This window comes from Acinetobacter sp. 1424608 (assembly GCF_000588255.1).
Classification (GTDB): domain Bacteria; phylum Pseudomonadota; class Gammaproteobacteria; order Pseudomonadales; family Moraxellaceae; genus Acinetobacter; species Acinetobacter nosocomialis.
In genome coordinates this window covers 1-90,006 of sequence record NZ_JFXL01000017.1, presented here as the reverse complement: position 1 = coordinate 90,006, position 90,006 = coordinate 1, and the positions used below count along the sequence as shown (strand labels likewise).

The 90,006-nt window shown below is 39.8% G+C and carries 85 protein-coding genes, 4 tRNA genes, 1 rRNA gene and 1 riboswitch; of the genes, 34 read left to right on the top strand and 56 right to left on the bottom strand.

The genetic code is table 11. From position 1 onward, the window contains the following. The 19 genes from tuf to J678_RS18800 form a co-directional block, all read right to left on the bottom strand. On the bottom strand, positions 1 to 938 hold a 938-nt coding region (gene tuf, locus J678_RS18890; RefSeq protein ID WP_050675887.1), incomplete at its 3' end, for an elongation factor Tu. Between the two features lie 160 nt (positions 939 to 1,098). Next, positions 1,099 to 1,173 (bottom strand) — tRNA-Thr (locus tag J678_RS18885). A gap of 13 nt (positions 1,174 to 1,186) precedes the next feature. Further along, a tRNA-Gly gene (locus J678_RS18880) sits at positions 1,187 to 1,262 on the bottom strand. A 36-nt stretch (positions 1,263 to 1,298) separates the two neighbouring features. Then, positions 1,299 to 1,382 (bottom strand) — tRNA-Tyr (locus J678_RS18875). A 56-nt stretch (positions 1,383 to 1,438) separates the two neighbouring features. Next, positions 1,439 to 1,514, bottom strand: a tRNA-Thr gene (locus J678_RS18870). A 98-nt stretch (positions 1,515 to 1,612) separates the two neighbouring features. Next, complete coding sequence (gene trpE, locus J678_RS18865; protein ID WP_002053173.1) at positions 1,613 to 3,106, bottom strand: anthranilate synthase component I; 1,494 nt, start codon at positions 3,104 to 3,106, stop codon at positions 1,613 to 1,615. A 108-nt stretch (positions 3,107 to 3,214) separates the two neighbouring features. Then, positions 3,215 to 3,883, bottom strand: a complete 669-nt coding sequence (locus J678_RS18860; RefSeq protein WP_031956194.1) for a phosphoglycolate phosphatase — start codon at positions 3,881 to 3,883, stop codon at positions 3,215 to 3,217. Between the two features lie 65 nt (positions 3,884 to 3,948). Further along, positions 3,949 to 4,578, bottom strand: a complete 630-nt coding sequence (locus J678_RS18855) for an FHA domain-containing protein (protein ID WP_031956193.1) — start codon at positions 4,576 to 4,578, stop codon at positions 3,949 to 3,951. Positions 4,579 to 4,618: 40 nt separating this feature from the next. Continuing rightward, the gene (gene gspD / locus J678_RS18850) at positions 4,619 to 6,895 is read right to left on the bottom strand and encodes a type II secretion system secretin GspD (protein WP_031956192.1); all 2,277 of its coding nucleotides are present in this window, start codon (positions 6,893 to 6,895) and stop codon (positions 4,619 to 4,621) included. A gap of 41 nt (positions 6,896 to 6,936) precedes the next feature. Continuing rightward, positions 6,937 to 7,776, bottom strand: a complete 840-nt coding sequence (locus J678_RS18845; RefSeq protein WP_004710893.1) for a type II secretion system protein N — start codon at positions 7,774 to 7,776, stop codon at positions 6,937 to 6,939. Beyond that, the gene (gene gspN / locus J678_RS18840; RefSeq protein ID WP_031956191.1) at positions 7,776 to 8,519 is read right to left on the bottom strand and encodes a type II secretion system protein N; all 744 of its coding nucleotides are present in this window, start codon (positions 8,517 to 8,519) and stop codon (positions 7,776 to 7,778) included. The genes J678_RS18845 and gspN overlap by 1 nt, the downstream gene beginning before the upstream one ends. A 331-nt stretch (positions 8,520 to 8,850) precedes the next feature. After that, a complete protein-coding gene (locus J678_RS18835) occupies positions 8,851 to 9,177 on the bottom strand; it encodes an H-NS family nucleoid-associated regulatory protein (protein WP_002053185.1) in 327 nt (108 codons plus the stop codon). A gap of 194 nt (positions 9,178 to 9,371) precedes the next feature. Beyond that, positions 9,372 to 9,812, bottom strand: coding sequence for an acyl-CoA thioesterase (locus J678_RS18830; RefSeq protein ID WP_004710900.1), 441 nt, complete (start codon positions 9,810 to 9,812; stop codon positions 9,372 to 9,374). Between the two features lie 7 nt (positions 9,813 to 9,819). Next, positions 9,820 to 11,013 carry a hypothetical protein gene (locus J678_RS18825; RefSeq protein WP_031956190.1) on the bottom strand — a complete coding sequence of 398 codons (1,194 nt, stop codon included), beginning with the start codon at positions 11,011 to 11,013 and terminating at the stop codon, positions 9,820 to 9,822. 9 nt (positions 11,014 to 11,022) lie between these two features. Beyond that, positions 11,023 to 11,862 carry a hypothetical protein gene (locus J678_RS18820; RefSeq protein ID WP_031956189.1) on the bottom strand — a complete coding sequence of 280 codons (840 nt, stop codon included), beginning with the start codon at positions 11,860 to 11,862 and terminating at the stop codon, positions 11,023 to 11,025. Positions 11,863 to 11,870: 8 nt separating this feature from the next. Beyond that, the gene (locus tag J678_RS18815) at positions 11,871 to 12,638 is read right to left on the bottom strand and encodes a uroporphyrinogen-III synthase (protein WP_031956188.1); all 768 of its coding nucleotides are present in this window, start codon (positions 12,636 to 12,638) and stop codon (positions 11,871 to 11,873) included. A 4-nt stretch (positions 12,639 to 12,642) separates the two neighbouring features. Further along, positions 12,643 to 13,560 (bottom strand): hydroxymethylbilane synthase, encoded by a 918-nt coding sequence (gene hemC, locus J678_RS18810; protein ID WP_191976131.1) that lies wholly within the window; start codon positions 13,558 to 13,560, stop codon positions 12,643 to 12,645. A gap of 99 nt (positions 13,561 to 13,659) precedes the next feature. Continuing rightward, positions 13,660 to 14,400 (bottom strand): LytR/AlgR family response regulator transcription factor, encoded by a 741-nt coding sequence (locus J678_RS18805; RefSeq protein ID WP_004710910.1) that lies wholly within the window; start codon positions 14,398 to 14,400, stop codon positions 13,660 to 13,662. A 60-nt stretch (positions 14,401 to 14,460) separates the two neighbouring features. Continuing rightward, on the bottom strand, positions 14,461 to 15,600 hold the full coding sequence (locus J678_RS18800) for a sensor histidine kinase (RefSeq protein WP_031956184.1): 1,140 nt from the start codon (positions 15,598 to 15,600) through the stop codon (positions 14,461 to 14,463). Between J678_RS18800 and argH the strand changes: the two genes are divergently transcribed. Together argH and J678_RS18790 are read left to right on the top strand one after the other, a co-directional pair. Next, a complete protein-coding gene (gene argH / locus J678_RS18795) occupies positions 15,591 to 17,024 on the top strand; it encodes an argininosuccinate lyase (RefSeq protein WP_006581161.1) in 1,434 nt (477 codons plus the stop codon). The two genes, J678_RS18800 and argH, sit on opposite strands and share 10 nt — an antisense overlap. A gap of 9 nt (positions 17,025 to 17,033) precedes the next feature. Further along, entirely contained in the window at positions 17,034 to 17,303 is a 270-nt protein-coding gene (locus J678_RS18790; protein WP_002053140.1) for an oxidative damage protection protein, read from the top strand. A 315-nt stretch (positions 17,304 to 17,618) separates the two neighbouring features. Here the strand turns inward: J678_RS18790 and phoU are convergent, their stop codons facing one another. The 4 genes from phoU to J678_RS18770 form a co-directional block, all read right to left on the bottom strand. Further along, complete coding sequence (phoU, locus tag J678_RS18785; RefSeq protein ID WP_000075183.1) at positions 17,619 to 18,341, bottom strand: phosphate signaling complex protein PhoU; 723 nt, start codon at positions 18,339 to 18,341, stop codon at positions 17,619 to 17,621. A gap of 108 nt (positions 18,342 to 18,449) precedes the next feature. After that, the gene (locus tag J678_RS18780; protein ID WP_016803687.1) at positions 18,450 to 19,781 is read right to left on the bottom strand and encodes a TolC family outer membrane protein; all 1,332 of its coding nucleotides are present in this window, start codon (positions 19,779 to 19,781) and stop codon (positions 18,450 to 18,452) included. A gap of 94 nt (positions 19,782 to 19,875) precedes the next feature. Beyond that, positions 19,876 to 20,781 carry a DMT family transporter gene (locus tag J678_RS18775; RefSeq protein WP_031956183.1) on the bottom strand — a complete coding sequence of 302 codons (906 nt, stop codon included), beginning with the start codon at positions 20,779 to 20,781 and terminating at the stop codon, positions 19,876 to 19,878. Then, entirely contained in the window at positions 20,774 to 21,355 is a 582-nt protein-coding gene (locus tag J678_RS18770; RefSeq protein ID WP_031956182.1) for a TetR/AcrR family transcriptional regulator, read from the bottom strand. Before J678_RS18770 ends, J678_RS18775 begins: the two co-directional genes overlap by 8 nt. 110 nt (positions 21,356 to 21,465) lie before the next feature. Here J678_RS18770 and J678_RS18765 point away from each other — a divergent pair, with 110 nt between their 5' ends. The 6 genes from J678_RS18765 to gluQRS all read left to right on the top strand — a co-directional run bounded on the left by J678_RS18765 (position 21,466) and on the right by gluQRS (position 27,892). Then, entirely contained in the window at positions 21,466 to 22,548 is a 1,083-nt protein-coding gene (locus J678_RS18765; RefSeq protein WP_199963260.1) for a hypothetical protein, read from the top strand. A 34-nt stretch (positions 22,549 to 22,582) separates the two neighbouring features. Beyond that, positions 22,583 to 22,717, top strand: a riboswitch (TPP riboswitch). 90 nt (positions 22,718 to 22,807) lie between these two features. Beyond that, a complete protein-coding gene (gene thiC, locus J678_RS18760) occupies positions 22,808 to 24,685 on the top strand; it encodes a phosphomethylpyrimidine synthase ThiC (RefSeq protein ID WP_001072857.1) in 1,878 nt (625 codons plus the stop codon). 75 nt (positions 24,686 to 24,760) lie between these two features. Then, positions 24,761 to 25,387, top strand: a complete 627-nt coding sequence (locus J678_RS18755; RefSeq protein WP_031956179.1) for an NUDIX domain-containing protein — start codon at positions 24,761 to 24,763, stop codon at positions 25,385 to 25,387. A gap of 4 nt (positions 25,388 to 25,391) precedes the next feature. Then, complete coding sequence (cpdA, locus tag J678_RS18750; protein ID WP_022575146.1) at positions 25,392 to 26,204, top strand: 3',5'-cyclic-AMP phosphodiesterase; 813 nt, start codon at positions 25,392 to 25,394, stop codon at positions 26,202 to 26,204. A gap of 210 nt (positions 26,205 to 26,414) precedes the next feature. Further along, positions 26,415 to 26,951 carry an RNA polymerase-binding protein DksA gene (gene dksA, locus J678_RS18745; RefSeq protein WP_001262524.1) on the top strand — a complete coding sequence of 179 codons (537 nt, stop codon included), beginning with the start codon at positions 26,415 to 26,417 and terminating at the stop codon, positions 26,949 to 26,951. Between the two features lie 2 nt (positions 26,952 to 26,953). Beyond that, positions 26,954 to 27,892 carry a tRNA glutamyl-Q(34) synthetase GluQRS gene (gluQRS, locus tag J678_RS18740; RefSeq protein ID WP_031956178.1) on the top strand — a complete coding sequence of 313 codons (939 nt, stop codon included), beginning with the start codon at positions 26,954 to 26,956 and terminating at the stop codon, positions 27,890 to 27,892. Positions 27,893 to 27,942: 50 nt separating this feature from the next. On the opposite strand, the gene ftsW is transcribed toward gluQRS, so the two are convergent. From ftsW to J678_RS18715, 5 genes are all read right to left on the bottom strand, one after another. Beyond that, complete coding sequence (gene ftsW / locus J678_RS18735; RefSeq protein WP_004710933.1) at positions 27,943 to 29,139, bottom strand: putative lipid II flippase FtsW; 1,197 nt, start codon at positions 29,137 to 29,139, stop codon at positions 27,943 to 27,945. Positions 29,140 to 29,163: 24 nt separating this feature from the next. Next, complete coding sequence (gene murD / locus J678_RS18730; RefSeq protein WP_031956177.1) at positions 29,164 to 30,510, bottom strand: UDP-N-acetylmuramoyl-L-alanine--D-glutamate ligase; 1,347 nt, start codon at positions 30,508 to 30,510, stop codon at positions 29,164 to 29,166. Positions 30,511 to 30,657: 147 nt separating this feature from the next. Next, positions 30,658 to 30,909: a DUF6587 family protein gene (locus J678_RS18725; RefSeq protein ID WP_002053159.1), complete on the bottom strand. Its 252-nt coding sequence runs from the start codon at positions 30,907 to 30,909 to the stop codon at positions 30,658 to 30,660. A gap of 12 nt (positions 30,910 to 30,921) precedes the next feature. Continuing rightward, positions 30,922 to 32,778, bottom strand: coding sequence for a ferrous iron transporter B (gene feoB, locus J678_RS18720; RefSeq protein ID WP_004710937.1), 1,857 nt, complete (start codon positions 32,776 to 32,778; stop codon positions 30,922 to 30,924). After that, positions 32,775 to 33,035, bottom strand: coding sequence for a FeoA family protein (locus tag J678_RS18715; protein WP_002053176.1), 261 nt, complete (start codon positions 33,033 to 33,035; stop codon positions 32,775 to 32,777). Before J678_RS18715 ends, feoB begins: the two co-directional genes overlap by 4 nt. A 143-nt stretch (positions 33,036 to 33,178) precedes the next feature. Between J678_RS18715 and xerD the strand changes: the two genes are divergently transcribed. From xerD to thrC, 4 genes are all read left to right on the top strand, one after another. Further along, positions 33,179 to 34,099 (top strand): site-specific tyrosine recombinase XerD, encoded by a 921-nt coding sequence (gene xerD / locus J678_RS18710; RefSeq protein ID WP_002053149.1) that lies wholly within the window; start codon positions 33,179 to 33,181, stop codon positions 34,097 to 34,099. Positions 34,100 to 34,245: 146 nt separating this feature from the next. Next, a complete protein-coding gene (locus J678_RS18705) occupies positions 34,246 to 35,061 on the top strand; it encodes a DsbC family protein (protein ID WP_022575142.1) in 816 nt (271 codons plus the stop codon). A gap of 244 nt (positions 35,062 to 35,305) precedes the next feature. After that, positions 35,306 to 36,607 carry a homoserine dehydrogenase gene (locus tag J678_RS18700; RefSeq protein WP_031956176.1) on the top strand — a complete coding sequence of 434 codons (1,302 nt, stop codon included), beginning with the start codon at positions 35,306 to 35,308 and terminating at the stop codon, positions 36,605 to 36,607. Between the two features lie 55 nt (positions 36,608 to 36,662). Beyond that, on the top strand, positions 36,663 to 37,802 hold the full coding sequence (gene thrC, locus J678_RS18695) for a threonine synthase (RefSeq protein WP_002048893.1): 1,140 nt from the start codon (positions 36,663 to 36,665) through the stop codon (positions 37,800 to 37,802). Between the two features lie 107 nt (positions 37,803 to 37,909). On the opposite strand, the gene pbpG is transcribed toward thrC, so the two are convergent. Further along, positions 37,910 to 38,956 (bottom strand): D-alanyl-D-alanine endopeptidase PBP7/8, encoded by a 1,047-nt coding sequence (pbpG, locus tag J678_RS18690; protein WP_004710943.1) that lies wholly within the window; start codon positions 38,954 to 38,956, stop codon positions 37,910 to 37,912. A gap of 211 nt (positions 38,957 to 39,167) precedes the next feature. Here pbpG and J678_RS18685 point away from each other — a divergent pair, with 211 nt between their 5' ends. From J678_RS18685 to J678_RS18675, 3 genes are read left to right on the top strand one after another with little or no spacing between them, the layout of a single operon-like run. Next, a complete protein-coding gene (locus J678_RS18685) occupies positions 39,168 to 39,803 on the top strand; it encodes a response regulator (RefSeq protein WP_000633799.1) in 636 nt (211 codons plus the stop codon). 10 nt (positions 39,804 to 39,813) lie between these two features. Then, positions 39,814 to 41,382: a sensor histidine kinase gene (locus J678_RS18680; protein WP_031956174.1), complete on the top strand. Its 1,569-nt coding sequence runs from the start codon at positions 39,814 to 39,816 to the stop codon at positions 41,380 to 41,382. 23 nt (positions 41,383 to 41,405) lie between these two features. Continuing rightward, a complete protein-coding gene (locus tag J678_RS18675; protein ID WP_031956172.1) occupies positions 41,406 to 42,827 on the top strand; it encodes a sigma-54-dependent transcriptional regulator in 1,422 nt (473 codons plus the stop codon). Between the two features lie 3 nt (positions 42,828 to 42,830). Here J678_RS18675 and J678_RS18670 read toward each other — a convergent pair whose 3' ends face one another. The 4 genes from J678_RS18670 to lptF all read right to left on the bottom strand — a co-directional run bounded on the left by J678_RS18670 (position 42,831) and on the right by lptF (position 47,874). Beyond that, complete coding sequence (locus J678_RS18670) at positions 42,831 to 44,015, bottom strand: S41 family peptidase (protein ID WP_031956171.1); 1,185 nt, start codon at positions 44,013 to 44,015, stop codon at positions 42,831 to 42,833. A 15-nt stretch (positions 44,016 to 44,030) separates the two neighbouring features. Further along, complete coding sequence (gene gpmI / locus J678_RS18665) at positions 44,031 to 45,578, bottom strand: 2,3-bisphosphoglycerate-independent phosphoglycerate mutase (RefSeq protein ID WP_022575138.1); 1,548 nt, start codon at positions 45,576 to 45,578, stop codon at positions 44,031 to 44,033. A gap of 125 nt (positions 45,579 to 45,703) precedes the next feature. Continuing rightward, the gene (lptG, locus tag J678_RS18660; protein WP_032027433.1) at positions 45,704 to 46,774 is read right to left on the bottom strand and encodes an LPS export ABC transporter permease LptG; all 1,071 of its coding nucleotides are present in this window, start codon (positions 46,772 to 46,774) and stop codon (positions 45,704 to 45,706) included. Next, a complete protein-coding gene (gene lptF, locus J678_RS18655; protein WP_002048889.1) occupies positions 46,774 to 47,874 on the bottom strand; it encodes an LPS export ABC transporter permease LptF in 1,101 nt (366 codons plus the stop codon). The genes lptG and lptF overlap by 1 nt, the downstream gene beginning before the upstream one ends. Before the next feature lie 143 nt (positions 47,875 to 48,017). Here lptF and J678_RS18650 point away from each other — a divergent pair, with 143 nt between their 5' ends. From J678_RS18650 to J678_RS18635, 4 genes are all read left to right on the top strand, one after another. Then, a complete protein-coding gene (locus tag J678_RS18650) occupies positions 48,018 to 49,466 on the top strand; it encodes a leucyl aminopeptidase (protein ID WP_031956169.1) in 1,449 nt (482 codons plus the stop codon). After that, the gene (locus J678_RS18645; RefSeq protein ID WP_031956168.1) at positions 49,459 to 49,866 is read left to right on the top strand and encodes a DNA polymerase III subunit chi; all 408 of its coding nucleotides are present in this window, start codon (positions 49,459 to 49,461) and stop codon (positions 49,864 to 49,866) included. Before J678_RS18650 ends, J678_RS18645 begins: the two co-directional genes overlap by 8 nt. Before the next feature lie 38 nt (positions 49,867 to 49,904). After that, positions 49,905 to 50,543 carry a hypothetical protein gene (locus J678_RS18640; RefSeq protein ID WP_017393526.1) on the top strand — a complete coding sequence of 213 codons (639 nt, stop codon included), beginning with the start codon at positions 49,905 to 49,907 and terminating at the stop codon, positions 50,541 to 50,543. 130 nt (positions 50,544 to 50,673) lie between these two features. Then, positions 50,674 to 50,892 (top strand): hypothetical protein, encoded by a 219-nt coding sequence (locus tag J678_RS18635; RefSeq protein ID WP_002048916.1) that lies wholly within the window; start codon positions 50,674 to 50,676, stop codon positions 50,890 to 50,892. Between the two features lie 60 nt (positions 50,893 to 50,952). Here J678_RS18635 and J678_RS18630 read toward each other — a convergent pair whose 3' ends face one another. From J678_RS18630 to glnK, 6 genes are all read right to left on the bottom strand, one after another. Beyond that, entirely contained in the window at positions 50,953 to 51,612 is a 660-nt protein-coding gene (locus J678_RS18630; protein ID WP_031956167.1) for a riboflavin synthase, read from the bottom strand. A gap of 42 nt (positions 51,613 to 51,654) precedes the next feature. Next, positions 51,655 to 52,947: a DNA adenine methylase gene (locus tag J678_RS18625; RefSeq protein WP_031981908.1), complete on the bottom strand. Its 1,293-nt coding sequence runs from the start codon at positions 52,945 to 52,947 to the stop codon at positions 51,655 to 51,657. Then, positions 52,944 to 54,029 (bottom strand): bifunctional diaminohydroxyphosphoribosylaminopyrimidine deaminase/5-amino-6-(5-phosphoribosylamino)uracil reductase RibD, encoded by a 1,086-nt coding sequence (gene ribD, locus J678_RS18620; protein ID WP_031956166.1) that lies wholly within the window; start codon positions 54,027 to 54,029, stop codon positions 52,944 to 52,946. The genes J678_RS18625 and ribD overlap by 4 nt, the downstream gene beginning before the upstream one ends. A 15-nt stretch (positions 54,030 to 54,044) precedes the next feature. After that, positions 54,045 to 54,503, bottom strand: coding sequence for a transcriptional regulator NrdR (nrdR, locus tag J678_RS0104500; RefSeq protein ID WP_004710970.1), 459 nt, complete (start codon positions 54,501 to 54,503; stop codon positions 54,045 to 54,047). Between the two features lie 160 nt (positions 54,504 to 54,663). Next, a complete protein-coding gene (locus tag J678_RS18615; protein ID WP_031956165.1) occupies positions 54,664 to 56,058 on the bottom strand; it encodes an ammonium transporter in 1,395 nt (464 codons plus the stop codon). Positions 56,059 to 56,115: 57 nt separating this feature from the next. Beyond that, the gene (gene glnK, locus J678_RS18610) at positions 56,116 to 56,454 is read right to left on the bottom strand and encodes a P-II family nitrogen regulator (RefSeq protein WP_000780326.1); all 339 of its coding nucleotides are present in this window, start codon (positions 56,452 to 56,454) and stop codon (positions 56,116 to 56,118) included. A 279-nt stretch (positions 56,455 to 56,733) separates the two neighbouring features. Here glnK and J678_RS18605 point away from each other — a divergent pair, with 279 nt between their 5' ends. Beyond that, a complete protein-coding gene (locus J678_RS18605) occupies positions 56,734 to 56,961 on the top strand; it encodes an accessory factor UbiK family protein (protein ID WP_002048939.1) in 228 nt (75 codons plus the stop codon). Positions 56,962 to 57,026: 65 nt separating this feature from the next. Beyond that, positions 57,027 to 58,514 carry a YifB family Mg chelatase-like AAA ATPase gene (locus J678_RS18600; RefSeq protein ID WP_031956164.1) on the top strand — a complete coding sequence of 496 codons (1,488 nt, stop codon included), beginning with the start codon at positions 57,027 to 57,029 and terminating at the stop codon, positions 58,512 to 58,514. A gap of 29 nt (positions 58,515 to 58,543) precedes the next feature. On the opposite strand, the gene J678_RS18595 is transcribed toward J678_RS18600, so the two are convergent. Beyond that, positions 58,544 to 59,968 carry a PLP-dependent aminotransferase family protein gene (locus J678_RS18595; RefSeq protein WP_031956162.1) on the bottom strand — a complete coding sequence of 475 codons (1,425 nt, stop codon included), beginning with the start codon at positions 59,966 to 59,968 and terminating at the stop codon, positions 58,544 to 58,546. Between the two features lie 111 nt (positions 59,969 to 60,079). On the opposite strand from J678_RS18595, the gene J678_RS18590 reads away from it, so the two are divergent. Both J678_RS18590 and J678_RS18585 read left to right on the top strand, forming a co-directional pair. Beyond that, entirely contained in the window at positions 60,080 to 60,856 is a 777-nt protein-coding gene (locus J678_RS18590; RefSeq protein WP_004883678.1) for an aldolase, read from the top strand. A gap of 15 nt (positions 60,857 to 60,871) precedes the next feature. After that, positions 60,872 to 61,750 (top strand): dihydrodipicolinate synthase family protein, encoded by an 879-nt coding sequence (locus tag J678_RS18585; protein ID WP_031956161.1) that lies wholly within the window; start codon positions 60,872 to 60,874, stop codon positions 61,748 to 61,750. A gap of 42 nt (positions 61,751 to 61,792) precedes the next feature. Here J678_RS18585 and J678_RS18580 read toward each other — a convergent pair whose 3' ends face one another. Continuing rightward, positions 61,793 to 62,614, bottom strand: a complete 822-nt coding sequence (locus J678_RS18580; protein WP_002048960.1) for a TorF family putative porin — start codon at positions 62,612 to 62,614, stop codon at positions 61,793 to 61,795. 964 nt (positions 62,615 to 63,578) lie between these two features. On the opposite strand from J678_RS18580, the gene J678_RS18575 reads away from it, so the two are divergent. Next, entirely contained in the window at positions 63,579 to 64,895 is a 1,317-nt protein-coding gene (locus J678_RS18575; RefSeq protein ID WP_032027432.1) for an OprD family outer membrane porin, read from the top strand. Positions 64,896 to 65,002: 107 nt separating this feature from the next. Here the strand turns inward: J678_RS18575 and ppa are convergent, their stop codons facing one another. Beyond that, complete coding sequence (gene ppa / locus J678_RS18570; protein ID WP_002048945.1) at positions 65,003 to 65,530, bottom strand: inorganic diphosphatase; 528 nt, start codon at positions 65,528 to 65,530, stop codon at positions 65,003 to 65,005. Between the two features lie 127 nt (positions 65,531 to 65,657). Next, the gene (locus J678_RS18565) at positions 65,658 to 66,056 is read right to left on the bottom strand and encodes an MAPEG family protein (protein WP_031956158.1); all 399 of its coding nucleotides are present in this window, start codon (positions 66,054 to 66,056) and stop codon (positions 65,658 to 65,660) included. Between the two features lie 106 nt (positions 66,057 to 66,162). On the opposite strand from J678_RS18565, the gene J678_RS18560 reads away from it, so the two are divergent. Continuing rightward, positions 66,163 to 66,546 (top strand): hypothetical protein, encoded by a 384-nt coding sequence (locus J678_RS18560; RefSeq protein ID WP_002048951.1) that lies wholly within the window; start codon positions 66,163 to 66,165, stop codon positions 66,544 to 66,546. Positions 66,547 to 66,587: 41 nt separating this feature from the next. Here the strand turns inward: J678_RS18560 and J678_RS18555 are convergent, their stop codons facing one another. From J678_RS18555 to J678_RS18530, 6 genes are all read right to left on the bottom strand, one after another. Further along, entirely contained in the window at positions 66,588 to 68,267 is a 1,680-nt protein-coding gene (locus tag J678_RS18555) for a long-chain-fatty-acid--CoA ligase (RefSeq protein ID WP_031956157.1), read from the bottom strand. Positions 68,268 to 68,564: 297 nt separating this feature from the next. Next, the gene (gene parC, locus J678_RS18550; protein ID WP_031956156.1) at positions 68,565 to 70,784 is read right to left on the bottom strand and encodes a DNA topoisomerase IV subunit A; all 2,220 of its coding nucleotides are present in this window, start codon (positions 70,782 to 70,784) and stop codon (positions 68,565 to 68,567) included. A gap of 153 nt (positions 70,785 to 70,937) precedes the next feature. Continuing rightward, entirely contained in the window at positions 70,938 to 72,257 is a 1,320-nt protein-coding gene (locus tag J678_RS18545; protein ID WP_031956155.1) for an MFS transporter, read from the bottom strand. A gap of 82 nt (positions 72,258 to 72,339) precedes the next feature. After that, a complete protein-coding gene (locus J678_RS18540; protein ID WP_002048969.1) occupies positions 72,340 to 72,984 on the bottom strand; it encodes a trimeric intracellular cation channel family protein in 645 nt (214 codons plus the stop codon). Between the two features lie 45 nt (positions 72,985 to 73,029). Further along, positions 73,030 to 73,497 carry a YchJ family protein gene (locus J678_RS18535; protein ID WP_031956153.1) on the bottom strand — a complete coding sequence of 156 codons (468 nt, stop codon included), beginning with the start codon at positions 73,495 to 73,497 and terminating at the stop codon, positions 73,030 to 73,032. Positions 73,498 to 73,568: 71 nt separating this feature from the next. Beyond that, the gene (locus J678_RS18530) at positions 73,569 to 75,161 is read right to left on the bottom strand and encodes a TerC family protein (RefSeq protein ID WP_031956152.1); all 1,593 of its coding nucleotides are present in this window, start codon (positions 75,159 to 75,161) and stop codon (positions 73,569 to 73,571) included. Between the two features lie 326 nt (positions 75,162 to 75,487). Here J678_RS18530 and J678_RS18525 point away from each other — a divergent pair, with 326 nt between their 5' ends. The 5 genes from J678_RS18525 (at position 75,488) to J678_RS18505 (ending at position 80,239) form a co-directional block, all read left to right on the top strand. Continuing rightward, positions 75,488 to 76,111, top strand: coding sequence for a TIGR00730 family Rossman fold protein (locus tag J678_RS18525; RefSeq protein WP_001089658.1), 624 nt, complete (start codon positions 75,488 to 75,490; stop codon positions 76,109 to 76,111). Positions 76,112 to 76,279: 168 nt separating this feature from the next. Next, positions 76,280 to 77,671: a multidrug transporter subunit MdtD gene (mdtD, locus tag J678_RS18520; RefSeq protein ID WP_031956151.1), complete on the top strand. Its 1,392-nt coding sequence runs from the start codon at positions 76,280 to 76,282 to the stop codon at positions 77,669 to 77,671. A 77-nt stretch (positions 77,672 to 77,748) separates the two neighbouring features. After that, positions 77,749 to 78,507, top strand: a complete 759-nt coding sequence (locus J678_RS18515) for a GH25 family lysozyme (protein ID WP_031956150.1) — start codon at positions 77,749 to 77,751, stop codon at positions 78,505 to 78,507. Between the two features lies 1 nt (position 78,508). Further along, positions 78,509 to 79,564: a DNA polymerase IV gene (dinB, locus tag J678_RS18510; protein ID WP_004883696.1), complete on the top strand. Its 1,056-nt coding sequence runs from the start codon at positions 78,509 to 78,511 to the stop codon at positions 79,562 to 79,564. A gap of 321 nt (positions 79,565 to 79,885) precedes the next feature. After that, the gene (locus tag J678_RS18505) at positions 79,886 to 80,239 is read left to right on the top strand and encodes a RidA family protein (RefSeq protein WP_004711002.1); all 354 of its coding nucleotides are present in this window, start codon (positions 79,886 to 79,888) and stop codon (positions 80,237 to 80,239) included. A 154-nt stretch (positions 80,240 to 80,393) separates the two neighbouring features. Here J678_RS18505 and J678_RS18500 read toward each other — a convergent pair whose 3' ends face one another. From J678_RS18500 to J678_RS18485, 4 genes are all read right to left on the bottom strand, one after another. After that, positions 80,394 to 80,894 (bottom strand): DUF2726 domain-containing protein, encoded by a 501-nt coding sequence (locus tag J678_RS18500; protein WP_002048972.1) that lies wholly within the window; start codon positions 80,892 to 80,894, stop codon positions 80,394 to 80,396. A gap of 315 nt (positions 80,895 to 81,209) precedes the next feature. After that, on the bottom strand, positions 81,210 to 83,588 hold the full coding sequence (locus J678_RS18495; protein ID WP_032027428.1) for a YgiQ family radical SAM protein: 2,379 nt from the start codon (positions 83,586 to 83,588) through the stop codon (positions 81,210 to 81,212). A 215-nt stretch (positions 83,589 to 83,803) separates the two neighbouring features. Then, positions 83,804 to 85,063 (bottom strand): esterase-like activity of phytase family protein, encoded by a 1,260-nt coding sequence (locus tag J678_RS18490; protein ID WP_031956148.1) that lies wholly within the window; start codon positions 85,061 to 85,063, stop codon positions 83,804 to 83,806. A 146-nt stretch (positions 85,064 to 85,209) separates the two neighbouring features. Then, entirely contained in the window at positions 85,210 to 85,614 is a 405-nt protein-coding gene (locus J678_RS18485; protein WP_022575122.1) for a helix-turn-helix domain-containing protein, read from the bottom strand. Between the two features lie 81 nt (positions 85,615 to 85,695). Here J678_RS18485 and J678_RS18480 point away from each other — a divergent pair, with 81 nt between their 5' ends. From J678_RS18480 to J678_RS18465, 4 genes are all read left to right on the top strand, one after another. Next, positions 85,696 to 86,181, top strand: a complete 486-nt coding sequence (locus tag J678_RS18480; RefSeq protein ID WP_002048933.1) for a DUF2938 domain-containing protein — start codon at positions 85,696 to 85,698, stop codon at positions 86,179 to 86,181. A gap of 18 nt (positions 86,182 to 86,199) precedes the next feature. Next, positions 86,200 to 86,766 carry a flavodoxin family protein gene (locus J678_RS18475; RefSeq protein WP_002048904.1) on the top strand — a complete coding sequence of 189 codons (567 nt, stop codon included), beginning with the start codon at positions 86,200 to 86,202 and terminating at the stop codon, positions 86,764 to 86,766. 4 nt (positions 86,767 to 86,770) lie between these two features. Further along, entirely contained in the window at positions 86,771 to 87,004 is a 234-nt protein-coding gene (locus J678_RS18470) for a DUF2798 domain-containing protein (RefSeq protein ID WP_002048955.1), read from the top strand. Positions 87,005 to 87,284: 280 nt separating this feature from the next. Next, positions 87,285 to 87,893, top strand: a complete 609-nt coding sequence (locus J678_RS18465) for a lytic transglycosylase domain-containing protein (RefSeq protein WP_006581200.1) — start codon at positions 87,285 to 87,287, stop codon at positions 87,891 to 87,893. A 51-nt stretch (positions 87,894 to 87,944) separates the two neighbouring features. Here J678_RS18465 and cysK read toward each other — a convergent pair whose 3' ends face one another. The 3 genes from cysK to rrf all read right to left on the bottom strand — a co-directional run bounded on the left by cysK (position 87,945) and on the right by rrf (position 89,970). After that, positions 87,945 to 88,943 carry a cysteine synthase A gene (gene cysK, locus J678_RS18460; protein ID WP_031956147.1) on the bottom strand — a complete coding sequence of 333 codons (999 nt, stop codon included), beginning with the start codon at positions 88,941 to 88,943 and terminating at the stop codon, positions 87,945 to 87,947. Positions 88,944 to 89,092: 149 nt separating this feature from the next. Next, positions 89,093 to 89,635 (bottom strand): GNAT family N-acetyltransferase, encoded by a 543-nt coding sequence (locus tag J678_RS18455; protein ID WP_031956143.1) that lies wholly within the window; start codon positions 89,633 to 89,635, stop codon positions 89,093 to 89,095. A 220-nt stretch (positions 89,636 to 89,855) separates the two neighbouring features. Beyond that, positions 89,856 to 89,970: ribosomal RNA gene (rrf, locus tag J678_RS18450) — 5S ribosomal RNA — on the bottom strand. Between the last annotated feature and the right edge of the window lie 36 nt (positions 89,971 to 90,006).

Here is a 90,006-nt window from a genome sequence, read left to right as displayed (position 1 = left end):
ACGTATACTTCTGCGTCGAATTTAGTGTGCGGCTTGATTGTACCTGGTTTAGCAAGTACTTGACCACGTTGTACGTCTTCACGCTTAGTACCACGAAGTAATACACCACAGTTCTCGCCTGCACGGCCTTCGTCAAGAAGTTTACGGAACATTTCTACGCCAGTTACAGTTGTTTTAACTGTATCTTTAATACCAACGATCTCTACTTCTTCACCAACTTTAACGATACCAGATTCTACACGGCCTGTTACTACTGTACCACGACCAGAAATTGAGAATACGTCTTCGATTGGCATTAAGAATGCTTTGTCGATAGCACGTTCTGGTTCTGGGATGTAAGAGTCAAGAGCTGCTACAAGAGCAAGAACTGATTCTTCACCGTAAGGACCTGCTTCACCGTTAAGAGCAGCAAGAGCTGAACCACGGATTACTGGAGTGTCATCACCTGGGAAGTCGTAAGTAGAAAGAAGTTCACGAACTTCCATTTCTACTAATTCAAGTAATTCTTCGTCGTCAACAAGGTCGCATTTGTTTAAGAATACGATGATGTAAGGTACACCAACCTGACGAGAAAGAAGGATGTGTTCACGAGTTTGTGGCATTGGACCGTCAGTCGCAGCACATACAAGGATCGCGCCGTCCATCTGAGCAGCACCAGTGATCATGTTTTTAACGTAATCGGCGTGGCCCGGGCAGTCAACGTGTGCGTAGTGACGAATTGGAGAATCGTATTCTACGTGTGAAGTATTAATTGTAATACCACGTGCTTTTTCTTCAGGTGCTGAGTCGATTTGCGAGTAATCTTTCGCTTCACCGCCGTAAGTTTTTGCACAAATAGTTGCAATCGCAGCAGTTAAAGTTGTTTTACCATGGTCAACGTGACCGATTGTACCCACGTTTACGTGTGGTTTATTACGTTCAAACTTGGCTTTAGCCATGATGATCTTCCTCGTTTACGTCGAACCAACTACAAATGGCGCTGAACTAACTCAGCTTATCGACATATCGCCTAAAAAAACAGACACCCAATACTTGAAAAGCAGACTATATAGCCTGCTTTCTGAAAACTTTGTGGAAATCCACTCAAACTTTAATATCTGGAGCTCTTATCGAGATTTGAACTCGAGACCTCTCCCTTACCAAGGGAGTGCTCTACCACTGAGCTATAAGAGCGACTATCCTTCGATGGAGCGGGAGACGAGGATCGAACTCGCGACATGCAGCTTGGAAGGCTGCCGCTCTACCAACTGAGCTACTCCCGCAACGTTGGTAATAACCACTTCATTCGAAGTTTAGGATGGTGGTGAGAGAAGGATTCGAACCTTCGAAGCTTTCGCAACAGAGTTACAGTCTGCCCCCTTTGGCCGCTCGGGAATCTCACCAATATCGCACTTATCTACAGTGCTGTTCTTTACTCATTCAACTTAACACTTTAAAATGGTGCCGGCACACGGATTCGAACTGTGGACCTACTGATTACAAGTCAGTTGCTCTACCAACTGAGCTATGCCGGCGTTTCTTAGTGTTTCGTACGTTTCGTATCGGAACGGTGTGCAGTTTAGCAAAACTTCCAAACGATGCAAGCGGTTTTTTTAAAAAAACCGCTAAAAACTCATAAAATCAATCCGTTTGATGATAATTCAACCGCTTTGATCACTGCGCGAGCTTTTATTTGGGTTTCATTCCACTCAGATTCTGGATTTGAGTCAGCAACAAGCCCTGCTCCAGCTTGCACATACACTTTTTTATCACGGATAACACAAGTACGGATTGCAATCGACATATCCATTTCACCATGCCAACCTAAATATCCCACTGCTCCACCAAAGACACCTCGTTTTACGGGCTCTACTTCATCAATAATTTCCATTGCGCGTATTTTTGGGGCACCGGATAAGGTTCCTGCCGGGAAGGTTGCCTTAAATACATCAAGTGCATCGATATCATCACGCACTTCACCTTGCACATTTGAAACAATATGCATGACATGTGAATAGCGCTCAATTACCATTTGATCTGTTACTTGGACCTTACCAATTTTTGATACACGCCCTACATCATTTCGACCAAGGTCAATCAGCATCAAATGTTCAGCAATCTCTTTTTCGTCAGAAAGCAAATCTTTTTCTAGTGCAATATCTTCTTCTTTAGTTTTACCGCGTGGTCTGGTTCCCGCTAATGGCCGAACCGTAGCAATACCATTTTCTAAACGAGACAAAATTTCTGGTGAAGAACCTACTATATGAAATGGTTTTTTATCAGTAATCGTTTGGCCTTGAACTAAAAATAGATAAGGTGAAGGATTTAGATGACGTAATGCACGGTAAACCTGTAAAGCTTCTCCATCAAATTCGGAAACCATGCGTTGCCCTGGAACAACCTGCATCACATCGCCAGCACGAATGTATTCTTTAACTTTTTCTACTGTCTCTAAAAATTTTGCTTTACCAGTGATCGATTCAAAATGTGGAGGTGTATGCGGCTTCGCTTGCAAACTAACTGGTGTTGCCAACAGTTGTTCTAATTGATCTAATTTTTGTTGAGCATCATTATAGGCGTTACTCTGCTCTGCATCCGCATGAACAATTAAAAATAACGTATCTTTAAGATTGTCAAAAACAATAACCGTCTTTGAAAGCATCAACCATAAATCTGGAAGCGTAATTGGATCGGCTGTAGGAACATTCTTTAAACGTGGCTCGATATAACGGACTGCGTCATAGCCCAAATAACCTACTAATCCGCCTGTAAAGCTTGGTAAATCTGGTAATAGATCGGCTGGGGGGACTTTAAATTGTTTTTGGAATTCACGAATGTATTGAAATGGATCTAGACAATCTTGTTGTGTGATTGATCCATCAGCATGCTGTATAGATAAAACACCAGCATTGCAGGAAAAAACTGTTGATTCACCCAATCCAATCATAGAATAGCGAGCCCAGTTCTCTCCACCTTCAACTGATTCAAACAAGTAAGCTTGTGTTTGATCTTTAAAGCGGGCAAAAACCGATAATGGAGTTTCAGTATCTGCTAATCGTTGACGATAGACTGGAATAGTATTGTAACCAGCAGTTTTAAGTTGCTCAAATTGCGCTAATGTTGTCATGAATCTTCTCTAATATGGTTTCGATTTAAAAGTGTGTTTTTCTAGATTCGAGTTAGACACGCCATCGAAAAACCATAGGCTTATTCATTCTTATCTCCATTTTCTTCATTAGACAATTAACTCAGCAAGACTATCAACAACTTGCTGAGGTTGGCAATCATAGATATTTTCTCCATGATTATAGCCATAGCTAACCACAATACAATCAATTCCGGCACGGCGTGCAGCTTCAATATCATTACTTGAGTCACCAATCATTAACGATTGTGAAGCAGATGTTTTTAGGCTTTCCATGCAATATAATAATGGCAGTGGGTGTGGTTTTCTTTCAGGTAAGCTATCTCCTCCAAGTACAACTTGGAAATAAGGAGAAAGTTCTAATGCATCTAGTAACCCTTGAGCAAGCTTGACAGGCTTATTGGTAACACATGCCATTTTTATATTCAAAGTTTGGCAATGTTTTAAAAATTCAGGTACGCCTGGGTAAATTTGAGTATTTACACACAGCTCTGCACCATATATGTCTACAAACTTTTGCAATAAAACCTGATGTTGTTCAGCATCCAATTTTCCAAATATATGAAGCAGAACACTTTCACAAAGTTTTGAAGCTCCTTTACCTACCCATTCCCGTATTTGTGCTTCTGTTACCAATGGCCAACTGAGTGATTGCAGACTTAAGTTCATAGACCGATATAAATCGGCAGCGGAGTCAACCAAGGTTCCATCCAGGTCAAATAAAATTAAATCGCGCTTACTTAGTTGTGCAACAGACATTTTCTTCTACTCAAAATTAAAAAGGCATGCGTTTAGCATGCCTTGATTGTAAAAGCACCAACGAATTATTTAAAGAATAACCATGCCAATACAGCCAAAATCACTAAAATAATAATAGTAATTAAACCAATAGATGCATTCTTTTGCTGCTCTTTTTCTTCAGCTACACGAGAAATAGGCTCTTCAATAGCAACCGGAGTTTGCTCAGGCTGAGCATGAATATTCACTCCTTCAGGAATCGGTGCAGGTTTTGGAATAGAAATATTCTGCGGCATACCATCGTGGCGAACTTCCACCTCTGCAGCACGCTCTGCAAGGCTTGGCATGCCTTGATCACTTAAATCTTGTGCCGGTGCAGCTTGTACTGGCTCTGCTTCAATTTCAGGTAAATCATTATTTTCTTGAGCAGGCGCTAGTACTGAAAATTTAAAACTTGCAAATTGAACAATATCGCCATCATGCAGCTGCTTTTCTTGCTCAATACGAATATCGTTTACAAATGTACCATTTGATGAATTAAGGTCTTGCACCCATAACAATTGGTCCTTTAAAAGCAATGCCGCATGGCGACGCGAAATTTCAGCGGCCTGTAATAGCAAATCAGCATCTTGATGACGTCCCACCAACATATCACGATCAATACTAATTTCTTGACCAGTAAATTCACCAGTAATTGCTTGTAGTTTCCAAGTCATGCCTATGTCCTATTCATTTTTTATCAATCATAACATGCTACTACGGTGCCGTGCTTGGACGCAGTGTCGTTGTTGTTACTGTATTTTTAGTTCGATTCACTTCCGGATCAGGTAACTGCAAGGTCTGTTTCTGAACAGTAGGCTCTATCGCCACTGGTGTGGTTATGGTCGTGCTTTTTCCACCTGATGGAACCTGTTGATAATTTTTGGATTGAGTTCCAATACTTGGAGGTGTCATTTTTTGATTGTAAACATCATCAACCTGCTCAGGTAATTTTGCGAAATTACCATTTTTATCCATAGCCAATTGCAAGCTATAAAGCTGATTATAGCGCTGCTGAGATAAACGGCGAACATCATTCGCATCACCTACAATTGTTGGATGAATAAAGACAAGTAGATTACGTTTTACATTACTTCTATTATCTGATCGGAATAATCGCCCAACATAAGGGATACTACTTAATCCTGGTATACCTTGTCTTGAAAGTGATGTGTCATCTGATACCAAACCACCCAGCACTACAGTCTGCCCATGTTCCGCCAAAACAGCTGTTTTAATAGCACGTTTACTTGTGACCAAGTCAGCAGCTTGCCCACGACTATCCTGAACAGCAGAGACCTCTTGCTCTACTTCCAGACGTACTGTACCGCCTTCACCAATATGTGGAATAACTTTTAATGTTACACCGACATCTTTGCGTTCCACAGTAGTGTATGGATTAATACCCGTACTATTGGTAGTGACTGATCCTGTGACAAATGGAACGTTTTGACCTACAACAATATAAGCTTCTTCATTATCCATCGTTACAATGGATGGCGTTGAAAGTAAGTTTGATTTTGTATTGGTTTTGAGAGCTTGAATTAATGCACCATACGCCTTACGAGAGTTATCAAAATTACCCAATCCTAAAGTTGCACCATTACCTTTATTAGCTCCATTAGCGATAGCAGATGCAGCTCCAGCCGTACCACCCGATAAATAACCAGCAGCAATAGAAGATAAACTCGCCCCTACATTACTAAAGCTAAGTAAACCAATTCCACTAGATAAATCGCCGAGTGCCCATTGAATTCCAAGTTGATCTGCATCATCTCCAGAGACTTCAATAATTGCGGCCTCGATGAGCACTTGTTGACGACGGACGTCTAGCTGTTGAATTGCAGATTCAATTTCACGCATTAATTGGGGATCAGCTTTAACCACCAATGAGTTCTGAGCATTATCTGCAATGATACTTACACCATTTTGACTAAAGCTGGTGATATTGTTCTGATTACTATTGTTTGAATTACCATTTAGGTTGATTGATGGGGTAGATATTGAACTACCATTTGAACCCGACGTGTTTGAACTAGAGTTCTGGTTATTCCCAATCAAACCATTAATCGAATTTGATGAATTAGATGAGTTCTTATTGTTGCCAGAAGAAGATACTGCTTGACCAGTGACTAGTCCTTGTAAAATTTCTGATAAATTTTTAGCACTTGCATATTTTAATCTAAAAACTTTTAAGCCACCTAAACGATCAGCAGAAGGCACATCCAGCATTTCAATCATATGACGAATGCGCTTACGTGTTTCTGGATCACCTTTTACTAAAATACGGTTTGTTCTGTTGTCTGCAATAATACGAATACGAGCACCGCTAAAATCTTTAGATGCGCCTGTTGCACTCATTGCTTCAAGTTGTGTGATGATTTCTTCTGCTTGGCTCGACTGAAGATTGATCGCTTCAATATCGTTTTGCCCAGTCCCGTCTAAGTTACGGATAATATTTTCAAGCTGATAGATATTTGCGGCACGGTCCGAAACAATCAGTGCATTGGTTCCTGCAATCGCAGCCATATGCGCAAACTGAGGCATTAAAGGGCGAAGTGCTGGAATTAAGTCATTTGGATTAGTATTTTCAAGCCAAATCACTCGCGTAACGATTTGATCTCCACGAACCCTATTTCTAGCATCATAAGGAATTCCTGAGTTTTTAACGTTGCTATCCGGCACCAGCTTAATCGTATTACCAGAAGGAATTGCAACGACCCCATTTACATTTAAAACCCCAAGAAATAGGTCATAAACTTCATCTTTATTTAATGGCTTATTAGAAATGACCGTGACATTACCACGTACTCTTGGATCTACAGCGAAGTTCTTTCCTGTAATGTCTGCAACTTCATTAATAAAAGCAGTTAAGTCAGCATCACGTAAATTGATCTTCCATGTTTGGGCATAGGCACTGCTACTCACTGTCGCAATCAATGGGGCTGCTGCAAGTAATGCCCAAAGTGGACGTTGATGATTCAATAAAGCCATAACTCGCGATATTTCCTAACTCTTATGGTGACGTGTTATCACTAAAAATTTTGTTGTATGGTCATCACTTGATCACCACGTTTTATTTCTATTTTTACTTGTCCTGCTCGACGAGCTTGTTCAAGTAATTGCACATCCGTTTGCCCTTGCCCAACCGTTTGACCATTTAAAGAGACAATTCGATCGCCAGGCCTTAAACCTAACTTATTTCTAAGCGCAGTCGGTGTACGTTCTGTAACTTCATAACCTTCACTTGAGTTTCCACTGACCCCCATATCTTTGAGGTACTGCTCTCGGTTACCTTGCATCTGCTGAATCGCTTGCCCTAGGGCTTGTTGAGTCGTATTTACAGGTGCCGCAGGTTGAGAAGGTGTAGTAGGTTGTTGTTGTGAAGCATCTGGCGTCATCGGTTGATATAACCCATTTGGCAAACCTTTAAACTCAAGTTCTCGGGTACTGCCATTTCCTTGACGTAACACCACATGATCCCAATAAACTTCTGCCAGTTGGTAAGAAGTAGAACCAATGGTTTCACCAACCCGATAACGCTCAGCAATATTATCAACTTTAATAACAGCCGAAGAGAAGCGGTTTGGATAACCCACCATTACGCCTTGTAATTCTAGATTCACACTTTCCTGAGCCGCATTGGCAGAAGGTTCATTAAAAAGTGAAAAAGTACTAATGTTTGGTATTTGTGGCTGCTGAGAACCGAGCTCTACCCGATCAAACTGCATCATTTGTGGAGGAGCAATCACCAACCAAAAAAATGAAGCCAATTTCCAACACAACCATAAAATTAAAATGGCTAAGACGACTACACTAAGTCGATCTAATTTTTGCCATTGTAATTGCTGTAATTTATCAAGCCATGCTTTCATTAGTTACCACCTTGTAGTAATGGTTGGCGAGAACTAATGACAAAAGTGTCTAAACCAGCTTTTCCATCATAAGATGGAACGTTAAGCAATAAACGCTGCGTGAGTTGAACATCAAGCATCATATTGGCATCAAGTAAAAGATTCGCCATTTTTTGATTTCGCTGATCACGGATGTCAACTTGTAGCTGTCCATTGTGGTCAGCCAACTGCCCACTTAAAGAAGGCATGTTCATACGATCTTGACGATCACCAATATTATAAACTAGCGCTCCACCACCCCAATGCAACTGTCCATCAACCGCTGCAAAGCCTTGCTCTTTTTTATAATTAAATTGAATATCTTTAAGTTGAATACTATTTACAGGCCATTGCCAGCTCACAATCTGCTTCAGTGTTTCTGGAGCAACTTGACCATTCATATTTCGTACAATTACTTTTTTGCCAAAACCATATGCCATGATTCCCGCTAATTGTGTATTACCGCTATGAATATCAACATCTGCAGCAAAGCGTAATAAAAGTAAATCTAGAGGTCTCGTTTTCCAGTGAATAGTTCCCCGTAAAGCACCACGATGCCAGTCTGCTTGCCCCTGCCAGATGTTGCCACTTACATTATGGACAGTTTGATTATTTTTTGAAAATTTAGAGATAAGCCAAGTCGCCGGAATCTGTAAAATAATAAAAATTAAAAATGCAATGAGGGCAAAAAACCACCACTTCCATTGCTTAGACTTTTTCTTCATTCAGCCTTACCAACATGCAAATTATCGTCCTTATATGAGAGTTCCTCTCTAGTCTGACATTATGCATACTTTTTCAACATCGCCAATTCACTTCATATAAAAAAACCAAGCAATCAGGCTTGGCGTCTTCTTAAAGACTATAAGTTGTACGTATGACAAAATCATGAAAATTGACGATTGATCTCACTAAATGCAAATTTAGTCTCAACAATGTATTTATTCAGGAATTTAAACACTTTATTGAATACTTTATTTTTTAAATAAAAGTTTTAATTCTTTTTAAAATAAAAAAGCCAAGCTAAATCGCTTGGCTTTTTAAGAAGCAATACAATTAGATTAAGAAATCTTCAAGTTTTGCACCTTTTTCGATTTCAGCAACTAACCAGCGTGGTTGTTTACCACGACCAGTCCAAGTCTCTTCAGAGTTGTTTTTGTTACGGTAGCGTGGTTCTACAGATTTACGTGTTGTTTTCTTACGTTTTTGAGCACCAAACTCAAGAAGTTGTTCAACACTAAAACCTACATTTTCAGCAATCTCGATAATTTGATTATATGCATCTTCAATTGCTTGATCTTTTTTGCTTGCAATTAAAGCTTCTGCTTCTTCTTGTAAGCGTTTTAACTCTTCAACAGATAATTCACTAATATCCGGTTTCATTAATAAATACTCCAGTCTTACAGACAATTCAAATAATACAGACAAAATTTAAAAACATTAAATCATAACCAATAGTATTTATAATCTATTCAATAAGCAATAGTTTGAAAGACGAGTTAGTCAGAATAATGCTATAAATTTACTTTTTAATTACATTAATAATTATAATTGAAATATATTTTCTTAATATTTATTTAAGCTAAATGTATTAAGTCATGTCCTACTGATTTTTCTAATTCAATAATTTTACTTTTTACTTCATTTGGTATTTCACATTTTAAACCTGTAGATTTATCTACACAAACCATTACTGCTTCAGCTGTAGCAACGATTTGCTGCTGCGTTTCACTCCATAATATATAAGCCATACGGAATGCGCTATTGCGCATCTCTTCTACACGAACCCCTACTTTCAATACATCTGGATAAAACACAGGTTTTAAATATTTGCACTGACTTGAAGCAACAACAGTATATATATTTGGGGTCAATATATTTACATTTTCCATATATAAAATACGTGAGCTTTCAATATATCTATAATATTGTACATTATTGACATGACCAAAAGCATCCATATCTCCCCATGCTACTTTCTGGTCGTATATTACAGGGTAGACAGACAGTTCTTTCATTTTTACCTCATATTTTAAATTTTAAAAAATTCGCATCATTTTCAAAGATTAGGTTTAACTGTTTGATTAACTCATCATCTTCTTTTAAGGTTGATTTAATACGTAAATAGCTCATTAAAATATTATCTGGGTATAAACTTAATAATATTTCTGCTTCAGCTTGACGCTCCGTTGCCATGTAAACATGCCATTTTGCAAATGTTAAAACCGGCAAATTCATATATTGAGATTCGAATTGATTAATCTTTTCCTCAACATCTGCATAGTCAGGAACCTGCTTAAGCAATTGTTGCTGAAACCATAAGTAAAATACGTCTGGATCAAATTGCTCTTTGAGTAAATGCAAGGTTAATGCTTCATGCTGAATACTCATTTCTGGCATACGTGCCAAAAGTTTTAGCCATAGCAATTTACTACTATAAGGTCTGGTTTGAATTTCAGACTCTAAATCTAGATAGCGCTGTTGCAGTGCATGTAAATCGTCTACCGAAGCTTGATCGAATTGTTGAAGAAGCTGTTGCAACCATAAATCACGATGCTCAGCATCCAATAATCCATACTTCATTGAACGCAAATATACCCATGGTTGCTGTAAAGCAAGCTGCCCCCATAACGCGGTTAATCGTTGTTGATATGCAGTCTCGATCTCTTCAAGCCAAGGTGATAATTGATGTTGATATAGAAACTCAAGATGAGTTAATGCACGTTCAGCTTCTTTTTGAGCTAAAAATATTTCAATACGCTGCAACTCGGCTAATTCAAAAGCCATTGGTGGGGATTGATCTAAAGCATCTAATGCTTTTTGATAATCTCCACTTAAAACTAAAAACTTGGAATCAATAATATTTTTTAAAAGGCCCGACTGAGTAAAAACACGTTCGATAAATACCCGTTGGTCTTCGGCCGCTTCTAATAGCCAGACAATACCTAATTGCTCATAAGGATGAAGGTTTTTAAATTGAAAAATATTTTCTCTTTTCCTCTGTTCACGCGAGGAATAACGTTTAATCCAAAGCCATATTAACTGAGCAATAAAACTCATCACAACAAAGGTAAGGACTAAGCCCCACACATTTGTTTGCAGTTGCAATTGACGCCAGTAGATATAGACGTAACCCATGCCGTAGCCATAACTCAATAAAGCTAAAGCCGCAAAAAGTACTAAGCTAATGAGTAGATAAACCCATAGGAGATGTTTCATATGTCCTCCTTATGAGCCTAATAGACCAAGAGTTGATAATTTAGGCACAGGCACGATAGATAAGTGAGCCACTTTAGCAATACGGTTTTTCAATTGTTGACTGGTGGCGTCTGGCAGTTCATTTAGTTTTTGCATTACTGATTGCAGCTCATTTTGATATTCTGCCATCTTTCCTTGATTTAATGCCTGCTCAGCAATTAAGAGTCTTAATTGCACTTCCTTAAATACAACACTTCGATTCATTAAATTAATAGACGGCGTTTCTACTTTTTCAATACGGAACCATTTTTTCCACCAAGACACTGCCTCGGATTGATCCATTTCAAGTTTAGGTTGAGCTAATGCTTGTTGAATATTCTTATCAATAGTTTGCAGTAAATCATCAATCAATTGATGACGCTGATTTTGAGCAATTACGTATTGCTGTATTGCCTGTTTATCCTGTTCAATCGCCTGATTTAAACTGTGTTGTAATGCCGGGGCAATTTCATATTGGGGTAAGGATTGTTGTAGCTGAGTTAAATGATCTACCGCATAAATAAACTGTTGTTGATCTATCGCAAACTGAATTAAATCTAATTTTTGTTTAATGACCACCGTTGGCGCAATACCAGTATGAATGATTTCATGATTTGTTAAAGGTGCTGTTTGAACGTCACTACTCGACTGAGTCTGTGTTTGTCTTTTTAATGCCACCAATTGATCATTTAAATTGGCATACTGCTGCTCCGATTGCAGTAAGCTCTGCTGAAGCTCAGGAACAGTACGAGAAATTTGCCACATATCGTAACTGAGCTTAGCCAACCAAGCGATGCTCAGCAAAATGATGATAGAAACAAGTTTTCTCATACGAATCCTTATAATGCCTGAATGTGATGAATCATCCCCGAAGGCGATAAATTTTCAAGTTGAATAATGTGAAAATAGGCCTGTTGTTGATCGCGATATTTTTTTACAAGTTGAAAAAGACGTGGTCCTAAAACCAAATATACACAATCAGGTTGTACATTATTTTTTAAACAAAGCTCTAACCAATATTTCCAGCTTGCCTCACTGGTAATTAAGACAAGCCATTTTTCTAAATTATAATTTGAATTCTGTGTCAGATGTTTGAACTTTGAATATGAAACTTCTGGGCACTGTCGATGATATAAAACAAAATTCAAAATCTGAATGCCTTGCTGTTGCAAAGTTTCCATCATAAATTGACGGCCACCTTCACCTCTCCAAAAAGCCACACTACCCGTCTGTCGCATATTATGAAGAATAGGAAGATTGAGCATTCCTTCAGACGTTTCAACATCTGGAACATGTGCTTCAACTCCATATTCATAAAGACGATGTGCCGTTGCCTGTCCGACCGCAATCCACTGAATATGTTTTAAGTCGTCTAGCTTTAAACCACTTTGCTTTAAATATTGCATCCCCACATCAACAGCAGTGGGGCTCACAACTACAATCGCTTGTGCGCCAGATAACTGCTGATAGAGTTGAGCGAGTGATTCTGAAAAAGGTTGAGCAACCAGCTCTAAAAGAGGTAAAGACTCGACCTGAAACCCCTTATTTTGCAAAGCTTGAGTTAATTCAGCCGCACGTGAATCAGGTCGAGTATTAATAAACAGCATAACGTTAGTAAAGAGCCTTTAATAAATCGCCAGCGCCTTGTTCAAGTAAGTTTCGAGCAAGGTTTTCACCTAATTGCTGAGCATTGTGTGCTTCATCTGTGAGTTCAGCACGCAGTAATGTTTGCCCATCAACACTACCTACACGGCCTTCAATATGAATTTTGCCGTCTTGTAAGGTTGCATAGCCCGCAATAGGTACCTGACACCCCCCTTCAAGATAGGCATTAAATGCACGCTCAGCACGCACACAAACATCAGTCTCTGTATGTAAAAGAGGTTGAATTAAAGCCAATACTTCTTGGTCATCTGCACGACATTCCAAACCAAGAGCGCCCTGCCCAACCGCAGGCAAACTTACACTTGGCTCGATACAGTGACGAATGCGTTCTTCTAATCCTAAACGTTTTAAACCAGCGCTCGCCAAAATAATCGCATCGTATTGACCATCATCTAACTTACTTAGGCGAGTTCCAACATTTCCACGTAAATCAATAATTTGTAGATCTGGGCGTTGTTTTAAAATTTGTGATTTACGACGTAAGCTTGATGTACCAACTTTTGCTCCTTGCGGCAAGTCAGCAAATTTTTCAAAATGATTTGAAACGAAAGCATCTAATGGATCTTCACGTTCGCAAATGACCGCTAAAGTTAAACCTTCTGGTAATGCCATCGGAACATCTTTCATTGAATGCACAGCAAGGTCGGCACGACCATCTAAAAGTGCTGCTTCCAACTCTTTAACGAACAACCCTTTACCACCAATTTTTGCTAAAGGTGTATCTAAAATTTTATCGCCCTGCGTGACAAACTTAACCAACTCCACCGTTAAATCTGGGTGAAGCTCCTGTAAACGGGCACGAATATGTTCTGCCTGCCAAAGAGCAAGTGGGCTTTGTCGTGTAGCAATTTTCAAGGTTTTCATAAATTCAAGCATGGGCTGGTCAAACAATACACCCTAAACTTAACTTGATCCCTTAAAATTGCAAGTAAAATCTCACTGACAAAATAGGATGCTGACTCATTAAAGTTGGTGTATTCGCTCTCTAAGAGTAGATAAATGACGGCGGCTTACAGAAAGTCTTTCATCCAAGCCACGTAATCGAACCTGATACTGACCTGAACTCACAAGCTCTAAACCATCTAAATAAGCAATTGAGACCAAAGCATTTCGATGAATACGGATAAACTGATCTGCAAATTCAGTTTCAAGTTCTTTTAGCGTTTCATCAATCAAGACACTGCCATTTTTATGTCGTACCGTGACATATTTCTGATCTGCCAAAAAATAATAGATATTTTCAACAGGAATTAACTCAACACCGCGATAGGTTTTAGCAGCAATTTGATGTCTTTGGGTTTTTAAATCCTGCAAAAGCGTAGGATTAGGTAAGGCACTGAGCTGCGCTTGAGTAAGTTGAGTTAATTGCTTAAAAACCTGCTCAAGTTCTTGAGGGTCAATCGGTTTAAGAAGATAAGCTTGTGCCTGTGATTTAAATGCTTCTAGAGCATGTTGATCATAGGCTGTGCAAAATACGATAGCAGGTCGAGGATTAAGCTGACTTAATTGCTCCGCACAGACGAGACCATTCATACCCGGCATTTGGATATCAAGTAAAATCACATCCGGTTGATGAAGCCGTGCCTGTTCCAAGGCATCTTGGCCATGATGAGCTGTTGCGACAACATCATGTCCCATCTTTGAAACTAAACGTGATAATCGTTCCACTGCAAGTGGCTCGTCATCACAAATTAGCACCTTCATTCATCCTCCTTGTCACCGTTAACTTGGTCCATTTTTTTATGGTTAACTCTGACTGACTTATTATTTTGATTGGTAGTGATAGCTCATAATAGTGGTATATAAAGTTTCACCCTTATACACCTGGAACCTAACAGAGTTCCCATAATACGCCTTCAAGCGCTGCTTAACATTTTCAAGAGCGATTCCATGCCCTTTCCGTGATTTTATTGTATCGTCTGTATAAGGGTTGGTAATGACTATACTGACCTGATTTTGCAATATTTCAACCAATACCCCAATGGTTGCTTTACCTATCATTGGTTCGACCCCATGAAAAATACTATTCTCTAACAAAGGTTGTAATGTCAATAAAGGAATCGTGACCTGCTTTAATTGCAAAGGTTCAATTTCCATTTTCCAGTCAACTTGTAAACGCTCACCTAAACGTATTTGTTCAATTATTAAATATTGTTTACTAAGCTCAATTTCTTCATACAAGCTTACCAATTTTAATTCTTGAAAACTCGCTCTAAATAAACGTGACAGACTAATCAGCATACTTTCTGCTTTATCTGGGTCTATCGTAATTAAACTCACCACATTATTTAAACTATTAAATAAAAAATGAGGATGAATGCGTGCTTGCATAGCCTGAATACGAGCATTTAATTCTGCATATTGTTGATGCAACCATTGTTCCCGAACATATAAATAGCGCAAACAAAATGCGCCAAGTAATATTCCGTAACTTAAATATAATGGGACATGAGTAAAATAAATACTCCAGTCCTGTGCTGTAGCAGTCATCCTTTTCAAAATTCCGAATTGAAAAAAATTAGTTATGATGGTGGTCGCCACCACAATCGCTTGCAACAAGACAAAACCAATGACCAAAGCATATTTTTGCTGAAGCTGACTAAAAAAATTTTGAAAATATTCAACTAAAGCAAAAAAAGACAAAATCACCCAGTTAATAAAAATCATATATTGTAAAAGGCGTGTCCCACTTAATGCGTGCCAAGACTGCGCTTCCGCCAAGGCTAGAACCAATGCCAAAACATTACTTGCAATAATTAATTCTAATAAGTGTTGCCAACGATCAATTTTCGTAAAAAAATAGGAGGAATTTTGATTTCGATATGCTGTAGAAAACAACTTTGTTTGTTGAGCTTCGGCAAGTGATATACTCTTTTTTATTTTACTGAGCCACCATGACCACATCTTCAAATCCCCCTAATTCAGCAGCCCCAAACCAAACCTCAGGTATGTGGGGTGGTCGTTTTTCTGAAGCGACAGACGCTTTTGTAGCAGAATTTACTGCCTCTGTTCAGTTTGACCAACGTTTTTATAAACAAGACATCGCTGGTTCTATTGCGCATGCTACCATGCTTGCGAAAGTTGGCGTACTGACAGAAGCAGAACGAGACGACATTATTGAAGGTTTAAGCACCATTCGCGCAGAAATTGAAGCTGGAAACTTTGAATGGCGTATCGATCTTGAAGATGTTCACATGAACATTGAATCACGTTTGACTCAACGTATCGGCATTACAGGTAAAAAATTACACACTGGCCGTAGTCGTAATGACCAAGTTGCAACAGATATACGTCTTTATCTTCGCGACGAAATTGATGATATTTTAGGCTTATTAGAGCGTTTACAAAAAGGTTTGTTGGGCTTGGCTGCCAAAAATGTAAACACCATTATGCCTGGCTTCACTCATTTGCAAACAGCTCAACCAGTAACTTTCGGCCATCACTTATTGGCATGGTTTGAAATGTTGGTTCGTGACACTGAGCGTCTTCAAGACTGCCGTAAACGTGTAAACCGTATGCCACTTGGTTCTGCGGCTCTTGCTGGTACCACCTATCCGATTGACCGTGCTTACACAGCAGAATTACTAGGCTTTGAAGCTGTATCTGAAAACTCTCTTGATGCTGTATCTGACCGTGATTTTGCCATCGAATTTAATGCAGCAGCATCTTTAATCATGATGCACTTATCACGTATGTCTGAAGAACTTATTCTTTGGACTTCTGCACAGTTTAAATTTGTGAACATTCCTGACCGTTTCTGTACTGGTTCTTCAATCATGCCACAGAAGAAAAACCCTGATGTTCCAGAACTGATTCGTGGTAAATCTGGCCGTGTGTTTGGTGACTTAATTAGTTTACTTACGCTCATGAAAGGTCAGCCATTGGCGTACAACAAAGACAACCAAGAAGATAAAGAACCTTTATTTGATGCAATCGATACAGTTCGTGGTTCACTCATGGCATTTGCAGACATGATTCCTGCATTGGTTCCAAATATTGAAATCATGCGTGAAGCTGCACTTCGTGGGTTCTCGACTGCTACAGACCTTGCTGACTATTTAGTGAAAAAAGGCGTTGCGTTCCGTGATGCGCATGAAATTGTGGGTAAAGCTGTTGCATTAGGTGTGGCTGAAGAAAAAGATTTATCTGAACTCACACTTGAGCAATTACAACAATTCTCTGACCTAATTACAGCAGATGTATTTGATAAAGCTTTGACACTAGAAGCTTCGGTAAATGCACGTGATCATATTGGCGGAACTTCACCAAAACAGGTTGAAGCTGCGATTGCCCGTGCCCATAAACGTCTAGAACAGTTATACGCTTAAGGATACAAAATGAGTCGACAAGTATTTTGCCGTAAATATCAAAAGGAAATGGAAGGATTAGACTTTGCTCCGTTTCCAGGTGCTAAAGGCCAAGAATTTTTTGAAAATGTTTCTAAGCAAGCATGGCAAGAATGGCTACAACACCAAACTACGCTAATTAATGAAAAGCGTTTAAACGTTTTTGATCCAGAAGCGAAAAAATTCCTTGAAGAACAACGTGAGAAGTTCTTCAATAATGATGAAAGCGTTGAAAAAGCAGAAGGTTGGAAGCCAGAATAATTCGTTTTTTCTAAGCTCATCATCATTAAAAAGGCGGGTTTATATACATAGACCTGCCTTTTTTTACGTGAAACTTACACAAACATATAAAGCCTTACATAGAGCGCACAGGACTCTACATGACATAAATTGGCTCACACCTTAATATCAATTCATAGCAAGTAAGACACGATCCCTGTCGTGTTTTCTCTTAATGCACTTGATTTTCTGTCCTGAACTTCCCCCCAAAGTTCGGGACATTTTTTTATCTATTATTTCTAAAAAATAAAAAAAGCCTTGTTTCAAACAAGGCCTTTCGATACTTCAACTCAAGTATTACTTTTCGTGAACTTTTGCTTCAATTTCTTCAATTTTGGTATGGCGAGCATCAAAACCTTTTGCCATGTAAATCACTTGTTCAGCAATGTTACGAGCATGGTCACCAATACGCTCTAAAGAACGTAAAACCCACATCACGTTAATTACACGTGCAATATGACGCGGATCTTCAATCATATAAGTCATTAAAGTACGTGTTGCTGACTGATATTCACGGTCAATGTCGGCATCTGCTAAAAGTACACGTAATGCTTGATCAGCATCTAAACGTGCAAAAGCATCTAGGGCATCGTGAATCATTACACGTACTTGATTACCAATATGGCGGGTTTCCATGTAACCACGAGGTGATCCACCTTCTTCACATAGATTTTGTGCAATACGGGCAATTTTTGCAGCTTCATCACCAATACGCTCAAGGTCGGTATTGGCTTTGCTCATCGCAATCACCATACGCAAGTCAATCGCTGCTGGATGACGGCGTGCCAAAATCAGTGTCAGACCTTCATCAATATCACGCTCATATTGATTGACTGCGTTATCTTTAAATTGAACATCAATTGCTAAGTTTGCATCTGTATCAAGCAAAGAATGAATTGCATTGGCAACCTGTTGTTCGACCAAGCCACCCATGGTCATAAACTTTGTGTTCACATCTTGCAAATCTTCATTAAATTGAGAAGAAATATGATGGCTTAACACCGGATTACTCGGACTCAAGGGAAGCCTCCAACATGATGGCGCAGGGATAAAATGATTGAGCATTAAAACACATCAATCATTAAATTTTTATGACAAAATTAAATTTCAGATAAAAGCATTTTTTTATTACTGATACGTTAACCAGCTGTTTAATTCAACTAGATCTTTTTCGCCTAGCTGACCTACAGCCGCTTTTAAACGAAGTACATTTAATAAATAGTCATATTGAGCATTAAGATAATCCTGTTTTGCTGAAAAAGCATTACGTTGGGCCAATAAAACATCGACCATACTTTTTAAGCCCTCGTTATAACTTGCTTTTGAGGCTTGAGAGACAAGTGAAGAAGAGTCCATTGCCGCCTTTCTTGCTTCAAGTTTTGCACGGTCGGTATCCACCTGCATAAAAGCGCTTTTTACATCAACATTGGCACGACGAATGGCCGCATCGAGCTGGGATTGCGCTTTATTTAACTCTATAGTGGCTTTTTTAATAGAGGTTCGTGTTTGACCTCCATTAAATAAATTCCAGTTCATCTCTACGCCCACCTGATCAAACTTTCCATCAGTCGAAATCAGTGTTTCTGGTGTTTGTTTGGTATAGCCATAACTCGCCACAGCATCTATTTGTGGATAAAGTGCAGCTTTTTCCACACGGCGTTGGTCTTCAGCATATCGCTTTTGTAAACGGGCTTGCTGAATCTTTAGATTTTGTTGTTGGGCTAAGCCAATCCAGTCATCAAGTTGGGCTGGATAAGGCTTTTGAAAAGTAAAATCACTTCGCAGTACTGCAAGCTTATCTTGATAAGGGCCAATATATTCAGAGAGCTGTTCTTGAGCTAAAAGAAGTTGGACATTAGTTGCAATACGGTTGGCTCTGGCATTTTGATACTGGGCATTTGCCTCACTTACATCACTACGTGCCACCAAACCTTCTTTAAGCTTGGCATTCATCATATTGAGTTGTTCAAGTAAAGCCTTTTCTTCTTGTAAATATGCAGCGGTAAGTGCCTGCTGACGTAGTACATTAAAATAGGCTTCTGCCACGTTTAAAACATGATCTTGTTTTTGCAGGCGTAAAGTAATTTCACTAAGAGCAACCGAGGTTTTAACCTGTTTATAACCTTCCCATGCATCCATACGAAAAAGAGGCTGACGAGCAGATAAAGTTGCTTGTTTGGTTGTTGATGTATTACTTACCAAAGCATCGGACAGTCCCTCTTGATCAACACCGGGAAAATTTGAACGCTTTACGGTTTGGCTATTACGATTAATCTTTCCAGATAATGTGACTGTAGGTAATAAAGCACCAGTTGCTAAGCCTAAATTGAGCTGATCTGCTTCAAATTGTTGTTGATTCGCTTGCCATGTCGGATCATTTTGCTTTGCGCGCTCATAAGTTTCAACTAAATCTAAAGCAAAACTCGGCGATGCAAAACTCCATAAACTCGCCACAAGCATTAATTTTATTTTCATTGTCTAAATCAACGATAAAACTTGGCTTTAAGACTAAGAAAAATTTGATTTAAACTCAAGCCAGTAAAAGTTTTCATTTTTATGTATTTTCAGGCTTTGATAACATCAAAATACAAATGAAAATCAAAAACATGCCTAGCCAGCCCACCCATGATACATGTTCCCCTACCAATACAATCGCAAAAATCGCAGCAACTAAAGGCTCAGATAAAGTTAACGTAGTCGCTTTGCTCGCATTTACAGTCTTTAGCCCAAAGCCGAAAAGTAAATAACCGAGGAACATAGGAATTAGCATCATATAGCCAGCCACAAGTAAATTTGTTGAGCTCTCTAATAAATCACCCCCTGTAAGCAACAAAGTAGGAAGTAAAATAACTGCTCCGCCACCCATAATCATGCCCATTGCAGCTTTAGCAGCAATACCTCGGTCTATTAATCTTTTTGCTGCCCATGAATAAAGCGAATAAGTTGTAGCAGCAACAAGCCCCAGAAAAATACCGAAGAACTTATCCCATTCATTTGTACTATCTTGTGCTGTGTGACTTTCACCCATAGATAATAAACTTACTCCCACAACACCAAACACAAAACTCAGGAACCATGTTTTAGATAAAACTTTACGGTCAAAGAATCGCTCTAAAACTGCTGCAATGAGTGGAGCCGAACCAATTGAAACCACAGTACCAATCGTAATTCCGGCATAATGCATAGAAGAATAAAAAGCTAAGGGATATATCCCAACTGCCACAACACCTAAAAGAATAATAGGAATATTACGCCCAATAAATTGCCGGTTTTCCCGTATAGCTCGTGATGCAACCAGAGCTTGTAAAAGGCCTCCACCGCCCATCGCTACAGCACCAATTGCCAGTGGTCCAAGTGTTGGGGCAAATGCTGCCGCAGTTCCTGTTGTCCCCCACAAAACAGAGGCAACTAAAATTGCAATTGTTCCACCATAACTACTATTTTTAATAAGGCTAATCATGTTGGCATTCTCGATCTAAAATATCTTCTGCCATTTGCTTTGCGAATAGAAGTTGACGGCTACTACCTTCTAGACCAGCTCTTGCCATAGAACCTTCTAAAAGAAAAGAAAGTTGTGAGGCGATATAGCTAATACGCTGTGAGTCTGGTATTAATTTTTTTAAATGCTCAGCAACAATAGCCTCAACTTCTTCTTTATGCCTTCTTACCGAACTTCGTCCTGCACTATTTGCAGGAAACTCAGCAGCAGCATTTAAAAGTCCACATCCCCTAAAACCCTTTTCATAAGCAAACTCGGCATGATCTTGATAGGCATCAAATACGGCCAAAATAGCTTCTTTAGCTGTTTTTGTTTTTTCTAAACGGTTTTGATAAAGGTCTAACCACTCTTGATGTCGTGCAGCAATGTAGGCATCAACAAGATCTCCTTTTGAAGAAAAATTATTGTAAAGCGACATCTTGGCTACATCTGCTTTAGCCGTAACCGAGTTAATGCCAGTTGCAGTAATACCATCGTTATAAAATAGTGTGGCTGCTGCATCGAGAATTTTCTGTCTTGCTGTTTTATCATTCATGGTATTAAATTAAGTAGACCGACCTACCTAATAATAAAGATTTCTAACAGTGATGCAATCTTTTTAAGCGTTATAATTTGAGCAATATTAATTTTGATAAAAATATAAAGATGAAAAAAATTCTAATGATGAGTATGTGCAGTGCACTACTTTTAGCTGGATGTAGTAAAACATCAGAGCAAGATCAGGCTGTATCTAAAGAGCAAAAATCAACTGCACAAAAGTCCACCGAACAGCGAGACAGTAGCTGCTTACAAACTATAGCTGCTATGCAGAAAATTAATCAAAACAGTAAAATAGAAGACCTAAATCAAATTAATGAAAAACTTAAAACCTGTGTTCCCTCTTTAAAAAATAATGAACAGCTTAAGCTAATTGAAGCATCGACGGCTATGTATCAGCGTTTTCTAAAACAAGAACATAATGAAAAAACAGCAAAAGCGTTTGAAGCTTTTGGATATGCCATTTTAGAACAAGAACCATTAGATGCTAAAAAAACAATGAAAACCAAGAAAAAGTTATTCGATCAGCTGGGTACTCGTGATCAATACCTGATTCAACACGAGGGCCAAGCCTATATTGAGCTACTCTATCAAGGTGAGGGCATGTTTACTTACCGCCGTCAGCCGAACTATTTAGTTGATGTTTTTGCTAAAGCCCTACCAGCTGACCAAAAAGAGTTCTTAACTCGCATGGCAAAAGACAATAAAGACATTTTCTATGACGATGGAGCGTTGGCTATCTCATGGAAAGAGCTTACTGAGCGTGCATTATTTTGGGAGAAATTTATTCAAAAATATCCAAAGAGTTATTTTATTAATGATGCAAAATTATTATTTAATGAGTACCGATATTTTATTTTCTTTGGGCTAGATAATACGCCTGTATCCGATGAGTTTGCTCCAAACACATGGATTGATAAAGATGCTCTACAACAAATTCGTTTCTTATCTACACAAAAACAATCCAGCTTAGCAAAACCCGCTCAACAATTTCTGAAGTTTATTGCCACTCCTGTGGATGAGCGTAATACACAATTCAAGACAGATTTAATTGATGAAAATGGGCAAAAAAAATCAACTTACCAGATTGTGCATGAACAGCTTGAGCAATTATTAGAATTAGAGTCACCGTGGAATACCGAAAGTTATCGTGACTGCCATATAGATGCGGTTTGTATAGATACAAATTGACAATGCCAGCCAACCTAAAACATGTTAGTCTTTAAATCGCTTGACGGAGCGCGAGTAATAGCTCGCTGAGATTGTGTAAATTCCGTGTTATCGCAACACAAGTTTGATCACAAGTACCGTTGAACCTGATCAGGTTAAGACCTGCGTAGGAATCAAGCCATCTGAAAACTTAAAGCCCTCAATTTATCTAGTTCAAGATAAATCCGCCATCGTTTTTGGTCGTGCTTGATTCGTTGATGTTATTCATAAGGATCATGTGATGAACCAATTAACGAATCTCTCTTCTGCTGAAATTTCAGCACAACATGAACAAGATGCAAAAGACTTAACCCGCATCTTACCCGCTTCTAAAAAAGTTTATATTGAAGGCTCTCGCCCTGACATTCAGGTTCCAATGCGAGAAATTTCTTTAACTGACACCCCAACTGGTCTTGGTGGTGAGCACAACCCACCTATTATGGTTTATGACACTTCAGGTGTTTATACTGACCCAAATGTTCAAATTGATTTAAACAAAGGTTTACCTTCAGTTCGCCAAAAATGGATTGAAGAACGTAACGATACTGACGTACTTTCGGGTTTAACTTCAAAGTTTGGTCAGGAGCGTTTAAAAGATATTCGTACTGCTGATATTCGCTTTGCACATATTCAAAACCCACGCCGCGCTAAAGCAGGCAAAAATGTCACTCAAATGCACTATGCCAAACAGGGTATTATTACGCCTGAAATGGAATATATTGCGATTCGTGAAAATCAGCGTCAACGCGAAGCTGTAGATATGCGCCAGCACCCAGGCCAAAACTTTGGTGCAAAAAATTTAAAAGAAATTACGCCTGAATTTGTTCGCCAAGAAGTTGCTGAAGGCCGCGCTATTATTCCTGCCAACATTAACCACCCAGAACTTGAGCCAATGATTATTGGCCGTAATTTCTTGGTTAAGATTAATGCCAATATTGGTAACTCAGCGCTTGGCTCTTCAATTGATGAAGAAGTTGCGAAAATGACATGGGCAACTCGTTGGGGCGCCGACACCATTATGGACTTGTCGACAGGTAAAAACATTCATGAAACACGTGAATGGATTATTCGTAACTCACCTGTTCCAATCGGTACCGTACCTATTTATCAAGCGCTTGAAAAAGTGGATGGTGTTGCAGAAGACCTAACATGGGAAATCTTTAAAGACACGCTGATTGAACAAGCTGAACAAGGCGTTGACTACTTCACGATTCACGCAGGTGTATTGCTTCGCTATGTGCCACTTACAGCAAACCGCTTAACAGGTATTGTGTCTCGTGGTGGTTCAATCATGGCACAGTGGTGCCTCGCTCATCATGAAGAAAACTTCTTATACACTCATTTCGACGAAATTTGTGAAATCATGAAAGCCTATGACGTGTCATTTAGTTTAGGCGATGGCTTACGTCCGGGTTGTATTCAAGATGCAAATGACGAAGCGCAGTTCAGCGAACTTAAAACACTGGGTGAGCTGACTCACCGCGCATGGGAACATGATGTTCAGGTCATGATCGAAGGTCCGGGCCACGTACCAATGCACATGATTAAAGAGAACATGGACTTGCAGTTAGAAGTGTGTAAAGAAGCACCATTCTATACGCTTGGGCCTTTAACGACTGATATCGCTCCGGGTTACGACCACATCACTTCTGCTATTGGTGCAGCTATGATTGGGTGGTATGGCACAGCAATGCTTTGCTATGTGACACCAAAAGAGCATTTAGGTTTGCCAAACAAGAAAGATGTGAAAGACGGGATTATTACCTACAAGATCGCAGCACATGCAGCCGATCTTGCTAAAGGTCATCCGGGTGCACAGGTGCGTGATAATGCATTGTCTAAAGCCCGTTTTGAATTCCGTTGGGACGACCAATTCAACCTAAGTTTAGACCCAGATACAGCGCGCAGCATGCATGACGAGACTTTACCAAAAGAAGCGCATAAATCTGCACACTTTTGCTCAATGTGTGGTCCGAAATTCTGTTCAATGAAAATCACTCAGAATGTCCGCGACTATGCCAACAATCTCACCAATAGCGATTCAGAGGTTGAAGAAGGCCTCAAAGCGATGAAAGAGGTTTATCAAGAGCAAGGACAAAAACTGTATCATAAAGTGTAAATATTCAAAAAAAACACTTGCCTAGCCATGATTCTCGGTTAGGATGAAATAAATAGATTTCGTCCTGATCGAATCATGAGTATTGTCGAGCATCCAAGTTATACATCTAAAGATGTCGAAGTAACATCACGTGAACCTCTGTTCAGTGGTTTTATTCAAGTTGAAAAAGTCAGCCTTCGACATCGTCTATTTAATCAATCTGAATATACTCCTGTATTGCAGCGCGAACTTGTGCATCGACCTGAAGCGGCTGGCGTTCTACTCTACAATGACCAAAAACAACAGTTTGCCCTAATTGAACAGTTTCGTGTTGGTGCTTTAGATGACTCTCAATCGCCGTGGCAACTCGAAATTATTGCAGGCGTGTTAGATGGCAATGAGTCACCAGAAAGTTGCATTCGACGTGAAAGCCTTGAAGAATCAGGTTGTGAAGTTCAGGATTTAGAGCATCTATTTAGTTTTTACCCATCAGCAGGCGCCTGTTCAGAATTATTTCATCTATATGTCGCCGAAACCGAATTACCCACCGAAGGCGGTGTTTTTGGAGTAGATGATGAGGGTGAAAATATTCAGCTGCATTTGTTTAGTTATAGCGAAATTCAAACACTACTCGACAGCGGACGTTTAAGAAATGCCCCTGTTATTATGGCATTACAATGGCTGGCTCAACACAGCAAAACGATAATAAATCCGAAGAGGTAGGACGGTGACTTTCCAAGTCTCAACACTTTCACAAAAAAATCATGTCATCATACAAATTACCGATACACATTTATTGGAGTATCCACAGCTAGAATTTGTGGGGATGAATCCTGAAGAAAGTTTCCATGCCATTATCCAGCAGATATTGAAACAACATCCAGAAGCGGACGCGATTATTCATACCGGAGACCTCGCACAAGCCCCAACCCCTATTACCTACAAGCGTTATATCAGCTTTATGCAAACCTTAGGTTTGCCTTTTTTCCACACGCTCGGTAATCATGACAATGTGGACCACTTTCCACTGCATAACGAAAATCATCAGGAACCTGTGGTGGTCGGTTTAGGGAATTGGCGCATCATTATGCTCAACAGCGCCGTAAAGGGAAAAGTAGATGGTCATTTGTCATTGGAACAATTAGAAAATTTAGAAAACTTACTTGAGCAATTTGCAGATCATCCAGTTCTGCTGGCTTGCCATCATCACCCATTTGCCATGAAATCAAAATGGATTGATCATCATAAGCTACAAAACTCAAATGCACTGCTAGATACGTTAAGCCCATTTAAAAATGTAAAGGCTTTAGTTTGTGGACACGTACATCAAGACTCTCTTAATATTTGGCAAGGTATCGAATTTTTCTCGACACCTTCCACAAGTGTACAATTTAAACCGTTTAGTAACGATTTTGCACTCGATCAAAATGCACCGGGTTACCGTTACATTCGTCTGAATAATGATGGTACTTTTGAAACAAAAGTGTTTCGACTTGAAAATTTCGAAACCCATATAAACACTGATATTTCAGGATATTAGTCCTAAATTGAATACCTCTATGAGGAATTATGACTAGGGCAAACACGTTTTGAAATTATTTACGGGATAGAATGACTATCATCTTGCAGGAAAAATCTATATGATGACGACCCGATGGAAAAATCCATCGATGGTTTTCTATAAAAACACTTGCATATCACCATATTTTTTGCGTATAGATAATACGTGTATGATGAGGAATGCCCTATTATGGCGAATGACAACCACAACCAAGTTTTGGATGAACATACAGAAGTTGTAGTAGAAGGTGATAAAGCTTCTGCAAAACGTGCACGTAAAGTGAAACCTAAAACTTCTGACGTAGGCTCAACTGCAAGTTTATTTGGTATTGCACCTTATCAACCTAAGAAAAATGAAGAGTACATGTCTGAAGGACAGCTCGAGCATTTCCGACAAATTCTGCAAGCATGGAAAGCTGAATTAATGTCTGAAGTTGATCGTACTTTAAATACGATGCAAGATGAATCAACTGCATTGCCAGACGTAAATGACCGTGCTACCCAAGAAGAAGAATTTGCAATTGAATTACGTACACGTGACCGTGAACGTAAATTAATTCGTAAAATCGAACAATCTCTTGAAGCGATTAAAAACGAAGACTACGGTTTCTGTGAAACTTGTGGTATCGAAATCGGCTTACGTCGTTTAGAAGCGCGTCCAACTGCAACGTTATGTATTGACTGCAAAACCTTGGCAGAAATTAAAGAGAAGCAAAATAACGGTTAATTGTGACGGTTAAGAATTCTCCAGCCGAGTTCGACTCGGCTTTTGCGCAGCAGCGAAACGATGTTCCATTTAATCGCTGCTCATACTCAGGTCGGTTTGCGCCCTCGCCAACCGGCCCTTTACATTTCGGATCACTGATTACTGCTGTTGCCAGTTACTGTGATGCTAGAGCTCACAAAGGGCGATGGTTTGTTCGTATTGAAGATACTGACATTCCGCGCATCTATCCCGGTAGTGAAGACCATATACTCGCATCAATTGAAGCTTTTCAGTTCGATCCTGATGCAGAGATCATCTTTCAAAAAGACCGCCTAAATATTTATGAAAGCGTATTAGACCAACTTAAAAAAGAAGGTTTAGTTTACGCCTGTCAATGTACCCGTAAAATGCTCGGTTCAAATGCAATCTATGCAGGTACTTGTCGTGATTTGCATCTCGATTTTCAAGATCAAGCGATTCGCGTAAAAGTTCAGGATCAGCAGATCTGTTTCGATGATCGATTGCAAGGACTTCATTGTTCTAATCTACAACATGACCTTGGTGACTTTGTTCTTAAACGCCGTGATGGCATTATTAACTACCAACTTGCTGTTGTCGTGGATGATTATCTACAAGGTATTACACACGTTGTTCGTGGTGCAGACCTTTTAGATAACACTGAACGCCAAATCTGGCTGGGTCAGCTCCTCGGTTACCCTAAACTAAGCTATATGCATCTTCCTCTGGCTATGAATGATCAGGGGCAAAAGCTTTCTAAACAAAATCTTGCTCAAGCACTCGATTTAACTAAAGCTCCTCAATTACTACAACACGCCATACAAGCCCTAGGTCAACCCAAGGTTGATTTAGATCGCCCTGAAGTGATGCTCAAGCAAGCTGTAGCGCAGTGGAATGTAGATTTAATTCCTCACGGACAAGAGCTTGGCGGAATATATTTATAAATAAAAAAAGCCCGATTCGATATCGGGCTTTTCATAACAACTGAAATAGTTTAGAAGTTCGATTCTTCTCTTTCAGGGTTTACTTCTTGAGTTGATGCATCAATCTTTAAGATCAAGCTAATCATAGCTGCACACATCATTAAAGACGTACCACCATAACTAATAAATGGCAGAGTTAAACCTTTGGTTGGCATTAAGCCCATGTTCATACCCGCATTTACCAAAATCTGGAGTAAGAAAATAATACTAATACCGTAAGCCAAATAGCCCGCGCGAAGATAATGATGTTTCAAGGCACGGTGTCCAATTTTGATACAACAAGCCAACATCAAGAAAGATAAGCCAATGACAATCGAAATACCAAAGAAGCCAAACTCTTCGCCTAACACGGCCAACATAAAGTCAGTATGCGCTTCTGGTAAATAAGATAGCTTTTGAACACTATGCCCTAAACCTGTTCCAAACCATTCACCACGGCCAAAAGCCATGAGTGCATTTGATAACTGATAACCCACACCTAATGGATCTGCCCATGGGTCGGTAAACGAAATCAAACGCTGGAAACGGTAAGGCTCAAACAAGATCAAAAACACGATACCAGTGACAATCGCACCAAGCATAATTAAGAACTGTGTTGGCGGCGCACCAGCTAAAAAGAATACACCGACCATCATCATGACGATAACAATCGTCGCACCCAAGTCAGGCTCGGCAATAATTAAACCGACCGTAATCGCCATCACACCACTTAAACGCAGTAAACCCTTCCAGTGCGTACGAACCTCTTTAGCACGGCGTACCACGTAGTCTGCCGTAAAGATTGCCATCATGACTTTGGCAACCTCTGTAGGCTGTAAGGTAAAACCACCGATTTTAATCCAACGTGTAGAACCATTGACTTCCGAACCTACCGCCAAAGCAGCAAGTAACAGAACCATGGTTAACAACCACAGCGGAAACGTATTTTTAAACCATGTATTGAGTGAGATTCGGTAAGTCAAATACGCCACGACCCCAGCAACCGCAATAGATATCGCATGGCGGATGACATAGTGAAACGGGTTCTCATGCATATATTCTGCATAAGGCATCGAAGCAGATGCTACCATCACCGAACCGATACATAACAATGCAACGACACAGAAAATCAAGACATTACGTGGCGTCACTTCCGCTGGCCATTTCGGCAATATCCGTTCATACCAATGATTGATTTTCTGGATTGTGGTCTGAGCTAAGCCTGCCATACTACATTCCTAATCATATTTTCTTTAAACCAACGAATTGACGCAGGCAACAAACTGCTGACCACGGTCATTATAACTTTTAAACATATCAAAACTTGCACATGCTGGTGATAGCAATACCACATCTTCAGCTTGTGTTTCACGTTGACATAGCTCTACAGCTTCTTTAAGTGTTGCCGCATGTAAAATTTTAGTTGCACCTTGAATGGCCTGCTCGATGACAGGCGCATCTTCACCAATCAATACCACAACTTTGGCATACTTTTCGATAGAAGAACGTAAAGGAGTAAAGTCTTGACCTTTACCCTGCCCACCTAAAATTAGGGCAACTTTACCTTTTTTCACTTCAATCGCAGCACCTAAACCATCAATTGCTGCAAGTGTAGCGCCAACATTGGTTCCTTTTGAGTCATTGTAATAACGTACATCATGTACGGTCTTTACATACTCACAGCGGTGCTCTAAACCTTTAAAGTGTTTTAAAGTTTCAAGCATAGATTCCATAGGTAAGCCAATTGCTTCACCCAATGCTAAACACGCTAAAGCATTGGCTACGTTGTGCATACCTTGAATATATAAGTCTGAGCTTTTAATTAAACGCTGCAAGCCACGAGCAAGCCAAAGTGTACCGTCAGCATCTCTTAAAACGCCGTACTGGTTTAAGTCAGGTGCATTTAGACCAAAGCTTTGCATTGGCGTTGTATCAGGTACAAGAGGACGGCTTAAAGCGTCATCACGGTTAAATACAACTTTCTTGACACCTTGGAAAATACGGTGCTTTGCTTGGTGATACCCCAGCATATTGCCATGACGATCTAAGTGATCTTCACTCATGTTCAGTACCACAGCTACTTCAGCATTTAAGTGAGATGTGGTTTCTAACTGGAAGCTTGATAACTCAAGTACCAATAACTCTGGTTGATCTTTAAGTAAATCTAGAGCTGGGCGACCAAGGTTACCACCAACGGCAACTTTCTTACCTGCATCTTTAGCCATTAAGCCCATTAAAGTAGTAACAGTACTCTTCGCGTTAGAGCCTGTAATCGCAACAATCGGTACATCAGTTGCACGGCGAAGTAGCTGAATATCACCTACTACAGAAATACCTTTAGCAATAGCAGCCTGAATTTCTGGTAATTGTGGTGCAAGGCCCGGGCTTAAAATAATTTCTTCTGCTTGTAGTAATAATTCTTGATCCAGTTGACCAAAACTGGTCTTCACGTCTGCAGGAATTTGATCATGTCCGGGAGGTGTGGGGCGGGAATCCGTTACTGCAACTTGGTAGCCTTGTTCATGCAGGAAATTTACAGCAGAAACACCTGATATACCCAAGCCTGCTACAACTTTTAACCCACCACGTTGTATTAACATTTTTGCCCCACAATTTATCAATCGACAGAATGGCAAAAATGTTAGCACTTTGCTGTTTTGAATACTTTTTCAGTTTGACTTTTATTCTACTTTTTTTGTGTCAGTGCGTAAAAAAGCCATCATTCGATGGCTTTTTATACAGAAAAATTAACGCCACTTCACCGTTTGTACTGGAGCGGACTTTTGGGTAGGTGCATCATCAGTAGAACAGCCACAATTGCCACCACAACCGGCAGCCTGTTTAGGCTTCAACCATGACGCCAAACGCTGCCAACCCAAGCGTTGACACTGGATTGATAATGCAAGAAATACTGAAGCGGACGTTTGAGGAAATACCTTTTTAAAGACAACAATGGCACTCCACAACACCAATACAGCAACAATAAGGTAATCAAACATAAGCGCCTCCTATTAACCCCAAATGCGTGATGCAATTTGGTAGGTTAAAAATGACATGAGATAAGCCAAACCAAATAGATAAGCCGTCATGACTGCCACATGTTTCCATGAACCTGTCTCACGGCGTACCGTTGCCAAGGTTGCTAAACAATGTGGTGCATAAATAAACCAGACCAATAAAGATAGCCCTGTAGCCAATGACCAACCCGTGCCGTTTGCACTAATCAAATGAGCAAGCCCCTGTGCAACAGCATTATCATCGGCACCAGATAGCGCATATACCGTACCTAATGCTGCAACCACAACCTCACGAGCAGCCATTGCGGGAATGAGAGCCACCACGATTTGCCAGTTAAAGCCAAGCGGTGCGAATAAAGGCTGAATAAAGTGCCCTGCCATACCCGCAAAACTATAATCAATTGCTGGTAGCGTTGCGCCTTCGGGTGGTTGAGGGAAAGTACACAAGAACCAAAGAATAATGGTCAATGCAACAATAATCCCACCAACACGACGTAAGAAAATCTTTGCGCGTTCCATCAACCCAATAGCGATACTTTTTGGATCAGGAAAACGATAACTTGGTAATTCCATTAACAAGGCATGCTGTGATTTGTCTTTACGCAAAAATTTCATCACAAAGGCAACACAAAGTGCACTTAAAATACCTGCCATGTATAAACCAAACAGCACCAAACCTTGTAAGTTAAAGATGCCTAAAACAGTTTGACTTGGAATAAATGCACCAATTAACAAGGCATAGACAGGCAAACGTGCCGAACATGTCATGAGGGGTGCAACCATGATCGTGGTAAAACGGTCACGTGAATCACTAATACTTCGGGTTGCCATAATGCCAGGAATCGCACAGGCAAAACTTGATAATAATGGAATGAAAGAACGACCACTTAAGCCGGCTTTAAACATTAATTTATCGAGCAAGAACGCTGCACGCGGTAAATAACCTGATTCTTCGAGTACCAAAATAAAGAAGAAGAGAATCAAAATTTGAGGCAAGAAAGCCAATACTGTGCCCGCTCCCGCCAGAACACCGTCTACAACTAAACTGCGTAGCACAGGCTGATGGATGGCTCCATTTAACCACTCACCTAACCATGGGATTACCCCATCTTCAATTGCAGCTTTAAAAGGTTCAGCCCAAGCAAATACTGCCTGAAAGACAATAAACATCATTACTGCCAAGCTGAGTAAACCCAACACAGGATGTAAGAAAATTCGATCTAGAAAGTCAGTACGCTTATCATCATGATCAACGAAATTAACCACATCTTTAAAAATCGTTTCGATTTTCTGATGATGCCCACCACTTAAACCACTCAGTTCAGTATGAGGTACGGTATATTTTTCTTGATCGAGCGCATGCAATAAATTTTCAATACCTGAATTACGTACGGCAACCGTTTCAACAACAGGAACACCTAAACGCTCAGAGAGTTTCTGTGTATTGATTTGAATACCGCGACGACGCGCTTCATCCATCATGTTCAATACAACCAGAATTGGGCGCCCTAATTCAATAATTTCAAGCACCAAACCCAAATGCAGTTTTAAGTTCGTCGCATCGACAATACATAAAAAAGCATCTTGCTGCCCTTCTTCGGCAATTTTGCCTTGGCAGACATCACGGGTAATTTCTTCATCTGGGCTAGTTGCCTGCAGACTATAAGTACCCGGTAAATCTAGTACACGAACTGCACGGCCTGAAGGTAATTGAAAGTTACCGACTTTACGCTCTACAGTTACACCCGCATAGTTAGCAACTTTTTGTCTTGTTCCAGTTAAATGGTTAAACAGCGAAGTTTTACCGCAGTTCGGGTTTCCCACAAGGGCAATACGTAGCGCATTACTCATGCGGGTACTCCTTCTAACTGAATCTCGATTTTTTCCGCTTCCGCCTTACGTAAAGCGAAACGAGTAAAGCCAATTTGGATTAAGATCGGATCACCACCAAAAATACCTTTGGTAATCACCTCTACTCGAGTACCTGGTACAAAGCCCAAGCTTTCCAAACGAATTGCGACCAAATCTTGTTGCTCGGATGTTTGTGTCATCCGATCTACTTTGGTGATGGTAGCCGCTTGCTTCACTTTCAACGCTGATAAACGCACCGCATCCGATCCTAAACCTTTTTTACTAGTATACATATAAATGAGAATAATTACCAAATAAGGTTAAATTTCAATTCTCACCTACTTTAATCGACAAATCTTAAAGTTTCTTTTAAAGTACAGTGGTTTAGAGGACATTGTTTATGATAAATAAGAAACCGCGTATTCCAAGCCCTGTTCAAATTCCTGAACATTTGAGCTTTTTACAAGGTTTTCGCGACTATTTAGTTGCACAAACAGTGAGCCCACATACTCGTAATGCTTATTTATCTGACCTGATTCAATGTGCTGAACTTCATAAAAAAAATAGCTTGCCGAAATGGTCGAGTGATGACATTTCTGATGTTCTCATTGAACTCACCAAAATAGGAAAAAGTCCACGCTCAATTGCACGTTGTTTATCTGCCCTACGCCAGTTTTACAAATTTTTACGTGAACAAAAATTACGAAGCGATAACCCGGTAGCGACACATCACTCGCCCAAAATTGGCCGAGCTTTACCCAAGGATTTATCAGAAGAAGATGTCGAAGCACTGATTCAAGCGCCTGACATTACAACAGCTTTGGGGTTACGTGATCGAGCGATGTTTGAAGTACTTTATGCATGTGGTTTACGTGTTTCCGAGCTAATCAACTTGCGCTTGGAGCTAATCAATTTAAAACAAGGCTATTTACGTATTACTGGTAAAGGCAATAAAGAACGTTTAGTACCATTAGGCCAATATGCTTGTGACTGGGTAGAACGCTACTTAAATGATGCACGTCCACAACTTTATAAAACTTCCACTGACTATTTATTTTTAACTCAACATGGCGGAATTATGAGCCGTCAGAATTTTTGGTATGCAATTAAACGATATGCACTACAAGCCAATATTCAGGCTGAGCTGTCGCCTCATACCTTACGTCATGCCTTTGCAACACACTTGCTCAATCACGGCGCTGACTTGCGCGTAGTACAAATGTTACTGGGCCATAGTGACTTATCTACCACCCAAATCTATACCCACGTAGCGCAAGTAAGAATGCAACAATTACATGAAAAACATCACCCTAGGGGTTAAAAATTTTTAAACGAATTATATGAAATACACCGAACAATCATTTGATTTCGTTCACAAAGGTTAAGAAAGTTTTAACAATACACATTAGATTTTTTGTTATGCTTAGCAGCTTCTGACTATAAATACTGATGAAATAAGGGTTATCTATGTCCTTTACCCGATCTCAAATTTTTCTTGCCTGTGCTTTGGCTTCTAGCTTGTTGTTCAGTGCTTGTTCTAAAGAAAACAAACCACAAAAAGAAGATGCGCTCACAGCGACCGCACCTGCTACTGGGGAAGCTTCAACCATCATTGAACGTAATGCTAAACAACGTTTAATCGAAACTTTGCAAAAACAATTTAAGAATGCAAACATCAACGTCAAAATTTTAGACATCAAACCGACTGAAGTACCTAATTTATATTGGGTAAACCTTGAAGGTATGACTTCTGTTTATACGACAAGTGATGGTAAGTACCTTATTCAAGGTGATGTCATCCGTTTAGGCGGTAAAGAGCTGCATAATATTGGCGACAACCTTCAAGCATCAGAAAACAAAAAGCACCTTGCTGCTTTAAAAAATGAAGATTTGATTGTTTATCCAGCTAAGGGTGGTAAAGCTAAACATGTAATTTATGTGTTTACCGATGCAAGTTGTCCTTATTGCCACAAACTACATGAGCATTTAGCCGAGATTAATGAGAAAGGCATTGAGGTTCGTTACATTGCGTGGCCACGTGGCGAACAATTTATGCCAACGATGGAAGCCGTTTGGTGTAGTGCAGACCGTAAAGCTGCATTTAATCAAGCTGTACAAGGCATTAATATTCCACCTGCTCAATGTAAAAATCCTGTTCGCGAACAATATCAACTTGGTTTAAACATGGGTGTAAATGGTACTCCAGCCATCTACAACGTCGATGGACAATATCTCGGTGGCTACTTAACACCAGATGAGTTAGTTAAACGTCTGGATAAATAATATTCTCAATTTTGATGAATAGTTCACCAGTTATCTTGTACACAAAGCGCTGCTCTTATTGCAGCGCTTTGTTTTTTCAACAAATAGTTCTTTACATGCCAGTGTTTAAAGACTGATCTACTCTGCTTTTCCGAACATCGCACTCTAATTGATTGAACAGGCACGAAAAGCGCTAGAGTCTGGCGTTTTTTTTAGCTATGATCTAGCTTCAATTAAATGATTCAATGATGATATGGAGTGTGACGTGAAACCAGTTCGCCTGGCAATACTCGGTCTAGGTACCGTAGGTGGAGGAGCCCTTAAACTACTACAAGAAAATGCCGCTGAAATTAAACGTCGCACCGGTCGAGAAATTCAAATTACCCACGTTGGAACACGTCGCCCTCGTCCAGATCTCGAATTAGAAGGGATTAAACAAAGCGCAGACTTACTTGATATCGTTCGTCAACCCGATGTAGATGTGGTTGTAGAAGTGATGGGTGGTATTCACCCTGCTTATGAAGTCATTATGGAAGCCATCAAGCACGGTAAACAAGTTGTTACTGCAAACAAAGCTTTACTCGCTGAACATGGCAATGAACTATTTAAAGCAGCAGAAGACAACGCTGTCCAAATTGCTTATGAAGCAGCAGTTGCTGGCGGCATTCCAATTATTAAAGTGATTCGTGAAGGCCTTGCTGCAAACCATATCGAATGGTTAGCAGGTATTATTAATGGTACAGGTAACTTTATTCTGACTGAAATGCGTGAGAAAGGTCGTGCATTTGATGATGTATTAAAAGAAGCTCAAGAACTCGGTTATGCAGAGGCAGACCCAACTTTTGACATTGAAGGTATTGATGCTGCGCATAAACTTACAATTTTAGCGTCTTGTGCGTTCGGTATTCCTCTGCAGTTCGATAAAGTCTATACCGAAGGTATCAGCAAAATCACTGCGCAAGATGTGAAATATGCCGAAGAACTTGGTTTCCGCATTAAACATTTAGGTATTGCACGTCGTGCTGAACATGGTATTGAGTTACGTGTTCACCCAACGCTTATTCCAGATGAGCAGCTTATTGCCAACGTAAACGGCGTTAAAAATGCTGTCTTAGTTCAAGCCAATGCCGTTGGTCCAACGCTGTACTACGGCGCTGGTGCTGGCGCTGGTCCAACAGCTTCTGCGGTCGTTGCCGATGTGATTGATATTGTTCGTGACATCTCTTATACAGAAGATGGAGCAGGCACAATTCCTCAACTGGCTTTCGAAGCATTAACAAATATGCCAATTTTAAGCCGTGAACAAATGACTACAGGTTATTACATCCGCTTAAATGCTGAAGATCAGACTGGTGTACTTGCAGATGTAACAACCATCTTAAGCCGTGCTGGAATCAGTATTGATGCCATCATGCAACAATCACGCTTAAAAGACCTCATTCCAATCGTAATTTTGACCGATCCAATCGTTGAATCAAAAATGGATGACGCTCTTGCGCAAATTCAAGCATTACCTGCAATTCGTGGCGAAATCGTAAGAATTCGTTTAGAATCGCTCGATAGTTAATCAGGTTGAGGGAAAGATTCCCTCTCCCGCTTCACCTCATAATTGGAACACCATCATGTCTAATGCCAATCGTTATACTGGTCTTGTAGATCGTTATCGTGACCGTTTGCCAGTTTCGGCAACTACTCGTGCTATCTCTTTGGGTGAAGGCAACACCCCTCTCATTAAACTTGAGAATATTCCACGTATTATTGGCAAAGATGTTGAAATTTATGTGAAATATGAGGGCTTAAACCCGACTGGTTCATTTAAAGACCGTGGTATGACCATGGCTGTAACCAAAGCGGTTGAAGAAGGTTCTAAAGCAATTATCTGTGCATCTACAGGTAACACTTCTGCTGCCGCTGCCGCATACGCTGCGCGTGCTGGTATCAAAGCATTTGTTTTGATTCCAGAAGGCAAAATCGCGATGGGTAAAATGGCTCAAGCCATGATGTATGGTGCGATCACTATGCAAATCCGTGGTAACTTCGATGATGGTATGCGTCTAGTAAAAGAAGTGGCTGATCAAGCTCCTGTAACGATTGTAAACTCAATCAACCCTTACCGTTTGCAAGGTCAAAAGACGATTGCTTATGAAATTGTTGAAGCTTTAGGCCGTGCACCTGACTATCACTGCTTGCCAGTAGGTAACGCAGGTAACATTACAGCTCACTGGATGGGTTATACAGAAGCTGTAGCAAACCAACCTGCTGATCAGTTTGAACAAGTTATATATGATGCTGCGACCGATCAATTTACCGGTCCTAAACCAGAAGGCTTACCAACAATGGTAGGTTACCAAGCTTCTGGTGCAGCTCCATTCTTACGTGGTGCTCCAGTTGAAAGCCCTGAAACAGTTGCAACTGCAATCCGTATTGGTAATCCACAAAGCTGGAACCATGCAAAAGCTGTGGTACGCGACTCTAAAGGCTGGTTTGATGAACTTCAAGACAGCGAAATTTTAGAAGCTCAACGCTTACTTTCTATGTATGAAGGTGTATTTGTTGAGCCAGCGTCTGCTGCTTCTATCGGTGGTGCGATCCGTGACATTAAAGCGGGTAAAATTGCTGAAGGTTCTGTCATCGTATGTACAGTAACTGGTAATGGCTTGAAAGATCCTGATACTGCAATCAAACAATGTGCTGATGCAGTGATGTTGTCAATTGATGCAACAATGGATCAAGTAAAAGATTCAATTTTATCTAATATGTAAAATCTGAATTTTTATAAAAAACGGCTGTTTAATACAGCCGTTTTTTTATGCTGTTTAAAATGGCATAAAAAACGCTTCTTAATAGAAGCGTTTTTAAAATATTTAACTTAAATACGTTTTGGCAAATTACTCAACCAACCTAACAAGTTAGTTGCATCGTTATTACGCGCCTGTGTACTTGGTTCACCAAGCAATACAATGACTGCTGGACGTGAGTTCACAGTAGTATGCATAACAACACAACGGCCTGCTTCATTAATATAACCGGTCTTAGATAAGTTGATATTCCAACCACCATTACGCACTAAAGCATTGGTATTGTTTGACTTGAGTACACGGTAACCTAAATTAAAGTCGTAAGTTGGTGTTGTTGAGAATTGACGGATCAAACCATACTGAGACGCTGTACTCGCCAAAATCCCCAAGTCACGCGCCGAAGAGACATTACGTGGGTCTAAACCAGTTGATTCGTAATAATGAGTGGCATTCATACCCAAAGAACGTGCTTTAGCATTCATCGCTGCTACGAATGCAGGACGACCGCCCGGATAAGTACGCGCTAAAGCTGCTGCCGCTGGATTTTCTGACTTCATTAAAGCAAACAGAAGAACTTCTGCACGGTTCATCTTGTCGCCCACACGTAAGGTAGAGCTTGAGTTCTTACCATTTGCACCGGCAAAATCGATTTGCTCAAGTGTAATTTCTTCTGACATGTTTAAACGCGCATCTGCGGTTACAACTGCTGTCATTAATTTGGTAATAGACGCAATCGGTACTGACGCGTTGGTGTTTTTACTATAAAGGACCTCACCCGTTTGCGCATCCATTACAAGTGCAGCACGTGCACTAACACTCGGCTGGGCATTATAGCCCACGGTATCACGGATTGGAGCAACTCTAGGTGTAGAGCTAATAACTTTCGGTGCATTACTGCCACGTAAAGTCGTAGTAACAGACGTTGAACCTTGCGGAGTCGGCTCATCATCTTCATCATTTAAAAGTTGACTAGCATCCGCTGCAGACCAATTTAAACTTGCAGTACCAGTACTCCCTGAGGACGGGTTATTGACGAGTTCTGCAAAGCTTGTTGAACTCAAACTAAGCAAAATAGACATGCTTAGCACATGCATTAAAGACTTTTTAGAATTTTTCACGGCACAATACTCGACTCAGGGTGACACACATTTGCGCTTACTATCATTATGCCTTACATTTGAGATATAAGGTATAAAGCTTTACCGACACAATTGTGCACAACTATTCGCTCACTATAGAAGAATAGGATTGCTAATTTTGTCATTCCATTGCAAGCTTATTTTGCTTTATGTAACAAAAAACTTGTTTTTTGAAAGAAAGGAGGTCTTCTTGATTACAGTTTTAGTTGTCGATGACCATGAACTGGTACGTACGGGTATTTGCCGTATGTTAGAAGATCATGCAGATGTTGAGGTAATTGGACAAGCCGAATCTGGGGAAGAAGCTATTGCTATCGTTCGCCAGCAACATCCGCAAGTCGTACTACTTGATGTCAACATGCCAGGCATCGGTGGTGTAGAAACAACTCGTCGTTTATTACAAACAGCTCCAGAGACGAAAGTCATTGCTGTAAGTGGCCTTGCCGAAGAACCCTACCCATCTTTATTGCTAAAAGCTGGAGCAAAAGGCTATATCACCAAAGGAGCCCCAATTGCCGAGATGGTCCGTGCAATTAATAAGGTCATGCAGGGTGGTAAATATTTTAGTGCCGATATTGCCGAGCAACTGGCAAGCTCTTATTTATCTGATACTCAACAATCTCCTTTTGATTCGTTATCGGAGCGGGAAATGCAAGTTGCGATGATGGTCGTTAACTGTATTAGCGCACAAGAAATTGCCGATAAACTTTTTGTAAGTGTGAAAACTGTAAATACTTACCGTTACCGTATTTTTGAAAAGTTAGGAATTGATAGTGATGTAAAACTCACACATCTTGCGATTCGTTACGGTCTGATCAAACCATAATCAGACTTACATGCACTCTCCTTTAAATTCATCCCTGTCCCATACGATTTTTCGTTTGGGCACTTGGTATGGTTTATACCGTCTTATTATTGCGGTTAGCCTGAATATTATTTTGGTTTTAACCAATGCTCAAACCGACAATAGTTTGCAGCAACCCTCTTTATATTTTTACACTTTACTAAGCTATTCAATTGTAAGTCTTGTGCAATTGTTATGCTTTAAGTTTATTGCTATCCAAACTACTCGGCAGCTTATTTTATTTTTTATTGTCGACATTATTTGTTTAAGCCTCCTTTCATTTTCTGCTGGGGAGCCTAATTTACAAATTAGTTTGCTGTATGTGATTGCAATCTTTACTTCGGCGATTTTGCTCAGTGCAAGAGTGTCTTTAGTTATTACCTTACTTGCGGTTATTGCGGTTATTTACCAACGCTTCGTGGGTAGTTTATTTGACTACAACAATCTAAACACAATCGGTAATAGCGCTTTATTAGCTTTTTTATTTTTCGTTGTTCACGGGATTGGACAAATTGCAGTGCAGCGCTTTAAATTACTTGAAGCACTCACCTTTCACCAGTCAATCGAGCTTTACCAGCTTCAAAATATTAACCGTTATATTTTAGAGCAAATTGAACAAGGCTATTTAGTTTTAGACGAAAATTACGACATTGTTGTTAGCAATCCCGCTGCTTGTTCATTGCTTGGTATTCCTCCCCAGTTTGCCAATGAAAAATATCCTTTGGCTAAATGGCATCCCGATTTATTTGAAATATTGAAGTTTGGCGACTTAAAAGAAAATGACCGATTTATTTTTGAGTCTCGGCTATCAGCTTATTCCATTAATATTAAAGTGCAGCATCTTTTAGTGCCACAACAAGCTCTGACACTACTCATTTTACAAGATGCCCAACAAATTAATCAGCAAGCACAGCAACTCAAACTTGCCGCTTTAGGGCAACTCTCGGCAAGTATTGCACATGAAATCCGCAATCCTCTGGCTGCAATTGTTCAAGCAAATGAGTTACTTAAAGATAGTGATCTCGAACAACAAAATACTTTACGCCATATGATTGGCAAGCAAACTAAACGCATTGATAGTATTGTTCAGGACACCTTAGGACTTGCTCGTAGCGAAAGAACACACCCTATTCAGATTGACTTAAACAATTTTATAAATACGCTACTCGATGAAGATTTATCTGACGTTAAGCACTCAATTCAACTCAAAATTTCTGATCGTTCTTTAAAATTTTTATTTGACGAAAAACAACTAAGACAAGTCATGATCAATTTAGTGCGAAATGCTTTACGACACAATGCACCCGACTCACCGAATGTCATGATCAACATTCATTCACAAACAAATAAAATTTATATTGATGTGATCGATTACGGTGAAGGTGTTTCAAAACGTGATATATCTCAATTATTTAAACCATTTTTTAGTACCGAAATTAATGGAACTGGTTTAGGATTATACTTGTCTCATAGTTTTTGTGAGGCAAACCATGCAAAGCTCACCTATGTAGAGCAAAAACAAGGGGCATGCTTCAGAATAGAATGCCCAATAATATATTGATTTTTTATTAGGTTTTTGGGGAAATGGCAGAACAGCAACCACTCGTTTTGCTTGTAGACGATGAGGAAGATTTGTGCCTCTTAATGCAAATGACACTTGCACGAATGGGGATTAAAACACATCTTGCTTATCGGGTTGAACAGGCCAAACAACTCTTCACACAGTTTCATTACGATGCATGTTTAACCGATTTAAACTTACCCGATGGGAGTGGGTTAGAGTTAGTCAAACATGTCTCTCAAAATTATACAAACACACCCATTGCGGTTTTAACTGCTTACGGCAATATGGATATTGCAATTGCAGCATTAAAAGCAGGTGCTTTTGATTTTGTAAGCAAACCGGTCAACCAAGTACATCTAGATCAATTATTACAGAAAGCCTTAAATCGGCAAAAAATAGAGCATGATTTTGCAGAGAGTGCTCTAGAAAACAAATTATTAATCGGCCGCTCTCAGCCTATTCAACAACTACGCATCGCAATTAAAAAAATTGCTCGTTCACAAGCACCTGTATTTGTTACTGGCGAGTCTGGAACAGGTAAAGAAGTGGTTGCCAACCTAGTTCATCGGCTGAGTAACCGTAGTGAAGGGCCTTTTATTGCGATTAACTGTGGCGCTATTCCAACTGAACTGATGGAAAGCGAGCTGTTCGGACATAAAAAAGGTAGCTTTACAGGGGCAACGCAAGACAAACAGGGCCTCATTTTATCTGCTCATGGTGGCAGTTTATTTTTAGATGAAATTGCCGAATTACCACTCAGTATGCAGGTTAAATTACTACGTGCAGTACAAGAAAAAAAGATTCGTCCTGTCGGTTCCGATCAGGAAATTGATGTTGATTTTCGGGTGATTAGCGCGAGTCATCAAGACTTAGAGTTATTGGTTCGACAAGGCAAATTTCGTCAGGATTTATTCTTCCGTATCCATGTTATGGATCTCATGTTACCGCCTTTACGCGAACGTGGTGAAGATGTCTTGTTACTTGCGAATCACTTTATTCAGAAAATTTGTATGGAGTGGGAAACCCCACTTAAACAATTAACCGAGGGCGCTGAAACTTATCTGCTACAACAACACTTTCCCGGCAATGTTCGCGAATTAAGAAATATGATTGAGCGAGCAATTACTTTAAGTGACGATGCCAATATTGATGTACCACATTTGCACCCTGCCCCTTTAAGAGCAAATATTTCTAATTCAATCGCAACGGTATCTCAAAGCTTTCAGAATCCTGTAGCTACGCCACAGATTGAAAAAAAATTACCAAGTGAGGGTCTAGAGCGTTATTTAGAGAGTATTGAAAAAGATATTCTGCTCAATGCACTCAATATGACCCATTGGAATCGAACCTTAGCAGCTAAAAAATTAGGAATGACTTTCCGTTCTTTACGCTACCGTTTGAAGAAGTTTGGGTTAGATACTGAAACTGAACAAGAAGTATAAAGCTTACTTCCTTTTTAGAAGTAGGTCGGCAACACGCTCTAAATAAACTTCGTCTTTCATTTCTGGAGGCAAGGGATAGGTCTGGTTAGGCTGAATACCTTGACCTTCGATCATATTACCATTTGGTGTGTAGTAATGTGAGACCGTCATTTGCAAGGCTGCCCCACTTGGCAAAGGGAAAAGTTTCTGTACAACGCCCTTTCCATAACTTTTTTCACCCATGACCCAAGCACGTTGATGCTCTTTCATTGCAGCAGTAAAAACTTCTGCTGCCGAGGCAGATCGGTGATTAATTAAAATACCAACTTTTATATTTTGAAAATCATTTCCAGGTAAGGCCTGAAATTGCTGATTACCTTCTGAACGACTTTTTGTAGAAACAATAATGCCATGATTTAAAAATAAATCGGCTGACTCAACAGCAGCAGAGAGCAGCCCGCCTGGGTTATTTCTTAAATCAATTAATACAGCTTTTAAACGCGAAGAACTATTTTCTTCAATTAAACGTTTAATTTCATTGGCGGTATCTTGCTGGAATACTCTAATTTTTAGTACCAATACCTGATTATGTAACATGACAGGTTCGATATCAGTTTCAATCTTTTTATTACGGACTAAACTGATTGGGGTATTTGACTCTTCTGTCTGTACTTGCAGCGTTGAACCTATTGAACCATACAACAAACCAAGCACCTGATCTTGGGTTAGATTTTTAAGTTCCTGATTATCTATCTTTAAAATGGTCTGTCCATTTCTCAAGCCTAGTTTATATGAATCAGAACCTGCCTTTAAGTCACGAATCATCCATTTATGGACATGTGCTTCTGGGCTTAATGCAAAATCAACCGAAGCAAGATCACCTTCGGTGTATTGAATGAGTTGACGGTATTCTTCAGCTGACAAATAGCGTGAGTAACGGTCTAGACCACTAACAAGACCTTTAATTGCTTGTAAAAATAAAGCATCGTCCGATTTTTCATCGACATAGTTATCGCGAACAATCCCATAAATTTGTACAAACTGCTGAATCGACTCAATAGGGACTTCTGCATAACTTTCTTCTGATTCTGGTGAATCAGCATGCTGAGGCGATAATTTTTCTTTTACAACAGGAGCAGCAAGAGCAAACTGGCTGCAACACATCAATACACTACCAAAAAAAGCTTTATATATATTGTGTTGCAGCATTTAGTCACCTATCGCTTATGCAGATAATGTAATCAGATTACGACCTTGCATTTCCGCAGGTACAGGAATCTGCATTAGATGAAGGATAGTCGGTGCAACATCTGCAAGTACACCACCTTCTGCGATAGTCGCTTGTGTTGGACCAACATAAATAAATGGTACAAGCTCTGTTGTATGTTGAGTATGAACTTGGCCACTTTCGTAGTCCTGCATTTGCTCAACATTACCATGGTCAGCAGTAATAAGCATATGACCTTTCTTGGCCATCACAGCTTCGTATACACGACCTAAACATGTATCAACTGCTTCAACCGCCTTAACCGCGGCATCAAATACGCCTGTATGACCGACCATATCACCATTGGCATAATTCACAACAAGTAAATCGTACTCACCTGAGTTAATTGCCTTAACGAGTTCATCAGTTACTTCATAAGCACTCATTTCAGGCTTTAGATCATATGTCGCAACGTTTGGTGATGGAATTAGAATACGCTTCTCACCTGGGTATTCATCTTCTCGACCACCACTAAAGAAGAAAGTCACATGCGCATATTTTTCTGTTTCAGCAATACGTAATTGCGTTTTGCCAAGAGAAGATAAATATTCACCAAGTGAGTTTTTCAACTCTTCAGGCATATATGCCACAGGTGCATCAATGCTGGCCTGATAACGTGTCAACATGACAAATTTAGAAAGGTTCGGTACAACTTTACGCTCAAAACCTGCGAAGTCCTTTTCAACAAACGCACGTGTAATTTCACGAGCACGGTCAGCACGGAAGTTCATGAAAACAACGCTATCGCCATCTTGAACTTTAGCCACATCACCAATACGAGTTGCTTTCACAAACTCATCATTTTCATTGGCTGCATATGCAAGTTCTAAACCTTCAACAGCAGTATTTGCTGTACGAACTGCTTCACCTTCGGTCAATAGGCGGTAAGCCTGTTCTACACGGTCCCAACGATTATCGCGATCCATTGCAAAATAGCGGCCAATCATAGTTGCAATACGGCCCTTGCCTTCATATTGAGCAAATAGAGCGTCTAATTTTTCTAGTGAAGATTGTGCACTACGTGGAGGAGTATCACGACCATCAAGGAATGCATGAAGATAAACTTTTGCACCACGTTTTAATGCGAGTTCACACATCGCCACAATGTGGTCTTCATGTGAGTGAACGCCACCTTCTGAGAGCAAGCCCATAATATGAACTGCACCACCAGCAGCTTTGGCTTTTTCAACAGCATCAATTAATACTTCATGTTTGAAAAAGTCGCCAGTACGGATGTCTTTAGTAATACGGGTAAAATCTTGATACAACACACGTCCAGCGCCAAGATTCATATGGCCAACTTCAGAATTACCCATTTGTCCATCAGGTAGACCTACATCTTCACCAGAACCAGAAATAAGACTATTTGGATGCTTTGCTTTCATTGCAGTTAAATTCGGGGTTTTTGCTGCAAGAAAAGCATTATCTTCAATCGCTTCACGGTGTCCAACACCATCCATAATGACCAGAACGTGAGGGATCTTGCCAGCAGTTGCATCCGTCATAATCAATTTCTCTTTTGTCTACAATTTCATCGCCATATCTTACCGAATTTTCGGTGAAGACTCTATTTTTTCCTATGGCTTTCACCAATGCATCTCATTGAGAAAGCCATTTATATTCTTTCGAATTAGCGAGCACGGTAAAGTAAGTAACTACCGGCACCAAACATTAAAATAATAGGTACAAGTACAAACCACGCTGGTGAAGGCGCGTATACCAAACTTGCGTAACCCAAGAAATCTTGTAAGTAATAAAAGCCTAAACCGATAAAGAGTGCGATCACCAAACGAAAGCCCATTGACTGTTGACGCAGTGGACAAAAAAAAAAAAAACAAGCCACTAATACAAGCGTAATCAATGAAAATGGGGAAGCTACTTTTTGCCAGAAAGCCAATTGGTAAGTTTTAGGAACTTGGCTATATTCATCCATATAGCGCATAAAACTAATGAGCTGACTTGGAGATAAGTCTTCAGGGTCTAAAGTCACCATGTGTACATATTTAGGTTGTAGAGCCAATCCTAAAGACTGCTGATCATGATTATTTAGTATCGAATTACCATCTGTCAGAATGTCTGTCTGACTGGCTTTTTGCAAAGACCATTGACCGTCTTTAATAAACTTTCCTTGCTCTGCATTAATTACAGACTGCAAGTGATATTCTTTATCAAAGTCGACAACCTGAATATCTCTTAAGTTTCCTTGCGAGTTCGCATAGTCAATATAAATAAAGCGTTGCCCTTCTCTTGACCAATAGCCTTTTACTTCGCCTAGAGCAGCAACTGAACGATGACTTTTGATACTTTGTGCTTTCTCATTGGTATAGGGAACAACCCATTCACTTAACGCAAAAGATAAAACAATCAGTAGCAAAGCTGAACGCATTACCCAGCCCACAATACGCCATAAACTGATCCCAACAGAGCGCATCACGATGAGTTCACTGTTGGATGCTAAAGCGCCCAATCCAATTACCGCACCAATTAAGGCTGAAATAGGCAAAATTTCATATAGATAACGAGGAGCACCCCATAACACATAGATAAAAGCTTGCCATGCATTATAGTCAGGCTTTAACTCACCGAGTTCACCTAAATAGGTAAACAAGACTTGCAAAACAGATAAGACAATGGTGGTACCAAACATTGCAAGCGCAGTGGTTTTCGTCACATATTTGGCGACTATTCGACGTGCTAACATTATAATTTCACTCGCTTGATCTGTTTCTTGATTTTCGGCCCTAATTTCTGTTTACGTGAAAATAAGGCAGCTGCAATTGCATAAACCAATAAAGCCGCTGGATACGCCCAAATATCGAGCTCACCTTTACTAATACGAGTCTTAATCGCAATCATAAGTACAATCAAGCTCGCAAAAATAAAAATAGATGGAATGAGACGATAATAACGACCTTGTCGAGGACTCACCTCAGACAAAGCAACTGACATCATGAGAGCAACAATAATGGTAAACGGACCGAATAAACGCCAACCTAATTCACTTCTAATGACTGGATCATTTGTTTTAGCCAATAGTTTAGAGGTTGGAAGTGCCTCTACGTCACTACTCTCAAACTTGACGTCTTTATCATTCTCAAGTCTTAAACGATAAGACTGAAACTCTGCTTGCGTATATTTAGGTTGTCCCGGATATATTTCATAACGGCGCCCTTGAACCAGATCGACGACATTGGCAGTATCATTGGCAACCTCAACACGTGTTGCCTCTTTGGCCAAAATCATGACATCTGGTTTACCTTCTTTGGCAGCCCGCTGGTAAAAGAAAATATCTTTGAGGTTTTTACGGTCTTCCGACAGTGAACCTGCATAAATCGTATAAGGTCCTGAAGAAATAAACTCTCTTGGTCGAACCAAGTCAAAGCCTGTCCGTACAGCTTGGGTCGTTGTTAATTTTTCAAATTCACGTAGTCCCCACGGCGTCATCCACAGCATAAGCACAGACTGACAAACCATATAAACCAGTGTCATTGGAATGAGTAAGCGTGCCAATTGATGACGGCTTACCCCGCTACCATTCAAGACAGCCATTTCATGGTCAACATATAAACGACCAAACACCAACATTAAACCAATAAAAAATCCCAGTGGTAAAATGAGGGTTAAAAATTCAGGTAAACGGTATCCAATGATGCTAAATAAAATACTCGCATCTAAACGCCCCTGTGCCGCCACACCAAAGTATTTGATCAGACGACCACCCATCATGATTAAGGTCAATAATGCAATGACCACCAATGAGGTAGAGACAACTTGCTTGACGAGATAACGCCGAATAATCAAATTAATACTTCCAAAAGGCTAAACGGGACGAACGCTAGTTTACCCGAATGTTAAAAATATAAAACCGCACATTGCAACGCTATGCTTGAAAGTGTTTCAATGTTTTAATCCAACATAACTTTCTATAGGCAATCACGGCAGCCATGAAATTTACAACTTATACAACTTTTCCTGAACAAACATCTAATGAATCTTTGTGGGTTTTAGTTGATTCAGAACAGCTACAAAGCAACCTCAATACATATCAAATCAATAACCTAGAAAGTATTCTTACGGCGACTCAATATAAAGCTAACTTCAATGAGACACTGCCATTATTTGGTCAGCTTAGCACTCAACCTCACAGCCAACTACTTGGTTTAGGAAAAGCAGCTGAACTTCAAGCAGTTAAGTTAGCAAAATTGGCACAAACCATTATCAAATCGACACAAAATAAATTTAAGCATATCGCAATTGATATTGCTGCATTACCTGTCGAATACCATTATTTATTTGCATTAAGCTTAACTCAAGCAGCTTATGGTTATGATGAGTTTAAATCGAAAAAAAATGAATTTGTGTTACAACAAGTTGATTTAATTAGTCCACACACAAGCCTTGATAAAAATCAACTTGCTTTAGTACATGCCGTACAATCTGGTCAATCTTTTGCGCGTGACTTAGGTAACCGTCCAGGTAATATCTGTTTCCCTGAATATCTGGCTGAACAGGCTTTAGCTTTAGCAGCAGAATTCCCTGATTTACTCAAAGTGACTGTCTTAAATGAGCAGCAAATGGCTGACTTAGGCATGTATGCTTTCCTTGCTGTGAGTAAAGGATCTGAGCGTCCGGGTCGTATTGTCACTATTGAATACCAAGCACAGCTTGAACATGCCCCTGTCGTACTTGTCGGTAAAGGCGTTACTTTTGATACAGGCGGTATTTCTTTAAAACCAGGCCTTGGCATGGATGAAATGAAGTTCGATATGTGTGGTGCAGCCTCTGTACTTGGTACGATTCGCGCACTATGTGAAGCACGCCTTCCAATTCATGTGGTGGGTGCGATTGCAGCAGCAGAAAATATGCCTTCGGGTAAAGCGACCCGCCCAGGCGATATCGTAACGACCATGAGCGGCCAAACTGTTGAAATTTTAAATACTGACGCTGAAGGCCGTTTAGTTCTTTGCGATACGTTAACGTATATCAAACGTTTCAATCCGGCAGTTGTGATTGATATCGCAACATTAACCGGTGCTTGTGTAGTGGCATTAGGTAAAGTGCTAAGCGGTTTATTCTCTCCTGACGATGCCTTGGCAGCTGAGCTTCAACAAGCAGGTGAGCAGTCATTTGACCGTGTGTGGCGCATGCCAGTGATTGATGATTATCAAGAACTATTGGACTCACCTTTTGCAGACATCGCTAACATTGGTGGACCACACGGTGGTGCAATTACAGCAGCCTGCTTCCTTGAGCGTTTTACTCGTGACTATCGTTGGGCTCATCTAGATGTAGCAGGAACAGCTTGGTTATCAGGTACAGCAAAAGGTGCAACTGGCCGTCCAGTACCACTACTTATGCAATTCTTGGCTAACCGTGTAAATACGAATGGCTAAAGTTAGCTTTTTTCTGTTTGAAACCAGTGAAGAACGGCAAGTCGATAGTGCTTGCCGTTTATGTCGAAAGATCTTGCTGAAACATTCAAATATCTGGTGGTATTGCCCAGATGTACAGTTACAACAAACACTTGATGAAAAATTGTGGAGCTTTGATCCGACCAGTTTCATTGCACATGGGATTGATCAGGCAGACGCAGCAGTATGTATTTCGGCTAAACAACCTTCTGAACAAGGCTGGTTGGTATTTAATTTTAACAATCATGCACTTGAACAAGTGAATCATTTTAGCCACATTATAGAAATTGTTGAAAATAATGAAGCAGCCAAGCAAATTGGCCGAGAAAAATTTAAAATGTATCGTCGTTTAGGTATAGAACCTCGAACCTTTAAATTATAACGCGCTAAAATGTAGATACTGTTGAGCAAAGGAGAACTGTGGTGGCATTAAATGTCGGGCAAGATTTTAAAAAAAGATGGTTAAATGCGCCTGAAGCTGTCCGTCATGCCTATCAACAGGATTTGGCACGTATTTGTGATTTATTAGAGCCTCAGACGCCTATTCAACTTTGGGTACTCAATGATGAGAAGGCACAGCTAGAATCACAGCAAAACATTGAACAAGCTTATGCTGACTTAAAAGCAGAGTTAATCGAACAGGCACGTATTCGTCGTCAGCTTGCTTTAGAAAAGTCTCTTGCAGATAAGCGCGCAATGGAAGCAGCCTATGCTGCTGAATTACAAGCAGACGAAGTTCGTAAATTTAGTGAACAAACTCAAGCTCTACAAGCTTTCCGCAGTCATTTAGAACAAGAAGTTGCTGAACACACTGCGCGTTATCAGAAAAATCCTGAAACACCAGCAGTGAACTACTCTTCTGGCGTAAAACTTAGCATTACCGATGATCAAATCTTATCTGAGCTTGAAAGTTTACGTATTCGTTTAGAGCTTGAAGCTGAGAACTTAATTGAACAGTCTGTTACGGCTTTCCGAGCTAAGCTAAATTCGGCAGCTCAAGAAGAAATTGAATATATTTTAAAAAATTCTAAGTTTTCTGATGAAAAAATAGAAAAGTAAAGTTTATACAACGCTCCTTGTCATAAAAATGACATTTAATTGTCACAAAATAGTCATGCATAATATTCTTTTAGTTCAAATAATTATTAGAATAATGCATATGTATTTATGAAAATTAATGAGGGTAAAAATGGACATTCCACATCAGATTTCAATGCAACTTGAGCAGCTTAATCAGGGTGAGCAATGGACATTTTCAGCACAAGAACTTTATATGAGCCACAATGACTTTAATTCGCTTTCAATCTTGCTTACACGAGCATCAGAAAAAGGTGAGTTTTCAATTACACGCACCCAGCATAATAAACCATGGGTAGGCACACACTCGGTTACTCTCACCAAGCATTAATTTTTAAAATAAAAAAACCGGAACATATGTCCGGTTTTTTTATTTTAGCGATTTAAAACTTTATTTTAAAAAGCCATTTTCAGCTAAGAAAGCCATACTAATATTTGACTCGGTTTTTTGTTCAGCAGCTTTATCACCCAGTAATAAACGCTCAATATAACGCGCTAATACATCGACTTCTAGGTTAACTTTGCTACCGACTTGCCAGGTTCCAATATTGGTACGTTCTGCTGTGTGCGGAATTAAGTTCAAACTTAAAATATTACCGCGTAAATGATTAATGGTTAAACTAATACCATCTACTGTCACAGAACCTTTCTCTGCTAAGTATTTAGCAAGTTCTATAGGTGCTGTCACTTCATAATAAATTGAGCGAGCATCTTCACGGACTACGGTAATTTCACCTACACCATCAACATGACCACTTACAATGTGTCCACCAAAACGGGTTGTTGGCAGCATCGCCTTTTCCACATTGACACGTTGACCCACTTTCCAGTTACCTAAAGTGGTACGGTTTAAACTTTCGCGAGAAACATCAGCTGCGTACCAGTTGTCTCCCCACTCAATAACGGTGAGACAGATCCCATTGGTTGCAATTGAGTCACCTAAATGTACATCCGACATATCCAAATCGGTTTGAATACGTAAACGCACATCGCCACCTACACTTTGCAGGCTTTCTACTTTACCTAAACTTTCAATAATGCCTGTAAACATGGCTCAATCTCCAAATCTTTTACACTGCTTAAATTGCAGCGCTTACCAAAGTGCGAGCTGCGTACTGTTACCTGAAGTATCTACACCACCTAGCTCGGCAAAGTGGTAAAGCTGGCCTAACAATTGACGTAACGGCGGCCCTGGTTTGGCATGAGTATCTGTAATCACAATAAACTCAAGCACACGTGCGCGCTCTGACTGACGTTGTTTACTTACGCGATAACGTGGAACATCTTGAGTCAATAAAGTGACTTTTCCACGCTCCAGATTGGCCATCAGTAAGTCTTTTGGCTCAATATTACCATCGGTGGAATAACTGGTCAGAATATAACGCGCATTGATGGTTGAAAGTAATTTTTCATACGCATCTTTTGCATGTTTAGAAGAATTATAAGGACTTGGACGCTCTTTACGCCATGCACGGTCAATACCACTCTTATAACCTTTCGTGTCTGGTGGTGGTAGGTCGACTTGATCCCATAACGTCAATGCATTTAAAACGTGGTAGTTACTACTATAAGCATGCTGGTTATAAGGTGGGTCAAGATAGGCTACATCTACTTCAAAACCGCTCATCTGATTTGCTAAATGCTGAGCATCTACACACCACATTTCAGCAGCAGGGCGTTTACGATCGCCAATCTCACAAAAACGGCTCGGTGTGAGCCACAGCAATGATTCAATTCGTTCTAAGGCCGTTTGTGTACGTCCGCCCCACCCTTGGTGGAAGCTTTTAAATACACCACTGGTATTACTCACAAAACTTGCCGAATAGAGTAATGGCGCAAGCAAGGCGCTCATTTCTACATCATTAATTGCGCCTTGTGCCTGCCATGTTGCAATCTGCTGGCGAATCGCATCAATGCGCATACCATTACGACGCTTAAAAAACAAACGGTCACGCGAAGGATCGTATACATCATCATTACGAGGGCAAAGGTTATGCGTTACCCAACCTTTAACCTCAGGTAAACGGTTTAAATAATCAATCGCTTTCTGGTAGCCACCAAGCTCTTTAAACGCGGGTGCATCGACACAAGCTAAAATCGCATGATTTAAAGCATGGCTATAAGGTTCCCAGTCATTTGCAATGACTCGGTAACCGTTTTGACGTGCCAAGCGAGACACCACACCACTACCTGCGAAGAAGTCGGCAAAAATCGGAGGATTCTTTTTCTTGCTGTTCAGCGTCCCTGTAATTTCCAGAGCTTCTAAAATCAAGTGGAGCAATCGGCGCTTGTTACCCAAGTATGGTACAATCTGATGAAAAAGATATTCGTCTGTCGTGCGGGCTGCATGACGACGTTTGTGGTAAACCGAAGGCTCTGAATTCATACTTTCTCTTGCGTAGGGATTAACCTTAAGCGTATATCTTGATCAAGTTGTATTACATCAAGAAGTTTAAAACGAAGTTGCTGTGCCATATATTCAAAATCTGCGTTGAACATGGCTCTTGCACTTTGCCCCAATAAAGTCGGGGCAACATAACTGATCATTTCATCCACCAAACCTTCTTGCAAAAAGGCGGTAGACAATGTTGCGCCAGCTTCAACCAGCACATCATAAATTTGGTATTGCTTAGATAAGGCCTGTAATAGTGTTTTTAAAGGCTGAATTTCTAATTGTATCACGCCTAAGTCAGCAAGTTCCTGACGATATGGTCCCATCACCATGACAGTTTCAGGATTTTCTAAAATTTTAGCAGTGAGCGGTAAACGCCCTCTTCGATCTAGAATTACCCGTTTTGGCTGCGCAACCGTTTCGATATCAAGATTATGGAATGACCGTACATTAAGCTGACAGTCATCAGCAATCACAGTATCAATACCTGTAATCACGGCACCTGAAATCGCACGCCAATGTTGGACATCTTCACGAGCAGCAGAACCAGTAATCCACTTCGACTCACCCGATGCCATTGCAGTACGCCCATCTAAACTAGAAGCAACTTTTAAACGCACATATGGCATGCCCGTAGACATCGCTTTTAAAAAGCCTTGATTAAGTTTGGCTGCTAAATCTTCACAAATCCCGATTTCTACTTCAATACCGGCATTTTTTAAGATCTGAACACCTTTACCTGCAACAAGCGGATTGGGATCGGGACACGCCACCACCACTTTTTTAACCTGCGCCTTAACCAACGCCTCAGCACACGGTGGGGTTCGTCCATAATGAGCACAAGGCTCAAGCGTCACATAAGCAGTTGCACCTTGTGCTTGTTCACCCGCCTGACGCAGCGCAAAAACTTCAGCATGAGGTTGACCAGCTTTCGGATGAAAACCTTCACCAATCACTTGATTGTCTTTGACAATAACACAACCGACATTTGGATTTGGTTTTGTCGAATAGAGTCCTCGTTTGGCAAGTTCAATGGCTTGCTGCATCCAGTACTGATCTTGTTTCAACTCAGACATATAAATCTCAAATGATTAATGTTCACGTTGTTGCATTTGCTCAATTTGACGGCGAAACGCTTCAACATCCTGAAAGTCTTGATAAACCGAAGCAAAACGAACATAGGCAACATGATCAAGTGCAAATAAAGATTGCATGACAATTTCACCAATAGTTCTAGACTTAACATCACGTTCACCTAAACGGCGAATCTGCAATTGAATATCACTCAGAACCGTTTCGATCTGCTCTTGTGTCACTGGACGCTTTTGTAAAGCATGCATAAGTGAACGACGTAGCTTGGCTTCATCGAACGGTTCATTCTTTCCATTCGATTTGATCACACGGGGCATCACCACTTCATAGCTTTCAAAAGTGGTAAAACGTTCACCGCAAACTACACACTCACGACGTCGACGAATCTGACAGCCTTCTGCGGCCAGCCGAGAATCGATGACTTTACTATCTGCGGCGTTGCAAAATGGACAATGCATAGCGGACTTAATAGGGTCAATTACTTTGACCTAGTGTAGCAAAATTTCTACGCTTACTGAACCAGCATTCTATGAGACAAAAAAACAGCCCTGAGCCAGATCAAAGCATCGCTTTGATCACAGCCCAAGACTGTTTTTAGTACAGCAAATATATTATGAATTATTCAATACGTTCGCCATGTTGGCTTAAATCCAGACCCATACGTTCATCATCGGCATTAACACGCAGACCAATCACCACATCAATTACTTTAAGAATAATGAAGGTTGCAATACCGCTGTAAACCATAGTTGCAAGTACACCTTCAACTTGTACCCACAATTGGCCTGCAAATGTTGGTGCTAAAGTCACACTAGCTGCTTTAATGATTTCATCACTATAGAACACGCCAGTTAAAATCGCGCCGACAATACCACCTACTGCATGTAAACCAAAGGCATCCAATGCATCATCCGCTTTGAGTAAACGTTTAAGTGCTGTAATACCCCAGAAGCAGACTACACCACCGATTAAGCCCATCACTAGAGCTCCGCCTACGCCGACGAAACCTGCTGCTGGTGTAATCACAACCAAACCAGCCACAGCACCAGATGCACCACCTAATACAGAAGCTTTACCACGAATCATACGTTCTACAACTAACCAAGAGAAGGCAGCAGCAGCGGCAGCAACTTGAGTCACTAAAATTGCCATACTTGCACGAGCACCAGCGCCTAACGCACTACCACCATTAAAGCCGAACCAACCTACCCAAAGTAAGCTTGCACCGATTACAGTTAAAGTTAAGTTATGCGGTGCCATAGATTCACGGCCAAGGCCAATACGTTTACCAAGCATGTAAGCTGCGACTAAACCAGCAACACCAGAGTTGATATGTACAACTGTACCACCAGCAAAATCTAATGCGCCTGCTTTAAATAACCAACCATCTGTTGCCCACACCCAGTGAGTAATTGGCGCATAAACCACAAGTACCCAAATTGTAATAAAGGCCATGAAAGCTGAATATTTCATACGGTCAGCAATCGAACCACTCAAAATTGCGACAGTAATGATGGCAAAAGTCATTTGGAAAATAACAAATAAGCTTTCAGGAATTGTTCCACTTAGTGCGTTAAAACCTACGCCATTGAGCATAGCTTTAGACAAGTCACCAAAGTATGCACCTGTGCCAGAGAACGCGAGTGAATAACCAGCAATCACCCAAAGCAAACTTACCAAAATTGCAGCAGAAAGGCTGAACATCATGGTACTTAATACGTTTTTCTTACGGACCATACCGCCGTAGAACAATGCCAAACCAGGAATCGTCATCAACAGTACTAAAGCTGTTGAAACTAAAATCCAAGATGTATCGCCTGTATCGAGTTTTGGTGTCGGTGCTGGAGCTGCCGGAGTTGCGGCTGCTGGTGCTGCTGCAGTTGTTGCAGGTGCTGCAGACGTTGATGTTGCTGTAACCTCAGATGTCGGTGTTGTTACAGTCTCTTCTGCCCAAGCGGCAGTACCACCCAAAAGTGCGCCTGTTAGACTCAGCGCCATAAGCATTTTTTTCATTCGTGTCCCCCAACCTCATTTGCGAGCTATTTATTGCTCAGCAAGCTTTGTGCCAATTTAGACAGCATCTGGTCCTGTTTCACCCGTACGGATACGGATGACTTGTTCCAGGTTAGTCACAAAAATCTTACCGTCGCCGATTTTCCCAGTGCTTGCCACACGAGTAATTGACTCAATTACTGCGTCGACCATTTCATCGCTAATCGCAATTTCGATTTTTACTTTAGGTAAGAAATCAACCACATACTCCGCGCCGCGGTAAAGTTCTGTATGCCCTTTTTGACGACCAAAACCTTTAACTTCAGTTACGGTAATCCCTTGTACACCAATGTCAGAGAGTGCTTCACGCACATCATCCAATTTAAACGGTTTTACAATTGCAGTTACAAGCTTCATGTTTGTTTCCTTCGGCTTCTTTTCACCAGTAAGGTTTTATGTTCAATTTTCATGCCAATATTTCAAAGGTTGGAGGAGATGAATCTTTTGCATGAGCTTTCTTTATAACCTATTTAGTTATCAAGATGTAGATGAGCTACTAAAAATAAAATGAATTTGCAGTCCTGTTTTTATTTCATTTTATCGTTATCCAATATGGAAAAGCCAAGAAGCCTATATACGAGGTTCAAGCAGTGTTAAACTGGCAAGCATAAGGTAATACAACAGTTTGGATATCTCATGCTAGAAACTCTATTACAGGCTATTTTGGAACAAATTGACGAGCCTAAAAAAGATTTAGAAAAAAACTTACGTGCATTATTAAATGAAACTGTCGAGAAATTAGACCTCGTGTCTAAACAAGAAATCGAAAGACAAAAAACTGCACTTCATTTAGCCAACCAACGTTTAGAAGAGCTACAAAAACAAGTAAGTCTATTAGAAGAAACTTTAAAGAATAAAAAATAAGCACCAATGTAGCGCACTTATACTTTACAACGATTAAAAATTAAGCACCACAATGGAACAAGAAGATGTCTTTTTCTAAAATTTATACTCGGGGACTTTTAGGCTTACATGCGCCTCTCATTGAAGTAGAGGTACATGTGAGTCAAGGCTTACCTTCTCTAACGATCGTAGGGCTTGCTGAAGCAGCAGTCAGGGAGAGTAAGGACAGGGTTCGCTCAGCCATTATTAATAGTGGATTTCAGTTTCCGACTAAACGGCTGACTATTAATCTTGCTCCCGCAGATTTGCCCAAAGATGGTTCACGTTTAGATTTACCGATTGCATTAGGGATATTAATTGCCTCAGGTCAGCTTCCAGAGAACTGCACTGAAGACTTTGAATTTATTGGAGAGTTAGCACTAGATGGTCATGTAAGACCTATTTCAGGTGCTTTAACTTTGGCAATGGCCTGCCAACAAGCCCAGCATAAAATTGTTTTACCCCAAGATAATAGTCAGGATATTAGTCATTTACCAAATCTTGAGTGTTATCCGGTTAGTCATTTAAAAGAAGTTTGTGAACACTTTTTAGGAAATACCAAGCTATCTCAGGTGCAATCATCTTCCCGCTCAAATGACATGCCGTATAAATTTGACCTTGCTGATGTAAAAGGTCAGCTACGTCCACGTCGTGCACTGGAAATTGCAGCTGCTGGAGGGCACTCCCTGCTCTTTAAAGGACCACCGGGTACAGGTAAGACTTTACTCGCCTCACGTCTTCCTTCAATTTTACCACCACTTTCTACTCAAGAAACGCTTGAAGTTGCGAGTATTTATTCGATTTCAAATACACCGCATATTTTTGGACAGCGCCCTTTTCGTGCACCCCACCATACAGCCTCAGCAATTGCACTAGTTGGGGGCGGTTCTCATCCTAAACCGGGTGAAATTACCTTATCTCACTTAGGGGTTCTCTTTTTAGATGAATTACCCGAGTTTGATCGCAAAGTATTAGAAGTCTTACGCCAGCCGCTTGAGTCAAAAGAAATTATCATTTCACGGGCAGCCCGGCAAATTACCTATCCTGCCAACTTTCAGCTTATAGCAGCAATGAACCCCTGCCCATGTGGTTACGCATTTAATCAAGACAGTCGTTGTCAGTGTTCACGCGAAAGTATTAAGCGCTATCAAAATCGTATATCGGGGCCATTACTTGACCGCATCGATTTACATATCGATGTACCGCCATTAAAAGCTCAGGAACTACAAGATCCAACACCCGCCGAAGATTCAACAACTGTGCGACAACGTGTGATTTATGCTTATGAACAACAAATAAAAAGGCAGGATTGTTTGAATCAGGCACTTTCACCGAAACAATTAGAACAATTCGCTGTCCTAGATGACGCGTCACAGCGAATGATTGAAATGGCTCAGCAACGTTTAAATTTATCTGCACGTGCTTATCATCGTGTTTTACGGGTTGCTCGCACCATTGCCGATTTGTCTCAAAGTGAGATGATTCAAAGTGCTCACCTTACAGAAGCACTCTCTTATCGAGGCAATCATTCTTAAAATAAAACAGCGGATTATGTGTCCGCTGTTCATTTATTTTTATTAAAAATATTGTTTAAGTTTTCAATTAAAGCCGTAATTTCTTTCTCTGATAAAGCTGCAAAACCGAAGCGGATACTACGATTAGGGTGTTCTCCCTGTTTAAACTTATGCTCTGTATCAATATTGAATTCTTTTAAGTTTATAAGCTGATCTTGGGTAAATGTTTTCTGAAATTTCACCCACAAAGCCATTCCACCCGCGGGAGGTTGTATATGAACAGTCTCAGCAAAAACTCGTTGAAACTCAGCTAAGGCATGATCGCGACGTAACTGATAAATCTTTTTCATTTTACGTATGTGTCGTTTGATCTCTCCTCTCTGCATTAAATCCGCTAAAGCGAGTTCCGTAATATTATTGCCCTGCCGGTCAATCAATAAAACATCTTCAGTAATGGAGTGAATGATGGGGGGAGCTGCCACGATGTAGCCTAACCGAATACCAGGTGCAAAAACTTTAGACAATGAGCCCACATGAATGACTAACTCAGAGTGAGGTAAGCTCGCTAAGGGTGGCATAGGCCGACTGTCATAGTGAAATTCATGGTCATAGTCATCTTCAATAATGTAAAACCCCCATTTTTTTGAAAGCTCTAAGAGTTGAAGACGACGAATCATTGGCATGGTAACGGTTGTAGGGTACTGATGATGTGGCGTTGTATAGATGGCAGCGACAGAATATTCTTGTAAAATCCGTCCCAAATCTTCAATGACAATACCTTGCCCATCTAATTTGACAGTAACAACCTGAAAACCATTTGACTGAAATGCCTTAAAAGCAGATGGGTAATACAGCTCTTCAACGACAATGACGCCTTGGCGGTTTGGTAACGCGCGCGATGCAAGAAAAATTCCCATCTGGCTTCCACGTACAACACAAATCTCATCTTCGGCAACATTCATAAAACGTTCCATCGATAGCATTTGTTGCAAGGCTTGTCTTAACTCAATCATTCCTCTTGGATCACCATATCCCATGTACTGATTTTGCGTAATTTTAATGAGTGCATGCCGATAGGCCCTCGAAAATAATTCGTATGGAATAAGCCTCGGATCTGGCACACCATCGTTATGTGGACGTTGAATCACTTCTTGAATAATTGGCTTATCATTAACTTTTAGCTCAGATACTGACTCTATTTGAAGCTTTTTTTCCGGCAAAACATCTGCCACAAATGTGCCTTTTCGGGGGCGAGTCACTAGCCATCCTTGTGCCTCTAATTCCTCATATGCCGCTTGTACCGTTTTCCGATTAATTCCTAGTTCTTTTGACAAGCTACGAGACCCCGGTAGCATAGTTCCCTGTACTAAACGCCCATTTAAAATTTCTTGGCTAATCAAGTTAGTAAGCTTTAAAAAAACTGTTTTTTCTTCTCTTTCATCGATACGAAAATGTACTTGCCAAGGTCTTAGCATATTCGCCCCATCTGGACCATATAACTTATAAAAACTGGATGTATTGATTCATCCAGTTTTTTTCTATTCTGCCTTCACCTACTTAATTTGGTCAACTGGACTGGAGAAGAGATGAAGACTGCTTCTGTAAACAAACAAGAGCTGATGCAACATGCACAGCAAGACATGCAAAAGTGGATTAGCGACTCAGATTTAACTGATCGTCAAAAGCTTGCACTTACTTGTCGTATTTTATTTGATCATGGTCATGATGCTGGTTTAGCGGGACAAATTACTTGCCGTAGTGAAAATAAAGAAACTTTTATTACTCAGCGTTTCGGATTAGGTTTTGATGAAATTACTGCTTCAAACTTACTTGAAGTAAATCAAGATCTAGAACCCATCAATCAAGAAGGAATGGCAAACCCAGCCAACCGTTTTCACACTTGGATTTATAAAGAACATCCAGAGGTGAATTGCATTATTCACACACATCCCACCCATGTAGCTGCTTTATCTATGCTACAGATTCCACTCATGATTTCTCAAATGGACGTCTGCGCACTTTATGAGGACTGCTCATTTGTAGGTCATTGGCCAGGTGTTCCTGTGGGTAATGAAGAAGGTATTTTAATTTCCTCTGCTCTGGGTAAAAACCGCGCTGTTTTGTTGTCTCACCACGGCCAACTGGTCACAGGAAAAACCATTGAAGAAGCATGTAACTTGGCTCTTTTAATTGAACGCGCAGCCCAACTGCAACTACTGGCAATGTCTGCCGGACAAATTCAGCCTATCCCCCACAGTCTAGCAACAGAAGCACATGACTGGGTATCTACCGATAAACGCAACAAAGTGAACTTTGCTTACTACGCACGTAAAGCTTTGAAAAACCATTCTGACTGTATTTAAAAAGAGACTTCGACCATGAAACTAAAAGGCATTATTGGCTCCCCTGTTACTCCATTTTCTGATGACAACACCATTAATTTTCCTGTTCTAAAACAAATGCTGAATTTGCTTATTGAAAATGGTTGCGATGCAATTGCACCTTTAGGCAGTACAGGCGAAAGCGCTTATCTTGAATGGGATGAATGGTGCTTAGTCGCAAAAACCTCAATTGAAAGCATTAATAAGCGCGTGCCTGTCATTATTGGAATTTCAGAACTCACCACTGATCAAGCCATCAAAAAAGCCCAGATCGCGCAAAGCTATGGTGCAGATGCACTTATGGTGATTCCTGTATCTTATTGGAAACTAACTGATCAAGAGATTTTTGAATATTATCAAGCGATTGCTCAGGCCACGAGTTTACCGATTATGGTGTATAACAACCCTGCAACCAGTGGCGTTGATATGTCTCCAGAGTTAATTGTGCGTATGTTTAACAACATCGCAAATATCACGATGGTAAAAGAAAGCAGCGGCGATATTCAGCGCATGCATAAAATTTATGAACTATCAAAAGGTGAACTTCCGTTTTATAACGGTTGTAATCCTCTAGCTTTAGAGGCCTTATGTGCGGGAGCAAGCGGTTGGTGTACAGCAGCACCAAACTTGCTAGGTCAACAACCTCAACAGCTTATTCAACACATCAAAAATGGTGAATTAGAGCAAGCTCAGAAGTCATTTTACCAACAACTTCCTGTCCTACGTTTTATCGTAACTGGTGGTTTGCCTAAAACAATTAAAGCAGGTTTACAGTTAAAAGGTATTTCTGCGGGGTCACCACGTAAGCCTTTGTTTAAAGCCACGAATATTGAGCTTAATCAGTTAAAACAACTACTTTCTGAAATAGAAAACTAATAAAAAAGCGGGTTGATTTACCCGCTTTTTTACAACATAAACTTAGAAAGTTTTAGTTAAACTAAATACTAGGCCAGCGTCATAAGGCTTTTTCTGAGCATCAGTCATACCAGAAGTACTCACATCGGTACCCACTACGTCTAATTCAGCCAAAATACCTAAAATGTTACGATTTACACCAACTTTATAATCGATATAGCTGTCGTCTGTACCAGGACCGCCCGCAACTACGGCTAAAGCCTCTTTATTTTTGAATTTGTTATAACCAACTGATGCAAGTCCAGTAAATCCAGTGTTTGCAATTGGTGCCGAATAACCTACGTTAAAATACCAGAACTGTTTAGAGTTCGCCCAGTAGTCATTTGAATAGTTAACGCCCACACTGAGTGCATCGCCTTTAAATAAAGAATCGGCAAACGTTAACTTACCGTAAACTTCATTAAAATCTAATCCATTTTTGCCATCGTAACCAATACCGTTACGGTCAAAACTATGGCCCGAACCAATGTAACCATAATGAATCACACCTACATCATAAGTTGGCGCAAGCTTATCGGATAACTTTAACGTATTGGTATAACCCAAAGCGACATCAGTTTCAGTTGAGTTACCTGTTACACCAAAATCAACACTTGAACCCCAAAGCGATAAATAAGCACCTGATTTATGAGAAAAAGTAAAACCACCTTGAATGGCAGGGTTATTTGAAGATTGTGTAACACCACGGAAACGATAATCTGTGGTTGCTGCTACGCTACCTGTTGTCGTGATTCCATAGAAAGATGGAGCACTTTCAGCCATAACCATGGTTGAACCTGCTGTGAGTACGCCGACTGCTACTGCTTTAAGTGCAAATTTCATCATTTTGATCTCCCCCACAATGAACGCACGATTTAATTGAATTAAACAAATTTTGTTACTTAAGCTTTAGCAATTGCTGTGCCAAGTCCATATTTCGTATCGCTGGGCTGCATAAGTTTTGAAATCAAATTCTTTTTAAAATGAAAATATCGCCTAACACTCATAGAAATATATTTATAAAAAACAAATATATAGAATAGATTTATTACAAATCTAAAAATACTCAACATAGAAAAACCCCTTATCGGAAATTAGTAACCGAGGTAAGAAGTATTCCTTTGATACGCGTAAATTTTCTATTTAGATCTAAAGCTGAGATATAAAAAGTATGTAAATTATTGAAGGCGGTAGATGAAATGATCTGTGATTGAGCATTTTTGCTTACTTCATTTCTGTATTTATTTCTGAGTTAAAGTCGATGAACTATTTTGGGTCTTTTTTAGGCACCCATATAAATAAAAAAAGTACTGCACAGAATTTATGCAAAATATCGCACTAGATTTGATCAGTTCAATTAAATTCTATTGGCTTATTATAACAATCGGTTCATATATACAGTACTTCTAAAAATAATGTTATACAGTAACAATTTATAAGTAGGCTTAAAATAAATCGTTGAAAAAATCAACTCAAAGCAAGGTTAAAAAGTAAACATATCCAGCAAAAAAGGATAAAAAATGAACACAAGAATCACGTATTTTTTGAAGTTTGACTATAAAATAAATGGTAAAAATCAACTAAAAAATAAATTACTTTTTTTATTTTAAACAATACATTAAGTATAAAAGGCTATGAGTAAATTTACTAAATAACCGGTAGCACATTAATCAATTTCTGCATAGCATATATAAAATAAAATCAACAAAAATATATCTTTTTTATAGATTACTTATACAATTGATGGAAATCCTAGGCCCTGAACTATAACAAGGCACAGGATTTATCGTTTTTATGAGGTTCTTTAAATATGCTAAATGCACAAAAACTTACATTAGCAGTTCTCATTTCTGCGGCAATAATTTCCTCAGCTCAGGCAAGCGAGCAAAGTGAGGCAAAAGGATTTGTTGAAGATGCGAACGGTTCTATTCTCTTCCGTACAGGTTATCTAACTCGCGACAAAAAACAAGGCGCGAAAGATACTAGTTCATTTGCTCAATCGGCAATTGTAAATCTTGAATCTGGCTTTACCCCTGGTATTGTTGGTTTCGGTGTAGGCGTTGTTGGTGACGGCTCATTTAAAATCGGTGAAAATAATAATGCCGGTAACCAAATGATTCCTAAGCACAATGATGGTTCAGCTTACGATCATTGGGGCCGTGGTGGCGGTAGCGTTAAAGCTCGTTTCTCAAATACGACTGTACGTTATGGTACTCAAGTACTCGATTTACCAGTTTTAGCAAGTAACACTGGCCGTATGGTTCCTGAATACTTTACAGGTACTTTATTAACAAGCCATGAAATCAAGAACCTTGAATTAGTAGCTGGTAAATTCACTAAAGACCAAATGTCTGATCAAATTAATACCGATGCTGATGTATTTGGTAAAGGTCTTGATCGTGCAATCGTTTGGGGCGGTAAATACAAGTTTGATGATAACTTAAATGCCTCTTACTATGGTTTAGATAGCAAAAATAAACTTGAACGTCATTATGCTAATGTGAACTATAAACAGCCTTTGGCTAATGACAGTTCATTAACTTATGATTTCAGTGGATACCATACTAAGTTTGATGCAAATGCACGCACTTATTCAGCAACTGGCTTTGTAGCACCAGATTATGCTGATAATGGTAAAGCAGGCGAAGAAAAGACCAACAATATTTGGGCAATTTCAGGAACTTATGCTACTGGTCCACACAGTGTGATGCTTGCTTACCAACAAAACACTGGGAATGTTGGTTATGACTATGGTCAAAACGCTGACGGTTTCCAAAGTATTTATTTACCAAACTCTTATATGTCTGATTTCATTGGTAACCACGAGAAATCTGCACAAATTCAATACAACGTTGATTTCGGTAAATTAGGCGTATTACCTGGTTTGAACTGGACAACTGCATTTGTATACGGTTGGGACATCAAAGTTCGTGATGTAACTGACAATGCTCAAGAGCGCGAATTCTTCAACCAAGTAAAATACACAGTTCAAAGTGGTTTTGCTAAAGATGCAAGTCTTCGTGTCCGTAACTCTTATTACCGTGCAAGTGATGCTTACCAAGGTGCGTACATCGGTGATACAAACGAATGGCGTATCTTCCTTGATATCCCTGTGAAATTATTCTAATTCATAGATCTATCAAGCATAAAAAAACCTACCTCTGTTAACACAGGTAGGTTTTTTATTGAGCCTAGAATATCAATTGAGACACACTAAACTCATAAAATCAGAACTTATTTTTTAGCAGCTTCGATTGCTTTCAATACTTCAGCTTTAGCAACGTCCGCACCTTCCCAACCGCTGATTTTTACCCATTTGCCTGGTTCTAAATCTTTATAGTGGCTGAAGAAATGCTCAACTTGGCTAATCAACAATGGAGGAAGATCTGTATATTCCTTCACGTCTTTGTAAAGTGGAGATAATTTCTCATGTGGAACCGCGATTAATTTCGCGTCGATACCACCGTCATCTTCCATGTTTAATTTACCCACTGGACGGCAACGAATTACAGAGCCAGCAGCAACAGGATGCGGAGTTACAACAAGTACGTCTAATGGGTCGCCATCTTCAGACAAAGTATTTGGTACATAACCATAGTTTGCTGGATAGAACATTGCTGTGCCCATGAAACGGTCTACAAACAATGCATCAGAATCTTTGTCAATTTCATATTTAATTGGCGCTGCATTTGCAGGAATTTCAATGATGACATAGATGTCATTTGGTGCATCTTTACCTGCTGGGATATTGCTGTAACTCATATCAATACTCTTTCGTTATGAAGTCAGATGTAAAATCCACTCGATTATAACGTGGATATCATCAAAATGATGCCGATTATACAATGCGCACACGCGAAAGTTGATATGAATGGTGACAGAATGACACTCAAGTCAACTTAATTATCACGATCAACAAGAATATTGGGCATAACAATGATAAAAACCAGACAATCGAGCGTAAAGTTGCCCAATTACTCAAGTAACAAATGCCATAAATCACGCGCAAAATAATATATGCCCAGCCCAGTCTCAAAATAAAGTACTCAGGCACCACCATATATTCAGCCATCAGAATAGCTGTTAAAAATAAAGGTAAACTTTCAAAACTGTTTTGTTGTACTGCATTTGCCCGAGCAGCGATCCCCTTTGTATTAGCAAGAAAATCTCTTGGGTTCTGATTATCAGAGGGCTGAAAACCACCCTTAAATTTTGCAATTACGGTAAATGCGTATGGCAGCAAACATGCCACTAAAATAATATAGATAATGCTGCTGATGCCGTGCATAGTGCCATCCATCACTGAAAATACTGTTGATCATGCTATCATAACTCATCGTTTTTACCTGAAATTTTATGCAATCGCATGTCATCACTGATTTATAGGGCTATGTATGCAACAACCTGATCAAAAAGAATTGCTCGAGGTCTTAGAAAAGCAAAAGAAGAACCAGCTTCAGGTAGATCTTATCTTCAAAATTGTATTACCAATTGTCGCTTTTTTACTGAGTGTGATTTGCGCGAATTTTAATTGGCAATCGACACTGGGTACCTTTGTCATTTTGACAATCACTTTTATTGCAGTAGGTGTCAAAAGACTTCCTTTATGGCATTGGCTGATTGTAATTACCGTGTATTGTCTGATAGATAATTACCTTAGTTATGGCCAACTTGACTTGTCTCACTTACGCCTACAACTCGGCACAATGATTATTTTTGTGGGTATGGTTGGAATCGGCCGTCCTTATGTAGACCGCTGGTTTATGAAAAGCCACTAAATAAAAAAGCGCCCTACGGCGCTTTTTTTAATCACTAACGATTAAGCAGGTTTACGTAGATCTTTACGTAAAATTTTACCTACATTTGATTTTGGTAATTCATCCATAAACTCAACATAACGAGGGCGTTTGTAGCCTGTTAAGTTTTCTTTAGCAAAGTTCAAAATTTCTTCTGTGGTCAAGCTTGGATCTTTTTTCACAATAAAGAGTTTTGGTACTTCACCTGATTTTTCATCTGGAACACCAATTGCAGCAACTTCCAACACTTTTGGATGTTTAGCAATAACTTCTTCAATTTCACTTGGATAAACGTTAAAGCCTGAAACCAAAATCATATCTTTTTTACGGTCTACAATTTTTGTATATCCACGGCTGTCCATTACACCAATGTCACCAGTACGGAAGAAGCCGTCAGGTGTCATCACTTTAGCGGTCTCATCTGGACGGTTCCAATAGCCTTTCATCACTTGAGGACCACGGATGGAGATTTCACCTTGTTCACCTAAAGGTAATTCTTTACCGTCATCATCTAAAATAGCAACTTCTGTTAAAGGTAATGGAATACCAATCGTGCCGCTAAATTCAGTAGAAGCTGGAGGGTTTGCAGTCGCTACCGGAGAAGTTTCTGATAAACCGTAACCTTCAATAATGGTAGTGCCAGTAATTTTCTTCCAAGCTTCTGCTGTAGAAGGTAAAACTGCCATACCACCGCCCATTGCCATTTTTAAATTGCTATGGTCAAGTTGTTTGAACTCTTCATTATTTACCAAGGCATTAAACAATGTATTTACTGCTGGGAAGAAAGAAGGTTGGTATTTACGTAATTCCTTAATCACGGCTGGTAAATCACGCGGGTTCGGAATCAGGATATTTGCCTGTCCTTTGTACATGCCGTACATCGCACAAACCATGAATGCAAAAATATGGTAAAGCGGTAATGCACAAACGATACGATCGCCTTTAGCACCATCATTTGCACCAAATTTACTTTGGAAAATACCGTCACACTGTAAAAGGTTAGCAACCAAATTACGATGCGTCAGCTCAGCACCTTTTGAAACGCCTGTTGTACCACCCGTATATTGAAGCACAGCAGTATCACTTAAAGTTAAAGTCGGGCGTTTATAATTGCTTGGGTTTTCTTTATTTAATGCGCTATTAAATTTAACATGGCCAGGAATATTCCAAGCTGGAATTTGTTTACGCACTTTACGTAAAACAAAGTTCACTAAAGTACCTTTTAGTGTACCCAACATGTCTCCAACAGAAGCAACTACAACATGCTTGACTGGAGTTTTACCTAAAATACTTTGATAAACACTCGCAAAGTTTTCAATAATGACGAGAACTTCAGCACCTGAGTCATTTAACTGATGTTCAAGCTCACGTGCTGTGTATAGCGGGTTAACATTCACTAAAATCAAGCCAGCACGGAAGACTGCCAATGCCACTACCGGGTACTGCAATACGTTTGGCATCATTACTGCAACACGCGTACCTTTTGCTAACCCCAAGTTTTGCAAATAGGTCGCGAACTTACGGCTTGCAAGTTCCAACTCGTTAAATGACATGGCTTTATCCATAAAGATAAAGGCATCACGAGAACCAAATTTTTGGAAATTACGCTCAAAAATATCAACAAGTGAGGTATTTTCTGCAGGCAATGCTACTGTTTCTGGAATCCCTGTCTTTTGGTATTCTGCAAACCAAATCTTTTCCATAATGCCATTATCTCCGATTCGTAATCCTTAGTAATAACTGTTATTCAATGCCCCAGCTATTCTTTAGCTTCTTGGTGCCAGAACATATTTAAAACTTATTGGCACATTCATGACACTTTCGAACAAGATTATGAGACAGAAGTTTTGACAATTTGACCCTGCCAAATTTTTTGCATGGAGTACAAATTATGTACTCCAAATTGCTGCCCTTTTAATCATTATTCCATACCAACAAGTTCAGTTCACTGCTTGAACTTGTTGCCATATATAGCGTATTTATGTTGCCAGACGCTAGCTTTATCTCTGAATCAACAGTTTATTTGCTTTTTGATATCCACGTGGTAAGAGCTGACCTTTCGAAGCACGTTTACCCATGTATTTTTGTAGATCATCACCTTTTAATTTGAGATGTTGTTGACCTGCAACCACCTGAATTATTTCATCTAAGTTCAGGGTTGTCATGGATAAAATTTGCTCTTTGGCTTCAAGTTGTATCAACTTATTACCTTTACCTTTATTTAAATTTGGTAGCTCGGCCAAATCTAAAATTAACAAACGCCCTGCTGAGCTCAGTACAGCCAAATGCGTCATATTTTGGGCAGAAATGAGTGGTAGAGCTTTTGACTTCTCTGGTACCGTTAGAAATGTCTTACCGGCTTTCGCAGTGGTATCTAATTGCTTAGTTTGAGTTTTAAAACCGTAACCTGCGGAACTTGCAGCAATCAATTCAGACTCATCATCATCTAAATAAACCTGAATAAACGATACACCACTTGCTGGAGAAAGCTTAGAACTTAATGGATCCCCCAAGCCTCTGGCTGAAGGCAAATTGCTAATCGGTAAGGCATAACTACGCCCTGTTTCATCAAGGAAATAAACTCGTTGATTGGTTTTACCGACAGCATGACTTAAATATTGGTCCCCTGCGCGATAGTTCAGATTTACAGCATCAACATCTGCACCTTTTGCCGCACGGACCCAGCCAGCTTCAGACAACACAACTGTTACCGTTTCGGCTGGCATTAAATCCTGTTCTTTAATTTGAACCGCTTCAGCACGTGCAACAATTGGAGAACGGCGCTCATCACCGAACTTTTTCGCATCTTCTTTTAGTTCACCAATAATCAGATTTTTTAGAGATTCAGGATTTTCGAGTTGTTCACGAATAATGGCAGCTTTCGCCGAAAGCTCATCTTGTTCATGACGGATTTCCATCTCTTCAAGTTTTGCCAAATGACGTAATTTAAGCTCTAAAATTGCTTCGGCCTGTATCTCATCAATATTGAAGTGTTCCATCAACACTGGTTTAGGCTGATCTTCTTCACGAATAATACGAATAACAGTATCAATATCGAGATAAGCAATTAAAAGACCTGCCAAAATATGCAGACGCTTTTCAATCCGGTTTAAATGATACTGCAAACGGCGAGTTACCGTTTTTTTACGGATCTCAATCCATTCCAGCAAAATACGACGAATCGATTTAACTTGAGGGCGGCCATCTTCACCAATCATGTTCAAGTTGACACGATAGCTTGATTCTAAATCGGTGGTCGCAAATAAGTGACTCATCACTGCTTCCGCATCAATACGGTTAGAACGCAGCACAATCACGAGTCTTGTTGGGTTTTCATGATCCGACTCATCACGCACATCAACGACCAATGGCAGCTTTTTAGCCTGCATCTGGTCAGCAATTTGAGTAATCACCTTAGAACCAGAGACTTGATATGGCAGCTCAGTAATCACAATTTCATGCTTTTCAACAGAATAAACCGCTCTCATGCGGTAGCTACCACGACCAGTGGTCTGGATTTTAAGTAACTCTTCTGGCGGAGTAATAATTTCAGCTTTGGTTGGTAAGTCTGGAGCCGGAATATATTCAGCTAATTTTTCGTCCGAGGTTTGCGGATTACGGATTAAGGCAATTGTTCCTTTTACCACTTCACGCAAATTATGCGGTGGAATATCGGTGGCCATACCTACAGCAATACCTGTCGTACCATTAAGAAGAATATTAGGTACACGTGCAGGTAAAGTGATCGGTTCTTTTAAAGAACCATCAAAGTTATCTTGCCATTCGCTGGTGCCTTGGCCTAATTCGCTCAGCAATAATTCACTATAAGCCGAGAGTTTGGCTTCTGTATAACGCATCGCAGCAAAAGACTTAGGGTCATCAGGTGAACCCCAGTTCCCCTGACCTTCAATTAAAGGATAGCGGTAACTAAATGGCTGAGCCATTAAGACCATGGCTTCATAACATGCCGAGTCACCATGTGGGTGGTATTTACCAAGTACATCACCCACTGTACGCGCTGATTTTTTTGGCTTGCCACTGCTTTTTAAGCCTAGCTCGCTCATAGCATAGACAATACGGCGCTGTACGGGCTTTAAGCCATCACTGATATGCGGCAATGCACGGTCCATAATGACGTACATGGCATAATTCAAGTAAGCCTGTTCAGTAAATTCGGCTACAGAGCGGTTTTCTGTCGCATGATGCGCAAGGCTGGTCATAGTCAGCTTATCTTCCAAATCAGTCGTTATTTTAAGTGTGTATTATGCTAAGTGGGCTATGTTACAGACACAAGGGGGACTCTGTCACCTGAGCGTCAAATTGTGTCTTATCTCTCTATATTTTTAGTTACTTGCTATAAAGTTAGGCAAAAACTATAGCCCGATCGACTCTAACCTTTTACCTTGAGTCTCTTCACCTAATACCAAAATAACTAAGGCCACAGCAAGTAAAACAATAGTAAACATCATAAAAACGTGATTAAACCCGTTTTTGGCGACCATCATATGTGTCACGACCATTGGCGCGACAATGCCACCAATACGCCCCATTGCCGATGCCCAACCCGAACCAAAGGCCCGAATGTTGGCTGGATATTGTTCTGGTGTGTAGGTATATAACACTCCCCATGCCCCCAAATTAAAGAATGACATGAGACAGCCCCAAAACATAATGCTATTTACACTGTCGGCTTGTCCAAAGAAATATGCCGACAAAGCACAAAAACCGATAAATGCAGCAAGTGTGATTTTTCGACCTAAACGTTCGACAAACCAAGCGGCTGCCAAGTAGCCTGGTAACTGCGCCAAAATCATAAGCAATACATATTCAAATGATTTGACAATGTCGTAACCTTGTTTCACCAATAAACTCGGTAACCACGTGAAGATACCGTAATAGGAATACACAATTCCAAACCAGATCAGCCAGAGCATTAGACTTCTGCGAGCAAATTGGCCACTCCAGAGCTGTTTAAATGAAACTTTTTGTCGCATCGCCACAGGCACGACTTCAATATGATGAACAATTTGCACACCTGCTTTAGCTTCTAGTTTTTGTACAAGTGCATGCGCTTCTTCAATACGACCACGGTTAATTAGATACGGTATCGACTCAGGGACTTTTTTCCAAATCACTAAAATATAAATAAGTGGAAGACCTCCCACAAGAAAGGCAATATGCCAGCCAAATTTAGGAATAATAAAATAAGAAATGAGCGCAGCAACCAGCCAGCCTAATCCCCAAAAGCTTTCAAGCAGAACAATAAACCGTCCACGAACATGAGCAGGAACATATTCACTGACCAATGTAACTGCTACAGGTAACTGTCCACCTAGCCCTAGTCCCACAATAAAACGAAAAATTAATAGCCACTTCAGATCTGGAGCAAAAGCACATAAGGCAGTCGCAATACTATAGATGGCCATAGTCATCGCAAATACAGTTTTTCGGCCAAAACGATCTGCCAAGGCACCAGAACAAACTGCTCCTATGGCCATTCCCACAAAGCCAATACTGACAATCCAGCCACTTTCAACTGGTGTTAATGACCAGTCTTTAACAAGGGTCGTCATAATAAAAGCGATAATACCGGTATCCATCGCATCAAACATCCAACCTAAACCCACTACCCATAAAAGCGTGTAGTGAAATTTGCCAATTGGAAGATTTTGTATACGTGAAACCAGATCCATAGGAACAACTCTACTGGAAAGAATAAGTGGACAAGACCATATATAGAATTGTTATATCATGCCCACATGAAGTTCTGCATGATTAATGTTCGTCGGTTGAAGAAGCCGACTCTGCATCATCATCTTTATAAATAAATTTAGGCATTTCCAAACCAAAATAAATGGCAATTAAACGAAGCGTAAAACCAAATACCAAAGTTGAAATAACAGTAAGTTCTAGACTTAAACCTAAATCTAGACAGACCCAATAGCAAATAACAGCAACAAAAGAAATACTTGCATACAGCTCACGGCGGAAAACAAACGGGACATCGTTACATAAGATGTCACGTAAAATACCCCCCGAAACTCCCGTTAAAACGCCTGCTACAGCCGACACGACAAAGCCATGTCCCATTTGTAAGGCAATCTGGCAACCAATAATGGTAAATCCAATCAAACCTAAAGCATCAAGTACCAAGAAAATGTTATGTAAATGGCGCATCCACTTGGCAATAATGATGGTAACAAAAGCAGCACAACACGTTAAAACTAAATATTCAGGATGCTTTACCCACGTTAAGGGATAGTGTCCAAGGAGTACATCACGTACAGAACCACCACCCAAGGCCGTCACACAGGCAATCAGTACAACACCGAACCAGTCCATACTCCGTCTCCCAGCAGACAATGCACCAGTCATGGCTTCGGCAGTAATCGCAATAATATAAATAACGGTGAGTAACATTGCCCTTTCCTTCAGGCCAAACGGTGGGCGTATTTTAAGATAAAGTTATAGGAATTGTGCACAGCATTGCTTAAATTTTTTTCCTGAACCACAGATACACGGTTGTTTCATGGTGACCTGCATATCGACCGTTGGATCAAGGAAAAACCATTGCTGCTGGTGATATACAAAATGTGAAACTTCATGATGGATTTGAGCACTTTTTCCATCGTGATAATGAGCCTTAAACTCGACCTGTGCATGAGTTTTGTCTAATTTTTCTTTGGCCTGTATGACTTCTAAACCGAGCCATTGATTTTGTTTACTCCATTCGGCAATCGCCTCTTTATCAAGAGCAGCTTGCTGATCTAAAGCCGTCGTTTGAACAATATAATCGATTTGCTGCAATGCAAAAGCGCTATAGCGTGAACGCATAAGCTGCTCTGCGGTAAGTGCTTTTGCTGTGCCTAAATGTAAAGGCTCACAACATTCTGCATAGCTACCTTTTCCACATGGACAAGATTGTTGGGTCATTCGATACTTCTCAAATAAAAAATAGCTCAAAGTTGAGCTATTTTATGATGTTTCTAAATTTGAAACGCAATTTAATCTTTCGTTTCATCTTGTTCGATAGAAACAATATGAACTTTCTCGATCTTGTGGCCTTCCATGGTGACAACTTCAAAGCGATAACCATCCGCTTCAACAGTTTCACCATTTTCAGGTAAGCGACCTAAATGGAATAACAAATAACCCGATAAAGTAGAATACTGTTCACTTTCATCTACCAAATCACGACCGAGTAAAAGCGATACATGGCGAATATCGGTTGAACCTTCAAGTATTAACGAACCATCTTCTAAACTTTCAGCTGCTGCATCTAGTTCATCTTCATCAGGGAACTCACCCGCAATTGCTTCTAAAATATCAATTGGTGTCGCAATACCTTCAATTGAACCATATTCATTTAGAACAATCGCCATTTGCAAAGGAGCCTGACGCAATTGTTCCATCACCATAAGCACTTGAGCATTTTCATGCACAATGACTGGCTCACGTAAGTACTTTTGAAAATCAACAACGCCTGTTTCAATGAAGCCATTTAGAACTTTATGCGTAAGCGCGATACCTTCAATATTATCAAGTTCACCACGAGCAACAATTAAACGTGAATGTGTCATCGACATTAAACGTTCTTTCAAAACTTCTGGTTCATCATCTAAGTCAATCCATTCAAGCTCAGGTCGTGGAGTCATCACCGACTTTACTGGGCGTTCAGATAACCCAAGTACGCCTTGTACAAGCACACTATGGTAAGCACCATTTTCTTCATCAAAGACTTCATCGGCAAAAGCTTGAGTAGCCAATACATCTTCTTTATCAGCCGTTTGGGCATCTGAAGTAGAACCGCTATTTTTACTGCCTAACATACGTAAAACCGCAGAAGCTGTGCGATAACGTAAATCTGTAGTCGTCACTAGCTTTTCTTGATTGCGACGCATGGTTTGGTTGATCATTTCAACTAAAATCGAGAAACCAATCGCAGCATATAAGTAACCCTTCGGAATATGGAAACCAAAACCTTCCACCACCAACGAGAAACCAATCATCATTAAGAAGCCAAGACACAGAATAACGACTGTTGGGTGCTTATTTACAAAGTCCATGAGTGGTCTTGAAGCCCACAGCATAATACCCACAGCAATCACAACAGCAACCATCATGATTGAAAGCTCTTTGACCATACCTACAGCAGTAATTACGCTGTCTAGTGAGAATACGGCATCAAGCACTACAATCTGGACAATCACCATCCAGAACGCAGCATGAACTGGATTATCTTCTTTATGAAGCTGTTTACCTTCCATGCGCTCATGCAATTCCATGGTGCCTTTAAATAACAAGAACACACCACCGAATAACAAGATCAAATCACGGCCAGAGAATGGATGGTCAAAAATATGGAAAAGTGGTTGGGTGAGTGTCACAACCCAAGCAATTGAAGCTAACAGAATAAGACGCATTCCCAAAGCGAGTATTAAACCCACTATACGTGCCTTAGTACGTTGTTCTGGCGGTAACTTTTCAGCCAAAATAGCAATAAAGACGAGGTTATCGATCCCTAGTACGATTTCAAGAACAATTAATGTAGCTAAGCCTACCCAAGCAGACGGATCAGACATCCATTCAAAGATCATTGATCCTGCTCCTGTGCTGGGTGGATTTTATCTTTATTGGGCAACACAACAGGCGTGCCTAGACAAAGGGGGAATAATGTTTTTTTAGGACAAGAAATTAAAACGGAGCGACTACAACCACTACCCATATTTGTTCATATGTTGTTAAACGAATTTTCAGTATAGGCAAGATTTAACATAAATTCATCATTTTTATTTGATCATTATATGTATTCACCAAACCCATACAAAACATGAATCTTTCCTATAAAACTGCTTATAAAGTTGTCATATTTTTTGCTTAGTGTAGACAAGAAATATGAACGTGATAAGGTGAAAATAAAGCAATGAATAGCGTATTAACAATGGCAGTAAATGATTCACCAATAACATCTGTAAAAACAACACAACCTCTTATTGCATTATATTGTGGCTCACGAGCAGGAAATAACCCGATTTATCGCGAAAAGGCAATTGAATTAGCCAGCGGAATTGCTGAACAAGGTTTTGGTTTGGTCTACGGCGGTGCCAGCATTGGTCTAATGGGACAAGTTGCAGAAAGCGTACTTGCCCATGGTGGAGAAGCTGTAGGTGTCATTCCTGAATTTATGCTTGATTATGAAGTGGCTCATGCAGGATTGACCGAACTGCATGTGGTCGAAACCATGCATGAACGTAAAGCCATGATGGCAGAGCGTGCGAGTGCTTTTATCGCACTACCTGGTGGTTTGGGAACATTCGAAGAAATTTTGGAAATTGCGACGTGGGGTCAACTCAATCAGCATCAAAAACCTATGATTTTATATAACGTAAATGGTTTTTATAATGCATTAATTGCTCAATTAGACCATGCAGTCCAAGAAGGCTTCCTCCCTCTCCAGCATCGAGCTAAATTAATTGTATGTGAAGAAATCGATCAAATTTATAACGTCATTAAAAATTTAAAAATGCCAAAAAGATTTGTTGTGTAAACTCTCCTATCTCAATAAAAAAGCGGTTCTTCCGCTTTTTTTGTTTTAACTATTTTCACAGTTGTCTTCAAAAGCAATTAGATTTAGTAAAGGGGTACTCAACATTGCCTTACTCTTTTTACTTTCAATTTGTTTTACACTAAGCGAAAACGTTAATTTTCAAATGTTATGAATGCCACGCCGACTCATCAAGCTTTGCAACCTGAATATCGCCTATTGGTTCTTTTGGTTTCCATTGGCTTTTTTATGCAGGCATTAGATACAACAATTGTAAATACAGCTATTCCTGCAATGGCACATCATTTAAATGAAGATCCATTACGTATGCATAGCGTGGTGGTAGCTTATGTTTTATCTGTGGCGGCCTGTATTCCTTTAAGTGGATGGTTGGCCGACCGCTTTGGTGTTAGAAATACGTTTTTATCAGCAATTGTTATTTTTACGCTTGCATCTTTAGGTTGTGGTCTTTCTCAAAGCCTTAATGAACTTTTATTTTTCCGTGTTATTCAGGGCGTTGGGGGGGCATTATTACTCCCCGTTGGTCGTTTATCACTTTTAAAAATTATTCCCCGAACTCAGTTTTTAGCTGCCATGAGTCTTATGAGTCTGGCAGGTTTACTTGGTCCTTTGGCAGGTCCCACACTCGGAGGCTGGCTCGTTGAAGTTGCAACATGGCACTGGATTTTTCTTATTAATATTCCAATGGGTATACTCGGTATATTAATGACATTAAAAGTCATGCCAAATGTAAAAGAACCTACAGTAAAATCCTTTGATCTTATTGGTTTTGTGCTCTTAGTCGTTGCAATGATTGGCTGGTCTTTAGGTATTGAACATATTGCCTCGCCTGAATACTCCAAATGGTTCAGTATTTCACTGTTAGTGGTGGGAGTAATCGCAACGCTTTGGTATGCCTATCATTCACATACACATCAAAATGCATTATTCCGTAGCCGTCTCTTTAGAAATAAAATTTATGCGATTGGTATTTTAGGTAATTTCTTCGCCCGCTTTGGTGGTAATGCCCTACCTTTTGTTTTACCACTCATGCTACAGGTCGCTTTTGGTTTTGAGCCATTCATTGCGGGATTAATGATGATTCCGCTAGTGTTAGGCTCGCTTTTCTCCAAGCCGATTGTTAGACCGATCATTCAGAAACTGGGTTATCGTCGTTTTCTGTTAATTAACACAACTTTAGTGGGACTATGTATTGCGTCTTTTGCAATTATGACTGTCGACACCCCAACTTGGTTTAGAGCTTTACACTTCTTCTTATTTGGTACATTAAACTCATTACAATTCGTAGGAATGAATACGCTCACCTTAAAAGATTTGCCTCAGCAAGATGCGAGTAGTGGGAATAGTTTCTTATCAATGATTATGATGCTTTCAATGAGTATTGGTGTTGCGCTAGCAGGTACACTCATCAATGTATTTACCAATTACTATGGTACAGCCCATGTAACAACAGCGTTCCATTTCACCCTTATTTGTTTAGGTTGTATTAATGTCATTACTGCGCTTATCTTTTGGCAAATTCCAAAAAATACACCTGTGTAAGCAGTTGCATTTTTAGCATGGTTTATATTTCTTAAATCACGCTATGATGTGGGCTTCATATCAATACTGAGTTTTGCATGACCAAGCTGGCAAAAACCTTTTCTGCACCACGCTACAATACCCTAATTGGGATTGTTTTAGCTTGTGTTATGGGGGTTCTGACTTACTTTGGTCTGTTCTACCAACAAAAAGCAATCGCTCAAGATTACCCTGTTCAAGGCTTTGATATTTCTCATCATCAAGAAGATATCAACTGGAAAAAAATATCCCAAAAAAAATTCCAATTTGTTTATTTAAAAGCAACTGAAGGCGGTGATTATAAAGACCCAAAATTTCAAGAAAACTGGCTAAAAGCACGCGAACATGGATTTCATGTGGGGGCTTATCATTTTTATCGTTTATGCCGTGATGGTAAAACACAAGCTGAAAATTTTATTGCCACTGTGCCCAACAAGACCGATGCTCTTCCCCCTGTTATTGATTTGGAATATGATGGCAACTGTATTAATGCGCACACCAAAGAACAACTACTTAAAGAAATAGGCATCATGCATGACCGCTTAAAACAGCATTATGGTAAACAGCCTATCTTTTATATTTCCAAAACTTTTTACCACATTGTATTAATAGGTAGTTTCCCTAATACACCTCTGTGGGTCAGAGATTACGAAGGAAAACCTGAGCTTAAAGACAAAAGAAAATGGCTCTTTTGGCAACATAGTAATCAAGGTAAAATTGAAGGCATGACCAAGCCAGTAGACTTAAATGTTTATGAGGGTTCAGTCAAAGAATGGCACCAATTTTTACAGCAGCAAGGCATCGTGAAAGCACAATAATATGCGCAAAATCATTCATATCGATATGGATGCCTTTTATGCATCGGTCGAATTGCGAGAACGTCCTGATCTAAAGCATCTGCCCGTCGTTATATCTTCACATCATCCCCGCGCTGTTATTGCGGCAGCTTCTTACCCTGCTCGTGAGTTCGGTTTACGCTCTGCTATGTCTATGAGCCAAGCAAGAAAACTATGTCCTCACGTTGTTATTATTGAACCTAATTTTGAAAAATATCGTGCTATCTCGGCTCAAATTCATAGCATTTTTCAACAATACACTACTCTTATTGAACCTTTATCTTTAGATGAAGCATACCTTGATGTCACTGAAAATTTAAAACAAATCGCGAGTGCGACCGAAGTGGCCATGCATATTCGGGAAGATATTTTCAGGCTAACAGGACTAACAGCTTCGGCTGGTGTAGCACCCAATAAATTCTTGGCAAAAGTCGCATCTGACTGGAATAAACCGAATGGCCTGTTTGTTATAAAACCCTCTCAGGTGGCCAGTTTCATTCAAGACTTGCCCTTAAAAAAAATTCCGGGGGTCGGTAAAGTTACCCAAGAAAAACTCCAACAGCTTGAGTTACATACGCTGGGTGACTTACAAAAAATTGAAGAAGCTGTTTTGGTTCACCACTTTGGTAAATATGGGCAACAGCTTTATTTATATGCCCAAGGCATCGACAACCGCCCTGTTCAAGCTGAACGTGCTCGTCAGCAAATTTCAAAAGAAACCACATTTGATAGTGACTTTACTTTAGCCCAGTGCCAACCCTACTGGCATGGCCTAGCCGAAAAAGTCTGGCAAAGTTTAGAGAAAAAGCAACTTAATGCTCGTGGTGTAAATATTAAGCTCAAACTTAAGAATTTCCAGACTTTGCAACACAGTAAAAGTTTTAAGAACCCAATTCATTCTCAACAAGACCTGATTCAAGTTTTATTCTTACTTTTAAATGAGATGCATATTCCCGAAAACTTCCAATTTCGGCTGATTGGTATTGGAGTTTATCAATTACAGACCAAAGCTGACGACTTTCAATTGTCATTATGGTAAGTGTTGTTTTTTTATACAAAAGAACAACTTTTAAACAAAATCTATTCCCTTTTGCTCAAAGTTTGAAGTAATCTAATCAGCGCATATTCATTACCCATGTATTTGCAACATGTCAAAAACAACCTTTATTTTTGGCATATCGTCCTGTGATTGGCGCGACGACCAAATCCGAATATTACAGGGCACTTAAAGTACATGGAGCTTGCCCATTCTTATAAATCACAACAATAATCTACCCAAATTCTTTTGCACTTGCTTGCACCTGCCTACTAACTCTTCATAAAATCGAACTATTCACTAAAGAAACTTTAGAGCATATTTATGACGGTAAAACGATTACACGTGACTTCAAGATATTGTGAAGTAGCAATTTCGGGTAATTTGGTTCATTTAGCAGGACAGCTCGCTGATGATACCAGCGTGGACATTACAGCGCAGACGCAACAAACTTTAGACAATATTGATCGCTTACTTGCTGAAGCTGGTACGGACAAGAGTCATATTCTTTCTGTCATGATTTTTCTAAAAGATATTGAAACGGATTATGCAGCTATGAATGCTGTATGGGATGCATGGATTAGCAAAGAGCATCCGCCTGCTCGTACTTGTGTGGAGTCTAAACTTTATGCACCTGATGTACTGGTAGAAATGACTGTCGTTGCAGTACTTCCTTAATTCTCATTGATTTTAATTAATAAAAAAACTGAGCAATATTGATTAAGATAGTGCTCAGTTTTTTATGTTTTTAGAAATTTTAATTTCAGCATTTTATTCAAATCTTCTTTAATGAGCCCTAAAATTAAATTGCTATAACATCTAGTTATAACTTTTAAGACTTCACGAAAGCATTTGAAATTCTCTCTAACTGAGGTGTGGCAGGTAAAGTTGCCATCTCAGATTCAGGAGTTAATAAATCTCTTCTTAAGTCATGATAATCAGGCACACTGCTATAACGAAGTACACGATACCCTGCAAGTTGTAATAAACGGCGCTCATATTGCTGATGTGCTCGACGTAGCCCATTTTCCTCAAGCATAACCACCACAAAAACCTGATAATTTTGATCAAGTACAACAAAGTCAGCCGTCATATTTTGATATTTGCGGCGAGTATGAGCATATTTAGTCGTTAATAAGGCATCAAATGAAACATGAGCTAATACAGTAAATTTAGGCAGTACTGTTTGTAAGCGGGTTAGTGTCATTTGTTCATGACTACTTAACACGGCGCGGCGCTTTAAAGCACTGTCTTGTTGATGCTTTCTTGAGAGACTTTTCACTGCCATCACGACAGTCAAAAAGAGTAATAAGATCGTAATTAAATAGTACATGGGTCCAATCCTTTAAGTTTTTTATAATGATTTTGCTAGATCACGCTTTGTTTTAATTGATAACGACATAGCCGTTTTTTTAAAAGGTTCACTTAGTAATTTCACTTGTAGTTATCAAGCTTGGCTTAAATTTAGCCACCCTCACATTATTTATAATCATAGAGTCAGCAACAATCAAGTGCAGTTCGTCAGATTTTTAGAATTTATCATTTTTCATTACATTTTTTAGGTTAAAAATTCTCAAAAATCTCACTATACGATTTAAATCCCCTCTTCAAAAATAAAAAAGGCTCTGTTTAAGAGCCTTTTTTATCATTATCCACGAGCTTTGGATTTTGGTTTACTTTTGCCACCAAATGGTCTCTTCTCACCTGTTTCACGAGGAGGTAAACCCGTATGTTGGGTAAGTACCTGACCTTTTTGTGGACGCTTGTGATTTGAATGATTATTCGTTTGCTGGTTATTTCGTTTAACTGAGTCACCTGCTGTAGACGAATTTTTCTTACGGGCAGATTTATATTCCCCTTCAGTACCTTTTGGCTGATAAGTCGGAATTAAATGCTGCTTTGAATTACCAATTAAATCGGCACGGCCCATTTCTTTTAAGGCTTCACGAAGTAATGGCCAGTTATTTGGATCATGGTAACGTAAGAATGCTTTATGCAAACGACGACGTTTTTCACCTTTTACAATATCAACTTTTTCAGTATAGCGAGCGACTTTAGCAAGCGGGTTTTTACCCGAATAATACATCGTTGTTGCAGTTGCCATTGGTGAAGGATAGAAAGTCTGTACCTGATCGGCACGGAAACCATTCTTTTTCAACCAAATAGCAAGGTGCATCATGTCATAGTCTGAAGTACCCGGATGCGCAGCAATAAAGTAAGGAATTAGATATTGCTCTTTTCCTGCTTCTTTACTGAAACGGTCAAACATTTGCTTAAAACGATCATACGTACCAATACCCGGTTTCATCATCTTAGATAGCGGGCCTTGCTCAGTATGTTCAGGAGCAATTTTTAAATAACCACCCACGTGGTGTTGCACCAGCTCTTTGACATATTCAGGGTTCAATACTGCAAGGTCATAACGTAAACCTGAACCAATCAGAATCTTCTTCACACCTTTAATTGCGCGCGCTTTACGGTAAAGCTGCACTAATGGTGCATGATCGGTATGCAAGTTTTGACAAACGCCCGGATAAACACAAGAAGGTTTACGACAGTTCTTCTCAATTTCTGGGTCTTTACAGTGCAAACGGTACATGTTTGCTGTTGGACCACCTAAGTCTGAAATAATGCCGGTGAAATTTGGTGCCGTATCACGGATTTTTTCAATCTCACGTAAGATTGAATCTTCCGAACGGTTTTGGATAATACGACCTTCATGTTCTGTAATTGAACAGAACGTACAACCACCAAAACAGCCACGCATAATGTTGACCGAGAATTTGATCATATCAAATGCAGGAAAACGAGCATCACCATAAGTAGGATGTGGCAACCGTGCATAAGGTAAATCAAATACATAATCCATTTCCTCAGTCGTTAGAGGAATTGGAGGTGGGTTAATCCATACATCACGTTCACCATGGCGTTGCACCAATGCACGGGCATTACCGGGATTAGTTTCAAGGTGCAAAATACGGTTTGCATGCGCATAAAGCACTTGATCATTTGCCACTTCTTCAAAAGAAGGTAAACGAATGACCGCTAACTCTCGTGGTGGTAATTTGTGTTTAATTGCTTTTGATTGCGCAGGCTTTAGTTGAACAATTTGAGTGTCGTCATCTAGTTTATCGCCTTCACGTACAATCGGATTTGCAACAATCTCTTTTTGGAAATTTTGATATTGAGCTAAAGAGTTACCTTTTTCTTTCTCAACCTCACAGCCATCAATATCTTCAGTCATGACATAAGGGTTAATAATTGGATCAACACGCCCAATCGTATCTACGTCATTACTGGCAATTTCAACAAATTTTGCTTTAGATGCTCTGTTATTTTTATTAATAATAAATGCTGTCCCACGAACATCTGTAATCTCGTGGATTTTTTCACCTTTAGCCAAACGGTGCATCACATCAATAATGGCACGTTCACCATTACCATACATAAGCATATCGGCTTTTGAGTCCATTAAAATTGAACGACGGACTTTGTCTGACCAATAATCATAGTGCGCAATACGACGTAAACTACCCTCAATACCACCTAATAATACTGGTACATCTGGGAATGCTTCACGACAACGTTGGCAATATACTGTTGCAGCACGGTCAGGACGTTTGTTCGGTTCATTATTTGGGGAATAAGCATCATCCGAACGGATTTTACGATCTGCCGTATAACGGTTAATCATCGAATCCATATTACCTGCGGTTACACCCCAAGCAATCGTTGGCTTACCTAAAACACGGAAGCTTTCAACGTTGGTCCAGTCGGGTTGCGCAATAATTCCGACACGGAAACCTTGTGCTTCAAGTACACGCCCAATCACACCCGATACAAATGATGGGTGGTCAATATAAGCATCACCACAGACTAAAATAAAGTCACACGCATCCCAGCCGAGTTGGTCCATTTCTTCTCGTGACATCGGCAAAAATGGCGCTGGTTCAAAACACGACGCCCAATATTTGTCGTAATCAAACAACGCTTTTGGCGCAGTTTGCATGGTATAAGCGGTAGACATGGCTTGCGAATCTCGGCTAGCAGATGAAGGAGAGACATCTAAAGATGAAAGCCGATCATTTTAACATGAATTTCATTCATTTTCCTTGTTTATAAAACATACGAAAACAATAATATAGAAATTAATTTGATTAAAGTTTATCCAATATTTTATTCTCGGAATAAATACGGCGGAATAAAATCCGCCGTAGTCTTAACACAATTTATTTATAGGCATTAGAACAAAGCTTTTGGCAAACGAATTTGAATAATCTCATTATCATCAGCCAGTTTTGCGTTACGCCCAGTCGACCCTGGGAAGTTATTGTCATTTAGTACTGTAAGCGTTGTGCCATTTTCAATAATCACATCTTCAATGGTTTCAAACGGGAAAGCAAAAACTTGTCCCGTACCAATATCCCCTGCTCTTGCTGTGCCATACAACATATTCGGGTTAGCAATTTTAATTAAATCGACTAAATCTTCACGGCTTACTAGCTGGCCTGACTCATTCAATTTAATACGAATTAATTTTTTATATCCGCCTAAATTATTCTGAGTTGCATCACGCTCAATAATAATGCCTTCTTTATCATTAAAGAGTTGGAAATCTCCAATGTTGGTTGCCTTGCTATCTAATTGGAACCAATAATATTTTCCTGTATAGGCTTTTTTCTTAATATCGAATTGAGAAATCAGTAATTGTCTTTCCGTTTCCCGAATTGATTTAATTGGCTTTTCTATAAGCGGGTAAAGATACTGTCCATCTGGTGAAATTGCCATTCCTTCAAAACCACCACTTTGCTGAACCAAAGGCTCTACAAAATTAATTTGTGCTTTATTAAACTGATTTTGTGGTGAACGTAATTCTTGAGCCGGATTTAATGGATTAGGTAAAGGAATTGGGGCATCTAATAACACACCATCCGCTGAAAAATGAAGTAAATAAGGGCCAAACTCATCCCCAATCCAGTAAGTACCATCGCTAGTCCGTTGCATTGACTCTGGATCAAAATCAGCACCCGTTAATAAACGCTCAGGCGTGTTACCATTTACGATATTAAAAGGAATTAACTTGTTTGGATCACGCAATTGAATAAAGCTTTGTACAGTAACTTGCCCTGTACCTTTGGCTTTAGTTTTAAAATCAGGTTTTAATTTATAAATACGAAGCAAAAAGTCAGAAGAATTATCTTGGGTACCAAAACCATTATCGGCCATTGCCATATAGCTACCATCTTCATTTTTTAATGCAGCCGAAAAACCTTGTACAGGCTGGCCTTTAAATAGCGGATAAATTCCATTTGCACCTTTTACATATGCACCAGAGTCTGGGCCAGCAGCATAGGTTTCTACAGGCAATTTGGCAAAAGAAATTAAAGTTGGTTCGGTAACGTTTTCTGCAGGTGAAGTTTGTTCTTGATCGTTATCATCATTACATGCCGTCAATCCTAAACTGGCACAGCATAATAATGCGACTAAAGTTTTTTTGCTCATGATTTTATACATTTGGTAAAAAATTAAGCAAATTTAATCAAGCTTATATGAAGTTTTTGCTTCAAAAAGATGAAATCTTTATGGCGAATATATGACAAACCCAACTATTCAATACAGTCACAAACTAAATAACTTCATCAAAAAAATTAAAGTTTTGTTGGCTGATATTCTCCAGCAATTGCTGCTTTCAAAAAGTTCTGAAAGGTTGGGCATTCCATATGATTTTCGGCTGGACAGACAGCTGCATGTTGTAATCCTTGACTAATAAAATGTAATCGCTTTGCCATTTGCTCTAGTTGTTCAGCTTTATCTTTTAGTTTTTGACGGTCAAGATCAGGCCGACCATCTTGTCCAAACATAGTAGCGATCTCATTTAAAGAAAATCCGGCAGCACGTCCTAAAGCAATAAGTGCCAGTTGATCAAGCACCTGCTTACCATACTGCCGACGTAAACCTTGCCGCCCAATCGACTTAATTAACCCCTTCTCTTCATAAAAACGTAGCGTAGCTGTTGTGACTTTTGCCTTCTTAGAAACTTCACCAATATCCATAACATCCTCTTGACTTCAAGTGAACTTGAACTTGCACAATAAATTTATCACGTTTCATACGTATAAAAGCAAGGTGTAAAAATGAATACCTCTACATTGTTCTTTCAAGCTTTATGTCTTGGTATTGGTGCAACAGTTATTATGGATATATGGCTGTTAATACTAAAAATATTTAAGATCCCGACCTTAAATTTTTCCTTTCTCGGACGCTGGGTAGGTTGGATAGTTCAAGGAAAACTCATCCATCAATCTATCGCTCAAAGCCCTCAAATTAAGGGTGAATATTTATTGGGCTGGATTGCTCATTATAGTGTCGGGATTATTTTTGCATTGAGCTTTCTTCTCATTATCGGCTCAGATTGGCTCATTCATCCTCAGTTTTACTCAGCACTAATCTTTGGTGTAGTCACTGTTCTAATTCCCTTTTTTATTATGCAACCGGCCATGGGTAGTGGTTTTGCTTCATCAAAAACCCCGCACCCTTTTCTGAACTGCTTAAAAAGCTTACTGAACCATAGTGTCTTTGGCTGTGGTTTATATCTCACTGCAAAAATATTTCAAATTTAGATAAAGAGGAAAATAATCATGAAAACTGTTGCCATTATTTACTATAGTCGCCAAGGACATACCCAATTTATTGCTCAGCAAATTCAAACTGGTATTTTAAGCCATCAAGATATTGAAGTAGATTTACTTAATGCTGAAGATCTTATCGAGAGCCCAGAAATTCTTAATCAATATGATGGCTTAATTTGGGGATCTCCTACTTATTTAGGTGGCGTATCTTCCAAATTAAAACAACTCATGGATGCAACAGGGCCATTATGGAAAAAGCAGAATTTTAAAGGAAAATTAGCAGCTGGATTTACCGTTTCCTCTCTTCCCGCTGGTGATAAACAATCGACACTAATTTCGATTTTTACCTTTTGTATGCAACACGGCATGCTCTGGGTCGGCAACCCGATTCTGCCCGAGCAACACCACGGTATTCCTTATATTCAAGCAGCCAATCGTCTTGGTTCATGGTCAGGCTTAATGGCTCAGGCTGAACATGGCAGTAATGCCGATAGGTTTGATGAAGGAGATATTAAAACTGCTCAACAGTTTGGAGAAAATTTTGCATTGACCTTAAGTGCTTATCAAGGAATATAAAACCATGAAAGCACAGAAACTTTTATTCCTCTTAATTTTATCGGGAATGATGTCTTTTATCGTTTCAGGTATTTCAACTTTTAAAGTAGTAGGACTAAATCATTACTTCGTTTCATTGTGGATATCAGCTTGGATTATTGCATGGATATTGGCTTTCCCAAGTGTATTGATTTGTGCTCCTGTAGCCCAGAAACTCGTTGACCTTGTATTTAAGAATGTTAAAAAAGTACGTCTGTAAGTTAAAACTTACAAAACTTGCGGTGATTTGCGGATATTCAGCTTTAGTATTATTTCATAATATATGAATCATAGAGAGACAGGATGTCTCATTGAAGAAGAATAAGAACGCAGGAAGCGGTAGTTGACAGGAGTTAGCTACATAAAGCTGAATACGAAGGAACCTCGACAGGATGTCGGGGTTTTTTCATTTCAATTATACAAAATTCTTACTTTTTAGATGTGCTGAGCAACAGAACTAATATTGATCCTATAAGTACGGCTAAATACCATCACTTTATTTGAAACTTCATTATTGGTTTTGTATTTTGCTTACCCCATCTTTAACCCAAAATCGTTTTGAACCATCACAATTACACATCCTTGGTCTGAAATTTTTCATAATTTTCTTGATGATCATAATGACAGGATGTACAAGCTTAGGCCCTAATAGTGGCTCATTTACTTGGCGTTCAAATAAGCTATCATCTGGTTTACAAAAAGCTTATTCCGTTCCACCGAGTACAGCGAATAGATTATCTCCTATGATTATTCAAAGTGCTGACAAATATAATGTTCCTCCACTTTTACTCGCGGCAGTTATCAGACAAGAGTCGAACTATAATAGTAATGCCCGCTCTCCGACTGGGGCTGTTGGTTTAACTCAAATTATTCCAAGCTATTGGCAACAAACTTGTGCTGGTAATTTATATGATGAATCTACAAATATCCAATGTGGTGCTTATATTTTAAATCATTACTATCAAACAGCAGATAGCTGGTTCAAAGCCACGGCCTATTATAATGTTGGGCCAACAGGATATGAGCGAAGCTTCTGGACCCGCCACAAAGCGAAAAAATATGCTCGATCTATTAAGCACCATCAAAAAAACTTAAAAAGTGCTCTATAAAAAACTTAAACAAAAGCCCATCAATGGATGGGCTTTTTTATGCGGTTAATTTTATTCGTCAAATAAACCTTCAAATAAAACAGAAGACAAATAACGCTCCCCACTGTCTGGCAGAATAACAACAATGGTTTTACCAGCATTTTCAGGACGTTCTGCAATTTTTGCAGCGGCTGCTAATGCAGCTCCACTTGAAATACCCACTAAAATACCTTCTTGAGTTGCACAGTTTCTCGCCCATTGAATTGCTTCTTCGCTAGTCACGGGTAAGACTTCATCTACAAGGTTCAAATCAAGATTCTTTGGAATAAAGTTCGCACCAATTCCCTGGATTTTATGCGGTGCAGGTGTAATGTTTTCACCATTTTTGGTTTGAGTAATAATTGGAGACTCAGCAGGTTCAACTGCTACTGAATACAAAGGTTTATTTTGAACCTGTTCAAAATAACGAGAAATACCTGTAATCGTGCCGCCAGTACCGACGCCCGCAACTAAAATATCGACTTGCCCACCTGTAGCTTGCCAAATTTCAGGACCAGTTGTGTCTACATGAATTTGTGGATTTGCTGGGTTTTCAAATTGTTGTGGCAAGAAATAAAGATCTGGCTGTTCAGTTGCTAATCGTACAGCCTCATCAACTGCACCTTTCATTCCTTTTGCGGGTTCAGTTAATACCAAATTAGCACCTAAAGCTTTTAATACTTTTCTACGCTCAAGGCTCATACTGGCAGGCATAGTTAGAGTAATTGGATAACCTTTTGCCGCAGCTACAAATGCCAATGCAATACCAGTATTACCACTAGTTGGCTCAACAATATGCATACCTTCTTTTAATACACCACGCTTTTCCGCATCTGCAATAAGTGCCGCTCCGATGCGGCATTTCACAGAAAATGCAGGGTTACGGCTTTCCACTTTTGCTAATATGGTTGCACCTGTTTTAATCAATCGGTTAATACGTACTAAAGGTGTATTACCAATGGCTTCGGCATTATTTGAATATACCGCGATACCTAAATTGTTGGGAGTTGGAAATTGCTGATCGGTAGACATGTTATATCCTTATTAGATTTGGAATGATTCTGAATCATTATAGGCTTGTCCAATAAACAGGAAAGTAGAAAAAGTTAAGTAATATGAAAAAATGACAGCTACATCTATTTTAGACAGAATAAAAAAATGAATTTATTAGATCATTAGAACTACCAAACTTCACCCTCTCGCCATTCTGCGCAAATACTATCGTCCTCTGAACTGTGTGAGAGTAGATCTTTCATATGGATACTCAAAGGATATAGCATAATTTCATAGTCATCGGTTAGATAAGTAGATGTATCTTGTTTGATGTACAAATCACCCCACCAAGTAGTCCAACCTAATTTTTTATAAAACGCTTCATCTTCTGGTTGTAATGCAGCAAGTTCATATTCCAAATCAGTTAATACTTCAACTAAATATTTTAATAATTGTGAGGCAAGCCCTTTACCTCTCATCGTGTAATCAGTGGTCACATACTCTACATAAGCAGTTTTTACATCGGAGCTACCATTTATAGTAAAAACTCTATCCGTCCATAAGGCATGTGAAACAATTTGATCATCTAATATACCCACGACATGAAATGCTTTTTGCATGAAAGCATATTGGCTCCAAGGATCTTCATCAAAAGCAGCAAAACACAATTCAGCAATTTGATTGCATTGATTTTTATCTAGATCTTGGGCTGCGATAATTTTGAACTGCATAGATGAAAACTCAAATTTAACTATTTATAGATTAAGCAAAGATTGGAATATTATGAAATGTTTTTTTATTACATTGAACTAAGACCCTATATCTCTAAAATAGAGTAACTGTATAAATCTGATTTTTAGTTATGTGTTTTCTATGAATTAAATTTTCACTTTATACCGCGCAATAAAAAACACCCCGACCTCTTTTGAGATTGGGGTGTTTGGAATAATGAGCTGGCGATGACTTACTCTCACATGGGTAACCCCACACTACCATCAGCGCTAAGAGGTTTCACTTCTGAGTTCGGGAAGGGATCAGGTGGTTCACTCTTGCTATGGTCGCCAGCACAACTGTTATGGATACTTGCTTTGGTCTTATTGAC

Bases quoted from the DNA above. Each gene is read 5' to 3' on its own strand.
- trpE (WP_002053173.1), bottom strand. From the start codon at position 3,106: ATGACAACATTAGCGCAATTTGAGCAACTTAAAACTGCTGGTTACAAT.
- J678_RS18860 (WP_031956194.1), bottom strand. From the start codon at position 3,883: ATGTCTGTTGCACAACTAAGTAAGCGCGATTTAATTTTATTTGACCTG.
- J678_RS18855 (WP_031956193.1), bottom strand. From the start codon at position 4,578: ATGACTTGGAAACTACAAGCAATTACTGGTGAATTTACTGGTCAAGAA.
- gspD (WP_031956192.1), bottom strand. From the start codon at position 6,895: ATGGCTTTATTGAATCATCAACGTCCACTTTGGGCATTACTTGCAGCA.
- J678_RS18845 (WP_004710893.1), bottom strand. From the start codon at position 7,776: ATGAAAGCATGGCTTGATAAATTACAGCAATTACAATGGCAAAAATTA.
- gspN (WP_031956191.1), bottom strand. From the start codon at position 8,519: ATGAAGAAAAAGTCTAAGCAATGGAAGTGGTGGTTTTTTGCCCTCATT.
- J678_RS18835 (WP_002053185.1), bottom strand. From the start codon at position 9,177: ATGAAACCGGATATTAGTGAATTATCTGTTGAAGAGTTAAAACGCTTA.
- J678_RS18830 (WP_004710900.1), bottom strand. From the start codon at position 9,812: ATGAAAGAACTGTCTGTCTACCCTGTAATATACGACCAGAAAGTAGCA.
- J678_RS18825 (WP_031956190.1), bottom strand. From the start codon at position 11,013: ATGAAACATCTCCTATGGGTTTATCTACTCATTAGCTTAGTACTTTTT.
- J678_RS18820 (WP_031956189.1), bottom strand. From the start codon at position 11,862: ATGAGAAAACTTGTTTCTATCATCATTTTGCTGAGCATCGCTTGGTTG.
- J678_RS18815 (WP_031956188.1), bottom strand. From the start codon at position 12,638: ATGCTGTTTATTAATACTCGACCTGATTCACGTGCGGCTGAATTAACT.
- hemC (WP_191976131.1), bottom strand. From the start codon at position 13,560: ATGAAAACCTTGAAAATTGCTACACGACAAAGCCCACTTGCTCTTTGG.
- J678_RS18805 (WP_004710910.1), bottom strand. From the start codon at position 14,400: ATGAAGGTGCTAATTTGTGATGACGAGCCACTTGCAGTGGAACGATTA.
- argH (WP_006581161.1), top strand. From the start codon at position 15,591: ATGACCACATCTTCAAATCCCCCTAATTCAGCAGCCCCAAACCAAACC.
- J678_RS18800 (WP_031956184.1), bottom strand. From the start codon at position 15,600: ATGTGGTCATGGTGGCTCAGTAAAATAAAAAAGAGTATATCACTTGCC.
- J678_RS18790 (WP_002053140.1), top strand. From the start codon at position 17,034: ATGAGTCGACAAGTATTTTGCCGTAAATATCAAAAGGAAATGGAAGGA.
- J678_RS18780 (WP_016803687.1), bottom strand. From the start codon at position 19,781: ATGCTTGTGGCGAGTTTATGGAGTTTTGCATCGCCGAGTTTTGCTTTA.
- J678_RS18775 (WP_031956183.1), bottom strand. From the start codon at position 20,781: ATGATTAGCCTTATTAAAAATAGTAGTTATGGTGGAACAATTGCAATT.
- J678_RS18770 (WP_031956182.1), bottom strand. From the start codon at position 21,355: ATGAATGATAAAACAGCAAGACAGAAAATTCTCGATGCAGCAGCCACA.
- J678_RS18765 (WP_199963260.1), top strand. From the start codon at position 21,466: ATGAAAAAAATTCTAATGATGAGTATGTGCAGTGCACTACTTTTAGCT.
- thiC (WP_001072857.1), top strand. From the start codon at position 22,808: ATGAACCAATTAACGAATCTCTCTTCTGCTGAAATTTCAGCACAACAT.
- J678_RS18755 (WP_031956179.1), top strand. From the start codon at position 24,761: ATGAGTATTGTCGAGCATCCAAGTTATACATCTAAAGATGTCGAAGTA.
- dksA (WP_001262524.1), top strand. From the start codon at position 26,415: ATGGCGAATGACAACCACAACCAAGTTTTGGATGAACATACAGAAGTT.
- ftsW (WP_004710933.1), bottom strand. From the start codon at position 29,139: ATGGCAGGCTTAGCTCAGACCACAATCCAGAAAATCAATCATTGGTAT.
- murD (WP_031956177.1), bottom strand. From the start codon at position 30,510: ATGTTAATACAACGTGGTGGGTTAAAAGTTGTAGCAGGCTTGGGTATA.
- J678_RS18725 (WP_002053159.1), bottom strand. From the start codon at position 30,909: ATGTTTGATTACCTTATTGTTGCTGTATTGGTGTTGTGGAGTGCCATT.
- feoB (WP_004710937.1), bottom strand. From the start codon at position 32,778: ATGAGTAATGCGCTACGTATTGCCCTTGTGGGAAACCCGAACTGCGGT.
- xerD (WP_002053149.1), top strand. From the start codon at position 33,179: ATGATAAATAAGAAACCGCGTATTCCAAGCCCTGTTCAAATTCCTGAA.
- J678_RS18705 (WP_022575142.1), top strand. From the start codon at position 34,246: ATGTCCTTTACCCGATCTCAAATTTTTCTTGCCTGTGCTTTGGCTTCT.
- thrC (WP_002048893.1), top strand. From the start codon at position 36,663: ATGTCTAATGCCAATCGTTATACTGGTCTTGTAGATCGTTATCGTGAC.
- J678_RS18680 (WP_031956174.1), top strand. From the start codon at position 39,814: ATGCACTCTCCTTTAAATTCATCCCTGTCCCATACGATTTTTCGTTTG.
- J678_RS18675 (WP_031956172.1), top strand. From the start codon at position 41,406: ATGGCAGAACAGCAACCACTCGTTTTGCTTGTAGACGATGAGGAAGAT.
- J678_RS18670 (WP_031956171.1), bottom strand. From the start codon at position 44,015: ATGCTGCAACACAATATATATAAAGCTTTTTTTGGTAGTGTATTGATG.
- gpmI (WP_022575138.1), bottom strand. From the start codon at position 45,578: ATGACGGATGCAACTGCTGGCAAGATCCCTCACGTTCTGGTCATTATG.
- lptG (WP_032027433.1), bottom strand. From the start codon at position 46,774: ATGTTAGCACGTCGAATAGTCGCCAAATATGTGACGAAAACCACTGCG.
- J678_RS18650 (WP_031956169.1), top strand. From the start codon at position 48,018: ATGAAATTTACAACTTATACAACTTTTCCTGAACAAACATCTAATGAA.
- J678_RS18645 (WP_031956168.1), top strand. From the start codon at position 49,459: ATGGCTAAAGTTAGCTTTTTTCTGTTTGAAACCAGTGAAGAACGGCAA.
- J678_RS18635 (WP_002048916.1), top strand. From the start codon at position 50,674: ATGGACATTCCACATCAGATTTCAATGCAACTTGAGCAGCTTAATCAG.
- J678_RS18630 (WP_031956167.1), bottom strand. From the start codon at position 51,612: ATGTTTACAGGCATTATTGAAAGTTTAGGTAAAGTAGAAAGCCTGCAA.
- J678_RS18625 (WP_031981908.1), bottom strand. From the start codon at position 52,947: ATGAATTCAGAGCCTTCGGTTTACCACAAACGTCGTCATGCAGCCCGC.
- ribD (WP_031956166.1), bottom strand. From the start codon at position 54,029: ATGTCTGAGTTGAAACAAGATCAGTACTGGATGCAGCAAGCCATTGAA.
- nrdR (WP_004710970.1), bottom strand. From the start codon at position 54,503: ATGCATTGTCCATTTTGCAACGCCGCAGATAGTAAAGTCATCGATTCT.
- J678_RS18615 (WP_031956165.1), bottom strand. From the start codon at position 56,058: ATGAAAAAAATGCTTATGGCGCTGAGTCTAACAGGCGCACTTTTGGGT.
- glnK (WP_000780326.1), bottom strand. From the start codon at position 56,454: ATGAAGCTTGTAACTGCAATTGTAAAACCGTTTAAATTGGATGATGTG.
- J678_RS18605 (WP_002048939.1), top strand. From the start codon at position 56,734: ATGCTAGAAACTCTATTACAGGCTATTTTGGAACAAATTGACGAGCCT.
- J678_RS18600 (WP_031956164.1), top strand. From the start codon at position 57,027: ATGTCTTTTTCTAAAATTTATACTCGGGGACTTTTAGGCTTACATGCG.
- J678_RS18595 (WP_031956162.1), bottom strand. From the start codon at position 59,968: ATGCTAAGACCTTGGCAAGTACATTTTCGTATCGATGAAAGAGAAGAA.
- J678_RS18590 (WP_004883678.1), top strand. From the start codon at position 60,080: ATGAAGACTGCTTCTGTAAACAAACAAGAGCTGATGCAACATGCACAG.
- J678_RS18585 (WP_031956161.1), top strand. From the start codon at position 60,872: ATGAAACTAAAAGGCATTATTGGCTCCCCTGTTACTCCATTTTCTGAT.
- J678_RS18580 (WP_002048960.1), bottom strand. From the start codon at position 62,614: ATGATGAAATTTGCACTTAAAGCAGTAGCAGTCGGCGTACTCACAGCA.
- J678_RS18575 (WP_032027432.1), top strand. From the start codon at position 63,579: ATGCTAAATGCACAAAAACTTACATTAGCAGTTCTCATTTCTGCGGCA.
- ppa (WP_002048945.1), bottom strand. From the start codon at position 65,530: ATGAGTTACAGCAATATCCCAGCAGGTAAAGATGCACCAAATGACATC.
- J678_RS18565 (WP_031956158.1), bottom strand. From the start codon at position 66,056: ATGCACGGCATCAGCAGCATTATCTATATTATTTTAGTGGCATGTTTG.
- J678_RS18560 (WP_002048951.1), top strand. From the start codon at position 66,163: ATGCAACAACCTGATCAAAAAGAATTGCTCGAGGTCTTAGAAAAGCAA.
- J678_RS18555 (WP_031956157.1), bottom strand. From the start codon at position 68,267: ATGGAAAAGATTTGGTTTGCAGAATACCAAAAGACAGGGATTCCAGAA.
- parC (WP_031956156.1), bottom strand. From the start codon at position 70,784: ATGACCAGCCTTGCGCATCATGCGACAGAAAACCGCTCTGTAGCCGAA.
- J678_RS18545 (WP_031956155.1), bottom strand. From the start codon at position 72,257: ATGGATCTGGTTTCACGTATACAAAATCTTCCAATTGGCAAATTTCAC.
- J678_RS18540 (WP_002048969.1), bottom strand. From the start codon at position 72,984: ATGTTACTCACCGTTATTTATATTATTGCGATTACTGCCGAAGCCATG.
- J678_RS18535 (WP_031956153.1), bottom strand. From the start codon at position 73,497: ATGACCCAACAATCTTGTCCATGTGGAAAAGGTAGCTATGCAGAATGT.
- J678_RS18530 (WP_031956152.1), bottom strand. From the start codon at position 75,161: ATGATCTTTGAATGGATGTCTGATCCGTCTGCTTGGGTAGGCTTAGCT.
- J678_RS18525 (WP_001089658.1), top strand. From the start codon at position 75,488: ATGAATAGCGTATTAACAATGGCAGTAAATGATTCACCAATAACATCT.
- mdtD (WP_031956151.1), top strand. From the start codon at position 76,280: ATGAATGCCACGCCGACTCATCAAGCTTTGCAACCTGAATATCGCCTA.
- J678_RS18515 (WP_031956150.1), top strand. From the start codon at position 77,749: ATGACCAAGCTGGCAAAAACCTTTTCTGCACCACGCTACAATACCCTA.
- dinB (WP_004883696.1), top strand. From the start codon at position 78,509: ATGCGCAAAATCATTCATATCGATATGGATGCCTTTTATGCATCGGTC.
- J678_RS18505 (WP_004711002.1), top strand. From the start codon at position 79,886: ATGACGGTAAAACGATTACACGTGACTTCAAGATATTGTGAAGTAGCA.
- J678_RS18500 (WP_002048972.1), bottom strand. From the start codon at position 80,894: ATGTACTATTTAATTACGATCTTATTACTCTTTTTGACTGTCGTGATG.
- J678_RS18495 (WP_032027428.1), bottom strand. From the start codon at position 83,588: ATGTCTACCGCTTATACCATGCAAACTGCGCCAAAAGCGTTGTTTGAT.
- J678_RS18490 (WP_031956148.1), bottom strand. From the start codon at position 85,063: ATGAGCAAAAAAACTTTAGTCGCATTATTATGCTGTGCCAGTTTAGGA.
- J678_RS18485 (WP_022575122.1), bottom strand. From the start codon at position 85,614: ATGGATATTGGTGAAGTTTCTAAGAAGGCAAAAGTCACAACAGCTACG.
- J678_RS18480 (WP_002048933.1), top strand. From the start codon at position 85,696: ATGAATACCTCTACATTGTTCTTTCAAGCTTTATGTCTTGGTATTGGT.
- J678_RS18475 (WP_002048904.1), top strand. From the start codon at position 86,200: ATGAAAACTGTTGCCATTATTTACTATAGTCGCCAAGGACATACCCAA.
- J678_RS18470 (WP_002048955.1), top strand. From the start codon at position 86,771: ATGAAAGCACAGAAACTTTTATTCCTCTTAATTTTATCGGGAATGATG.
- cysK (WP_031956147.1), bottom strand. From the start codon at position 88,943: ATGTCTACCGATCAGCAATTTCCAACTCCCAACAATTTAGGTATCGCG.
- J678_RS18455 (WP_031956143.1), bottom strand. From the start codon at position 89,635: ATGCAGTTCAAAATTATCGCAGCCCAAGATCTAGATAAAAATCAATGC.